Raw genomic sequence first — 115,343 nt, 5'->3', positions numbered from 1 at the left:
CGAACCGCGCAAATAATAAGTGCGCATCACTCCTTTTTCGATCAAATAAAGATTAGGGCTTACCTGCCCGAGATCGACCAAGATCCGCCCTTTGGGGATCATGAAACGTTTCAGGTTTTTAGTGAAACGCTCCTTTACTTCCTGGGACACCATGAATTGCGAGGCCTCGAGTATGCGGTCCAGGGGCTTTATTTCTTCTTTGGCTTTCATCAAAATCTTGTCGTAGAACAACGTATATCTATGTCGCAGGACAAGATATAAATTAATATCATTCAAGTTACTTTGATCAGGACATAACAATGATCCCATTGCCCTTTTCATCCTTAATCAAACCTGACCATGAGAACGCTAGTTTTACAAATCGCATTTTTGAGCTGCACCATTATTCCGTGTATTGCGCAGGATAAAGGAAAAAGTGAGCTCGCTATAAGTTTCGGCATCATGCCAACGGAAGATGTCGCCGCCGAAATTTTTACCGTATTCTTTTTAGCCTTATCTGGCCGGCTGCCTGACAAGGAGGTGAATGATTTTGCATTTTCATTAAGTTACAAATATCATCTTTCTGAAAGGTTTTCACTGGGTGCGAGCGGTGCCTATAATGCAGCTGCGCATGAAACCCGCTTTTTTAAATGGATAGATAACGGTCCTCGTCCCAGGACATTAGCAATTGCTGCCGAAACCAATTTCTTTTACTTAAAAACGCCGAGGGTCAATTTGTATTCTTCCATGGGCGCAGGTTTTTTTGGTTCCTGGACCAATGAGTATGACGGCATTTCCGACACATCCTATATGGCACCCACGCTGCATTATTCACCCATTGGCGTGCGGGTCGGAAAAGATGTCGGGGGTTTTGTGGAGTTGGGTTATGGCTTCAAAGGGTTGCTTAATGGTGGGTTGAGTATCAGGTTTTAACATTCGATAAGCCCGCCGCGGTGCAATGTTCGATTTTTTAATCAGTACCCAACCTTGGGGCCAACCCTTGTAGTTTATTTTATTGACAGGCCCTAAACCACTTGTCACTTATCATTTAAACTATAAAGTCATGAAAGTAGAGAAGCTGATTATTTTCGTCATTTTCCTTGGGCTGATCCAGCTTGCCGCCTGCGAGCGTAGCAAAATCACTGATCCGGGACCTAATTCACTAAGGGAAGCCGCTGATTCGCTCAGCCCCTATCCGGGAGATTCCCTGCCCCTCGATAGCATATATAATCCCGATACGCTGGTAGGTGGGATCGACAGCCTGCCTCATGTTGACTCGGTGAGACGGCAGCCCTTCAAAGCAGGGGATGAATTTTTGATTACTCCGGCAATCCTGACGGATTCGCTGGCTTACCTCCGGCTGGAAGTTGTGACCAAAAAACATTATTCATGTAAGGAGAATTACATTCGATACGGGGCAGTGAACGTCTTTGGCAAAATCGACGTCAGGCTGGAAGAAGTCTCGGCATTAGGGCCTTGTGAAACCGGAACGGCTCCGTCCAAAGCGACTATCTACTTCAATCGAAACAACATTAGCCCGGATTCTACGTATCAACTTCATATAAGTGCCAACGGAAAGCATTATAATGGTTCGCTTAAAAAGTCCGGGGCTGGTTATGCCATCAGCTGGCCGTATGAAAGCGGGGTTATTTTTACTAAAAAATCAATTTAATTCAGGAAAAGCGATTACGAATTTTTTAACCGCCGGGATGTTAAGCCTGGCGGTTGCTAACATGCCGGATTGGATCATTTAGATGAAATATTAGCGGGTTGCAGGCGTCAGGAGCGTCAAGCCCAGGAGAAGCTGTATCGCCAGTTTTATCCTGTGCTTTTTGCGTTATGCCGTAAGTTTTTTGACGACAAACATGAGATCCTGACAGCCGTTAATAATGGGATGTTAAAGGTTTTTAAAAATATAGATCAGTTCGACGATCAAAAAGGGGCTTTTTTCAATTGGCTTTACACAACGGTGAGAAATGCGGCCCTTACCCAGCTCAGGGATCAGAAAACGCAGCAGTTTGATTACGACGAGCTTGACGATAAGATGGGTTTCGAATCCGCAGAGAATCCATTTGACAAGCTGAGCGCGTCGGATGTGATCGTCTATTTATCCGCGTTACCTGTGGCAACCCGGCGCGTTTGCGGATTGTTTTATCTGGATGGTTTTAGCATTAAGGAGATCGGGGAGTCGCTGGATATCTCGGATGGCACGGTGAAATGGCATTTGAGCGAAGGCCGCAAAAAGCTGAAAATAATTTTTGAAAAGATCTTTTGATGTGAAAAACAAAAACAAAAATATCGACAAATTTTTCTCCGGGAAGTTGCCGGATCCGGAAATTCCGGCCGACGACGCGTGGGGAAAGATGAACGATATGCTTAATGCAACTCCAGCTGCTGGAAAATTGCAGCAAATTTTCGAGGGAAGCACATTCAAGCTGCTTTCAGTGCTGATCCTGGTTGGGATTGTAAGCGTTGGAGTGGTTTTGTTTTTGAAAAATGATAAAAAAGAGGTTTCTATTAAAAATGAAAAGCTAGCCAGCAAGGACATTTCTGCGGGTCAGCACAATAGGGGAATAGAAAAAGTTGGCAAAGCTAACATAAGTCTGGAAGGCATTCAAACGGAAACAGGCGTTGCAACTCAAACAGGTGTTGAAACGGAAAGAGCTGTTGAAACGGAAACAGGCGTTGAAACTCAAACAGGTGTTAAAACCGTAAGAGATGTAGATACTGAAACAGGTGCTAAGACTCGAGAAAGCAATGAACGTGGAAAAGTTGAAACAACGGGAACAATTGTAAAAACAAAAAAAGTTGATCAAAGAGCTTATAAAACAGAGAGGAGGGAAACAATAGCCAAGTATCCGGGGGAAAATTCCGGTAACATTAACGCCACGACGGAAGGCGATAGACGTTGGGAAATTGCTGCGTTATTTCAAATCAAATCTTTGCCCTTTAAACCTTCTTCCTATGACCCCGGTTTTTCAGCCAAAGTAAAAGGAGGCGCGCAAGCCAGCAAAGTCATTACAATGAACATTCCGAAAGAGCCTCGCAAAAAGTCCTTCGAAGCAGGACTTGAATGGAATTTGATTTCGCCGTTGAAGCAAACTAATTTCCTTTTCACGGGTATCGACAGCACCAAAAAACCAGCATTATTGCTGATCCCAGGCATTTATATAGGTAAAACTTTTCGCGACCATCATTCACTGACATTGAGCGCCTCGGCCTACCAGCCCTATTTCGGCAATCATGGAAAACTGGATCAATTTCCGGATTACATTTCCGGGCCCGATTCCTCGCTTGTTTCGCTCAGGCTAAGTCTGGTTAAAACGGCCAGCATTAACCTGGCTTTGCAATATCAGTATGAGTTGGTAAATCACTTTACGATCGGGGCGGGTATTGCTTATAGCCGCGTTTTAGGAGCGCTGGTGCAGGAGCAGGTTGTGAATGGAAGAGGGGAACTGTTAAGTCCGAAACTGGTTACATTAAAAGGTTCGGAACAGACCGGGCGCTATTTGAATAAAGATATTTTCTATTTCAAAGCAGGCCTCTCGTATAAGGTGGGGCGTTTCCAAACAGGAATTAATATTTTAGCACCCCTGAGCAATCTTTCTGCCTCCCCGAAATACCCCATTCGAAAAGTGAACGGGCAGCTGTTTTTGAGATTTCGGGTTTGGTAATGCATCTCATATGGCTTAAATTGCCATATGAGAATTGTTCTACTTTTTGAGTGATGTTACTTCCAGGGATTGGATGATCTTGAATCCAATGAAAAGCATCATTATAACTAATCCTGCTTCAATTAAACCTGCAAGTTGTAAGAATAGTTGTTCCATGGCTATGTGATTTTTCACAAAGGAACATAGCGTGGAAAAATGCAACAAATTTTAGTGATTCAACGGCAAAATAATGAGTCTGCGGTTGGAATGATTATTGTTGGAAAGATGTAAGCATAACCCCATATATCTTCCAAAAAAATGAATGAAGATCAGAATACTGACTCGCACATTAAGAATCCAGACAGTTCACTAAGCCGCAGGCGTTTTTTCCTACAATCTGGGGCGGCCATTTTTACAACAACATTGCTATCATCGTGTAGCGGGATTATCGAAGATATTTTCCCTAAAAGCGACAAAGAGGAAGAAGAAAAACAGCCCGACCGGGATAAAACGCTTGCATTTTTTGGTGATAGTCTCACCATTGGAGCAGGTGGCACCGCTCCTTACGGAAACATTGTTGCGGCTGCACTGGCAGGCAGACCGGTCCTCAGCGACGGCATTGTAGGGCAGGTTGCATCGCGCATTGCCGTGCGACAAGGTGGAACGCCGCTTACAATATCCATCGAAGGCAATAAGCTGAATGGCATCAAGCCTGTGCGGATCACAAAACTCAGCAATCAATTTTTATCAACACCCACCAATAACGACGAATACAGCAGAACCGGCTCCGTAGGCGGCGTCAGGTGCACCATCAGGCGCACGGCCAACGCAGAACTGGGCGAAAATTATACAATCACACCTACGGCTGTAAGCGTAATTGATGTTCCCGAAAACTCGGAATTTTTGCTGGACGATGCTTCGAGGCTTAAAACGGCCACGCAGATCTTATGGTATGGTCGGAATAACATTGGGAAACCGAATGCGGAAGAGGAAATCCTTGCCGCCCTCGACAGTTCCATTGCTTATATCACAGCGCCCGCACGTTACATTGTCCTCGGCGTTCTGCTGGCGCAATCGGATCGGAAGGGAACAGAAAACTTTGAGCAGGTCGCCTCCATTAATGAGAAGCTGGCAGCGAAATATGGAAAATCATTTGTTCCAATGACACCGCCAACCGATGCGGAACTGGCCGAAATCAGTTACAGCCCTTCACAGGATGACTTGTCGGACCTTGAAAATCTTAATTTCCCGAGAGGTCTACGGGCTGACGTCAGCACGGACGAAATCCATTTGAATGATAAGGGTTACCAAATCATCGCAAATAGGGTCATAGCAAAAATCAAAGAGCTTAAATACTGATTTGCAGCTTCTTAAATTTTGAACGGTGGCCAGGCAAAAACCTGGTCACCGTTTTTTTTTGATAGCGGAGCAGTTCAGGGATTAATGGTCTTTCCCACCGCATTAAAGGATGCAAAACAGCCCAGGCCACCTTCTATATTGGTATAAACCAAAGTGGGTTCTACAAACGGATTATCATTATTATTTTCCAGCGAGCGTCTAAACTTGAAATAATGCTCGTCAATGCACATTACTTCTATTCTCACGTCCCTGATGAGGGGCTCTGTTTCCAGTGATTTTTCCGCACCTTTTTCGTCCAGATAGGTAATGGTCCTGTTTGAACTAATATGAGCTCCGTTTTTGGGACCGGTAAACTTGATCCCGTCCAGATTTACATCATTGTAAACGCCTCTCTCAAAAGCAATCATTTCCGTGGTGAAGATATATCGAAAAGGTTCGATCTTGCCTGTTTTCGGGTCGGGCCGGGGCATAGTTTGTTCATGCGTATAGGAACCGCGAAGTGCATAATAGTTGCTTTCCCCCTTCACATCTTCCCACGAAAGCCTGAACCATGCGGTCGAATCGGTTTCATAGCCGGCCCATTCTTTATCAATGGACACTTCCATTTCTTTCACCCGGTTAAACGGCACTGTGCATTTCGCTTTTACAAATCTTTTTCCATCGTTAACAGTCAATGTATAGGTCTTGCCCGCCACGACCTTAAACGCACTGCTGTCCGCAACGTAGTTCTGGAGTGAATCATCGAAAACCAGCCGGACCTGATTTACATCGTCGGACAAGATGACTTCGGCGTTGGTAATAATCGTCGGATTGTAGTTTGCCGGTCCGAAGATCGGTTGTGACTCTGTAATAATGGCTTCCAACAGCGGGCTTTGTGGAGAAATGTAGCAGGAAACAGCCAGTTTAGCCTCTACTTTCGGAAGCTTGTCCTGATCCAGATCATTGACAAGATTCTCACATCCGCACAGCAAACCGATGCACATCAGCATGAGAAAAAGCAAGGTCTTATTGATGTATAAAGCCGTTATAACGCGCATTTTTGATCAGAATTTAAAATTATAACTAAAAGACGGCAGCACCGGGAACAACGAATAGCGTGTCAGGACATTGATCCTTCTGTTAGGATCGCCGGGATCTCTTTTATTATCAATGTTATAGAAAAACGGATTCCTGCGGTTGTATGCATTGTAAAGCCCGAATTCCCAGGTGCGTTCGTGCCGCTTTTTCTTCTTATGAAACTGGATCGCAACATCCATACGGTGGTAAGGCTCTGCCCGGAAGCCGTTTTTGTCTCCATATTCGTTGGTGACATTCCCGCCATATGCAGGTGTTCCCCAGGGATTCGGCACGAAGCGGTTTGGATAGGTCGAGAACTTAGAAATCGGGATCGTAAGTGCATTGCCCGTTCCGTAAACCCATGTTGCTGATAATGTAATGCGCTTGCTCAGTTCGTAAATTCCCACCACCGAAATGTCGTTGCGGCGGTCATAGCGGGGATAGAATGTTTTGCCAAAATTGAGCTCCGGAAATTTCCACTGCGTCCACGATAATGTATAACCAACCCAGCCCGAGAGCTTTCCGGTTTTCTTCTGCACCATGAATTCAGCGCCATAAGACCAGCCTTTTCCCGTGGTAATGTTATCTTCCCAATCGAGCTCGTTGGCGTTTTCACCGTCCAGACTGATAAAGGAGGAGCCTTCCTTGTAACTGATAATGTTGTTCATTTTCTTATAGTAACCTTCCAAAGTCAGCGCCAGGCCGGGCTTTTCAAGATCTTTCGCAAAGCCGAATGCAACCTGGCTGGACTGTTGCGGCGCCACCCGGTCGGTGGTAGGAACCCAAAGATCCGTGGGCAAACCTAGTCCGGTGTTGCTCAGCAAATGCACATATTGGTTCATTTTAGCAAATGAGGCTTTGACGGAAAAATCCTTTGCCAATTTCAATGCTGCCGAAATTCTGGGTTCCGGTCGCACATATAACTTTGTTTTTGTTTGAAAAAAGCTTAATCTGAAACCACCGTTCACCTTTAATGCGGTAAAGGGCTGCCAGGTATCCTCCACATAAGCGCCCGCTTCCAGGGTGTTGATGGGTTTGGCTTGCAAGTCAATGTCATCGTCAGAAAAGTCGCCTTCCAGCGCCAGGGCCGAAGGAACAAAGCGATGCGACGTAAGCTGTGCCCCGAATTTTACGCTGTGTTTTGCATTGAGGAAATAATCAAAATCCGTTTTCAGGCTATAATCCCGGATCAGGCTGTTGTATTTCAAACTAAACTCATCCTGCAATACGCCCTTTTCATACTGTTTGTCGTTGGCAAAAATATTGAAATTGAAATGGCTGTAAATCAGCGAAGTATTTACAAACAGCTTTTGGTTGATCAAATGATTCCACCGCAATGTCGCCGTAGCATTCCCCCAGCTCAACCCCGACCTGTTTTCACTATCGGAGCTCTTTTCCCGGATGTTGAATTTATCACGCCCGAAATATCCACTGACATACAGCTTGTTTTTCGCCCCGAAATCGTAATTCACTTTTGCATTGAGGTCGTAAAAGAAATAGCCCGGCTTCACCTTGCTGTCGGAGCCCGCTTGCTGCTGGGCGATCAGCGGCTGAGCGAGCACGTCAATGTATGTACGTCGTGCGGAAATCAGGAAAGAGGATTTCTTTTTTGCCAATGGCCCTTCCAGCGTTAACCGGGATGAGATAAGCCCAATGCCGCCTTCGCCGTGGAGTTTTTCTTTGCTTCCTTCCTTCATATTCATTTCAACAACGGAAGAAAGCCGCCCGCCATACCGCGCCGGAAACCCACCTTTTGTCAGTTCGACACTTTTGAGGGCATCGCTGTTGAAAACGGAGAAAAAGCCGAAAAGATGGCTCGCGTTGTACACCACCGCATCATCCAGGATGATCAGATTCTGGTCCGGCCCGCCGCCGCGGACGTATAGGCCTGTTTGTCCTTCGGTCCCTTTTTGGACGCCCGGCATAAGCTGCAAAACGCGTATCACGTCCTTTTCACCAAAAAACGCTGGGATTTTTTTGATTTGGGAAATCGGAATCTCAATCTGGCTCATCTGCACCGATTCGCTTACTTTTTCATCCTGCCGCCTTCCCGAAATGATCACTTCGTTCAGCTGGGTAGCTGTTGATAATGCAATGTCAATTTGCTGGCTAACCGCCTTCTCCACGCGCACTTCCTGCCTTTCATAACCCACAAAAGAATAGGAAATCTTGACAGAATCTGATTTCAGAATGGTCAGTGAATAGAAGCCGTAGGTATTGGTAACCGTCCCGATCATAGAATTTTCGAGGTAGACATTCACACCTGGCAACAGTTCCAGGCTTCCTTTTTCACGCACAAAACCACTGATGGTAATCTGCTCCTGAGCAAAAGCCTGAAAAGAAACGAAAACAAAGATTAGTAACTGGTAGAGTGGTTTGGGCATACTTAGAGTCGCGTTAAAATTCGTTAACGCTCGGTTACATTTTATGGTATGTCAAAAAAACAATTTAATCATTTCAAGAATTTCCTGAACGATGTTGCTAGGCAATACGAGGGAAACAGCGCTCGTGACGCAAAAGGATTGACTTTATTTTTACCTAATAATTTGCACGTCTCGCTTTTCTATATTTATCTTTGTTGCTAAGATAATTATTCAACAAGATAAAATATGAATGACGAGGGTGTAAAGACGGTCCGGCGACTGGGGCAGCAATACGCATATGTTTCACTTCAAATGCATGAAACCGTGGCCCGAAAGGCTGGCCTAGCCGGGACTGATCATAAGTATCTGGGGTTTTTCCTCGAAAAAGGTGAAATGACGGCGGGTGAACTTTCGAACCTGACGGGTCTCACCACGGGCGCCGTAACGGGCTTGATCGACCGGTTTGAAAAGAGAGATCTGGTGAAGAGGCGCTTTGCGCCGGAAGACAGGCGGAAAGTGATCATTGTGGCCAACACGGAAAACATTATGGCGCTCCTCGCACCCCTTTACAAAGATTTCAGAAGCAAAACCGAGGAAATGCTTGCGTCATTCTCCGATGCAGACAGCAAAGTCATCGAAGCCTATTTCAACAAAGCCATTGAAATAGCAAAAGAAACGACGGAACAGCTTAACAAACAATAATGCATTCCTATTAGCCATGGAAAATAAAAGTCAATTTGTAATAGAATTTAAGAACATTGATAAAACGCACATTCACTTGGTCGGTGGCAAAGGTGCTAATCTGGGCGAGTTGCTGCGGATTCCGGGCGTGCAGGTGCCGGATGGTTTTTGCGTGACTACCAATGCTTTTAAGGAAATAATTACGAACAGCCAGGATATCGATATGCTGCTGGATCAGCTGGCGCTGCTTCATGCAGAGGATCGAAAAGCGATCAGTGCAATCAGTGCGGAAATCCGAAGATTCATTGAAGAAACAGCGATCCGGGAGGAGATCAACAAGGAAATTGGCATTCATCTTAACCATTTTGGTGAAACCAATGCATATGCGGTCCGTTCCAGCGCCACGGCAGAGGATCTGCCGACGGCATCGTTCGCAGGCCAGCAGGATACTTACTTGAATGTCATCGGAAAGGTGGCTATCCTCGCATCTATCAGTAAATGCTGGGCTTCCCTGTTCACGGATCGTGCAGTAATTTATCGGATTCAAAACGGATTTGATCATCGCAAAGTCCAGCTGTCGGTGGTGGTCCAGAAGATGGTTTTTCCCGATGCCGCAGGCATTTTGTTCACTGCCGATCCGGTTAATGGCAACCGGAAAGTCACATCCATCGATGCCAGCTTCGGCCTCGGCGAGGCGCTGGTTTCGGGCATTGTGAATGCGGATCATTATAAAGTCCGTAACGGGGCTATCATCGAGAAGCAGATAGGAGGAAAGAAGCAGGCTATTCGTGCATCAGCAAATGGCGGCACGCAGGAAGAGAAGATTGATCCCGAAAAACAGGAAATGCAAACGCTGACAGATGCGCAAATTTTACAGCTTTCCAACATCGGAAGAAAGATTGAAGCCCATTTCGGCAGTCCTCAGGATATCGAATGGTGCCTGTCTGGTAACACGTTTTATATTGTTCAAAGCCGCCCGGTTACTACTTTGTTCCCCATTCCTCAGGCAAGCGGTCCGGTTCATGCTGAGGGCCTTCCGGCCGTTTATGTGTCTGTGGGCCACCAGCAAATGATGACGGATGCTATGAAGCCGCTGGGGCTTTCCGTTTTCCTGTTGCTAACGCCTGCCAAAATGCGCACCGCTGGCGGGAGATTATTCGTGGACGTCGCGCCCAACCTGGCTTCTCCGGCCATGCGGGATATTATTCTGAATACAACATTAGGAAAGTCTGATCCGCTGATCAAAGATGCGCTGCTGAATATTTTAGGCCGGGAAGATTTTATTGAATTTTTGCCGGACGAACAATCGGTGATAAGCAATCCCGCACCGCCGCCTGCGGCCACGCCGCCGTTCATCGACGATCCACAGGTGATAACGGATTTGATCAGCAAGAGCGAAACATCGCTTGCCGCATTGAAAGCGGATATCCAGTCGAAATCAGGTTCCGATTTGCTCGACTTCATCCGCCAGGACATTCAACAGTGGAAGAAAAGCATGTTTGATTCGCTGAGTACGAAGACGATTATGTCCACTTTTAATGCTTTGGGATGGATTAATGATAAAATGAATGAATGGCTGGGGGAGAAAAATGCAGCAGATATACTTTCTCAATCTGTCCCCAATAATGTAACTTCCGAAATGGGGTTGGCACTACTGGACGTCGCCGACGTAATCCGCCCTTTCCCGCAGGTCGTCGGTTATCTTCAAAATGTGAGAGACGACCGTTTTCTGGACCATCTCGCCCAATTGGAAGGTGGAAAAGCCGCCCAGGCTGCGATGCGCGATTTTCTTCAAAAGTACGGCGTGCGATGTGCCGGCGAAATTGATATTACGCGTCCGCGCTGGATTGAAAAACCTGCCACGCTTATCCCGGTTATTCTTGGTAATATCAAAAATTTTGAACCGGGTGCTAGTCAAAGAAAATTTGAGCAGGGGCGGCGGGAAGCATTGGAAAAAGAAAATGAATTATTGAGCCGGTTAAGGCAATTGCCTGATGGTGAGTCAAAAGCAAAGAAGGCCAAACAAGTGATCGACCTGATCCGCAATTTTACGGGTTATCGCGAATATCCGAAATACGGAATGGTAAGTCGCTTCTTCGTATATAAACAAGCGTTATTAAGGGAGGCAGAACGGCTTGTGCAGGCAAATGTCATAGCTGACAAAGAAGCGATTTATTATCTCACCTTCGACGAACTATGTGAGGTTGTCAGGGCAAAAAAGCTGGAAAACGAACTCATCCACCAGCGGAAGGAAGCATTTAAAAATTATGAAAAATTAACGCCTCCGCGTGTTATGACGTCTGATGGTGAAGTGATTACCGGTTCTTATAAAAAGGAAAATCTGCCCGATGGCGCCATTGCCGGTCTGGCCGTTTCGTCTGGGATCGTTGAGGGACGCGCGCGCGTGATATTGAACATGGAAGACGCCGAACTGGAAGATGGCGACATTCTGATAACCGCTTTCACTGATCCGAGCTGGACGCCCCTGTTCGTTTCCATCAAAGGTCTCGTCACAGAAGTAGGCGGGTTAATGACCCATGGAGCCGTTATTGCACGCGAATATGGCTTACCAGCCGTCGTAGGCGTAGAAAATGCGACAAAGCTGATCAAGGATGGTCAGCGGGTCCGGGTGAATGGGACGGATGGATATGTCGAGCTGATCTAAATTTTGAACTGTATCCGAAATTGTGTTAATTGGTGACCAAATATTAGTTTTCAAATTTTAAATTTTGGTCAGGATGAAAACAAAGTTGTACTTCATGATGGTTATCGCACTTGGGATTTTCTCAATTGCAGCGCAAAAATCGGTCACGGCGGACGATATATTGGGCACCTGGAAATATCAGATCAGCGATGTTCCGCCCGAATACGAATCCGGATTTTTCACTTTTGAGCAAAAAGACAACAAAACCGTTGGCTACGTAGGTGACACGCAGAAGCAGGAAATGAAGGAATTGACGGTTGCCGCGGATAAAGTCACATTTTCGACAGAATCCGAGCATGGCGTTTTTAAATACAATTTGGCACAAAAAGGCGATACACTATCCGGAATGATCTCATCACAATACGGAGATTTCCCGATCAAGGCGGTTAAGGAGGCGAAAAAGTAATGTTTTGATTTTATACTATAAACAAGAAAGCCTGCAAATCAATCGATTCGCAGGCTTTTCTTATATTAAACCAAACCTTAAAAAGTATAAGTAAAGTTTGCCAGCAAGGCCCGCGGAGTTTGTGGGGCAATGGTTGACCATCCTTTATAGTATTCTTTGTTAAATGCGTTGTTCAGTTTGAGGCCTATGCGGTAATTTTCAGCCTGGAAAAAGAGGGAGGCGTTGGCAACGGTGTAAGCAGGCAGCATGAAATCTCCTGTCGAAACATAGTTTATCGCATAACGCTCGCTAGCGCCGTTGAAGCCCAGCCCAAGGCCAAACCCTTTCAGCTTTCCGCCCGGTGCTTCGTAGTTAGCCCAGAAATTGTAAAGTGTCTTTGGCCCGGCTCCCAGTGGACGCTTGTCCAGAATGTCGGTATAATCCGTTTTGGTGGTTTTGCTGTCGTTGTTGCTATATCCGGCCCTCACGTTCAGGCCCCTCACAGGGTTAGCATTCACTTCTATTTCAAACCCTTTGCTGTAAATTTCGCCATCCTGGATTTTGTTGAACGGCGACGTAGGATCTGTCATCACCTGGTCCTTTACACGGATATCGTAATAACTGATCGTTGCGTTCAGCTTATTTCTGATAATGTTGGTTTTGATACCAAACTCAATCTGGTTGGCCTGCTCAGGTCTGAAAGTCTTGATCGTTTGCGGGCCGTCTTCCGGATTGCCCACAAGTGCAGGCGCCGCGTTGGTAAAGCCGTTCTGGAAATTGGCAAAAATAGAGACCTTATCCGTAACCGGCTCAAACAAGAGCCCCAATTTCGGAGACAATGTAGTTTGATTGTAATTGTCTTCTCCTGTTGCTATATCACCTTGATTGTCAAAATGATCCAGGCGCAGACCCACCATTACAGACAAGTTATTCGTAAGATTCAGCACATCAGACGCGTAAGCGCTGTAAATGTTATATTTTGATTTTGCATTGCTTACGCCCTGACGTGCCAGCACGGCATCCACGGCAGCCGTTGAAAGCGGGTAAGCAGTGGTTTCAACCACTTTTGGCGTAAACGGATCATCGCCGCTCGAACCACCTTCCGGCGTTACATTACCGTAAAATGCATAACCCGTGCCGTTGCTTGTGGACGTGGCTGTGAAATAATCCAGCCCAAGCACAACCCGGTTCCGCAATGAGCCGAGCTTGAAATCGCCAATGAAATTTTGCTGGATATCGGATGTTCCGGTGTATTCATTTTGTTTGTTCAGGAAGCGCGAGAAAGTATCATTTCCCAATATGCCGTAGTCAAACAAATAGGAATAATAGCCTTTCGTAGAAGTGGCGCTTTTGGATATCAATGTTTGCGACTGCCATGTGTCCGAAAGTTTGTAATCCATTTCAACCCTGTAATTCTGCGTCGGGTTTTGCAGTGTCAGGTCGTTGCTGGTGAAAGAGAGCTTGTAGTTATAATTCAGCTCCTTCATATTTTTGGACTCCGTAGGCGCGGTGCGGTTCAGAAAAAGGAACATTGGGTTCGTTTGTTCCGCCTGTGTAATCTCGCCATAGAAAGAAAACGACAGGTTGTTGTTCACCTTATAAGACAGGGAAGGGGCGACGAAGAACGATTTCCGAAAACCAGCATCCTGGAAGCTGCGCTCTGTTGCATACGAGGTGTTTAATCTAAAATAAATGCCTTTTTCTTTGCTTAATGCTGTATTAAAATCACCCGTCACCTGGTTCAGTCCAAAAGAACCGGTTGTGAATGAAAGCTCGCCGCCCGTTCCTACGTAAGGCTTTTTGGTGACTACATTAATAAGCCCGCCGTAAGAACTGACCGCATTGCCAAAAAGCGTTGCAGAAGGTCCTTTCAAAACCTCAATGCGCTCAATGTTGGCCGGGTTAATGGTTCCGTTGGTCAGTCCGGGTAAGCCGTTCACCAGTTTAGGCTGGACTGAAAATCCGCGCAGCGAGTAATATCCCGCCCCGTCACCGCCACGGCCCGTGGACGTCCAGAGGTTTTCCACGCCGGCTGCGTTTTTCAATGCATCGTCGAAATTTGTAACAATCTGTGATTTAAGCAGATAGTTGGTAATGGTGCTGTAAACCTGCGTATTTTCAAAATCGCGCAACGGCAATTTTGCAACATAGGCCGTCTGATTTCTTGAAAATTTGTTCTCACTTTCACCTTGCACGAGGACTTCCCGCAATATTTCGTCGCCCTCGTACAATGTGATGGTATTCAGGTCCACTTCTTCTTGCGCGATCGTAACCGACAACTCTTTGGTTTTAAACCCAATAGACGAAATTGATAAAGTATAGTTTCCATCGTTCAGATTGGATAATTCAAAGGCGCCGTCGTTGTTGGACTGCGTTCCGATATTGGTATTTTTGATTAGAATCGTCACGCCGGGAATGCTCTTTTTCGAGTTATCCAGCACAACGCCCTTCAATTTGCCCGACTGTCCGTAAGAGAGGCTGGTTATGAGTAAAAATAATAAAACTGGTAGAAAGGTTCTCATTTGCTTATTTAGACTAGTTAAATTTAAATGGTGCTGCAAATGTATTCTTCCAAAAGTTCACTTCCAAGCGAATTGTACTATTTTGGTAAAGGGGGATTGTTGATATTTTGTTCATTTCAGAAGCTGGAATTTTTAATATGTAAAACTCACTCCGGGCACAAGCTCATACTCATTTACCGTATTCCCCGTCTTCCTGCTCTCATTCGTCCGTTTCAGTATTAGCCTTTCCTGCGCGGGTTTGTCGGTGATGTGAAATTCAATGTTCATTGTACGCGCGAACACTGGTGAGGGGGCCATCTTGTGAAACCACGAGCTGGTGCAGCATGGTAAATGTTCCTACCGAAGGGATCTGGATCCGCGAACTGTCATTCAGCGTCGCCCAGCCACCGCTCGTCGAATAGCCCGAAACCCTAAGTTTATAGTCTTCATACATATTGATCGAATCGGAAAATGCGGCCTGGCTGAGACTGACATTGCCTTTGCTATATACCATGAAAGACTGTTCCAGCCAAAAACCTTCTGTTTTGGGCGCTGATGCCGCAATGCGCATTTGCACAACGGGCGATTCGTAGAGCCGCGCGTCCTTGAAGGTGAATTCCAGATGATTGCCGATAAGCTTTGCAGGCAACTCAGCGATAATTTTGTAAGGATATATATTTATTCAAAATAACAAATGATTTAACATGAAATACACACTATTATTAATGCTCATCCTGAGTGCATGGACGGCCAGGGCGCAGGAAGAGGCGGCTAGGTTTACAGCCGCCGGAGTGGTGCATTACAGTGATTTCGGGGCCAAAGGCGATGGTAAGACAGACGACATTGACGCCATTGCTGCGACGCATGCATTTGCCAATTTGCACGGTTTGCGCGTAAAAGCAGACGATGGCGCGACTTACTATATTGGCGGAAAACACCTCACTGCCATTATCCGGACGGAAACTGATTTTGGCAAAGCGGCTTTCATCATTGATGACACGGAGGCTGAAAAACGCGATGCCTCCGTGTTCATGGTCAGCTCAGCGCTTAAACCCTTTAAACTGGGAATGATCAGGTCACTAAAAAGAAACCAGAAAAAGATTAATGCCACACTGCCCGGCCCCTGTCTTATCACGGTTACGAATGCAAATGTGAAGCAATACATTCGTTACGGGCTCAACCAAAACAATGGCTCTTCGCAGACGGATATTTTTGTTGTCGATAAAAATGGCAACGTGGATATGAACGCACCTATTATCTGGGATTTTGATAAAATAACCGAGATTACCGCGCTCCCGATCGATGAAAAACCACTGAAAATCAGTGGCGGACGCTTTACTACAATTGCCAACAAAGCGGAATCCAAATACACCTATTACAGCCGGAACATTGCCGTTCGGCGCTCTAATGTGATATTGGAAGGATTGGAACATCATATTAAAGGCGAAGGCGAGCAAGGCGCGCCTTATAATGGTTTTATCAGCATTGGCGACTGCTCTTATGTTACCGTAAAAAATACCATCCTGACCGGACACAAAACTTACAGCACCATTGGAACAGCTGATAAACCTGTTTCAATGGGCAGCTATGATCTTTCTGTGAACCGGGCGCTTAATGTCTCTTTTGTCAATTGCAGCCAGACGAATGACATCAATGACAGTAAATACTGGGGCATATTAGGCTCTAATTTCTGCAAAAACCTGCTTTATGACCATTGCACGCTCTCCCGCTTCGATGCACACCAGGGCGTCGCCAATGCCACCATCCGTAATTCCACGCTCGGTCACATGGGCATCAATGCCATTGGAACCGGACTGTTATTAGTGGAAAATTCGTGCATCCGTGGCAAAAACATTGTCAACCTGCGTTCGGATTATGGCAGCACCTGGCAAGGCGAGCTGGTGATCCGGAACTGCGTTTTTGTCCCGGCAAATGGCAAGCCTGTCAGTGCCAGCATGATAGGCGGGTCCAATTCAGGGCAGCATGATTTCGGCTACATCTGTTATATGCCTGAAAAAATTACGATTGAGAATCTGCGCATCGAAGATTCCGCGCATCCCGAAGCTTACGACGGGCCAGCCATTTTTGCTAATTTCAATCCGGAGATGACGGATGCTTCCTACCAGGAGAAATTTCCTTTTATCAAGACCAAACAGGTTGTGCTTAAAAATGTAACGACTGCCAGCGGTAAAAAGCTCAGGATCAGTGATAATGGGTTCATGTTTAAGGATGTAAAATTGAATGCAGGCCGGTGATCAGCATCGATTTTTTTTAGTGTAAGCCAAAAAAGCGATACTTTTGTCCCGCTGCCCGCACTTTCGCGGAGTGGCCATGCAGGAGGACGACCTCCCCCGTAGTGGGAACCGAATCGGGACGGCCCGGCCTAAAAAGGTCAAAGTCATGTCTTGGATTTATTTGATTGCAGCCGGGCTTCTGGAAGTTGTCTGGGCTTACTTCATGAAGCAGTCGGAAGGCTTCACCCGGCTTATTCCTACCTCAATTACCATCGTCGCAATGATCGCGAGCTTCGGCTTGCTGGCCATTGCCATGCGAACATTGCCATTGAGCACGGCCTACACCGTCTGGACGGGGATAGGCGCCGTTGGGGCATTTATTGTCGGCACTTTTCTGCTGGGCGAGCCAGCCAACGCAATGCGGATCACCGCTGCATTGTTCATCATGGCGGGGCTGGTATTAATGAAACTTTCCTGAAAAAAACGAGCAAAAGAAATGGATCAAATTACGATAGTTAAGGCTGGCGCTGACGATTTGACTACGGTTCAGCAAATTGGCAGGGAAACATTTTTCGAAACATTTGCAGCAGCCAACACCGAGGCGGATATGAAGCATTACCTGACCGAAAATTTCAGTAATGCTAAAATGGCAGCCGAACTCAACAATCCCGAATCGCACTTTTTTATAGCCTGGCTCGGTGATAGTCCCGTCGGGTACATGAAATTGAATACGGGAAATGCACAGACAGAACTCCAAGATCCGACCTCTCTCGAAATCGAACGCATTTATGTAAAAAGTGAATTCCACGGCAAAAAGGTAGGCCAGCTATTATACGACAAAGCGCTAGAAATCGCCCAACTCGAACAAAAAGCATATCTCTGGCTGGGCGTATGGGAAGAAAACCCAAAAGCCATCCGATTCTACGAGAAAAATGGCTTCACCGCCTTCGACAAACACATCTTCAAATTCGGAGAAGACGAGCAGACGGATATTATGATGAGGAAGATGCTTTAAGTGTCTATCTTAAACTATGCAAGCGTCAAATGGAAAAGGTATTGCTTCGAGAAGATGCTTGGGTTGATTGTTGAGATTTACGTGATCGGATCACCGGGGCACCGCCAAAACCTCACATAACCCCTCCGCCCATCCGGCTTTTTTCTGCTTCGTTGCCTAAGCTCCTGTTTTTGGCTTGCTTTACAGTCTTTTTCCCGAAATTGTAATTGAACGAAAGCCTTATCCGCTGATTGTCGGCGTAGGAGCGCGTGGATGTGTAGACAGGCCCGTACGAGGTGATGTAGCGGTATGCCTGCGTCCGGAATACATCCTGAAAGGAGATTTTCACATTGCCGTTTTTGAGGACTGCTTTATTGAAACTGAGCCACATAAAATACACCTGCTTGTTTTGCATAATCGCAAACCGGTAAGGCGAATTGTAGATGAAGAGCAATTCTATTTTGTATCCTTTTGGCAAAGTGAATGTGTTATTGGTGTAAGAATTCATGCCAAATCCGCTGAAATTTACGCCGGGAATGTTGGCGATCGGTGTTTTGGTGCGGGAGGCATTTAAGACGACGGAGCAGTTGGTATACCACCATTTGAACAGCTCCTGGTTCCACGAAAGGCCTGCATAGGCGCTGTTTACATGCTTTAAATTCTCGGGAATGCTTACAAATGACCTGGTTTCAGGATCTGTGTAAATGACATCGGAAATGTAATCCTTGGTGCGTGTATAGTTGATGAAAAGGGAAAGTCCGCCTTTGGAAAACCCGGCGTCAATGGTATGCTCGTAAGACGGCCGCAAATTCGGATTTCCTACTGAAACAAGGTAAGGGTCTGAAAGCCAGCGATAAGGGATCAGGTAAGTGAGTGATGGTCTGGAAATTTTGCGGGCGTAGGAAATATTGAACATATCGCCATTTTTCAAGCTTTTGTTCAGGCCTAAACTTGGAAATAATCCTGCATATTGCCGGCTCACGTCGGACCCGGTGAGTTCCTGACTGGTATTTTCGTAACGCAATCCCGATTGCACCGTCCAGCCGCTTTTGAATGCATTGTTGTAACCCGCATAGGCTGCATAGGAATGTTCCTTGTAAATGCCGGAAACGCTAAATTCCGGGTCGATCGCGTATTGGCCGTCTATTTCGTTTTCCTGCGTGAGCGTATTGTTGTTTCCTATTGCAATGTATTTCAATCCCGATTCCCAACGTCCGCGTTTCGTGGGTAATGTTAAATCAGCCTGCGCAATGAGGTTATTTTCGTCTTTTGGATTACGGATCCTGGCCCTGGTTGGGTCGCCGGACGAAACGCCTTCGAGGCTTCTTTCCTGGTAAATGAGGTGTTGCGTGTTCTTTTTGTCAAAATAGCTTTTCGTCACATTAAAAGTTAGCTCTTTACCTGCACTGTCCAGCTTTCCGGCGTAGTTGAAATTGACGTCATAGTTCCGGGTTTTGTCGGTGGTCAACCGACTGACGTCCAGCAGCGAGTCCAGCGTTGCTGGGTAAGATTTAAAGCCGGTGTTCATGTTGGTCGTATAATCGCTGTTCCGGGAGCCGCTATTGAGCCGGATGCCCATTGTGTTGTTTTTGTTTGGCGTATAGTCAATGCCGCTGAATGTGGAAAGTCCGTCTGTTTTGTAATTGGTCAATGCTTTGGTGTCCATAAATCCGCCGGGAAATTTGCGGATCAATTCGTCTTCCGAGCCAATATTTTCCAGCGTGCCATTGACAGAAGTGAAGACATTCCATTTCTCCGATCTGAAATTCACCGAGGCATCGGGATAAAAACGCCCGTATTCGCCTTTGGAATAAATTAAACTTACACGTCCGTTAAAGCCTCTTTCCAGACTCTTTTTTGTAATAATATTAATAACCGCCCCGAAACTTGCATCGTATTTGGCAGATGGATTTGGAATGACTTCGATTTTTAGGATGTCTTCCGCAGAGAAGCTTTGCAGGAAGTTGGTGAGGGAAGTCTGGCTGGTTTGCCGGCCATCTACCAATATCAGAACATTGCTTTTGTTGCCAACCTTAATCCCCATCGGCGAGGATTGGACCAGAGGCGCGTATTTCAAAAGGTCCTCCACTTTATTTCCCTTCGCTATGACGCTGTTAGCCACATTCAGGACCATTCGGTCGCCCTTATTTTCTACCAAACTCCGCTGGCCTTTCACAGTAACTTCTTCCAGGTTAGCAGCTTCGTCAGCCAATGTGATCTGACGGAATTCCTGGATCTTATTTGTGTCGTTTAATGTAAATTGATTGGTAAATGCTTTTGCAAAACCCACGTATTGAACGCTGATCCTATACGCACCTTTCAAAAAGTGATCTATTTGAAAATCACCGTTTTCGTTGGTCAATCCGCCTTTTACAATGCTTGAATCGGCGGCTGCCAGAAGCGCCACCGTTGCGAAAGCTGCACCTGCATTGTTTTTATCAAAAACCTTTCCTTTTACAATGTATTGCGCGCGTATCATGCTTGTAATGAGAAGCATGCAGATCAGCAGGGCGGAGAATTTTTTCATGGAGCTGAGGATTGAATTGTACTGGTTTTTAGATTGTACAAATCAATCCGGAATGCAGCGGATTTAAAATCTTCTTAGATCAAGTCTGTTAAAAACTAGACGAAATAAGGTGCCGACATTTCGTCGATTTCAGAGGCAGTTTCATCGATCCGCTAGGCGGCTGAAAGCGGCATTGAGAGGGTTACTTTGAATGTTTGATCCTTTGAAATCGTCTCAAAATGGTAGCGATCGGGATAGTAGATTTCCAGTCGTTTTTTCAGGTTGGCGAGGCCCAGGCCAGTGGCTTGTTCAGGTGCTGGTTGCGCTTCGGCAGATCTTTCGGGAACACTGTTGATAATGTTGCATTCCAGCGTATCGGGATGGATAAATATTTTTATATCAACAAAAGAAGGATGCCGTGAAGCGTGCACACCGTGCTTGAATGCGTTTTCTACGAGGGTGATCAGCAATAACGTCGGGATTTCGTGCGATTCCAAGATTCTTCCTTCCTGAACCAGGCTTACTTTGCAGCGGTGCGTATTCCGGATCGATTCCAGTTGCACATATTGATTCAGATAGGCCATTTCTTTTTCCAGCTTGATAAATTCTTCATTGGCTTCATACAAAGCGAAACGAATGATTTCCGACGATTTTTGTAAATACTCGGCAGCCTCTTCCGAAATGGGCAGGATCTTGGCATAAGCGGCATTCAGCACATTAAATACAAAATGCGGATTGATCTGTGTCTTCAAAACTTTAAGCTCCATGCTCAATGCTTCGGTTTGCAGTTTTTGCCGCAGAATGGTTTGCCGGGCAGCATATAGCCCAACTTTAACCGACGCTGTGAACAGTAACAATTCTAGTTCTGAAAGATCGTAGGCAAGTACGGTCCAGGTCAGGGGATCTTCGAGCCGAAGCAGTTTTAAATGCAATTCCCCAATGATGCGAAAGCGTTCCGGCATCGTTTCCAGGCGATAAGCCATATCAACAAACATGAAAATCAGCGTGTTGAAAATATGCAGAGATAGAATGGTGCCGAAAAAAACAGCCAATCCCAGCAAAAATCCCTTTAAATACCTGCTAAGAAAGTTGTATAGTGCTACACAGAAATAGTAGTTTGGGATAAACTTTAAAAAATAAATCACACCCACCAGCGTGAAGCGCGGATCGGCGACGACGTTGGAAAGGGTAGGGAGTGAATAGGCAAAATGCAGCACAACGAAGCCTATCCAAAAACAGACGTGATGAGCGATCCGTACGGCGGGCGTTGGTGGGAAAATGAGAGATTCGAAAAACGGATGTTCAGTCCTGATGCTGTTTCCCATGCCCTATTTCGCTGTCAGCTGTCTGAATATCTCATCGCGGGTAGGCGAGACGGCAATGGCGACTTCCTTACTATTTTGCAGCGTGATCGTGTTGCCCTCGATCATGCGGATTGCGTTCCGGTTGACAATGTAGGAGCGGTGCGTGCGCACAAATGGTGGGAACGGCAGCTTTTCCATCATCGCCGACATCGACATTAGTGTGACGAGCACACCGCCGGTATAATGCACTTTAATATAGTCCTTTAAGCCCTCGATCAAGAAAATATCTTTAAACCAAACACAGTACATTTTACGATCAGCCCGGATCCAGACATATTCGTCATTGGCAGGAGTTTCTGGTTTCGTTTCGGGCCAAGTGGCCGTTGGCTCAGGAGTCTGGCCGCCGGTGACCAACTTTCTCACCTTGGTGACGGCTTTTAAAAACCGATCGAATCCGATGGGTTTCAGCAGGAAAGCGGTCACGTCAAATGTAAATCCGTCGACCGCGTATTCGGGATAAGCGGTGGTCATGATCACGTGCAGCTCGGGCGACTGGATGATGTTCAGCAGATCGAGGCCTGAAAGCTCAGGCATATTTACGTCGAGGAATATAATGTCGGGCTTTCGGGCCGGGACAACCTCGATCGCTTCAATGCCATTATAACAACTGCCCTCAAAGGCCAGCCACGGCACTTTTGCGATCAGAAATTTGAGCACCTCATGCGCTGGTTCCTCATCGTCAATAATCAGACATTTTATTTTCCTTGTAGTTATATCGCTCATTGATTTTTAGTTTCCCATTGGAACAAGCACGCCCAGGTGAATTGATGCGCCGCGGTTGTGCATTTTCAGCTCCTCGACCAATGGCCGGAGTCCGAGGTGATAGCGTGCTTCCGCGAAAATCTTGAAGGATCTTGCAGGGTAAGCAATGCCTGCTCCTCCTGCGAGGCCGTAGTCGAATGTTCTTTCCCCAAAACCGCCCTCCATATTGACCTTGCCTGACTCATCCTTGGTCACCTCACCATCGTATGTTATTTTGGAAGTGTACTTCAACTTCATTTTGCCAACGCGGTAACGAAGTTCCGGCCCAAGGGAAACAATGCCTTCCAATATTGCAATCCGCGGTTTCCATTGCAATAAAATTGGAAGTTCAATGAAGTTGGAAAGAAATCTGCCCGTTTCTTTACTGCTCAGGATGGACCCGTTCAAAGGGCCTTCCCCGGAAGTTTCATATTGTGCACCACGCTGCGAAAAACCCGGCTCAACCTGAATGCTTAGGATGGGATTTATGGGTTTGTTAAAAAGCAATGCGACGTTCGCACCAATTCTCGTGTCATACTCGAAAATGGTCCCAGGCTGAAAATCAGCAAAATTGACACCTCCTCGGATGCCAACACTATACTGAGCCTGCGACTTGGCGGCGGAAATGAAGATGAGCGCTGTAATCAGCAAACGAAAAATCGTTGCGTTTTTCATAATTGACACATTGAAAACAGGAGTAGTTACTATATAACGTGCGGTGACATGTTACAATGTTCGGTATAATTTATAAATTTTCACAGCAAAAATTACATTTGGCATGGTGATGACATGCTGAGTTTTCAACACTTTATACATACGAAGCCTTGCTTATCCGGCAAGACCCCTTTCATTTTCCACAATATTAGGCCCTGGTTCTGGCTCAGACTTCTTTTTGCAGGATAGGAAAATCAATATCATCACCAAGCAAAAGCACCATCCCAGCTACTAACAGCCCGAATATTCCGGCCGGAAAATGCCGTTGAGGGCGGCGATTGTCTTTTCTACGATTTTGGTCCCGTCTGTTAGTTCAATGTAAGGGTTTGGATCGTCGGCGTGAATTTCCTGAATGACTCCCTGAGCGCGTTCCAGGCCATTAATGTCCAGGATCATTTCTGCTTTTGCCCCGCGGTTTTTGATATCGGTCAGCATTGTCATAAAGCTTTCATTTACCGATAATGTTGTGCGAACGTCCATAATTTTGAGTTGGTTTTGTGTATTTAAATCAGCTGAATTAGCAATAATGTGTCAACTTAAAAACGTCCGGCCCGAACAATTAATTCAATGTTATTGGTCAATAATGCTATCCTCGTACCTTTGCGGCTTCAAAAAATGAGACGATGATTACAGTTGAGAATTTGGCCGTTGAATTTAGCGGTTCTGTCCTTTTTAGCGAAGTTTCCTTCGTGATTAACCCAACCGACAAAATTGCCCTGATGGGTAAAAACGGGGCCGGAAAGTCCACCATGATGAAGATCATCGCTGGTGAGCAAAAAGCCAATCGCGGCCATGTGCGTGCGCCAAAGGATGCGGTGATCGCTTATTTGCCGCAACATTTGCTCACGGAAGACAACTGCACCGTGTTCGAGGAAGCGGCCAAAGCATTCAAGCAGGTTTTTGAAATGCGCGCCGAAATGGAAAAGCTGAACCACGCCCTCGAAACCCGCACGGATTACGAGAGCGATGAATATATGGCCATCATCGAGCAGGTGACTGAAATTGGTGAAAAATATTACCAGCTCGAAGAAGTCAATTACGACGCCGAAGTAGAAAAAGCATTGAAAGGACTGGGATTCCGACCCGAAGATTTTCATCGGCAGACCAAGGAATTCAGCGGCGGCTGGCGTATGCGCATAGAGCTGGCCAAAATCCTTTTGCAAAAGCCTGACCTTATTTTGCTCGATGAGCCTACCAACCACATTGACATTGAATCGGTGATCTGGCTGGAAGATTTTTTGGTCAATAAGGCCAATGCAGTCATGGTGATTTCCCACGACCGCGCCTTCATCGACAACATTACCAACCGCACCATTGAAGTGACAATGGGACGGATTTTTGATTATAAAGCCAATTATTCACATTATCTGGTGCTGCGCGAAGAGCGCCGCTCGCACCAGATCAAGGCATATCAGGAACAGCAGAAAATGATTGCAGACAACATGCAATTCATCGAGCGCTTCCGAGGGACGTATTCCAAAACCAACCAGGTTTCTTCCCGCGAGCGCATGCTGGAAAAACTGGAAATCATCGAAATTGACGAAATCGACAATTCAGCCCTAAAACTTCGTTTCCCGCCTTCGCCCCGCTCGGGAGATTACCCGGTGACGGTGAAAGACGTTTCCAAATCCTACGGTGACCAGGTGGTGTTCAAAAATGCCAGCATGACCATTTCCAGAGGCGAAAAAGTCTCGTTTGTAGGCCGGAACGGAGAAGGGAAATCGACGATGATCAAAGCCATCATGGGGCAACTCGATGTGGAAGGAACTTGCCAGCTGGGGCATAATGTCAAAGTCGGCTATTTTGCCCAAAACCAGGCCTCGCTACTGGATCCGAGCCTGACTATTTTCCAAACCGTGGACGAAGTTGCAGAAGGTGATGTAAGAACGCAGATCAAGAACATTTTGGGTGCGTTTATGTTTCAGGGTGAGGACATTGATAAAAAAGTAAGCGTATTATCTGGTGGAGAAAAAACGCGGCTTGCGATGGTGAAGCTGCTTTTGGAGCCTGTCAACTTATTGATCCTGGATGAGCCTACGAACCACCTGGATTTGAAATCAAAGGATGTTTTAAAAGAAGCGCTCAGGAACTTTGACGGCACATTGGTGCTCGTTTCCCACGACCGGGACTTTTTACAAGGCTTATCTCAAAAGGTTTTTGAATTCAAAGACAAACGCGTTATCGAACATTTCGAGACGATTGATGCGTTTTTGGAACGGAATCGGATTAAGAGCATTGCGGATCTGCAGCTGGCGAAGTAGTATTACGATCGGGGGTAGGCGGTGCGGCTGATAATAACCCCGCGGCCGATGCCCGTCACGCATCAAATGCCAGCGCTTCGCTGACGCAATCGCAAGCTGAATTTTGGTATCTCGTGGAAGGTCAGGGCTGTAAGGAGCTGGCTCGTTCTTTGAGAATGGTGCATGATCTGGCGCTTTATCATTCAGATGTTCCGTTTGATAGGGCAGAGAAGTCGGCACTTTTTGATGTGAAAGTGCTTTGGGAGGGATTTGAGCGGATGGGGGCGAAGGGTTAGCGATTGGAGGACTGTTGGTGGCAGTCCTTTTCTTCTACTTTTGGGCATTTTGTTTGTCTGAGCTTTGTAACCACGGTTTCAAAACCATTGTAACCTGAGGCATCACAACCCAGGTAAGCAGCCCCACCATACATCCCGCTACAATCAATGTCTTTAATGCGGGATGAAGCTCCTGGATAAACGGACCCAGAGCATAAGTCAGAAACAGGCTCGTAGGGTATACACCGCAAAGCGTTGCCGCTGCCATTTTCCATCTTGGAGGCGGAACCGGTGAGCGGAACCATGCTTCGAGACCGGTAAGCTCCCGATAAACCGGCTCTTCCGTCAGCGAGGATGCATAGGCTTCCCAGTCTTTGAAAAGCTTTGAATTATAAAAAGCGTCACGCTCTGCCTGGTTGGCGAACGTTCTTAATATGCCAATTTCCCGACTCTCGTTGCCTGGCAAAGCCGTCATCATTGCCGCACCATGAACCCCTCCATGCAAAAATGAATCCCCCAAAAAATGCCGCAAAGCTTCTTTAAACTCATCCTCTTTTCCAGGAAGTACTTTACGGGTAATAGCTACATGAATGGGCATGGGAATGTTATCTGCATTTGGATAGGAGAGAATGTAAATATACTAAATGCAGGTTTCTAGAAAGGCTTATGAAATGTCCTGGAAAAGAAGGGCTGCCAACAACTTGGAGGGAGACGGGTCTCGAACTTTGCCTTTAATCGGCTTGTAATCAAGGTTTTGTCTCTCTTATTTGAGGTATACTACACGAAAGACTCACTATTTTTTATACATATAGTACAACAGTATATTTGTTATGTATAATTCTTTTAGCGAAAATTGACTTGTTTTTGGGTGATTTTCGCTGGTTTTTGAGAGCGTTTTCGGGTGGTTTTTGGTGTTCAAAGTTTGGAAAATGCCTGTGGTTTTTGGTAGTGGTAACTGCGATTTATTAATACAAAAATAATGATCAAACTGTAAATTAAAAACTGCGCGGCTACCCAAATGTGGCAAGCAGAACACCAAAACTTGATGCGCGGCCAACCAGATTCTTATCCATATTAATTGTCTTCAAACATCTGCTAAAAGTGGCTGCGGTTGTCCCAAGGTAGGTCGCAATATAGTGGTCCGGAATTCGCCTAAATAAGGATGACGGCTGGCTGATGTAATGTGCTATTCTTTGCTCCACAGAGAGATATTTGAATACTTTAACACGGTCGGTGAAGTTGATCAGATGTTGTTCTAGCAATTGCACGGCCAGACCAGCCATATAAACATCCTCCATAATTAGTTTGCGGTATGCTTCATAGGAAATAGAGATCCCGGTAGTGTCTTCCAGTGTCTCCAATACATCATTCGATTCTTTTTGCATGAGGAAGCTCTCCGCAATGCATACAATATCTCCATCCGAAACAAGAAGTGAAGTAATGTCTTCCGAACCTCTTAAATAGTAGGTCCGCATCGCTCCTTTTTCAATGAAATAAAGGCATTTACTAACCTGTCCTACATCTACCAGGACTCTTCCTTTTGGAATCATGAACCGTTTCATACTTTCCTGAAAACGCTCCTTTACCTGATCGGATAGAATAAAACTGGGAGCATTTAGTATCCGTTGCAATGGCTTGGTGTCATCTGCGAGTTTCATAAATCAAAAGTTAGGCTTACGCTTTTTAGTCGCTGTTTCCAAAATGGTATTAAAATCTTGTCGCACGACAAGACGAATCTATGTTGTAGAACAAGATAGATCCGTGTCGTAAGACAAGTTATGCATAAATATCCTTTAAGTTACTTTGTGTTGTACAAAAAGAATACTCACCTTAAAAAATTCTGTACTGCATGAAAAATGTAAAACTACCCCCCAAAAAGCTACTAGCTGGTTTTTTCAACCTGCCCGGTGTCTTGGCAACAGTTCTGCTCTTGACTACCTCTGCGTGTGACAAAAATCTGACGCAAGAATTGCCTTCCTCAGAAAGATCTGCCGCGGCAAGACTGTCATCCGAGGCCTTGCTTACAACAAGTTACGAAATGGAGGAATATTCTGCGACGCAGATTCTTTCGAAAATTCCAGCAGAAAATAAAGAAAAGGCTTTCATAGAAATTGCCGCTCAGCCGCGCTTGGCGAGGCAGAAAGTGGAATTTAAGCTGTTCGCAGATGGTACATACGAGATGACAACCACTTCTTTAGAACCTACAAAAACGGCATTATTGCCACCTGTATTACAAAAAAAACCGTATGAGTCTGTGCTCGCACATAAGACAGTGGTTCAAAATAATGTAGTTCGGTTTTTCGACAAGGATGGCAAAGAAACGGGATCGGCGAAATTAAAACCGTCTAGATTTGATGCTCTCGCCCGAAAAGTACTCACATCAACAGCGCTAAATAAGGACGAAGTTGTGAATGAAATAATGGGGCACCCGCTAGTGAATGAAGAATACATCTTAACTCTTGCTAGAGAAAAAAATGCATCCATTGAAGTAAACGGGATAGTAACAGAAATAAAATTTGATCTGGAAGCCTTTAGCGCGGAAAGCAATGAGGCTGCTGAAAATCTGAGGAAGTATTCAGTTCAGCACTATGACTTCGCGAATAAACGTATGCTAGGGGAAAAACTATATGACAAAAACGGGGATAAACTCCTTTACCGTTCGACCATTTTTTACCGACCGGTAAAGGAGGGGAATCAGATGGAGAAAATACTTTCTGAAAGCTATCATGAGGATGCAAAAACAGGCATCAAAACGAGGCAAATTAAACAGGCGTACTACACTGACATGAAGGTTAATCTCAACATTTAAACCCTTTAAACGAACACATTATGAAAGCGATATATTATGTTGGCAAGTGCCTTTTAATAATGGCTGTCTTCTTCATCGAGCCTTCACTTAGTCATGCACAAGTTAGTCGGGGCGTCGATTGGGTTCATGGATTAGGGGGCAATGCTTCATCACTTGAAGGTGTCGATAACTTCTTTTTTGGTGAAAGGCGAATTATAGCTCCGAATAGGTGGTCTTATACGACTGGTACGGGAATTCACAATATGGCCATTGATGTAGATAACAGGACAGGCGGAGGGACGCGTACTGGTCGTATTGGAATAGGACATAGCCTTGGCGGGACCGCAATTAGACAAGTATCGCTCTGGGGGTCGTCTTGGCGAGGAGTCGTGACTATGGGGTCACCCCTTCGCGGTGCTCAAATCTCTACTTCAGCCTCTAACGGAACCAATACATCTTTCGTTGAAAATGGCCGCCAACGAATGATGGCCGGCCCTAGTGTAGGTTCTGCTGTGTCTCCGCCCATCTGGCCAAATTTGGGATTAGAATTTTCATTTATCCAGCCACTGGCTACGCTCTACTCAAACACTATTGCCGGCTGGGGAAACAGTCTGCTGATGAATAGCTTTGGACTCACTGGCCAAACCGCTACGGATCTAATGCCCGGTAGCAGTTATCAAAACTCAACAGCAAGTCAAACGTCAGGTGTTCCGAAAATTCTGATTTGGGGTAGCGAGAATTATCCTATTCTTTGGAAGATTATTGGTACCTATGCTATTGGAGACTCGGAGACAAACGGCATTAATCTGGCATCAGATGTTGCAAGTCTTTACAACGCAGCGGCTAACGGCGAAGAATTTCAGAGTTGGGCTAATTTGCCAATGCACGGATTTCATCAATGGAGGAAAGGCAAATGGGAAGAAGGACGAAATTGGATGAACACAGATTCCAATGAGGGATGGCGAAATGTCATTGGTGCAAGTTATACGGAGTACGTATCATGGTATGAAACAGTAGTAACTTGTGATTCTTATCAATGGCAAGCATGCTATGCATCAAGTCCGCCTCCAGGATATTGTGATGATTACTGCACGGATCAGGTATTTCATTCTTACGTCGTATACCACGACCTGCCCAGCGACGGTGTAGTAATAGCAGAATCTGCCAAGAACATCGGCGGAAGCTGGCAGGGTTACCATAAAGAGGCACCTGGAATTAATCACGGAGAATTTAAAAATGCAGGGCGGGTGCAGCCTATCCTTAATTGGGTTTTCGACAACGGTGAGGGTTCTAATATATTTACTATAGATAGACGTTAGTATGATCAGGACAATCTGCCTGGTTGTTTTCTCTGGATTGCTGATCGCATGCAATCCAGAGAAAATCTCCACCGAAACCGACAAGGATGGTGTTATAACACGGCAACCTCATATATGGAAATCTTCTACTTCAAATGGCCCACTTTCAACGGGTCTTTATCGCGGTTACATTATAGAAAATCGCGGTGTACTGGCTGTCGGAGTGCGGGAATCTACTATGCCTAATGTACAGGGCGAGCAGTTCTTGCAGCTGAAGAATTTGGATAATGGGGAAAACCTTTGGACCTGGGACGAATTTCGGGACAAAAAGATTGGCTCTCTGCGCCAGAGCATCGGACTTTATCCAGGAACCATGCTTGTGCATGATGCTAGCAATACCTATTATATCAATACCATAACGGGTAAAACAATCTGGAAAGTCAGAAACGAAGGAATAAACCTGAGGCCGTATCCAGCATTTTTAGGTGATCGTTATTTCGTCCCTGGCAACAGTTTAGATTCTCAAAAAAAACGTCGAATCGAACCGACGATTTTTGCAGGCAATATTAACACTGGAGAGGTCAAAGAGTTAGTAATGCCGAAAATGAAAGATGAATATGCATATGTTGACATAGATTCCAGCTATTACCGCGGTTCAATGCTGAATATTGAAGCTTTTAGCAGGAATGATGTCGATTATCTCGTTGTGCCATTTACCGAACCGGGCCCCAAAGATCAATACAACCACACGCAAGGTTATTTCGGACTGTATAACATTAATGAAAAAAAATGGGTCTATGAAAGGATAGCCATTCGCCCCGATAATGGCGGTGCATCGTCCTGCCTTAAACCAATTGTACATGATGATAAAGTATATGTAACATCATTGACTACCGTTGGATGCTTTGAATTAATGACTGGTAAAGAAATATGGAGGAGAAGTTTGTCGGATATGTTTACAGGTTTTAATGACTTTATTCTAGTGAATGACAAGCTCTTGCTCAACGGTGATAATGCAACTCTATATTGTTTGGACGCCAATACGGGATCACAACGATGGACCCAAAAAGCTAGCGCTTTAACAAGCGACTTATATCACCAGGATGGAGTGGTCTATTACATCTATACCAAATCGCTTCTTGCGGTTGACATTCAAACAGGAAAGCTTTTATGGGATATGCCTTCACCTGATATCCAATTGGAAGGCCGTGAAGACTCTTGGTTTACTGGATTTGTCACAGGTATGCCTGCCAAAGATGGAAAAAAAGGGAGAGTTTTTGCGTCAACTAATTACAACGTATACTGTTTTGAGGCAGTGAATTAACACAAATTCAATTTTCACATCTGACACCTACACTATGCAACGATTGATTTTAATATTCCTGTTTTTGGGCTTTCTATGTTTCACAGGAAATCATTCATCTTATGCTCAGACTACCCCTAAATTCGAAATTCAGGTTGGTTATGGACCATTTGCACGGGAACAGGTATTAGATGATTTCGTCGAACGATCGCTCCGGTCATCTTTTAATCAGATTCCCAAATGGGATTTTTCAAACTCCTATGCCATAACTTATCGATACCAGGGGCGTCGCCGGATTGCCATTGGCCTAACCTCCGGCTTCTCTACCCATACGACGTACAGAACTTATTACTCAGACTCTAAAAGCTTCTATAGACATTCCAGCTTCATCACAGCCTTCGAAACAAAATTCACATACGTTGACCAACCATTAGTTCAGCTTTATGCTATCACAGGCATGGGGATATTAATAGTAAAAACGAAGGATCAAAGAATTCCTAACGCAAGCAAAACTTATGGCTGGCCGACATGTCAGCTAACTCCAATAGGAGTCCGCATCGGTAAAAAATTTGCAGGTTTTGCAGAAATAGGTTACGGATATAAAGGAATAGTCAATTTTGGCGTAAGTGCAAGGTTCTAAATGAGCTAGTGGCCTTTCCTTGCGATCGTCTCGTTTATTTAAAAACTGTCAGTCACTGCTGAGTCAGGATTTGGGTCGACTTATCAGTCTTATTTACTCAACATTATAATTATGGAACCGCTCTTTTTCAAAAATCAAATAAGTCCATATTTTCAAGTCAGTTCCGAACTATTATTAGCAAGAAAATCCAAGGTGACCCGTTATCTAGTTTTCGAGGCTTTATTTTTCCAATGCCTTTATGATTATTCTTAAGTGTCCAATCACCATTGCTGCTGCTACATTGTCTGCACCACGGCGGGGCGCATGGCGAGACAATGTAGCACAGGTTCAGGGCTCCTATGATCCGGCATTAGGCAATTACGACAACCGCAGAAATCATCTTGCTTTCCTGCTAATACCACGATGCGAAGTAGGGAAAAGTTGGATAGATCCGGCGGTGGATTTTAGCTGTTCAAACCCAGGGATTTGGAGTGATTGCGGATCTTATTGCTTGTTACCCTCCAGTAGCCAGCCTGCATATGCAATTTTCCACTGCCCGCTGTGTTTTTCCAGAAAACGGGTTTCCCGGCTGAGCCCAGGCATATCCAATAGCGGCTCTCCTGTATCCGTACCATACTGATCGAAAGTGACCCAGGCGGCATCCTTGAAGATTCTGACATTGATATTTTCCCGCCGTACATTCTGTGGGTTGGGCTTAGGAAAGTCCTTCATGTATCCTTTGGTTCTACTGTCTCTTTCGTCCCATCCTTTAACGACGGTAACCCCGCCATCTTTCCACCAGCCCATTGTACGGATATAGGGTGCATGTACCCAGCAAGCTGCCCATTTGTTGTAGTCCTTGTCCCAGAAGGCTTTGGACTCTGTGTCGATCAGCTGTAAAATCTGTGTCTGCTCTTTGGCGTAGTCAATTGCTGGGAGTGGCGTTTCCTTGCTGATAGCAGCCACGTAAAGACTGGCTATAAAAAGTAGAATGATAATGAACTGGATGCTTGTAATTTTCTTCATAATAATAGATGGATTTAAAAAGTATATTATTTTTTATTGCTCTGATAGCCTGATGCACATACTACCTAACTATATACCTGCCACGTCGGCGACAGCATTAAACTGGATATTTGAATTGTTTTCAAGGCTTATGTGTATTTCAACATTAAACTCTTCCGCAGGGGATTTGTGAATGCTTTGAGGCGGGCTATACTTTATTTCTGTATCCACTACCAACATTGAGCACCACGGCGTGTTTTGTTTCAAAAAACATCTTTAAACATGACCCGTTACAGTGGTAAACCGGGCTGCAACTATATCATCAACTAATAACCTATTATAATATACGCAAGACGAAAACCGTGCCCCTTTCACTTTGCAGTCTTCCTGTCCTCTTACCGGTTATATTATTGCTTGGCCGCTTATTTAAGAACAAATTTAGGCTTGGCATGGCCATGAAAGAGTAAACGTATGTTAACAATTGTAAAAGATTATAAAATTCAAGACAACGTATGCTACGCGGATTAGTGTCCAGATTACCGGCAGGTAAACGAAGTTTGAACCCAGTGGGATGTATTCGGCAGCCGCGAACAATACTGTACTCCTCGATCAGAATGGTGGATCAGCTTCAAATTCTCTTTCTCCATATGAATTGCTCGACAAAGTGAGTGACAGAGCTGTCGAGCTTAATAGATGAAACGGAAGTGGAAGTACTAAGCTTTGAGGATCCTTGTTTTTTTGTTCCAAGTTTCAATATATCTCTTCTTCCAATCTTGAGGCAAAAATGACGACTGTATCACGCCTTCTACTTTCTTTTCCGCATCTGCAAACTTTGCATAGATATTGAATACCGCCTTTTTCGGCAGATTCAGCCCTTCTGCGAAAATGTCAAAATCTTCTTTAATAATTTTCCTCTTTCTGCCATTTAAAGTAAGCGCCAGTTCATCAGCATCATCCGGAAATACCAAATTTACATTGAGTAGATCATACGCTGGCGATAGCGAAATGGTATGGTCGCTATGATGGATTACCGAGAAGTTCTTCAAGTGCATATCATTATTGCCGGTCAGGTAGCAGAACAAAACCAACTCGAAGAAATTGAGGGTATCCAGACCTTTATTCGTGCAGTACTGCGCGACTAACTTGCCAATTTTCTCGTAGGAACCTTTGTATTTCTGCTCCGTCAGGAAGCCGGAGATCTGACAGAAATCTTCAACATGTATCTTCTGGCCCCTCTCACGATCAAAACGCTTGGCGATGTAGGCCAGCTTGCCTTCAGTCGTCGGGATTAGTGCATGTTGGCAGGTTCTGATTTTAAATAAGTCCGCCAAATGCATTGTCAAATCCTCCGTTTCTGGCATGAATTGAAACTCATCATGCTGCGGTTTCAGGATGTATTGCCCCCATAAACCAACAATTGTCAGCCGCTCGCCTCCAACTTCCTTTTCCAGATCCACCGAAAGTTTAGGCTGAACCCCTGTAACTGCAATACGCTTGTTAACTGTCCTAGTAGCCAAGTCACTTAACATCTGCTTGTCGAGATGTAGCTCAGGTAGCGTGCTGGTACCAAAGAACTTCTTACAGCACCGGGCATGGTACTGTTTGTTATCTTCCAATTCCTGGTAACAAAACAGGCATTTAGACATTGTTAACCTCCTCCTGCGGTAAAATGCTTACTGCTCCAATCGCATCCCGGCACAAAGCCAATAGCAGCTCAAAACGATCATTTCCCTTCAACTTCCAATAGTTTTGGGCTACGTTCAATAGCCAGCCTTCCGGAATCAGCCCGTCAAAGAATGGGAATAATACCCGGCTTTCGAATGCACCGCTTTTCAGGGGTAAAGTCAGACTCACAGGCATAGCGTCAGATAATCGCAGATAGGGATCGTTGTACTGGAACGTATATCCTTCATCATTTTCTATCAAAACACCCGCGAATTTGTCTTTATAGTATACATTTGCTTGCTTAGCCATAGCATTAAGATTTAAGGTCTACCACACCGGCTTCCTTGCCAAATAATGCCAGCACCTGGTTGACCTTGTCTAGCCGAAGTGTTTTTTTACCTTGTTCCAGGTCGCGTATGAAGCGTAAGCCAACGCCGGCTTTGGAGGCAAGTTCCTCTTGCGTTAACCCGACAATTTTGCGGCGCTCTTTTAAGAATGTTGAGAAATTAGACATGCTATACCCGTTATGGTATAAAGATAGCAAAAAATATAACATTATGCTATATCGGGTATAAAATGGAGTAGGTCGATAGTTTCATACCATACAAGCTAAATGAATAGAGTTTCTTACCTGTTTGGAGCTGGTGCCAGCTGTAATTCACTTCCAATTGTAGCCAAAATTCCTGAGCGCTATAAAGAATTCCGTGGGACAGTAAGAAATCTCATTTTGATAAACAGAAGCGTGAGCCAATTGACCCAAGGGCGAACCAATATCAGGATGAGATATTTTGGGAGAGTCTTCTTTTTAAAACACTTGGTGATTTCGAAGAGGGCATAATCACTCACTCTAGCGTCGACACTTATGCTAAAAAGCTTTTTTTGACAGCTAGTAAAGACACTCAATATTTGTACAAGCTTTCCCTCTCAAGCTTCTTTGCCTTTGAACAAATAGTAAAAGGGCCAGACAAGAGATATGATACTTTTTTCGCCTCTATCTTAAAGGAAAAAGTAAATGACCTCCCCGATAACATGAGCATTTTATCTTGGAACTATGACAATCAGTTTGAAATTGCCTATTCAAGCTATTCGAAACATGATGAATTACAGAAAGCACGGGATGCGATAAGAATTATTACTAAAAGTGATAATTCTAGTTTTAATCATCCAAGCAACAAATTTCATATTATCAAATTGAATGGGACAACAGCACTACTTGGTCCTGGGGGAAATAGCTCCTTTTTCTTACATGATAAATGCTTTGACCGTGCCAGAGAGTTCTCCTATGACGATTTGATGATGATTACAAACTCGTTCAAGCGCTATGTGACCAATACAGAAATGATGCCTTCTTTATCTTTTGCATGGGAACAGAATGTAGACTATCAATATTCGATATTATTTAAGGCCGTAGAATCCGTTGAGCATATTTCGACACTGGTCATAATTGGTTACTCCTTCCCATTTTTTAATAGGGGGATTGATAGAGGAATATTCGATAGCATGAGGGCCTTGACAAAAATTTATATTCAAGATCCCAGGGCAAACGATATTGTCCAAAGAGTGGAAGAACTTTGTAATCGAAAAGCTAGGCAGAAAAAAGTTGAGATCGTACCGTATGCAGATACTAGCCAATTTTTAATCCCTAATGAGCTTGATTGATTAATTGGCTAAACACTTACAGGCTCAGTCAAAAAGTGTTTAGCCAAAACTTTTACGGATTGTACCCACCCTTCAACCGCTCCCGCAGCCCCTTCATATCCTCACTAATCTTCACGTCCAAGATCTTAGCATAAATCATAGTCTGCTTCAAAGACCGATGCCCTAACATCTTAGAAACCGTCTCAATCGGCACCTTATTACTTAGCGTCACCGTAGTAGCAAACGTATGACGCGCAATATGAAAAGTCAGCGTCTTTGAAATCCCGCACAGATTCGCAATCTCCTTCAAATAAGCATTCATCTTCTGATTGCTCAACACCGGCAGCACGACGCCAGCCGCACAGCATTGTGGATGCTCCTTATATTTCTCAATAATTTCCAGCGCCGTATCCAAAAGTGGAATACGTGTAGGCGCATCCGTTTTCTGGCGGGTGGTATCAATCCACGGCTCGCCATCCATGCCGACAACAATATCTGTCGTCTTCAATTGTTTCACATCAACATAGGCTAGACCCGTATAGCAGCAGAACAGAAAAATGTCCCGCACCTGGCTGATCCTTTCCACTTCGAATATTTTTTCAGTGAGCCGTTTCAGTTCGTCCCTGGATAGCGGATTTTTCACAACCTCCTTCTTCGTCAGCTTGAAACCTTGAAACGGATCTTTTTTCAGCCATTTGTTATTGACGCAGATCAGCACAACCTTTTTCAGATTGCTCATGTACTTGATCGCCGAGTTATGATTACAGCCTCTTGCACTACGAAGCAAAAAATTGAATTCGGTGACAAATTCAAAGTTCAGATCTTTGATTGCCATATCATCCTTCTTATACTTCCACTTAATGAAGGAAGCAGTATGCTCCTTCGCGGTCTTGTAGCCCTTCAAAGTGAGCGGCGCGAACTCTTGTCCGACCAGAGCTTCCATCTGCTCATTGTGGTGCGCAAAGACTTCAAGGATCGTACGGGTTTCATTGCTTTTGCCAAGCAGAATATTTTTTAAGCCCTCAGCAGAAATTTCTTTGTCATCCTCGGTAAGGATCTTCTTGGCCTGGTAAACTTTGGCTGTAAGCAAGTCCAAATATGCATTAAGCGTCTTTGCATCTTCCTTGTTTCCGGCGGGTCTTCCGACAGAAGAATTCCACCTTTCGGTATTCCATAATTTCTTGGTGGATAGTTCGGCGACCTTGCCGTCGACCGTCATTCGCAGATAGATGTAGCGAACTGTTCCTTTTTGATTTCTGGCGGGCTTTAAATAGAAAAGCAGACCAAATGTTTTCTCCAACATAACACAAGCGTTTAAAAGTGGTTAAATATCGAGTTACCACGCTTGCCAATCAAGATGTTTACGGCGTAAACATCTTGTCTATCAATTTGTTACGCCGTTTCCAGTGAGTCTTTTTCTCAAAGTGAGTGAACTACACGAAAGACTCACTGGAAACATGGGAATTTTTGCATTTTTTGACATAGTCTGAAAAACAAAAATGCCCGCAAATCATTGATTTACAGGCATTTTGTTTTACTTTGAACTGTTTTCAAGGGAGGGAGACGGGTCTCGAACCCGCGACCTCTAGAACCACAATCTAGCGCTCTAACCGACTGAGCTACAACCTCCGTTCTGAGGGGAAAACCCCTTTCGAGGACACAAAATTAGGAAAAGGTTTGAAGGTTGCAAGGCGAATGGTGCACTTTTTTTTCAACCTTCAAACCTAAATCTATATTTTTAACCCTTATTACGCGCCAACGTAAAGAGCGTCAGCAGCTTTCCAGTCCACTACGTTCCAATATGCGTCGATGTAATCCGGGCGTTTGTTTTGATATTTCAGGTAATATGCGTGTTCCCACACGTCCAAACCGATGATCGGCGTTCCTTTTGCTTCCGCAATGTCCATCAATGGGTTGTCCTGGTTTGGGGTAGAAGTGATGGCTACGCCGTCGCCGGATTTGATCAACCATGCCCAGCCTGAGCCAAAACGGCCTGTTGCTGCTTTTTTGAATTCGTCTTTGAAAGCCTGGAATGATCCGAATTTCGCTGTGATCGCTTTGCCCAGTTCTCCTGTTGGTTCGCCGCCTCCGTTTGGAGAAAGTGATTTCCAGAAAAATGCATGGTTCCAGTGACCACCGCCATTGTTACGAACCGGTGCCGGTGCTTTGCTGATGTTTGCAACGATTTCTTCTATGCTTTTGCCTTCCAGTTCAGTGCCTGCTACCGCTGCATTCAAATTGGTAACATATGCCTGATGGTGACGGTCGTGATGTATCTCCATGGTCAATGCGTCGAAATGTGGTTCCAATGCATTGTTTGCGTAAGGTAAGGGATCTAGTGTAAACGCCATTTTCAGTGTAGTTTAATGTTTAAAAAATATGCTGTATCACTAGGCTAACAGCAGAAAAAGGCTTTATGTTCTTAATCTCTTAAAAAATTTGAGTAGCAGTTCCTGCGATTCGGTTGCCAAAATTCCGGTTGTAAGAGTCGTTTTGGGATGCAAAATCGCCTTGCCGAGCCTCGAAAATCCACGCTTTTCATCGGCAGCACCAAACACCACGCGGTTCATTTGCGTCCAATAAAGCGCTCCGGCGCACATGACACAAGGTTCGAGTGTTACGTACAGTGTGCAATCCTGAAGATATTTAGATCCCAGATTATCTGACGCGGCGGTGATCGCAATCATCTCTGCGTGGGCGGTTACGTCATGTAATTTTTCGGTTTGGTTATAGCCTTTCCCAATAATCCGCTCGCCAATCACAACGACCGCCCCGACGGGAATTTCACCTTCTTCGTACGCTTTTTCGGCTTGCCGCATGGCTTCGGTCATGAAGTAGTTGTCTAGGATGTCCGCCTGGATATTCAATGTATGGTTTCGTTTATGAATGTAAACGGGACATTCATTGTCAAGCAATAAATGTCCCGTTGAAGCTTCTTGTGTCCTAATTAAGGCTTCATAACGCGCCAAACGGTGCTCTTATTTCCGTTCGTAACCCTCAGCAGGTAAAGTCCGGAAGGGTAGGAGGAGAAGTCTACGTCTGTTACTTTCTGGTTGATGTTTTTCACTGCGCGGGAGCGGCCCGTCAGGTCAATAACCTCCGCGCGGGCTTCTCTTGGTGCAATAGTGCCGTCAATTTCCACGGTGCATTGTGTTGTCACAAGCGTTGGATAAACCTTCACCCAATCAGCAGATGCAGGCGGCTCAACACCCAGGATTGGGTCAACCTGAACTCTTGCGCTGCCAGCTCCTTTACCGGTTCCACAGCCATTGGTAACCTTCGAAATGGTGTAAATGGTCGTGGCTTTTGGCGCTAGTTTGAACGTATAGGGAGTCACGGATGCAGTGATCAGCGAGTCTTTTGTGCCATTGCTCAATGTAATCGTCCACGGCGCTTTTCCTGTGGTTTCGATTTTCATATCGGCTTTATCGCCCATCAGGATCGTTTGGGTGCCGGTAATTGTAGCAACCGGAAGCGGACTTGCCGTGATGGTGATCGCGCTTACGCTGCCTTTTACGGTAAAGTCGGGGTTTTTGCCAGAGCTTACCACGCGAACGTAATAGCTTCCTGCCAGCGTCGTATCCGGGAATGTGGCAGTGATGATATTGGACGAGGCTACGGATGGAATGCTGATAAATTTGGCATCTGTATTTTCCGTGGCGATCTGTACTTTAAATGTGTTTTCGGAAGGGAAATCGCCTGACTGCTGGAATGGAACACTGAACGTTTTTCCGGCACAAGCTTCTGCCACCGACGGATTACCTGAATTAATGGTAGGGACTTTTACCGTTACCAATGCACTGCCGATCGGTAAACCCTTACCGCAAGCGTTGGCAACTTCGGTCAGCAAATAAGTCGTAGTCGTGATCGGCTTAACCATAATCTCGTGGTTAATCTGATCAGTTGTGTCGGTTTTGCCGTCTGAAAGTGCATACATCCATGGGCCATCTCCTGTAAATTTAACCCTGATCGTGGCGGTCTGTCCCAAATCAATGGTAGAGTTGCCGGAGATCGTTGCCGATGGCAATGCTTTGATATGGATCTTGATTTCTTCTTTCGGGCTTTCGCAGCCGTTTGTGCCGGTTTGTGTTACATAGAAAGAATAATCCTGTACTTTTTCTGTAAATGGCGTAAATGGAACGCCTTGAAAATCAGTATCATTTGCATTGCGATACCATTTCAGGATAGAACCTGTCGCATCTAGTCTTGGCGCCACTTCGTTCTGGCAGTAAGCCAGTTGCGTGGTAGTTTGTGGTTTTGGTGTTGTATTGATTTTTACATCAATTTTCGCACGGTCGCTGATGCAGCCTTCCAGGGATTGGCCAACAAAATAGGAGGTTGTGCCGCCTTCTGCCGTAGAAGGGATCGGAGCCGCATCGCTGGCGTCGCCGCCGCTTGCGTTGGTTCCGTACCATTTAAGGATCCCGCCTGTAACCGGTGATGCCGATAATGGCTGCGCGGCAACAAACTGGCAAATTTCAACAAGTGGTTTGTCAACTCCTGGTAAGCCTGGAAGTGGTTTTACGCGGATTTTTTGAGCAATTCTTGGTGATGGACTTTCACAACCTTTTGCAGAAACCTGAGTGGCATAGAATGTTGTTTCACCGGCATTTTTAAGGTTTACAGAAGGAGCCGTTTTAGAAGCAGTTCCACCCGTCAGGGCAGTATACCAATTCACTGTATTTCCGCTGGATGGCTGCGGTTCGAGCGTATAATTTTTGTCTGAACGCTCCTGGCATACCGCTACTGAAACGGTTGGCAAAGCAGCTGGCAGCGCATTGGTAACAACTTTCAGTTCCGCACGGGGACTTTCGCAGGAAAGGCCTGCACTTGCAACGGTCTGGCTTACGAAGTAGGAAACTGTTCCTACTGTGGTGGTCGACGGTTTTGGAGCCGCAGCCAATGGATTTCCGCCTGTTTCAGCAGCATACCATTTTATTACTCCTGTGCCCGTGGCCGTCAATGCTACTGCGTTCGTTACGTCTTTGCAATATTCAACGGTTTCGACAGTTGGTTTGCTTGGTAAAGCCCTAACCTCAAAACTTACAGCTGCCCTTTCACTTTCACAAGTTTTTATGGTTTGTGTAACATAATATGTTTTGATTCCGGCAGTTGAAGTCGTTGGCGTAGGAACGGTCGTTGAACCAACGCCACCCGTTGCACTTTCATACCATTTTAAATTAGTTTTCTGAGCAACAGCGCTTGATAATAGGGATGATGGAACTGTGGTGTTCATACAAACCGGGTCAATTGCGGATACTGTCGGCTTAGCAGGAGAGACACAAGTTGTGATGGTCACCACGATTTCCGAACGGACACTTTCGCAGTCATTGATAGTCTGACTAACATAATAAGTGGTTGTTCCGGCAGTTTTAGTGGATGGAACGGGTGCAGTCGCAGAGGCAGTTCCGCCGGTTGCATTGGTTCCGTACCAGTTCAATGTTGCACCATTCAATGCAGTTGCTTTAAGTGCAACGGCGGCGTCATCAACCGTGTAAGAAACGGGGGAAGTTACCACAGGTTTAGCTGGTGGCGTACAAGCTGTTATGGTTACTACGATTTCAGAACGAACGCTTTCGCAATCATTCAGCGTCTGACTTACATAATAAGTTGTAGTTCCAACAGCATTTGTCGGAGGTGTTGGCGCAGTTGCGGAAGCTGTTCCACCGGTTGCATTGGTTCCATACCAATTTAATTTTGCACCAGTCAACGCCGTTGCGCTCAATGCAACCGCAGCCTGACCTTTTGTATAAGAAACGGGCGTTGTTACCACAGGTTTGGCTGGCGGCGTACAAGCACTTACATTCACAACAATGGCCGAACGCTCACTTTCACAATCATTCAGCGTTTGGCTTACATAATAAGTTATTGTCCCAACCGTGCCGGTGGATGGTGTTGGCGCAGTAGCAGAAGCCGTTCCACCAGTTGCATTGGTTCCATACCAATTTAGTTTAGCACCTGTCAATGCAGTTGCGCTGAGTGCGGATGCAGCCTGGTCTTTTATATATGAAACGGGCGTTGTAACAGTAGGTTTTGCTGGTGGCGTGCAAGCTGTGACATTCACGATAATCTCCGAACGCTCGCTTTCACAGTCATTCAATGTTTGGCTTACATAATACGTTGTGGATCCTACCGTGCCGGTTGGTGGCGTTGGCGCCGTTGCAGAAGCCGTTCCGCCCGTTTCATTAGTGCCATACCAGTTCAATGTTGCGCCCGTTAATGCCGTGGCTTTCAATGTCGTCGCAGCCTGATCTTTTATATACGAAACAGGCGTGGTAACCGCTGGCTTAGCAGGAGGCGTGCAGGCTGTTACATTCACAACAATGGCCGAACGCTCGCTTTCACAGTCGTTCAGTGTTTGGCTTACATAATAGGTTACCGTTCCGACAGTGCCGGTTGCCGGCGTTGGTGCCGTTGCGGAAGCGGTTCCACCCGTTGCATTCGTGCCATACCAATTTAATTTAGCACCGGTTAATGCTGTTGCTTCCAGTGCTGCCGGAGCTTGTCCTTTTGTATAAGAAACGGGCGTTGTCACAACTGGCTTGGGCGGCGGCGTACACGCCGTTTTGGTAACATTAACAACGATTTGAGACCGGTCACTTTCGCAGCCGCCAACGGTTTGGCTTACGAAAAAGTTTTGTGTTCCCTCGGCTTTGGTATCAGGTACGGGGGCGGTTGCTGATCCGGCAGCGCTTGCCTGGGTGTCATACCATTTCAGGCCTGTGCCGGTTGCTTCCAATGCCACAGCTTTGTCTCCGACTTCATAGGCGACAGGTGATGTTACGGCTGGCTTTGCAGGAATTGCATTTACTTTTAATGCCGCGCTTTCGGAGCCGGTGGCGATTGTGACTGCTACCAATACCGAAATAACTCGGACTTTATAGGCTGCGCCAGCAGCTGTGCCGGGAGGAATGGTTGCGTTAATAGGAGATGCTTCAGCAGAGCCAATGGTGGTGGGCGAAGTGAATGCGCCGGTCGCATCGGACAATTGAGCAACAAAGCTGGTCAGTGGGGCAGGAGTGCCTGTAAAGGTAAAAGGAACCGTGACATTTCCACCTGCACAAAGCTCTGTCGGGCTGAGGGCGCCGGTTGTAATCGCTGTCTGGCCAAATGAATTTGCTACGCATAAAACCGCAGCCAGAATTGTAAAAATACTCTTTTTAATAGATGTTCTGTTCATGTATCTGTCTAAATATCTTTCCGCTAACCTGTTTGTCTGGTAAAGTTAGAGATATTTTTCAAATACACTTTCGACTCGATTAAGGAAGCTCGCTTTTCCTTTCAATAAGTGAACTATAGACTACATCCTGGATTTTCCGACGCGTGCGCTGCGTGGTAATAGCCGTGTTTTCAGCGTCCGGATTGACGCGGTTGGAGAGAAAAATAAATACCAGATCTTCTTCCGGATCGATCCAGACCATGGTTCCCGTGAAGCCCGTGTGACCGAAGGAATTTACAGACGCCTGTGAAGATACGTAAGAACTATTTCCATCATTCGGTGCCTTGTCCCAGCCCAGACCGCGGTGGTGGGATTCATCATAAATCCTTGAAAAAAGCGGAACGGTCGCATTCTCGAAATATCTGCGTCCCGCATAATTCCCCTTCCAAAGGTTCATCTGGAACAAAATAGCAAGGTCACGCGCCGTGCCGAAAAGTCCCGCATGTCCCGCAACGCCGCCCACAATGGCCGACATCTGGTCGTGCACCGTTCCCTGCAAAAGCTGGTTACGGAAACGGTAATCCTGCTCGGTAGGCGCAATTTGTTTTTCCGAAAAACGGCGCAGGGGATTGAAACCCAGGTAAGCCAGGCCCAACGGTTCGTAAATGTTGGCCGAAACAAAAATGTCGAGCGGCTGACCGGTCACTTTTTCAACGATCTTCTGCAATGTCAGGAAGCCAAGATCGCTGTACAGATAACCGTAACTTCCCGATCTGTCTTTGCGATTGTTCATCGGCGATTCCACCACCCATTTCCAAACCGAATCGCGCATTGCGCCTTTGGCAAAAAGCTTTGGTGCAACTTGCAGATAATAGGATGTATCCGCTTTGGAACTATAATATTCGGGAAGCAGGCCGCCTGCGCTGGTTTTGGTCCTGTCCCAAAGCGGCGGATAAAACGAAACCAGGCCCGATCTGTGCAAAAGCAAATCCCTGACCGTGAAATTCTGCTTGTTGGTGCCCATTAATTCAGGCAGGTAAGTCGATGCTTTTTGGTCCAGATCAATTTGTTTGCGGTCGTAAAGCAGCATTACAGCCTGCAATGTGGCCGAAACTTTGGTCAGTGAGGCAAGGTCGTAAATGGTCTCCGAAGTGACACGGTCTGGTGTGCGGTAATTGAGGCCGCCGAATTGTTTGTCATAAATGATCTTTCCTTTTCTTGACACTAAAACTTCACAACCCGGAAAAACATGATCATTCACCGCCGCTGTTGCCAGCTCATCGATGCGTTTGAGCGAACTGCCGTCCATACCCACGCTTTCAGGCGTTCCGAAGGCGATCCGGTTGATCGTAGTCGTGGTCACGCCGCTTCCGGCTTTGTATGAAAGTACAGAAACAGGAAGGCGGCCTTGTGATTTTAAGGCGCCGAAAATGATTTGCGGCACAATTTCCTGCTGATCCTTCCCATCCTGGCTTGCGCAGATCAGCGCATCGGTTTCAGGGAAAAACTGGATACTGTAAGGCGTGCCGAACAAGCACAGGATCACTTTTTTGTTTTGTAATTTCAATTGATTCACAAAGTCCACCATGCCCGTCGTAACGCCGTAATTGCTTTTGGGATTGGAAGTTATGCCGTGCACATCTATGATCACGGTGTTGTAATTGGACAAATAACCAATTATTTCAGCGATCTGCGCCTGCGAAGTCGGGCCTTCGTAGAATGTGTAGGAACGCATCGGTTTGTAAGTCGACAGCATTTTCTGGAACGCTACGCTGCTTCCCTCCCCAATGCTCACAGAGGCCATTTTATCATCCATTACCGAGCCGATCGGCAGCAGATCATTGTTGTTTTTCACAACCGTCACCGAAGCCTCGCACAGTTCGCGATAAAGTTCTTTGCTCTTTTCGGTGTTCAGGTCGGCATAAAGATTATTGGTGTCAATAGGCTTGTACTGGCTCAATCCCGACCAGTATTTAGCCTGCAAAATGCGTTTTACCTTATCGTCGATGATTTTTTCGCTGATCCTTTTGGAATCAATGGCGTCTTTAATCTTGGCAACGGTTTCGACAATGCTTTCTGGATAAAGGAGAATGTCGTTTCCGGCGATCAATGCTTTTAGATTCACTTCCGCGGCTTTTCCGGTTTTCAAAACACCGCGCATGTTCATGGCATCCGTAAAAACCAACCCGCGGAAGCCCAGATCCTTGCGCAAAAGCCCGGTAACCACTTTTTCAGACAACGAGCTGGCCAGATTTGGGGTGCTATCCAATGCCGGAATGAACAAATGACCATTCAAAACGCCCATCAGACTGTCCGCGATCATCGCGCGGTAAGGATAAAGATCCGTTTCGGTAAGCTGGTCTATGGAATGCGTGAGAACGGGCAATGTAAAATGCGAATCCGCATCCGTATCGCCGTGGCCGGGGAAATGCTTGGCAGTTGCAATGATCTTGTTGTGCTGCAAACCTTTCATATAAGCGATCGCCTTGCGCGTCACATTATCGCGGTCTTCGCCAAAGGAACGAATGCCGATCACGGGGTTGCCCGGATTGCTGTTAATGTCCGAAACAGGCGCAAAATTGATATGTATACCCAAGCGGCTGCATTGATGGGCAATGTCGCTGCCCATTCTGTAAACGAGTGCGTCGTCCTGGATCGAGCCAAGCACCATTTGTTTTGGAAAAGAAATCGTGCTGTCGAGGCGCATACCCAGGCCCCATTCACCGTCGATGCCGATAAATAACGGAATGTTGGAATGCGATTGATAGCGGTTTGTGAGCTGCGCTTGTCCTACCGGGCCGCCCTGGAAGAAGATCAGTCCACCGATATGGAAATCGCTGATCAGTCGGTCAATATATTTATAATGTGATTCGTCGCGATTGGAGAATGTGGCCACCATGAAAAGCTGGCCGATTTTTTGTTCAACCGTCAGGGAGTTTAAAGTGCTGTCAACCCACTCGTTTTCAGGCAGTACAAGCACAGGATCGAGCCTTTTCTTGGCTTTTTTGGCAGGTTGCTTAACAGTTTCCGGCAATGCGGTAACGGGTTCTGTAAAAACGCGTATGCGCTTCCAGGCAACGGAAACCATTGAGGTTAAAATGACCAGAACGACCACACTTACGACTAAACGAAACCGGCTTAACAACCAATTTTTCATACTCCGAACTACTGATTTTAAAGAGGGAATGTTAGGTTACCTGAATTTTGCACTGCTCAAATGAATTTATCAAAGGTTACAATAATAACAAATTGCGGTCGGAATAAATCCGAAAAAAAGTTGTTTTAATGCAATTCTAATATTTGCTATGCATTGATTCTGGCTTTCAATTTCACTTTAAACCAAACATTACTGCGTCAAGCTCCTGAAAATTTCTTCGAGCGAATCGCCCGTTTTTCGAAGCTCATCTAATGTGCTGTCGCTCACCACTTTTCCCTTATTAATAATGATCACCCGATCACATAATGCTTCTACTTCCTGCATAATGTGGGTTGAAAAAAGCACCGTTTTGTCCTTCCCGGCATTTCGGATCACTTCGCGAATTTCCTGTATCTGATTGGGATCCAGGCCCGTAGTCGGTTCGTCGAGGATCAGCACGGACGGATTATGCAAAAATGACTGCGCAAGTCCCACGCGCTGGCGGTAACCTTTGGAAAGCTGCCCGATCTTCTTGCGCTTCTCTGCTTCGAGGCCGCACAAGGCAGTGACCTCGTCTACCCGCGTCCGCAATTCAGCGGACTTCATGCCATACAATTTTCCTGAAAATAGCAGGAACTCGCTCACATACATATCAAGGTAAAGCGGGTTGTGCTCTGGCAAATATCCTATTGTCCTCCGCGCTGGCATCGGCTCCTCAGATACGTCATAATCAGACACTTTCGCTGATCCTTCCGAAGCTTTCAGGTAGCCCGTCAATATCTTCATCGTCGTCGATTTCCCCGCCCCGTTCGGTCCCAGGAATCCGACGATCTCTCCTTTCTTCAAACTAAAAGAGATCCCATCAATCGCACGCTGCGTCCCGTAGAGTTTGGTTAGGTTATTGACGGTTATCGACATTATTTAATGATTGAATGACTGAATTAAACCTTCAAAAATAGCTTATTCCGGAACAAAAGATACATAAATGCCCACTGAACCATGATATAGGCGATGACTTCTCCTACGGCTTCGATGGTGTGGGGGAAGTAACTGAGTATGCCGCCAAAAAGTGCCTGGGCCGTGTAATTGAAGTTGATAAAGCTTCCTACCATGTAAATCACGATCGAATTCATCCCGATTACGACAAAGAACAATGTCCATTTACGGTAATTCAGCACGTCCACGATCCAGTAGAACAAGGCTAGCAGCAATGTACTGAACCCGCCGGCACAAAGCACGAACGAACTCGTCCATAGATTCTTGTTGATCGGAAAAAAGTAATCCCAAACGACGCATACGAGCAGGCTGATGATCCCAGCAAAAACCAGGTAAACGACTTTCGTATTTTTTGAAATAATTTCTTCACTTGTCCGCAAAAGTTCACCCGCAAAAATCCCCATTAACCCAGTCGCAATGGCCGGAATGGTGGAGACGAGACCTTCGGGATCGTGTATTTTCAAATGCAGCCTGCCAGGAATGACCATTTTGTCGATATAACTCGCTGGATTGCAATCGATGGTGAGTAAGCCTGCGCCGCAGCCCGGGACTGGATAAAATTTCATGAACAGATAGTAACCGATTAAAATGGCCGCGAACCAGATCCAGCGCGTCCTTTTTTCGGTGTATAAATAAATGATCTGCGCAAACATTCCAGCTAGCCCGATCCGCGCCAGGACGCTCGGGTAACGCATGTTTTCCCATTCGGTTTGAAATAAACCATTGTTGTAAATGATGCCCAGCAAAACCAGCGTTAAGCCACGCTGAACCACTTTTTTGATCAGTTCGGAAGGTGGGACGCCTTTTTCCAGTCGGCTGCCCAGCGAAAATGGTGCCGAAACGCCGGCCATGAAAAGAAATGTAGGAAAAATCAGGTCGTAGGCGCGAAAACCGTTCCAGTCGGGGTGGGTGAATTGATGCGCCATAAAAATCGCCCAGGACCAGCCGGTTACTTTTGCGAGCACTGCGAAGATTTCTTCGCCTCCTGAGATCCAAAACATGTCAAAACCACGCAATGTATCCAGGGATAACAACCTCTGCGGCGCAGGACTATCTTTCATTTGATAAAGTAGGGTAAGGAGAAATAAAATTTGGTAAAAAGGGCATAGTTTGGAATAAAATGTACTGGTACTTACTGTAAAGATTGCAAAAAATACTATTTATACTTTCGGGCAAAACTACATTTATTTGAAAATACATATAAGTCTTGTGCAAGATTATATATCAATGCTCCGGCCTTGCGTTATAAGCATCAATATTTTTAACCCATTCATTCACCCCATGAAAAAATTATTAATGCTGGGCCTGGTGGCCGTAACGCTGTTTTTTACAGGCTGCGCCACTTCCAACACCGGAAATAACAATGATAACGACGAAGCTTACCGCAGTGAAGAGCCCGTTACCAACAGCAAACTCAACAACCGCCGCCTCGAAAAAAACCTCGACCGCTTCGCCGAAGAGCTCAATCTCAGCAAACGCCAGCAAAAACAATTAAAGAAAATTGACCGCCGCTACGCCCGCATGGACCGCAAACTGTCCAGAAACGACGAGTCCAAACGCCGCGACCACAAACGACTAGCCGAAGAAAAAAGACAAGAAATTATAGAAGTCCTCACCCCCGAGCAGCAGCAGACATTGCAGGCTTTGGCAAAAAAAGGAAGGTTCAACCTGGATCAGATTTTTGGGAAATAATACTCAAATCCTTAGTTATTATGGTTTTTGGGGATTTGAATCCTTAATTATTATAGTTTTTAGGGATTTGAATCCCAAAATATTATGGTTTTAAGGATTTGGTTATCGCAACCCCTCCAACCAAGCCTCCACAGTAGGCCCGGTGATATCGAACAAGATTCCGGGAAGTAAACCCAACAAAATCGTCAACACAACCAGGGGAAGCAGCATCGCTGTTTCCCTTTTTGTTAGGTCGGAAAGGACGTGGAGGCTGCCGTTTTTGTACCAGAATGCGCCGAAGAACATGCGTTGGTAGGTCCAGAGGAAATATGCTGCTGCTAATACGATGCCTAATGTGGATAATGCGGGGATCCAGACGGGTAATGCATCGGACTGGAAGGCGCCCATTAATGTGAAAAGTTCTCCTACGAAACCTGAGAATCCAGGAAGTCCCAATGATGCGAAGAATGCGATGCCGGTGATGATGGTGTATTGCGGCATGACGGCGATGAGGCCGCGGTAATGGTCGATGCGGCGGTCATGGGTGCGGTCGTAAACCACACCGGTAAGGATAAAGAGCATCGCGGAAAGAACGCCGTGACTGACCATCTGGTAAATGGCGCCATTAATGCCCTCGGCCGTGAATGCGGCAATGCCGAGCAATACAAATCCCATGTGAGAGACCGAGGAATAGGCGATCATTTTCTTCAAATCGGTCTGTCCTAATGCATTGAACCCGCCGTAAATGATGGAAATCATGCCCAATACAGCCAGCGGAACGGCACTATACTGCGCTTCGAACGGGAAAAAGCCATCCACGATCCGGATAAAACCGTAACCACCGATTTTCAAAAGAATCCCTGCCAGCACGACCGAAATAGGCGTAGGTGCTTCTACGTGGGCATCAGGCAGCCAGGTGTGCACGGGAACAACGGGCAATTTCACAGCAAATCCAATGAACAGGAACCAGAATGCGAGCAAACGCAATGGGATGTTGCCGATGAGATATTCGGAAGCGGTGCTAAGCAGCGAGCCGGGAATGTAGTTGTTGGGATCGGCGAGATAAGCGAAACGGAATGTGTGAACGAGCTGCTCAGGTGCGATTTTGCCATCTATAAGCCATTGCTGCACCTGTAAAATAAGGTCGGGATGAATGGGATCTTCCAGGCCTAAAATGCCCACGACTCTGGCCGTTTCCAACGGATCGATCACCGATAAGTACAGCGCGATCATTACAATCAGAATGAGTAAAGATCCGAAGAATGTGTAAATAAAGAATTTCAATGCAGCATATTCACGCCTCGGACCGCCCCAGAGGCCAATAAGAAAATACATTGGCAGCAGCATGAATTCGAAAAACAGGTAAAAAAGGAAGAAGTCCTGCGCCAGAAAACAGCCAATTACACTGCCTGTGAGCAATAAATACAATGCAAAATATGCCCTTGACTTTTGAATAACATTCCACGAACTGATCACCCCTACAAAAAGCACGATTACGGCCAGCAGCACAAGCGGAAAGCTGATGCCGTCCACCGCAAGCGCGTAATCGACCGAAACCACACCCAATGCGCCGATCGGCAAGGTGATCCAGTCGGTGACCTCGCTCAGCTGGTGTCCCGGGTTTTGGTTATCAAAAGAAATATATAAAAGCACCGAAATGATGACTTCCAAAGCCAGCGCAATCAATGCGATGATCCGGAAGTTTTCGGGTTTTTTGGCCGGCCATACAGCCACAGCGGCTGCGCCCAGCAATGGAATGGCAATAAGTAATGTCAGTATATGATCAATCATTCAGCATTAAGTTAAAAATCATGGCCGGTGCGTTGCTTTTACAGGATTACCAGCCACAATATCAATAAAAACACGCCCATGGCAGTCACAATGAAATAAGACTGGATCTTGCCATTTTGTAAATTACGGACTGCCTGCCCGCCGGATTTGATCGAAAAGACCAGCAGATTCACCCCGCCATCCACAAAAAACCGGTCGAACCAGCCGATGAGGTGACCCAGGACAACGCTTACTTTGGCGAGCCGGTCAACGAACGAGTCGATTACCCGCTTTTCGAATATTTTCAAATATTTGGTAATGAATGTAAACGGAATGATGAAATATTGGGTGTTGGAATAGTCCCTTAGCCAAACCAGTTTTTGCAGCGCATTCGGAGCATTAACAGCATTTAACGTATTGATACTGAATGGGTTTTCTGATTTAATTTCTCTGTAAGCCAACAAAATGGAACCGAAAGTTGTCAAACTGGCCACAATGGGAACCCATACTAAATGCGCTTCTGAATGTTGTCCTATGAATGATAAAAACCAGCCAGCCGCGTCAAAAGGATTCCAGGAGAACCAGATGAAAACGGATAAAACCGCCAAAACTGCCATCGGAAGCCACATAATGGCTGGCGATTCGTGCGGGTGAATGCGTGTGGCATCAAATCTGTTTTGACCAAAAAACACCAGCCAGATCTGCCTCGTCATATAATAGGCTGTCAAGCCTGCGGAAAGGATCACGATAATGGGGAAAATATAAAACAATGCGCCCGATTCTCCTGCCCAAAGAAACCCTTCGGTAATGATCGCGTCTTTGGATAAAAAACCTGAAAAAAATGGCAACCCGGCCAATGCTGCGGCACAAACCGAAAAACAAATGAATGTGACCGGCAATGCTTTGCGCAGCCCGCCCATTGTGCGCATATCCTGCAAATCAAAATCAGAACCAAGGTCGGCCGGTGTTACGGCGTGAATGACCGAACCGGCTGAAAGGAATAATCCAGCCTTGAAAAATGCATGCGTGGCCAGGTGGAACAGGGCAGTTTGCCAGCTCCCGAAACCAACTGCAATGACCATTACTCCAAGTTGTGACATCGTGGAATAAGCCAAAACACGCTTGATATCCCAAACCTGAGTGGCCTTAATGGCCCCGATAAGCATGGTAATGGTGCCAATGATCGTTATAACCAGCTTAGCATCGAATGTGAGCAGAAAGGAAATTCTTGCCAATAAAAAAATCCCCGCAGCAACCATTGTGGCGGCGTGGATAAGAGCGGAAACGGGCGTAGGACCTTCCATTGCATCCGGTAGCCAGCCCGAAAGCGGAAATTGCGCCGATTTCCCCATGCAGCCGCCGAAAAGGCAAAGGCCGATGGCTGTCAGGATTCCGGGGCTTAGTGAGTCAATTTTGAGGGAGAGCACCTCAAAGTCGGTAGAACCAATATAGTAAAACAGCATTAAAATGCCTGTCAGGAATGCTGCGTCACCGATCCGGTTGAGCACAAACGCCTTTTGCGCAGCCCAAACAGCCCTGGGTTTGAAATACCAAAAACCGATGAGCAGATAAGAAGAAAGCCCCACCAGTTCCCAAAAAATATACATTACCAGCAAACTGCCCGAAAGCACAATGCCGATCATGGAAAACAGAAAGAGCTGAATGAATGCGAAATAGCGATGTAAGTTATTGTCGCCGTGGAGGTAAGCCGTGGAATAAAGCTGCACAAGCAATGCCACAAAATGCACGATCACGAGCATGATGCAGGTTAACGCATCAAAACGAAGTGGAATGTCAATGGAAGTGCTGCCAATTGTGAGCCAGTGAAAACTGACCACGTGCAATGATTGCGGATCTGCGTATAAAAAACTGATTATCAGTCCGGCAGCAGTTATGAATGCTCCCGCGAAACCTGCTGCTTTATTAAAACCTTTTCCAGCTAGCCAGAGCAAAAGAAAACCCGAAAATGGCAATCCCAACAGCAGACAAGCAGGTAAAAAGTATGCAGGATCGGGCATAGATGCGGGAATTCGTTTGTTTCGGCAAATATCCTGAATTCGCGGCCGAATTCAAACAATGCTAGATGTCTTTCTCAATCTCATCCACCTTGCCCGGTCCGTGGATCACTTCGAGCAGTTCCTTAAGGTCGTAAGTGGAGCGGTTATAGGAGTTTCCAAGCACAATGATCACCGCCTCGTCTTCCGGGCAAACCCACAGCATGGTGTTATAGCCTTTCCACCAGCCGCCATGATAAATGAATCGCGGCGTGTTGTCCTCTTTTGTGTGCATTCGGAACCCGTATCCATAATTCCGGATGCCTGCGCGCTCGAAACTGCGTGGTTTGAATGCTTCGTCCAGGAGTTTTTTATCTAATAACAAGCCTTGGGTCAGACCGTTGTAAAATCTATAAATGTCGCCCGTTGTCGAATAAAGCCCTTTATCCCCGACCACATCATCATAATAATCCTTTTCCAATCTCCGCCCGAACTGGTGCCCGTCGGTCCTGTTCTGCCTGGCAGCACTAGATGTGTCTGTCACCAAGAATGAGTTTGTCATACCGAGGGGCGCAAAAATCTGGTCATACAGATAAGTGCCGAAATTTTCGCCCGATACTTTTTCAACAATGGCGGCCAGCACGCAGTAATTTGTGTTGCAATAATTAAATGATCTTCCCGGGCGATTGTAAGGCGTAGGAGTAGGGACGACTTTGGCATACCAGTCCATAATATCCAGATTATCAGGATACTTTTTGCCATGGCGCACGCTATCATCAAAAGAATAAATGTAATTGGGAAGTCCGCTGCGGTGGCTTAGAAGCATATCCACTTTCACGCCGTGATAAGGGAAATCAGGAAAAAACCGCTGCACTGAATCATCCAGGCTAACACGTCCTTCCTGCACAAGTTTAAGGACGGCAATGGCCGTAAATGGCTTCGAAAGCGAGGCAAGCTGAAACCTTGAATCGCTGGTCAATGTATCCTTCTTTTTTAGATGGGCAAAACCAAAGGAATCCTGGTAAAGCACTTTCCCTTTCTGAACAATGAGCACATTACCATTGAATCCAGCCCTTTTTTTACGCCTGAAAATGTCTTCAATTTTGGCAATTTTTGCCGCCGTGGCTGCATCCGGATTTTTTACAGGAACAGGGTCCAGTTTGGAGACCATCTTGCCATCGACCAAAATTTCTTCTGGTCCCGACTTCTTTTTCCGCACCAATCCCCAAGAAATGACGAGGATAACCAGAACAGCTAATGCCGCCCACCACACTTTCGGCTGCACTTTTTTCAACATAGGCTTCAAGCCATTTATTTTCATCAGAACGTCGCTTTCCTAACGATGAATCGCAGGTAATTTTTATACTTAAGCAACACAAATTAAGCGCACAATATTTTACGGAACTAATACTTTCGCATGTTCTTTAATGCCATTTTTTAGATAACATAATAAATACAAACCCGGCGAAAGTGCCTGAGCCGGAATTAAATCAACAGATCCCTGCGCATTTAATTCGGGTTTTATGGCTATACGTAAACCGGCGAAATTGATGAGCTCTAATGATTCCGGATCTATATTTTGACCAAAAACGGAGATTCTCGAAGCGGAGGCCGGGTTAGGAGCAACATAAAATGAAGGGGTTTTAGATTGTACATTGACATCCGCCTGAGCCGAAAACACAATGCTGCCATCCGTGTCCGTCATGCAAAGCCTGTAATGGTTGGTTCCGGCGGCAGGCATTTCATCCAAAAACTCGTAACGGGTTCTTCCCTGCGTCTCGCCACTTGCAGCCATCCGTGCGATTTCTGTGAATGTGTTAAAGTCGTTGCTGCGCTCGATGCGGAATTCCTTGCTGTTCTTTTCCCAGGTTGTTTCCCACGAAAGTAGCGCTTTGCCTTCCTTCGCAGTTGCTTTAAAAAATGTGACATGGATCGGCAGGACAATTGCCAGCACATCTCCGTTCACAATGATTTCATCGAACCATAATGTGCCGTAAATGCTCGTTGGACTGTAACTGTAAACGCGGAAGGTAAATATGTTTTCAGAAAGGTCGTTGAACCCGACCGGGACCGGAAATGTGTAGAACTGGCTCGGATTGACCAATGTGGACGCCGTAAGATCCGATGCGAAGCCATCCATGCCCGTTCGGATCTTGAATTGTTTTGGCCCGTCGGGCGAGCGCCTTAGCCTCAGGGAAATGCTTGAAATGTTGTATTTAAATGATTTGGCAGTGAATGCAAACTCCATGTAGCGGCCCACCGAAAAGGAATTAGGCCAGGGCCGCACGACATAAGCCGCTACCATTGCTCCGCCGAGCCCGTAACCGCCATTAAGCGCATTGGTGTTCCCGCCACCCGCCAGCACCGCGTCTACAGGCACGAAGTTGGCATGATTGGAAACGCCGCTCTGGGTGTAATCCATCGACCATTTGATTTTAAACGCTTCCTGGGCAAAGCCGGATGAAACAAAAAACAGCACCATTGACCAGGTCAGAGTGATGCTGTTTCGGAAAGAATTGAAGTGAGTTTTCAAGTGCGCGAAGTTTAAGATTTACAGTATTTACATTGTTGATACGGTAAATTTTAAAAAGGTCACGCGGGGATTGTCTAATTGCTTTCGACGCTGAAAGACAAGTAAATATAATAGGAATACCGTTGGTTCACTCAGGCTAACCCTTTATTCATTACATCATCTAAAGTCTAATTCGCCACTCCAAATTACAACCCGTAATCCGGATTGCTCGGACCTAGCTCAAACAATGAACACAAACAATTTTTAAGATGCTTATGAACATTTAAACACTATAATATTATGAAAAAGATTTTTCTATCAGCTATCGCTATTTTTCTTCTTGCATTAGGACATTCCAATGCCCAGCTTCTACAGGATTCTCATGGGGATCCCTGCGCAAACTGCGTTCCTTCCGGATGGACAATAGCAGCATACCAACCTAGCATTTCTAATATCAAGTACTTGGGGGGAAACACTTCGGCAGGCACTACCTGGAATCCCGCTATCTTACCTCCACCAACTTTTGATGCTTGTCTTGACCCTTTGGCGAATGGGTTTCTTACAATTATGGCTAACTACTTGGGCACCGCAGTGGCTCAAACAACAATCAGTAATCTGACACCCGGGCGGAAGTATAAAATACACTACAATGTGATCTCATTAAGAGTCGGCAATCTAGGCTTTGGTACGCAAGCGAAGCTAGGTCTTGTCTCTGGAGGTTCGGGAATAAACGTCACCAAGTTTCAACCAGGCGGTGGGCCAGGATTAAGTAATGTCAGCACTTGGATTCCCCAGGTTCTGGAGTTTACAGCAACAGGAACCACTGCAGTCGTAGCCTTTTCGGGAGAAGGCGGACAACTGACGGGCTACCTGGGCCTGGATATCGGACACAGTGCAATTAACGCATGTGACGCCGGTTTATCCCAAGTAGCGTTAATACAACCCATTAATAAGGGAACGAATAAGTGTCCTGAGGCCACTGTCAATCTAAATGATTTTGTTGTTGCTGGTACTCCGCCATGTCCGTCATGTGTTGTGGTTTGGCAGCAATCCCAGTATCATAGCGAACCTCTAAATTTAACCGATGCGCATATTGCTGCTGCGGGGGATGGGCAGTATTTTGCTTTTTGGTATGATAAGCACAATTCGTGCTTTAATACGGACCTCTCTACCTCATTGGTTACTGTTCAAATAAGCGATTGCCCCGACCTGAGTCCTTCTCTGGATATCAATGCAATAGTTGTTACTGAGGCAAGTAAGGATTTTGTGGTTAACCTTTTTGAAAACAGTGGCGTACCTACTTCAGGAACTGTCACATTTCGTATAAACAAAGTTGGAGGATTTAAAATAACTTATCCAACTGTGAGTGGTGTCTCTGATGTATTTCAAGGAGGTACGCCTAACCAAAATAGCAACTGGACGTTTTCAGAAAATGCCAGTTATATCACCGCGTCTTCCACAACACCCATTCCTGCAAAAGGAAAAGCGGTTGTTGGTTTCACGATAGAGCCAAATGAAGGAGTCACACCCGGTACTGGCCAGAACATAAAAGCAACACTTATTGGTAAGACGGGTGGTGATAAAGATTCGCGCAACAACGCGATAGTGACATCTATTTCCACAAATTAAGGCCTGTCAACAAAAAGTCCCGTGCTATATATAGGCCAATGCAATACTATTCAATTTTTAGGTCGATCCTTTAATTCAAAATGAACAATGAAAATCAAAACACTTTTACTTAGGAGTCTAATTGCCGCTTGCACCTGCATTTTCAATTTTGCACATGCACAGGATATCGGCATAAATATTACGCCTTTACAGTCATCAATTCTCAACTACGAGACAGGCGCAATTGATGTGACGATATGCAATGATGATCCAGATCCGATAACTGCTCCTGCTAATAGAATACGACCACTAATAAGCTTTTCAGAAAATCTAACGATTACCGATGTCGTTAATAGCGATGGAACTCCCCTAAGCGATTTTACAATCCTCTCACTGGAGAATATTCCGGGCAGCCATTCGGTTCGTTTACTGTACAACCCTACCCTTGAAAATGCAACTTGTATTAGTTTTCATATTCTGTTTACTGGAAATAAGGTCGGTAACGGGATTATAGTGGCAAACCTTGGTTTTGCAGATCCCGGCCAAACTCCGGGAAACGACACTGGTAATGACAATAGCACAACAACCACACCTGTCGAGGTAAACCTCCCGGTAATGCTAAAAGAATTCAATGCTTCAAGCGAAGGAAAAACTGCATCATTGACCTGGGCCACAACCGAAGAAACCAACAGCGACCGCTTCGATGTGCAGCGTAGTTTTGATGGAAAAAAATGGAAAACAATTCAGACAGTGGCTGCAACGGGTGAAAGTAAGGCGCAGGTCAACTATGTTGCGGTTGATAATGATCCACTGGAGGGTAACAACCTTTATCGTTTGCATATGATTGACAAAGATGGAACGAGCGCTTATAGCCGGATTCGTACTGTTAAGTTTGAGGGTGTTGCTACCTACACGTACCCTAATCCTGTTTCTGAGGAATTGACAATTCAAGCTGCTGATTGGAGCAAGATTTCGAAAGTGAAGATTGTCGGTTCTGATGGAAAAGAAGTTTATCGTTCAGCTGGTAAGCCCTCGTCAAAAGTGAATGTGAAGGGTATGCCGAAGGGCGTTTATGTAGTACAATTGACAAACACCAATGGATCGGAAACCACCTATAAAATCGTGGTCAATTAATAATTTTAAACAGTAACCTATCCTCGAACATCGGCCAAACTCAATAGCGTTAGCTACAAAATTGAGTTTGGCCGAATAGTTATCTGATCTTACCCCCTCCTTACTTTCATTTTCTTTATAGGATAGATTACCAAAAACCTTCAAAATATTATCAAAACTCTGCGCTCTTCGGGTAACGCGGGAACGGGATCACATCACGAATGTTGCTCATGCCTGTCACAAACAGCACAAGGCGTTCGAATCCAAGTCCGAAACCAGAGTGCGGTGCGGTTCCGAATTTACGTGTTTCCAGATACCACCAGAGGTTTTCAGGATCAATGCCTACCTCTTTCACCCGGCCCAGAAGCTTGTCATAATCTTCTTCACGCTGACTTCCGCCGATGATTTCACCAATGCCCGGGAACAGCACGTCCATCGCACGAACCGTTTTGCCATCCTCGTCCAGTTTCATGTAGAACGACTTGATTTCCTTCGGATAATTGGTCAGGATAACCGGCTTTTTGAAATGTTTCTCCACCAGATAACGCTCGTGCTCGCTGGAAAGGTCGATTCCCCAGCCGACTGGATATTGGAATTTCTTTTCTTTATGTAGTTTTGATTTTAATAGAATTTCAATGGCCTCCGTGTAAGTAAGGCGCTCGAAAGGATTATCCACCACGAAGCTCAGTTTTTCAAGCAGCGGGATCGAGCGCTCATTTTGCGGCTTGTTTTTATCTTCTTCTGCAAGCCTGTTTTGCAAGAAATTCAGATCGTCTTTGCAGTGGATCAATGCATAAGTGATCACTTTTTTGACAAAATCCTCCGCCAGGTTCATATTATCTTCCAGCTCGAAAAACGCCATTTCCGGCTCAATCATCCAGAATTCGGCCAAATGGCGAGTCGTATTAGAATTTTCGGCACGGAATGTTGGTCCGAATGTATAGATTTTAGAAAGCGCCATCGCACCCAGCTCGCCTTCCAGCTGGCCCGAAACCGTCAGGTTAGCCTCTCTTCCAAAGAAATCCTCTTTAAAATTGATTGCTCCTTCTTCCGTTCTTGGCAACTTATTGAGGTCCAATGTCGTAACCCGGAACATTTCACCAGCCCCTTCCGCATCCGAAGCCGTAATGACGGGCGTGTGCAGATAGAAAAATCCACCATCGTTGAAATACTGATGCACCGCAAAAGCCAATGCATGGCGAATGCGCAAGATCGCACTGAATGTGTTCGTACGGGGGCGCAAATGCGCTATTTCGCGTAAAAATTCGAGTGAATGCTTTTTAGGCTGCAAAGGAAAAGACTCCGGATCAGCCGTCCCGTAAACCAGAATGTCGTCGATCTTCACCTCGACAGCCTGACCAGAACCTTGTGATTCAACAAGTTGACCAGTAATTTTAAGGCAAGAACCGGTGGTAACCGTGCTCAGCAATTCAGCAGAAAACTGGCCAGGCTCAGCCACTGCCTGAATATTATGAATGGTGGAACCGTCATTCAACGCAATGAAAATCGCGTTTTTGCTCTCACGTTTTGTCCTGACCCATCCCTTTACTGTAACGGACTGGTTTTCAGGAGAAGTCTGTAAAATGTCTTTAATCTGCAGCGGTCCCATTTTCTTTTTGGTTCAATCTTAATTTACTGAATGCTTGTGAATCCGGCTTTCCGAATGAGGCGCAAAATTACAAATTACCCTACGAAAACCTATTCCGCACGCCTAACTTACTTTTCTGCGGGAACTGACTCTTGTGCAGACTGGTTTTCAGCGTAATTTTGTCAATCACATCCGGATTAAAGACACTCTGCCTTGAATAATCGAATCGCACTCATATTATCTGTAGTATTTCACCCGCTGATCCTCACTACTTACTTGTTCGCCCTCTTGTTTATCATTACCCCTGATCTGGTCGGCGTGAGTGCTTTTGAACTGCCGGCATTGGCCAGTTTGCTGTTGCTTTTATTCCTGAACACCTTCATTGCGCCTACATTGGTCGTTTATTATTTCCAAAAAATGGGCATTATCAGCACCATGCACGTCGATGACCTCGCAGAGCGCAGGCTGCCTTATCTGGCCTGCATCATTATCTATGGCATTGCCACGTATCTTTTTGGCTGGAAATTGCAACCCATCGCAGAACTCGCCCCGCAAATTGCGATCATTCTCGGTGCGGCCACGGTTTCGCTGCTTATTGTTACTGTTGTAAGCCTGTTTTGGAAAATCAGCGCCCACGCAACCGGCATAGGCGGTTCCCTGGGCATGCTCACCGGCCTGCTCATCCGCCACGACGAAGCCCAACTGCTTATTCCACTGATAATTACAGTCCTGGTCGCAGGCTGGCTGCTCAGCGCAAGGCTGCATTTGAATGCGCATACGCCCGCACAGATTCTAGTCGGCGTTATTTGCGGTGTTTTTGTGAGTAGCCTCACCGTCTATTTTTTCTTTTGACAAAAAACACTTCACAGCCATGTACCAGCACATTATTTTCGAAAACGCACATGGCATCGCCAGGATCACGCTGAACCGGCCGCAGGTTTACCATGCATTAAGCCCTGCATTGATCAACGAAATTACCATTGCTATAAAAGCAGCCGATAGCGACGAATCCGTGCGCGTCGTAATCATCACAAGCGAGGGCGACAAAGCATTTTGTTCCGGCGCAGATTTGAAAGAAACCGCAGGCTCAGGGCAGGGTGCCGGCGAAATTTTGCGGGAATATTACAACCCTATGATTCAAGCCATCCGGAACATTCCAAAGCCCGTGATTTGCAGGCTTAATGGTCTGGCAGTAGGAGCGGGGTGCTCACTCGCGCTGGCTTGTGACGTCGTCATTGCGCGTGAAGACACTTATTTAAGCTTATTATTTGTTCAAATCGGCCTCATGCCCGACGCCGGCGCCACATTCTTCCTGCCTCGATTGGTAGGCGCTGCACGCGCATTCGACATCGCATCCACCGGCAGAAAAGTCTACGCCCCGGAGGCCGCCATCATCGGCCTCATCAGCAGATCCGTACCCGCAGACGAGCTGGACGCAGAAATCGATAGAACCGTTGCTTACTACCGCGATGCACCCACGCAAGCCATCGGCGCCATGAAGCTCGTCATGAACGAATCCTTTCATTCCAATCTGGCCCAAATGCAGCAACACGAACTCGAAAACCAGGAAAGATTATTCAAAACCCACGATGCCCAGGAGGGGATTTCTTCATTTCTACAAAAGAAAAAGCCTGATTTTCAGGGCAAATAAAGTTTCGAAAAATTTTTTTCAGCATTTTTTACAACTTGCTATTGCTCCAAGCGCCTCCATTTCCTATCTTTGCACTCCAATTCAGGAATTGGTTGCGTAGCTCAATTGGATAGAGCACCTGACTACGGATCAGGAGGTTTGGGGTTCGAATCCCTACGTGACCACTTGAAAATCAAAGACTTAGCAAAATTTGCTAGGTCTTTTTTGTTTTAGTTGCAATAAAACTTGCAATAGATTTGACCAGTCCTAAACCTATTAAAAAATTAGTTAGAATATCCGCAAAAGGTTTTTTTTTCTCTTTGATCGTCAAACACGGCGGAACATCAAACTTGACAGAGAGATATGCATCAAATTTCAGACGAACAATATCAACGCCTCTTGAGAGCATCCAATTTCAGATATTGGTTTTGCTTAGTCTCTAGATCCCAATCTATCCAATCACCAACAAAGTACAGTTTAACCTGCCAGTTCACAATATCCAGTAATTTGTTTCGCTGTACCACTAATCTGTAATTTTAAAGCGGTATAATTGGGGATTTCAAGAGCTATTACGGAAGGGAAATCCTGGTGCCTGAGAGTACGGAAATACCACCGAATTTTTAGACAGACACAAGCGGTTACATATTCTTGACAAAAAAAGGGATAAAATACCAGTGTCTGGATATGGAGCATACAGAGATAGAAGGAACACCTAGTAAATAGCCTGCCTGAATTAAGAATCCATTGAATGTCTTGGTGGAGCAGCAATCTTCGTATAATGAAGCATTCGGGTATACAACTTTGAAACCGTTAGCTGGTCGACGCACAAGCGCCACGGCCTTCATCTCGCAATGTCATTAGGGAGCGCCTTTCCAAATTCACGGAGTGATACTTGTACATAGCACCACAAGACTTAACCGATCAAATGAAAGTCTTTCCTGGTTCCGCAGCTTTTCTGGAACAACGCCGGCAAAGTGATCTTTTCTTTAATCGTTTTTGGCTGTGACTGTGAGTCGTTTTGTTACAAAATAAACGATAGTTTGTGCTAGGGCTTCTGAAATTGAACGAGATCTGAACAGCAAGTGAACGAAAGAGTCACTTGCAGCAAAGAAACTATCAGGGATAAAGCTTGGCCGACCAACGGGCCGTGTGGTAAAAGCAAGCTTGATCAATTCAGCCGAGAGATCGAAGCATTATTACTTAGTGGTCTTACCGACATCCACTTCGACAGGTAAACTGGTATTTCACCTTTTTGGTGCTCTTGCGGAATTCGAACGTAACCTGATACAGGAGCGAACCATGATAGGTTGTCAGCTCCCGTTCCCGGGGCCGGTTGGGAGGGCGTCCCAAAACACTTAGTGCAGATAAACAGGAGCTCGCCATTCAGCTTTACGAAGCAAAAAAAACATCAGTAAAAAAAATATGTGAAATGCTTGAAATCAGTAAACCTACCCTTTACGCATACATAAGGGCAAGTGTAAAACAGTCCATCAACATTTAATTGAGATGATTACCTATTATTTTACGTTTACGACTGCCAATTTTCAATGCAATCACCAATTCTCTTTATCCTGGCAGACCATATCTTATAATTTATATAAGCCTGAATGCCGACGAGCAAGGCCAAGCCAAAAAGCGTCCAGTTTTTCTCAGTATCGAGCTCTATGGAAGAAACAAAGAAAATTAATAGGCAAATCAAAGAGACCGTCCGTGTCAGCAAAGAAACCATAGCGTATCCTTTAAGCTTTTCATGATAGTTGGTCATCGACTGCAAAATATCTTCTCCTGATACAATGTTTTTTGCGGCCAAGTAGCCCATCAAGCTATGGATGATGACCATAAAAAAAGATCCAACAAGTAAGAAATTGGCGTATACCGGTTTTTTGTCCCCATCAAACATCGTATAGTAAACAGCTAGAAATAAGACGTACGACACCATTTCTATGGCAAGCCGCAGTCTGATAGCATTTAACTGGTTATTGCCTCTTTTTATCATTGGCTGCTCTTTCATGCCGGTATTTTCGGGCTTAAGATTTTTCCAATCGTTTTTCAATTCATCAATATTCATTTTGCTGGATTTAATGTTTTTTTCAACTTAGACCTAATCCTTCCCATCTTTACGGCAATATGGTTTTCGCTCAACCCCGTTATTTCTGCCATCTGGCGATAGTCGAAGTCTTCGAAATACAATGCGAGTAAAGCCCTGTCTGCTTCATTCAGCTTTTTTAGTATGACAAACAGCTGTTCTTCTCTTTCCCGATCTTCATATTCAATGTTGCTGTCTTCCTTGTCAGGTAATCGCTCGGTAAATGATAACATTATACGCTTCTTTCGATAGCAGGCCATTGCGGTGTTAAGGGCAATTCTGTATATCCAAGTACTTTGCTTGGACTTTCCCTCGAACTTTGCGAAAGACTGCCACAACTGTAAAACGATCTCTTGAAAAAGATCCTCGCGGTCCTCAGGGCTGTCCCGGTAAAGTCGTGAAATCCTATGAATGGTGGCCTTATGCATGGTGATCATTTCCAAAAACTGTTTTTCCATGCTATTTGTTTTTGACAAAATGAATTGATTGTCCTTTTATGTTGGCTTTGAGGCCTTTAATGGTGTTGTGTGCATCTTTTTCAAATTCAATCTGCACGGGCACCTTTTTGCCAAAAAAAACACAGAGTTATCCGAGGGATACAATTCGAAGAATGGGTTTTGGCCCATTTTCGCATAGAGCTGCTCTCCTTTTAAAAAAATCGCTAATAGATGGCCATTATCTGCGGTATATGTTCCCTGGAATTTGTCAAGTTGCGATGCCTCCATTACTATATGGGTACGTACAACGGGCATGTCAAACCTGTCTCCGAAAAGGATGCTTTCAATACTGGACTGCATTTCCCCAACTGGCAAAGTGGAAACATTACTTAGGATAACTACTGAAATCTTTGCATTTGGATAGTATCCTGAAATAGCAGAACATCCAAAAGTCCCCCCACCAGTAAAATTAAAATCCTTTTCTGGGTTTGAAGATCTCCTAAGAAACCAGCCATAACCGTAGGATTCGCTACGTCCGTTAACCGGTTGTGAATTTTGAATGGTGAACAGCTGGTCTGTGACCATTTTGTTGAAATGGCCACCATTTAAGGCATTGTTCCACTTTGATAGATCGCTCGCGGTTGAATACATGTTGCCCGACCCCTTCATTAAAGCATAGTCCCGATGTGGTGCCGCGATCAGTCGATTCGCTAGTTGATGATATGGGGAAACCATTCCTTTAATAATATCTATTGCATTGCCTACTCCTGTGTGATCCATATGCAATGGAGCTGTAATTTTCTCCCTTAGGATAGCATCATAACTTTTGTGGTAAACTATTTCCAGAATACTCGCCAGAATAAAGTATCCAGGACTGGAATATTGCGTTTTGGTACCCGGAATAGACAATAGCCTCAGGTTGAAAATCTCGTCTGTGGCCTGCCGGCCCGAGAGTGGTAGAAACGAAGTTTTATCCCAATAATCCGCTATCCCTTCATTGTGTGGAAGGCCGGAGGTGTGGGTAAGCAATTGCCTGATAGTTATGACACTCCAATCTGATTGGCCAAGTTGGGGGTAATATTTCCTGAGTTGATCATCGAGCGTTAACTTATTCTCTCCGGCAGCCAACACTACCAACATAGCAGTAAACTGTTTGGTGATTGATGCTATTCGAAAAACAGGATCGGAAGAAAACCGTACGTCGAGCTCTAAGGACGCTTTTCCTACAGATTGTCGATAGATTATACTATCATTCCTGGCAATCATGACTGTTCCGTTAAAGCCAATTAATTGCTGCTGTACGTTCAAATAACGGTCAAGCAAATCAGTCTGTTCTTTTTGAATCTGGGCTGTGGATCTTGTCGAAAATCCGGGTACACAAATAAAAACGAGTATAAAAAATTTTAATCTGTTCATCTTTCTCCCTGTTAATGCGCACCATTAGTTGCGATTCAGTGAAAAAGATGACAAATGATAACGAAATCTTTAATTACTGACTACAAATACTCCGGAGGTAGGCCAACCATTCCCATAGCCAAGATAGCTCACTACAATTGAATCAGTCGGAACTGCATTAGCGATATAAATAGAAAAATGACCTTTTGAATCGGCTATTCCCCCAATGTTTTTGCCCTTGACTACCACGCTTGCATATGGCAAAGCAGTATCATTCTGACTATCATTTATAATCCCAGTAAATGATTGCCCAAACATTGTTATAGGCAAACCGATTAACAGACAAAGTAATTTAACCTTACTCATTGGCATAGAATAGAAAAGCTACCAGTAGATGCTCAAAACTACATGTACTGTTGTGAAAAGGAGTTGCTTACTAAACGGCTTCCCAATCATTGTGAACCAGCACTCTTAGCCAGCTCCTGCATTGCAGCCTGAACTGCATGGCTGTATGATATGCTTTGTGATTTTTTGTACTTGGCCAATTCGTTTAGGATCTGCGGTAAGTATATAAATTGTCTGTCGGCTTCGTAATGTTTCCTGAGCCGCTGCGTATCAGCTTTATTACCGCGATTATGTGAAATCATGATTTCTCCTGCCCGTACAAAATGTTCATAAAGACACACCTTCCATGATGTATATCCCTGATTGGCCATTCTCTCTTTTATTGGCTCAAAAAGCTTTTCTGTTTTTGTGAACATTTCCCAAGGCAGTTTATCTATCACCGGATTCACAAACGAATGTCCGAATTCGTGTGTGCTCAATTCGAGCAAATGTTTTTGATCGTTAAAACCCATGTCGGTTTCCGACGAGTCTTTGAAAGTGGGCATTCCGAATGCGCCGAATACATGGAAAGCATGTTTTTTCTGATGCTCGGAATAATTGATACCAAAGCCCATTCCCGGCGGGAGGGTCAGACTGGGGACCAGGATATAACTATCAAGATGCGCCTGATAAAAGTTTTCCATCGCTGGAATGAACAAACTGTCCGGCACGCCGCGCTGCACCTGGGCCAGCGCATTTTCATATTTGGACCGGTTCTTTTCCAGATAATTATCAAAATTAACTTCCTGCCAGAGCTGATTCATAGCATCAATGAATATCGTCACGTTTCTTCTGGCTTCCAACGTGTCTTTCTTGGCAGAAAAAGCAAGATAATAGCTTGCACCAATCTCCCTTCGCAATGTTGCATTTGGAAATTCATCTAATTGAACCAGCAGATTGATCAACTTATCAAGCCAGATATCTTGCGCAAAACCAATTATTACAGCCAAGTGCTTGCTTTTTTCGTAGTCTTTGTATTGCCGGTACAAATCCAGGCCGTAGGCGTAACGGGCCTTTGTTTTGGCAGAATACTCATCCATTTCGGCCTGCGCGCCCTCATAGCCAAGAAAGTATACTAACCCCAGCAGTTCAATATTTTTATTGATCCGTATTTCAAACTGGCGGATAGCAGATGCCTTTCCATGGGGCCGAGTAGTCTGGCAAAGAGCGGGCAAAGTAAGGGTAAGAACTAAAAGGAGCAGGATTTTCACTTTCATCAGATTTTGGCTGTTTCTGTCTTAAAAAGCCAAAACAAGTGAAATGAAAAGCATAAAGCGCCTTATTACGTCTTTCCGGACGTCCGAAATCATGATTTTGGACACCAGTTTAGATCACTATCACCGCCTATTCTTGCAAAGGCAAATATTGAGAAGGGGATTTTCCAGTGTGTTGCCGAAATACTTGGTTGAAGGTGGATTTCGAATTAAATCCCGCTTCGAATGCCAATGCCAGCACGGTCTTATGCTGCTCCTTGGGGTCGCCAAGCTTGCGGATCACTTCTTCTACGCGAAAACCATTTACAAAGTTGTTGAAGTTAGAAGAGCAATGCGTATTGACCAGATAAGAAACATACCTTGCAGGCAAATGCAGGTGAGCCGCTACATCTTCCAGCGTCAGCCGCGACTTGGTGTACAATGCATCCTGCTTGAATGCTGCGTGCAGTAATTGTAATTGGGCCAAGTCGTCGTATTGGAAAAATTCAGGTCTGTCAAGCGTTTTTTGTTTGTGCAAGGAAGGCAGCATGAAAAAAGTGGGGTCCAGATAACCAAGATAACCCAAGCCAAACAAACAGGCTGTCAACAGAAGGTTTATCCCCTCAAAGACAGGCCATTCTAAAATCACCCCGGCAAACCACATGAACATTAGAACTGTAAGAAACCCAAACAAACCGTACAGCCTGAAATAACTCAGTTTACTAAGTGCGGACGATTGTTGCTGCCAGGCAAGACGAAACCTGTTTAGCTTCTTCGCATAAATCGACAATACAATGAACATCCCAATGATCGGCAGTACTTCAGTCCAAAAAAACCAAAATGGATTTTGAAGTAACGAAGGTCTTTTCACACCCGGCGAACTTGCATAAGCCTGCCAGAACAAACGGAAAGCGACTTCTACCACAACCGGAAGATAAACTAACAAGTATTTCTTTTTGAACTGAAAATCAGGAGTGGTAGTAAACCGGGCAAAGAACCAGAGCGATATAGGAAGCAACAAATAACTCTGGTAATTCCAAAAACGGAACGGGTCGGGTTGCTGGTGATAGTGAACTTGAATACCCCATGCACTCAGCAGCTCCTGAGCAAGTAGGATAAGCATCAACCCCAAGAAAATTTGTTCCTTGGCACCTCTAACACCGCGGGCGATTAGAGAAAGGCTAAGAACAAATCCCTGTCCCGAAGCCAGCAAAAAAGCGATGGCTTTCCAATTTTCCATTTAATTTTTGTTATACACCGCTTATTGAATTAATGGCTGGCGATTTACATTTTAAAGCATCGTTGTAGTGATATTTAATGCCTTTTTTACATCCGTTACAACGGGAGGTTTAAAAGTAATCTAACCAGAAGGGGAAAATGCGCGTTTAGAGCTAATGGGTACCTCTTAGAGTTTTATTTACTTTAAAGGGTATACCTTAAAATACTGCAAGCCAATGACCCGTCCTGAATATTGGTACCGATATCAAGGCAATTTAATTCTGAAATTTTTCTTGCGAAATAGTCCGGAAATTTACATCGGAGATCTGATTCCAGGCCCATCAGGGATGTAATAAAACGAACCCTTTTAAACCACAAAAACGCTCCTTCGCAAGACTGTGGTTCCCCTACTCATCAGAGTCTATATCCGCCGTACATATTGGACGCTTGTGAGACAATAGAAATATAAGGCAGGAGCAAAGATACCATTCATAGAAGCGGACACTCTCGGTTGAATGTGTCCGAAATCGTACAATAAATTTTGTCTTTTCGTTAGTAGGAATGCACAAAAGCATTTTTAGTGATTAGGCACAATAGTGGACTCTTTCAAAATCGCATACATTCAGACGGAAGATCACCATGTTAAAAAACTATTTAAAAATCGCCTGGCGAAACCTAATCAGGGCCAAAGGTTATGCATTTATTAACATTGCCGGATTAGCCATCGGGATGGCGGCTTCGACTTTGATATTCCTTTGGATTCAGAGTGAGTTGAAATATGATCGATTTTACGGTAAAACGGACCGGCTTTTTCAAGTTTATAACAAAGATAAATTCAGTGGAAATGAACAGGTTTGGGAAACAACGCCGCGTCCTTTAGCAACTGAATTGAAAGTGAACTATGCAGATATCGAAGATGTTTCCCGCTATCGTCCGGGTTCCTTTTTGCTTTCCGCCAATGATAAAAATCTGAACACGAAGGGGGCTTTTGCTGATCCTTCGTTTCTGAACTTGTTTGATTTACCTCTTTTGACTGGGAATGCCAGCACTGTTCTTTCGGAAAATAATGGGATTGTCATTACGGGTGCGCTGGCTGAAAAGCTATTTGGAACTACAGATGCGATTGGTAAAACCGTTCAGGTTGAACACAAGGACAATTTTTCTGTCACGGGCGTTTTGGGCAATATTCCCGATAACTCTCGGTTCAAAGAAATCTCATATATTTTACCATACAGTTATTTTATATCGCTTGGCTGGGGATCGGATGAATGGAGCTCCAATAACGATTATACCTATGTACTTTTGAAAGAGAAGGTTAATTCAGTTCTCGTCAATGATAAGATCAAAAAGGTTACAGCCGCTCACCTCAAAGGCATTGTCGACGATGTTTCAAACAGACAGATTTTTCTGCATCCTGCCAGTAAATGGCATTTGTACTCCAAACAGGAAAATGGACAGCTAGTTGGTGGGCAGATTGCGACCGTTCGTCTGTTCGGTATTATTGCGGCTTTTATTTTGCTTATAGCTGCCTTTAATTTTATTAATCTGAGCACAGCCCGAAGCGAAAAGCGCGCCAGGGAAGTTGGTATCAGAAAGGTTGCCGGTGCTAAAAGAATTTCATTGATTTTGCAATTCATCAGTGAATCAGTAGCACTTACTGTTCTGGCAGGGATAGTGGCATTTTTAGTGATTCTGTTATGTGTTCCCACTTTTAATAATCTTACGGACAAACGACTTTCTCTGGATTTTGGCTCACTTTATTTCTGGTTAACTGCTGTTTGTTTTGTACTATTTACTGGTTTGCTTGCCGGAAGTTTTCCTGCATTCTTTCTCTCTGGATTCCAGCCGATAAGTGTAATGAAAGGGACATACAAAGCTGTTAATGCTGCATTTTCTCCAAGAAAGGTGTTAGTAGTAGCTCAGTTTACTTTCGCTATTGTGCTGATCATTGCGACTTTGGTAATCAAACGGCAAATTAATCACGCCCAAAACAGGGATAGCGGCTACAATAGGAGCAATCTTATTTTTAGTAAGTTATCAGGTGATTTAAGCAAACATTATACAGTAGTCCAACAGGAATTGATTCAGAGGGGGGCGGCTGTTTCTGTCAGTAAATCGCTTGGACCAATAACGGACATCAATACAAGACAATGGGGACTTGCCTGGCCAGGAAGTACACAAGCGGACAAGGATCAGGAATTTGACAGGTTTGGAGCGGACATGGATTTTTTAAAAACCAACGGCACCAAACTTGTTGCCGGCAGGGAGATTGACATTAATAAGTATCCCACGGATTCAACGGCTGTCATGGTCAATGAATCAGCTGTGAAAACCATGCGTTTAGAAAACCCGATAGGAGCATTAGTGAAGTTTCAGGAACTTGAATGGCATATTGTTGGTGTAGTGAAAGATTTCATTTTTGCTTCTCCATATGAAACTGTAAATCCTGTGATCATCGCTGGTCCGGGCGGCCCAATGACGCTAAATTGGGCGAGCATTCGATTAAATCCCGCTAATTCAATTGCGAAAAATCTGCAAGTAGCCGAAGCGATTTTCAAGAAATACAATCCAGGTTACCCATTTGAATATTCGTTTGCCGACGAATCCTATAGGGCCAAGTTTGCCGATGAGCAACGAACCGGTTCATTAACAGGAATTTTTACTGGACTTACGATTTTTATTTCTTGTCTGGGATTGTTTGGACTTGCAGCATTTACAGCCCAGCAAAGAACCAAAGAAATCGGCGTTCGAAAAGTACTTGGCGCAACAGTCGCTAGCATCATCGGTTTATTGACAAAAGATTTTATTCTGATCATAATCACATCCTTCGCAATCGCTGCACCGATTGGTTGGTATGCAATGGATAAATGGCTGCAGGATTACAATTATAGAATCGCTATTGGAGCAGGATTGTTCGCAGTTACCCTAATATTCGCTATTTTAATAGTTGTATTAACCGTTAGTTTTCAGGCAGTGAAAGCGGCGTTGATGAATCCCGTGAAATCGCTTAGGAGCGATTAGGGGGTTACTGTCCTCACTCGTGCTGATGACAATGGGTTGGATTAAAAAGATTGTAACCTAAACAACCACCAGCCTGCTAGAACCTCTATATGGAACTGGTATGAGTATCCATATTAGTTGAAAGCATATCAATATGCTTTCGAAGGGCCAGTTCCGGCTAACAGATTTTTCAGAAAAGGTAAACTTTAAACCCTTCAATATTCAAAGATGGCTGAGATTTGCATGTAGCGCACATTTCACCAGAAAAATGCTCTATCCAACTCGCGGTACTTTTGGTCCTATCTTTTAACCTAACCCCATAACCTGAACGGGCCTAAAGATAGCGACTATCTTTAATCCGCATCAATTCATCCAGTACCGGGTACCGGTCGGCCATCGTGGAATGGGAAATTTCGTACGAATGTTGGCGGCCCCCTGTTTTCGGTTTAAAGGTTGGATTAACATGAAAGGAGAACAAATGGCTAAATCTCATAAAACCCTCGATTTTTGCCACGAAAGTGTTGCATTTGTCATACGGGTCCACATATAGAAGACCGTTGCATGTGGACGCCGGTAGCAAAAAATAATTACAGTTTAAGGTGTGCCACCTCACCATCTATGAACGCATACCTGCCTCCAAGCGACATTAGCCCAGCTTTTTGCTGGATCTCCAAATTTCACTTTAACGACCGAATAACTTTCAGTTAAAGCCGATAGATGAAATCTATATGCTTTGGTTAAACTGCCGTTTGTATCAGATTATTCATCATTCCAGATTCTTCAAGCATTTTTTCGATACTACCCTTTGCTATTGTCCGAAGTAGTGAGCGGTGTATAGCAACCAAGAACACGCAGGTATAGCAAATATTTGCTATTGTACAATGTGTGTTGTTTTCTGTTTTTTGCATCGCAACTTACTGCTTATAGTCCAGAAAAACTTATTGGAGCAAAAGCCAACTAACTGCTACCAACTGACTGCTATCAAAACTCGCCTAACAGGACAATTTTCATAAAATACCTTAACTACGTTCGGATGAAAATCAAAAAACTTTACTCAACATTTCTAATAATCCTTTTGTGTCTTGCCAGTAGCGGCATCATTAATGCACAAACTTATTGCACTTCCACGGGTGGCCCTGTCCAGGATATTGTAAAGGTGCAGATCGGCACATTAAACAATTCTTCAACTTGTAATCAAACAGCTGGCACCGGATCTGTGCCGGGCGGTTATTCGAATTACACCGATCTTGCAGCCCCGGATCTTTTTATATTAAAACCAATATCTTTCTCAGTCGATGTTGCTTATTGCACCGGTTACCAGGCGACAACAACTTCGGTTTGGATCGACTATAACCACAACGGAAGTTTCGATGCGCCTGTGGAACTCGCGTTTCGCTCCGGGCAAGTCTCCGAACCATTTCATACTGTTACAGGGACAATCACTGTTCCGCTGAGTGCTTTGACAGGCCCTACCCGTATGCGGATTATTACGTCAAACGTAAACGTAGAGCCTTGCGGAAGTTATACCGGCGGCGAAACAGAAGATTATACAGTGAACATTACAGCCGTGCATTGCTCGGGACCCCCTGCACCGGGAAATACCATCGCAAGTCAAACCACTGCCTGCCTTAACGGAACGGTTGATCTGTCGTTTTCATCATCTTCTGCATTGAATAGTGCTGATGCTGTCGGGTTCACCTATCAATGGTTCAATAATGAAGGTCCTATTGCGGGCGCTACTAACCCGACATACACGGCAACCATCACGGCTGCGGACAATTTTTATTGTATCGTTACATGCAGCCAAAGCGGCCAAACGGGTCAATCGACTCCGGTTGCAATTAGTTTGACACCATTTTATGCATGCTATTGCGCTTCTGTTGCTACCAATACCACAGGTCCGGACATTTTTAATGTAACAGCAGGGACACTGAACAACGCTTCTGACCTTTCTCAAACCGGAGGGCCAGGATCTATTTTAAATCGATATTCCAATTACACCACGCTTGTGGCGGCTCCGGTCTTTGATCGACTAACCACGATTCCATTTTCAATCCAAGTTGCGGAAAACAGCGGTAATGCGGCCACTTCCATCTGGATCGACTACAACCAGAATGGCATTTTTGAAGATACCGATGAAAGAGTATATCAGACATTGCAGCCAAATTCTGGCAACCATACAGTTAACGGTTCTTTCACGATTCCTTTAAGCGCTGCAACGGGCATCACAGGTATGAGAGTCGTTACAAATGCCGGTCAAAATCCGGTAGGCTCTGCTTGTGAAAATTATGGTGAGGGAGAAACCGAAGATTATGTCGTAAACATTGGAGAAGTTCCTGCATGCAGCGGCGACCCGATCCAAACCAAAACAATTGCCACACAACTTCCCGTGTGCCCGGAAGCAAGGTATACCTTCACGCTCAGTCCTGCGATTATTACTACCGGCAACACGTATCAATGGTATAATGACGCGGGACCGATTGCAGGTGCAACAGAGGAAACATATACTGCTACAATTACAAGCCCGGACAACTTTTATTGTGATGTGACCTGTTCCAATGGCTCAAAAACAACAAGATCAATCCCGGTTTCTGTCTTGACATGCTATTGCACTTCTACCGCTTTGAGCGGACCAACATTAGATGTTACTAATGTAACCGCAGGAACATTAAATCATTCAACCAATTTTTCACAAACCGGTGGACCTGGATCCGTGCTGGGTGCCTATTCTGACTTTACTACGGTGGTGGATGCACCCGTATTTAATCAACTGGCAACGATCCCGTTTTCAGTATCCGCAGGCGGGACTTCCTCTTATTTCCACATTGCTATCTGGATAGACTACAACCGTAACGGAACCTTTGAAAGTCCGGGTGAATTTATACATCAGGAAAGAGGTTTTCAGAATTTGACCACTACTGGCTCATTTATTATTCCTAAAACCGCATCAACAGGCATCACCCGTATGCGGGTCATTACCACTGTTGGTCTTACTCCGCTTAATTCCGCCTGCCAAAATTATGGTCAGGGGGAAACCGAAGATTATCTGATCAACATTCTACCACCTCCTGCCTGCAGCGACAGCCCGCTACAACTGAATGCAATAGCTACGCAAAACCCGGTTTGCCCGGAGGTGAGTTTCACTTTTTCCCTCAGTCCTATTATAATTACCTCGGGCAACACCTACCAATGGTATAATGATGCTGGTCCGATTGCAGGTGCTACGAATGATACATATACTGCGACCATCACAGGTCCTGACAACTTTTACTGCGAAGTAACCTGTCCAACCGGCGCAAACACAACCATATCAACACCGGTGGCTGTGCATGACACATTTCTTTATTGTCCTTGTACATCTGCGTCAGATGACAATTCAGGTTCTGACATATTCAATGTATCAATTGCTGAATTAAATAATTCTTCTAATTGTGGTCAAACCGGAGGCCTGCTCTCCCTACACAACAGATATTCAGATTACACTAACCTGGTATCTGCGCCGAACCTTACAGTATCAAATGCCATTCCAATCTCTATTCGGATGGGTCAGTGTGGATCTTTTGGTTTAAGTGCAACATCTGTTTGGATCGACTACAACCATAATGGCAGTTTTGATGCGCCTGCGGAAAGAGTGTATTTCTCATCAAATAACTTTTCTCCGGACTATACATTGACGGGTTCTATTACGATTCCGGAAACGGCCTTGCCAGGATTATCGCGCATGAGAGTCATATCTGGTAACGGGGGAATAGGTGATTCTGCTTGCGGAGGTTATGCCAGTGGTGAGACGGAAGATTACTTTGTGAACATCATTGTTCCGACTTGTGATGGTAATGTCTCTCTCCCGACAGCAGCAACAACCAATACGCAAAATGTTGCCGCAACGCCTCTTGTAGCCAATAATTGTGAATATATAGCCAAAGTAGTGCCCCTAGAAGGCTTTACTGAGGCTACTATAAAAAGCTGGCTTGAAACAACCCCGCCTTTCAGCTATGTGCCCCGGCATTATGAAATTACGCCAAGCACTAATGCAAGCACAGCAACCGGCACGGTAACCTTGTACTTCTCACAAGCCGACTTTGATGCCTATAATGCAACCATTACTGCAGGCCTTTTGCCAATCGGCCCGAATGATGTCTCAGGTATTGCCCATTTCCAGATTGTTAAATTTTCAGGAACCAGTAACACAGGCTTGAATTATTTCGGGCCGCCATCCTATATCCCTGACGGGTCAAACTCCTGGAATGCAGGAGATTACACTTTTGTCTGGAATGCCATCAATTCCATCTGGGAAGTGACATTCCCTGTATCCGGATTCAGCGGCTTTATAGCGAAATCAATTGAACAACCTTTGCCAGTAACATTGATTTCTTTCACAGGGAAAGCCGTAGAGAAGAGCAATGAGCTTACCTGGAAAACCAGCTCGGAAGTTGATTTCAGTCATTTTGAAATCCAAAGGAGTTTGAATGCAAAAACATTTGAGAAAATAGGCGAGCAAGCACCCGACGAGCGACGAACTTACACTTTTCTTGATCTTAATGCACCTGTTGGAAAAGCATATTACCGCCTGAAAATGATAGATCTGGATACCAAATATGCTTACTCAAAAATAGTTGCATTGGGAAGCGATACAGAAAAATTCCTGGTCGGAAATTTTTACCCAAATCCTGGTACTGGTAAAGTATACATTGAAATTAATGCAATCAAGAAAGGCCCTTGGAACATTACCCATTATAACGTAACAGGGAGAGTATTATCTCATAAGAGCAAGATTTTACAACCTGGGCCGAACATTATTACGATAGACAAGCTGTCCCCGGGTTTAAACATTTTGAAATTTGACAACGGAAGTATTTCCGAAACCAGGAAAATAGTAAAAGAGTAGCATTTTAAGGATTCTTGCCATGGATTACCCTTATGTTGGCGAAATTAAAATGTTCGCCGGGAAATTCGCTCCCGAGGGCTGGCATTTCTGCGATGGGACGCTGCTTCCCATCGCAGAAAACCATTTTCTCTTTCACGTGCTGGGAACCACATACGGCGGCGATGGACTGATAACCTTTGGCCTTCCCGATCTCAGAGGTGAGATGCCGGTACACCAGGACGAGGGCCCCGGCGGCGGGGAAAGGCCTTTTGATAGCAGCGAGCCCTATATATATGTCAACTACATTATTTCACTGTATGGGATATACGCGCCAAAGAGCTGAGCGGAAATTCATCCCTGTTTGCCCTAGCTGATAGTCATGAGAGAACCTTTTCTGGCAGAAATAAAATATATTCCGACTCGCAATGTACCCGAAGGCTGGGCCAGGTGTGACGGCCGGGAAATGCGCATTGCGGAGCATTCTGCATTGTTTGAATTGTTGGGAACCATGTTTGGCGGCGATGGACAATTAACTTTCGCATTGCCTAATTTGGCGGGGCGTAAGCCAGTTCAGATCGAATTGCATGCGCAGATGCTTGTACTAGCTAATCAGTTATCGCGCCCGCTTGGTCTGGAAAGAAGTGCTCAGCCGCAGTCGGTAGCGCCCACTTACGAATCGACAAATTTCTGCATTGCATTAAAGGGCATTTTTCCGTCAAGCAACAAAACCCCGGTCATCAGACCAACCTTTCCCTGATCGCCAGACTCACCGCCTCGGTGGCGCTATTTACGTAAAGCTTGTCATAGATATTGCGGATATGGTTGTTGACCGTATTGTAAGCAATATCACATTCAGCGGCAATTAATTTGTAGCTGTAACCTTTAACCAAAAAGCCTAATATGTGCCTTTCTCGCTCGGTCAGGTGGTAATCTTTTTTAGTTGTCGTCTGAGCAGAGAAGTAACGTAGCACTTTGGTAGCAATGCTGCCGGTCATAGGCGCACCGCCTTCAAGCGCTTCTCGCAAACTTTCAATAAATCGCTCGGGACTTGTTTTCTTTAACAGATATCCATTGGCACCGGCTTGCAGACTACCAAAAATCCGCTCGTCTTCTTCAAAGTTCGTTTGGATCAGCACAGGTAATGCGCCGAAATGCCTTCTGATCAGGACGGTTGCATCTATGCCGTTTGTGCCGGGCATGTCGATATCCATGAGCACAAGGTCAGGCTTCGATTCGGTGATGTTGGCCAAAAGGTTATTGGCATTGGGGAAAGTTCCGGTGCACAAGAAACCCTCAGAAAGATTGAGGAGCATGGAAACGCTGCTTAACCGCTCCTGATTATCATCGAAAATAGTGATCCTTGACGCCATACAGTAAGTTAACAGCACTAATATGATATTGAAATAACATGCTGCAAAATTAATAATCGACTATCTTCTACTATATAGCAAATACTAGTCATCTTCAGCGGACTAAAATAGTAGCGTAATAGTTGTGCCCTCGTCAATGACGGAATGGATCGTAAGCAGACCATTCATCTGTGCCGCGCGCTGATGCATATTGGCTAGCCCATTACCTTTTCTGGCAAATTCGGGATCAAATCCGTTGCCATTGTCACGGATTGTCAGCTTTGTCTGGCTGCCTTCCTTCGTTGTAAATACTTCCACCGTGCTGGCATTTGAATATTTGGCAGCATTGTTCATCGCTTCTTTGAAGATCAAATACAGGTTCTTTCGCGTCTGCATATCCAATTTTTGGTTTTGGATCTGGCTATCTGCTTCAAAACTGAAAGCAAACCCTTTGGATTCTGCCAATGTGCTGCCGAATTGAAACATGCGTGCAAACACGTCCTCGATTTGGTCGCTGCCACCTTTCACACTCCATACGATATCACTCAGCCCTTCCTGAACCTGCTGGGCATTTTCCTTTATTTTCTGAACCACCTGCTGATGTTCGGTTTTCTCCATTTGCATCAGCAATGCCTGGCTGTAAAAAGTAATGCTGCTGAGCGTGCTCCCGATCTCATCATGCATATCTGCGCTGATTCCGTTGCGGATTTTTTGAATGTCCATGATCTGCCGGAGCCGGTTTTGATAAAAGAGATAAATCAGCAAGCCGATGCCCAGCAAACTGAATATGTAAAACCAAATTGATTTATACCAGGGCGCAACCACCTGGATCGATGATTTCCATTCCTGACTACTCCAATCCGCACCTCCCACAGAAACCTGCACTTTAAGCATGTAATTTCCGGGCGGCAGGCTGTTGAAGAGTAACTTATTTCCATTTTCAAACATTTGCCAGCGATCATCACCCCACCCTTCCAGCTTGTAGCGGAAGCGGTTTAATGAAGTATTCTGGTAATCCGGGCTCATGAATGCGAAGGCAAAAAGACGGTCTCCGGGGTTGAAGATGATCTGCTGACCAGCCTGATGCGTAGTAATCGTGTCGGTCTTGTTCCGACTGGCATCGAATTTAGCATAGGAAATAAGCTGCAACGCACGCTCTTTTTTTGAGCTTAAATCAAGCTGTTCCGGGTTGAATGCAACAACGCCGTTCAGGCCACCGAAGTAAAGTGTGCCGTCTCTCGCTTTCAGATAGGACCCATGATTGAATTCAAGGTGAGGCAGGCCGTCGGAAATCCCGTAGTTATGAAATTTCCGTGTTTTTGTATCAAATCGAGACAAACCTTTGTTCGTGCTCAGCCAAAGATTTCCCCGCTCGTCCGGCAAGGCAGCGTAGATATTGTTATCAGGAAGGCCGTCGTGCATGGTAAAAAGCTGTGTTTTTTTGCTATCTACGTCAATGCGAATCAGCCCTTGCCCGGTTGCCGCCCATAACGCATTTTCAAACCACACGGTGTGAAAAATTTGTAAAGCCGGAAGTTTGATCCTGTCTCCGATTGTCTGCCCATAATGTTCAAAAATGCTCGCATCCTGATTCAGAACATATAAGCCATTTGTAGTACTGACTAAAACACGGTTTTGCTTCCACCGCATAAAGTTGTTGACGCGTTCATTTTTGATATAACGCCCGGCTTTATCATTTAAAAGAACAGGTTTCAGATCCCGCGTACTGATTACGCCCATTCCACCCCAGGTGCCTGTCCAGAAAGTAGAATCATTGAGTTTATAAAAAGAAGTAAATCCTCGGCCGCTTACAAAAGGAAACTCGACCGCATGATAAGCCTCAGTCTCCGGATCTATTTTCAGGAACTGTGTGCCGTCCGTAACCGCATAAACGTCGTTTTTGGTAAAAAGAACCTTATAAGGAATCACCATTTCATTTGAAATCTTGGTCTGGCTGTGCAGCTGCATATGCCTGCTCAAATGCGTCGCGGGATCAATCTGATGAAGCAGATATTGCAAACCATCCCGGTTATACCCATAAGAACATGCCCAGATCATTCCGGAATGATCCTCAGTAATGCCTCTGACGCTGGTCCCGATATCGCTTGTTTTTTCCAAAGGCACACTCATGTATCGTCTGAAAATTTCTTCGGTGAGCGTAACCTTGATAAGCCCGTTGACGCCTGAAACCCAAAAACTGCCGTCCGTGCTCAGATAGGCCCCAAAGAAGAAAATATCTGCACCCGATTTTTGCAAAAGGAGTGTTGTCAGATTCGTGAACTGACCGGTCTTTTGATTTAAAAAACCAATCTCTTTTGAAGATTTATACCACTTGTAACTGTTTTGATAAGCATAGATAAAATCAGGTGCTATCGGGGAGGCCAAGTCCGTGAGCGGGCCGAATGTTCCCGCTCCGAAAGCGTATTTACGCATCCGGCATTTCTTGCTCGCTTTATGTCTGTAATATATTTGCAACGTGTCAGCGCCAGACTGCATAACATTGAAGACACCATATTGCCGGGAATCAATGCCCTGGCTCAACAAATTAGTTCTCTTTAACAAATGTGCGTTTCCATCCATTTCATCCAGAAACGTACTGTCACTAAAAGCGTATTGCCTATTATTTTTAATAACAAAAAGTTTAGTCACCTGACTTTCAATAGCCGCGGAACGCCCGGCTTCTGTTGGCGGGGTGTACAGGGCTTCGGGGATGTAATCTGCATTGATTTTTATAAGCTTCCCACGGGGTATCGACACCCAGCCATTCTGATCTCTGTCAAAGAAAACATCCAGATGCTGTTTTGAATCAACACTTTTAAAAGAAGCAGAAGGATTAATGGTCTTGCAGGTCAGGTTAAGGGGATTAATAATGCTGACACCGATATTGTGCGCCACCCAGATCTCGCCTTTTGGCCCCGTCTTGATTTGGTTAATCAGGGTCCCGCCACCGATGGAGCGGGTTAGCATTGCCGTAAAATTCTGAAAGCTATACCCATCATATCGCCAGAGCTCCTGGCCGGTGGCCACCCACATGAATCCCCGACCATCCTGGGTCAATGAACGCGTATTTCGACTGGGCAAACCTTGCTCCGGACCAAGCAACTGAATATTTACACGCGTTTGCGGTGCCTGTGCAAGGCAAATATTCGTAAAAATCAGGAATAGGAAAGGCAGCAGACCATACGAGTGGATTTTTATGCAAGACAAATTCAACTGGAACTGTAAAAGTCTTCGCAGCATGAAGAGACGGAAGTGAGGTAAGATGTATGTAACTAAAAGTAGATGCTTCGATTAAAAGACAAACAACCTTTTTTCTAACCCCCTGCAACAAAAGTGATTTGGAAATTAAATTGGCCGATATAGCAATAATTTGCTATTGTGCATTGGCGCGCTCCTATCGTCTTTTGCGCTAAGATTTTACTCAACGTTATTTTTCTAATCAGCATGTCGAATTCCGAGGTCTGTGAAAATGCTTCGCCAGCCTTTCTGTCAGGTTTTCCTTAGCCCGCGCAACCCAAAGCCCCAAAACCATCATCCATAAACAGCCTTAATTTCAAAAAAAATGAAAAAGTTAATTTACTCACTTTCAACATTACTGGTTTTCGCTTTCGTCCTGGCTTGTACAGATCACGACATTTTCGAGCCTGAACCGGAAACCTTGTTCTCAGAAATATTTGTAAGCGGGTTGAAATATCCGATCGGGCTGGCAGCCGATGATAAGGCAAATCTGTGGGTGACCGAAGCAGGATCTGGCAAGGGCAATGATGGCAGCGTTTCCATGATTACACCATCCGGTGTGAAAACAACGTTTGTTACCGGTCTGCAATCCCTGATGCGGGAAGGGTCAATAGAAGGAATTGCCCATTTGGCCTACCGCGCGGGAAAAATATATTTTTTGCACGGCTCCAATGGAATCCTCTACACAGCGGATGTGTCATCTTTCAAATCCGGCGATAGCCCCGTCGCGCTGGCCGACATCGACTCAGTAGATATTGGAAGCTATGTCGAAAGCCTGGCTTTGACCAACCCGATTAACTCAAACACATACCATTTTACATTTGGCCCTGACGATCATATGTACATTGTTGACGCCGGAAGCAATGCCATCATCAAAAGAGATAAGGTGACTGGCGCATTAAGTTTGTTTGCTAAAATACCCAATGTTGCGGCAGGCGTAGAGGCTGTGCCAACCGGCATTGTTTACGATGGAAGCAAATTTCTTGTAAGCACACTGACCGGTTTCCCTTTTTCACCAGGTAACGCAAAAATATTTGAGGTGAAAACCTCTGGAGCAGTAGATGTGTACAAGTCTAACTTCACGACGCTGACCGGCATAACACTTTCAGCCAACAAAAAACCCATCGTCATTCAGCATGGTGTTTTCGGAGCAATGGGATTTGGTGCTAAGTCTGGCAAAGTGCTCAATGAAGACGGTAAGGTATTGCTCGACGGTCTTTCACGGCCAACCGACATCATTCGTGGAAGCGGCCAGACCTACTATCTGCTTAGCTATCAGGACGGTTCAGTCAGCAAGCTGTCGTATTAAAATCTTTCACTTAATCTACAAAGACCATTCAAGTGAAAGCAATTAAAACCGTTGGTAAAATACTCGGCGCCCTGGCTGTGATCGTTCTGGCAGGCATCGTTTATGTGAAAACTGCGCTTCCCGATACGGGCCCCGCACCTGACATTAAAATTGAACGGACTGCGGCCCGTGTGGCGCGGGGAGAGTATCTCGCTAATCACGTGACAGTTTGTATGGACTGCCACAGCACCCGCGACTGGTCGCGCTATGCCGGACCGCCTTCGGGCGGATTTGGCGCGGGCGGCGAGGCCTTTACGCCGGATATGGGCTTTCCAGGCAAATTTTACGCACCCAATATCACACCCTATACACTAGCCGGATGGACGGACGGAGAAATTTTCCGTGCCGTCACAACCGGTGTTAATAAAGAGGGTAAAGCATTATTCCCGGTAATGGCCTACCACCGGTTCGGCCAGCTCGACCAGGAGGATATTTACTCGGTAATCGCCTACATTCGCGAACTGCCGGCCATAAAAAAGGATATTCCAGAGTCAGAACCCGACTTCCCTGTTAGTATCCTGATCAACACAATGCCTGAAAAGGCCTCGCTCACCAAGCGTCCCCCAGAAGCGGATCAGGTGGCTTATGGAAAGTATCTGATCACCGCGACCGGTTGCGTGGATTGTCATAGCAAAACGGAGAAAGGAAGTGTAATTGCGGGAACCGAATTTGGAGGAGGAATGGAATTTGCTGGCCCAAATGGCATTATGCGCTCGCCAAACATCACCATGCACAAGCAAACAGGAATAGGTAACTGGACAAAAGAAGCTTTTGTGGCCCGTTTTAAAGCATTCGTTGACAGCAATTACGTTTCTCCAAAAATGGCACCGGATGCCATTAACACACCAATGCCCTGGACCATGTACGGAGGGATGAAAGTAGAAGATCTTAATGCGATCTACGCTTATCTCAACACAGTAGAACGAATTGATAATCAGGTTGTGAGAATGGAAAAGAAGGCAGCCAAATAATCAATAAAATGCGCAATGCGGTTGAATCTCCATTCAACCACATTGCGCATTTTACCTGTCTGGCTTTTAAGTTCCTATCTGGCTATGAGCACCTTTTGCGTCCTGACCGTACCATCCGACTGAGTGATTGACATCACGTACATACCTTGACTAAGTTTCGAAACATCGATTCCATTGTGGAAATGTCCTTTGCTTTCAAATACTTTTGCTCCTGATACTGCATGTAATGTTACTTGCTTCACCAGTTCATCACTGCTGATCACGATCCGATTGCTCGCCGGGTTAGGATAAGCGGTGAGCGTCGATATTTTGTCAAAAGTAACACTGATAATTTTGCTTAAAGAGAAGGTTTTATCATGATCAATCATCCTGAGGCGATAAAAATTCCGATCTTTCACGGGAGCGTTGTGTTCGAATGTGTAGTTTGCCACAACGCTGCTTTCACCTTTTGCAACCACCGTTCCAACCAAATTCCATTTTTTACCATTGATACTATGCTCAATGTCGAAGCGGTCCGCGTTTGTTTCTTCGGCTGTCGCCCATTTCAGGGCTACATCATGTTCCAGGGCAGAAGCCTCAAATGTTATCAGCGTAACCGGCATTGCATCTGAAAATGGTAGAAAGTAATCTTCTACCTCTCCGTTGGTGGCCAAGCCCGTCATTCCGCCAGTCGTTAAAACGTCCGTTGTGAGCCGGAACCTCGCAAAAGTCCCTAGCCTGCTCTCAAATCCGCTCATTGTTACAGCCGGCCACACCAGTGTTGCCTCTGTACCAGCTGGGGCCAATGTTGTACAAACCCCTTCTCCCGGTTCAAAGGTGCCGTTATTGTTCCAGTCAATCCAGCCGCATAGATTCGCGGTCAGTGCTGTTTCGTTACGGGCCGAAACTTTGACCGTATAATTCGTAAATGAGCCGCTACCAGCCGCCGAAATGACTGGGAATGATGCAATTCCGTCCTCATCATCCGCGCCGGTGTTATCATCCCCTGTTGCAGGCGAATTTGTGTCGCCATCGGCATCGATATCAATCGTAGTTCCCAGTGTAAGAGCAGGGTTTACCTGATGAACTGCACCATTGTCTGCTGCTTTTGTGCCATAGGAAGCAGCTGCATCGCCATAATCATATCCTGCATTGACAAACTCGACATGCACGGTTTGACCGGCACCCACCGTGATGGTTGCATTGCGACTATCAAGGTTTGTGACTACCGAACCGCCCGCTGTGTTGATGCCGACCAGTTTCCAAGCAGGTTGTGTAGGGTTCTCCTCCACCCTGTAAGTTCCCGGGGCAACATTTAAAACGATACTGTTGGCAGTGCCCGACTGACGGACCTTATGGCTGTTCATCCAGGTGCCGTTTTCCCGGCGCTGAATGATTTGTCCGCGATCACTTGTGGGCACATCGTCTTCTGCATTCAGCGTCAAAATGGGTGTATCGCCGTCGGCCCCTGCTGATAAACCCGATGGGTTGCTTCCGAATCCGATACCACTGCTGCTCGGGTCAGCAACCCATACTCCGTTTTCCAGATAATAGCTCGTTGTCGAATTAACAGCCCAAACTTTACCGTCAGCTGCGACTGTAATATCCCTAAATGCCAAGGAAGGAAACGTTTGAGCAATCGTCGCGGCGTCCCCGGAAAATGTTACGCGGTATACTTCCCCGGCAAGTTCGCTAAGCACATATACGGAGCCGTCCGGAGCTACGTCAAGGCGAGTGCCGCAAATATTTGGATACTCGGTGAAAAATCCCGATCCTATACTACGAGCGAGGGTATGGCATCCAAAATTTCTCACCAATATAAATGCGTTTTGAATAGTACCTGCGGAAACGCCGACGTCCACAGCATTTATTGAAGCCGATAATAGTTGAAAAGTGTTTAAAGTGCTATTCCAGTTGAAAACAGCACCTTGGTCATTAATCAGCACTGACCTCCCATTCAGGTTCACATCGATTCTCGTGCCCATGCCTCCCGCCTGCACCCACGCTGAGGTACCAGCGTTTCTGTAATAAATGTTTCCGTTTCCTGTTCCCGATTCCGGAGCAGCGATTGCCCAGATGGTGTTATTTTCGCCCATGCCTACATCCCGCATGGAAATGAATGACGGATCATCATTCAATACAAAGGATGGGATGGACGGAATGTCCGTGAAAAAAGTAAAGTTGACACCGGGAGCAATTTCTGGTTGTGTTTTTTTTGAAACAACGATTATTCCAAAATCAGCATTTACCCTTGCAGTCTCATTCACTGAGCTGCCAGGAATTTTTTGCTGAGCACGAGAAACGGAAATCATGTTGACCAAAACCAATAACAAAATCAGTTTTTTGCCCATTAATAAAATTTGGTACTTAAAGTATAGAGCTTTCATATTGAGTAAAAAAAGGGTTGGGAATTTGAACGGCATTTGCCTTGAAGAAACAGCGTGATCTCAGCCTGCTGTGTAATTTTTTACAATGCTGACTCATCGCTGCAGCACAAATTTACCGCGTCAAAAGTTAGCGTGGTATAGCAAATAATTGCTATACAGCACTTTAAAAGGATTGCGGAAAATATAGGTCGTTATCAGACCCTGATCAGTGGGGATCATATGCATGTTCGATGGGACGAAAAATCTGATCAACATTAATTTCTTAATCCTGATGATAACAGCGCTGCGCAATCTTTTACATATGCAGCATATGCGCATCATGTTGTTAGACAATGGATGGCCTCACCCAGTCATAGAAACAATATTTAAGTGATACTTATGTTGAATAGGATGCGCGGCAAGACTATGCCAACAGCCATACAATATTCGACGGGCCCCCTATGCTAGCCTTGTTCAGAACTTTGGTAACGCGAATTGAGTGGAATTTAAGGTCTTGCAAGATTCGGACGTCAAGACATCATTGGTTTTGTCAATTTGGCATAATAAGTTTATCACGTCGGTTCACAGGTCAACGGATTTGCTCGTGTGTCAAAATACCCGAAGTTTTCTGAGAAGCACTGTTTGTTCTCTTTTCAAAAGGAGTTGGCATTAAATAAAAATCATCTCTTAGCTTGAAACCATGCAGTATTGCCCTTCTTGCCTACTTCCTGCACTTATCTCAAATCTTTTTTCGTTGATGTGATATCCCCCAACTGTTCCAGGATAGGTATGGAAGAGAATAATACCTTCGTTATTAAAATCCCTCGATAACTCACATTCATAATCCCCTTCAAAAACATTTGACCCATTTTGCCTTTTTACGGACATCATTATCTGAACCCTTAGTGCATTAATTTTTCGCACTTGGATCTGCCCAACCTGGGCCGAATCACGGGGGTTATAATGGTAAGTTGAATCCCTGACATCACTTGAAATATAAGTACAGTTTAAGGTGCTGCATTTGAAGTATATTGAACTTTGAGTGGTGTTCATCAGCTGTAAATCGACATTTGTCGCTACACTCCCAATTACGCATTAACGACGGTTTTCCTAAAATATTAAAGTCGTATTGTTCCAGCCCCGCAGATAAGATTCCGCGTGTCGGGTTATCAATTTCTATTGTACTTCACCTACCGTTTGCACCACAAAACCATTGCCGGGTTTCCGTGCTATGGGAACAGTGCTGCGCACCTCTTTTCTTCCCCTGAAATTAATATAGGAAGTAAAGGCTCTTAAAGTGTCAGTACCGTCCCGGTAAAAGTCCTGTCAGAACCATTTGAGAACTTCACGAGCATTCGGTAGGTAAAAACGCCGCGTGCAAAATTTCCTTTATACCGACCGTCCCACATAGCGTAACCACTACTAACATTGCCAGGCTCACTATGGTAAACGATTTCTCCCCATCGACTAAAAATGGCTATTTCCTGAATGTGAATAACCGCGGTTGAGAAGAATACAGCCCAGGCATCGTTTATTCCGTCACCATTCGGACTGAATGCAGACGGAATAAATATTTGTTGGCTACACGAACTGCTCAGATCAACGTTTTGCCGGGCGATGCAGCCATTCTCATCCTTGACTGTGACGACATAAGTACTGGCAGCAAGTTTTTCAAACAACGAGTCCTGCTGAAATTCAATACCATCGAGGCTGTAAACATAATTTTTCACTCCGCCCGCAGAAATTGCGATTGCCCCGCTGGCTAGCTCACATTCTGGTTGCTGGGTGTCAATATGGATAATAGTAGGCCCTTGGCTGTCGGCAACTACGACTTCCTTGCCGGCAGTACAACCGTCTTCGTCTCTGACAGATACCTTGTACCTACCGGATTGCAGGCTATCGAAGTAATTTAAGCTCTGCTCGGCTAAACCTGTGATGGAGTAAAGTAAAGCCCCGTTTCCGGTAACAGACGGCAATATCACTTTGCCATTTGGCTGGCCGCAATCCGTAGGTATTACTTCGATCTCGTTTAGCTGGAGTGTTCGGCTTTGCTTCAACGAAACAGTTTGCGAAACCATGCATTGCGCATCATCTCTCACAGCTACTGTATATTCACCCCCCGCAAGATTTTCAAACAGGTTATTTGTATCGAAATTTAATCCGTCTATGGAATATTTTAATGTACCATTCCCTCTATACGCGGCAATGCGCAGCGAACCGTCTGCATTCCCGCACCTGGGGGACACAGAATCGATGGCCGAAATCACTGGCGAGGGTTGTTGCTGTATTGTTACTTCTTTGGTTCCGAAGCATTCGCCGGCCTGCGTAGTCAGCAAGTAAGTTCCGGCTGCAAGATTGGTAAATGTCCCGGATGTCTGTAATTCACCATCGTCTAATTTGAACTGTACGGGATACCGTTCTGAGCCGCCTTCTCCGACAAGTGTCAAGGTGCCATCCTTTTTTCCGCAACTGGCTGGTGTGGTCTTTATATCAACTAGAATAGCCGTAACGATTTCTATGACGATGGGCGTCACCGAAGACTCGACTCCATTAACGCTTTGGGTCAGGTAAAACGTTGTGGTCTCGTGCAATGGCGCAGAATGGTAGGTGTTACCCTGGGCAAGACGCACACTCTTTGCTGCATCAGCGTACCAGGTGATATCTGTTCCGGTTACCGTAATGACAGGATCCGTTCCTAAACAGGCAACATCCGAGGATTGCAACCGGATCGAATCGGAAATTGCGTGATGGCTGATATAGGGGCAGGCGTTGCCGAGATCTGATCTTAACGCATCAGAATGAGCAAGAACCGGCAAAGTTAGTGCCAGAAGCATTAGGTAGAGGTTAATTTTCCCAATACGGATCATATCGATCATTTCTATTGCCAATCATCGAATACTGAACAAATGAATAAGCTAATAAATTTAAAACAACTGTTTCTGTCCGGATACATATCAGTTCTGCTTTATGCTTGTCAAGCGAAAATAAAACATCTGCATTCGGAGATAGAGGCTCTATTTCCGCTCAAAAATCAAAGACCACCCGGGTGAACCAGGCGGCCTTTTACTCAATCTTTGCAAACAAATCCGGCGACCTACTTACGTTTTATTCATTCAAACAATGATTTATATATCAACGCAATACACATTGCCGGACACTTGCTTTCAGAATTTATGATTCAATCCCAGATTGATCAAATAAGACTGATCGTTCTACTTTAAAATAATCCTGGTTTTTTGAGCATCTAGCTTGGAACCCTGAGCAGGGATAGCATGAAGGTAATATACGCCTCGCGGCAGATCTGCCACCGACAGGCTGACCTTGTTGCCGTCAACAAATGCTTTGCGTTCGTAGAGCTCACGGACAGAAATCGATTTCACAGGATTGGTCGAATTTTCCCGATACATATTCAGGGCGGCGGGCAAAAAATCGATCTTTTCAGCATTATTTAATTCAACTAGCACGACATCCTGTGCGGGATTGGGTGATACGGATTTCAACATACCTCCACTGGCAGGGATATAAAAGCAGTACGGAGTACCGGTACCGCAACTGTTGGTCCCAGACACACAGATGCTGGCCCCGGATGTAGTCGTGATATATGCATCTCCACTATTCTGAATAATGGAAGCGGATCCGGATGCAACGCTAAACGAATATGTTACCGCCGGAGCTTCCGAAATTTGGCTGAACTGCCACATATTCGAACCTGGATCAAATAACCAATAGATTGGGTTCTTTATCGTAGGTGCTCCAAGACTTCCGGTGCTGGCCAAAGTTTGCAGGTTGCTGCATGAGGCGACCACTGCGCGTGCTGAGTATGTTCCGCTAGAGCTGTTTGCGATAGTCACGCTCGATGATGTTCCCGGCGGCGATGTAAATGAACTAGACCCATTCACAGTAACTCCACCAGTCGTCTGCCATAGTATACTCATAGGTTTTGTGCTTTGTAAACCGTAGGTGCTGGTAGCTGTAAACGTGGCGGAGTTACCGGCGCAAATGTTAGTTCCTGTGATTGCTGGGACAGATGGCTTTTGCTTGATATTGATCGACATCACGGCGCTGGTGTACGGGTACGGGGGCAGCACGTAGACAACAGAGATAAAGCCGTCGCCTTTATTGGGGTCGAGCTGCACCGTCTGAATGTAATCTATTCCTCCAACCGCAGATCTTGTAAAGGTTGAGCTGCTGCCCCAGATGACACCATACGGCGTTGGAAAAATTGGGACTGACACTGTAATGGCGCTCGTGTGTTATTCCCTCTTTTGTGATCAATTTCTGAACAGAGCTTATCCCGTTTGTTTAAACTCATCTGGTGTTAAAAAGCCAAGTGCTTGATGTGGTCTTTGCGTATTGTAATCGTTGATCCAGTGGTCAACCACTTCCCGAACTTGCGGCAAACTTCGAAATAAATAGGCATTGAGAACCTCCCGGCGAAAAGTGCCATTAAATCGTTCGATGTACGCATTCTGTGTCGGTTTACCAGGCTGTATCCAACGCAGTTCTATTTCATTTGATTCGCACCATTCCGTCAACGCTATGCTAATAAACTCGGGTCCGTTGTCGCATCGTAAGCAACTTGGTTTGCCATGTGTTTCAATTGCTTGTTCTAGAAGCCGGACAACCCGCCTCGCAGGTAGAGAAAAGTCAATATCTATCCCCAGTGCTTGCCGATTGTAATCATCCAATACATTCAATGTACGAAAACGACGTCCATCTTTCAATACGTCAGACATAAAGTCGAGTGACCAAACTTGATTAATCCCAGTGGGTTTTGCCAAGGGGTGTCGGACTCGGTCCGGTAGCCGCTTTTTCTTTCGTCTAGGTAAATTCAAGCCTAATTGGCGGTAAATGCGCCAAATACGCTTATGATTGTAAGAATATCCTTGTCTGCGTAGTCGATAACGAATCTTCCAAAAACCCCAACCAGGATGACGTTGTGCAATAGCTTGAACGGCCTGTTCAACTTCATTATCAGGTTGACGCTTGGATTCATAAGCAAACATTCGTCGGCTTAATCCTGCTAATCGACAAGCTCGTTGCTTGCTGAAAGCTTTTGTTTTGACAATCCAATGCGCAAACTGACGACGTTGAGCAGGCCCTACCACTTTTTTTTCAGCGCCTCTTTTACTACCTCATGTTCCAAACTCAACTCTGCATACATTTTTTTCAACCGCCGATTTTCCTCCTCGAGGTCTTTCATGCGTTTCAATTCCGAAACCTCCATGCCACCATATCGTTGTCGCCAGTTGTAAAAAGTGGCTTCGCCGATTCCGTGCTCACGGGTAATCTGAACAACTGTTTGTCCGTTTTGCTGCTGCTTTAGAATGGCCACAATCTGGGCCTCGCTAAATCGATTCTTCTTCATGTTTCTTTCCTTTTATGAAAATATAATCGGAAAGCTCCATTTATTCAACGATCACTTTTAGGGGAAGCTTACACTCGTACCACAATCTACCCAGACGGTTTGGTTATGTGTGTAGGTAGTGCCACCCTCCACTTGATTGGTACTCGTGTTGAAGAAACCGCCAATTCTAATGTAAGGTGGCGTAATAGGTTGCGCAAGCAATGCGCTGGCTGTAAAAAAAATGCAGCAGACAAAAAGGAAAAGCTGTTTCATTGATGAACGATTTATGGTTGAGAATAGATTAAATGAAGCCTTGATTTTACTGTATATGTTTTGAATTGATTGTAGCTATTTTATTTCCTAATCAAAGCAGTCCCAAAAACATATCAATTGGATATGCATTATGAAATAACATTTCATAATGGAATAAAAAAAAGGATATAAATAGGAGTGTATTATCTGAGACTTTACTTCCAGGCAAATATTAATTGCGTATTTGCTATTTTATCAGCGCACCAGCAATTACCATTTGGAATTGGTTTACAACACGATCGATTTGATTGCAAAAACAGTTTCTTTCACTAAACCGAATCAATAAAACCGTAAAACTATTTGGTAGATTTTCACAAAACATTTACTCCCTGTTTTGAATGGGATAATAAATATCAAATAGCTTTCTAGAATTTTGGGGTACCGTAATATTAATCGTTATAATTTAAGAAAGCAAATTTTATTTACATTTTTTGTAAAAAAAATTCTAGTATTATTTGAGCGTAGCACCGCCCAACTGCACTCGACTATAAGAAAGGTTGTGATGCCAAACGGTTAATTGAAAGAAACCAAATTGTCGGCTATCTTACAAAGGCAACATGACGCCGAGTCGTACAGAAGGGCCTCTGTTGAACATATCAACGCCGTCTTTATAGATCGTCCTCAGCCCTAAATGGTAGCGGGCTTCTACGAATATTTTTATGCTTTGCAGCGGATATGCGATTCCCATGCCACCAACCATTCCATAATCAAATGGCTTCAAATTAGGACTTAATTCTGTCTGCCCAGATTCATCTTTAGTGAGCACTCCGTCATAATAAATTTTAGAGTTATAATTAAACTTGCTCGCACCCGCTCTTAAACGCAATTCCGGCCCCAGGGAAAAAATACCTTCGAACCTGCCGAATCGGGGTTTGTATTAAAATAAAATTGGTAGGTTCATATAATTGATGGAAATCTTTCCAAAATCTTCACTTTTCAGCACCAGGCCGTCTAGAAGCCCTTCACCTGAGGCATCATATTTGGCCTCCGACTGACTGAAACCCGGTTCAGCTTGAATACTGAACAAAGGACTTAGAGATTTGTTAAAAAGAAGTGCGAAATCTGCCCCGACCCTTGTTTGATATGAGATAACGTTTGCAGGTTTGAGATTGGCAAAGTGGACGGCACCTCTTACACCTACATGAGGTTTTTCTTACAAATGGGCGAAAAACGGCGTCAATGAACTAACTATTTAGTTTTGGTTTTCTCAATGGCCTTAAACCATTATTACCAAGATCCGGATTTGTATTAAAAGAGTATTAAGGAATTCTTAAATCAGCTCATAAGCTGGATGTCATTATCAAGGATGTATCGCAAATGTCCAAGACTGTGGTGCAGAACAATTAGGATTGTAGCTTATCCTACCATTATAAGACTCTGGCAGACAATTTACCGACTATATCATAATATATGTGTAATTAATTTTCATAAACCACTCTTGTAATCTGAACGTCCGAATTGGTAAAATAACCTAGAAGGGAATAAAAGTCAATTAGTAGAAATAACCGCCGAATTAATTTCAGATGATGCCTTATAGATGTCGATGGTTAATTGCCACTTCATATTAATGTGGAAAACTTTGGTAGACACGAATTTTATTGATTTACGTGGTTTCTTAACACCCACCGCAAATGTAACATCAGTCCAACTTAATGGCGTAATCACCCGACGTAGAGTTCATGCCGGTGCTAACTAGGTAAAGCGGACATTGAATGAGCACTCAGAAAACAGCTCCCCACAAGATCGATGTATACGTCCATAAGGTCATTGTTTGGCACAAAGACTTGATAACAGCAACTTGCTTAGCCTCCTAAGCATGTCTTGTCTGTACGTCAGGCAAAAAGTAAAGCTACCTTCGGTATCATTATGCGCAGAGTGACCAGCCGAATTGACGATAATCAGTCCTCGAATGCTTCGAAGGATGCAATGTTATTGGTACTGCCTAAGTAAAACACAAACGTAAATACACTCATTATGTAATCAAAGTCGTATGCTATTATCACTATTATATGCAGAATTGCCACAAGGATTAGAATTATTACAAATAATGTAGTATAAATACTATAAGTATCGAGTTATTTCTCACTTCTTTTTGTAGATGTCGACAAATTGATTCAAAGTAGTGTGTTTATGTTTGCCTCCAGACTAGTTAGGGTAGGGAAGATATTTAGCCACCTCATGACCATCGTGTGGATAAAGTAATTCCGAACCTGTCACTAGATCCGATTACAAAATGCAAACAATTATTCATACAAAACGCAAGCTTCATGAAAACACGTCGACTATTTAATGCATTGCTTCTTAGCGCGCTTTTAGGGGGGGCATCCATTACTTCTGCTCAGGTTAAGATCGGTTCCAATCCTACGACAATCGACCCCAATAGCAACCTTGAAGTAGAAAGTACGGACCCAAGCAAGAAGATCAGCATCCATAAAACCACAGGAAAATTAACGATTGCCGACGGTTCTCAGGGCGATAAAAAGGTATTGACATCCGATGCGAACGGGGTCGCCACATGGCAAAGCCAGTCTGAACTGTCCATCCCTGTCACGGCATTCAGTGGCGCCATTACGGGCCAGGCTACCATTCCAACTTTTACAACTCACGACGAACCAAGTCAGCGGCTCCCCCTGGTTCCTACATTGGGCGGGGCACTTTGGGACGCAGGTTCCAAGAGGGTTACGGTTCCCGCCAATGGCACTTACTCTGTACAAGTGGGTCTATCCTGTGTTAGCACTACGGGAGCCGGTGTCACGCTATGGACAAGGATATGGGTAACCTCCGAAAATGGCGGTCCGATCTTCAAGGGGGTTAGTCCGATGGGCGCTGCGGCCGGGGACTGGCAATCTGTTGTTTACACTGGCAAATTAAATGCGGGTGATGGCATCTCGCTGGAAGGTTACACCATGCAAACCGATGGAAATCCGCCTGTTAATCCTATCTGGACCGGTACCTGCGGAAGGGCTTATATGACCGTTACGAAGATAGACTAGCTGATCTACGAATTTTAAGGTGTATCAGTTGGGTGTCTGCATTCACTCCAGACAATTCTCATTAATTTAATTAAACTCAAAGGTATCTCATGAAAACACAAAATCTACTATTCAATATTTCCTGGACGAAGATAACCTCTGTATTGTTTGTAGCTGCGTTGCTTCTTGGCTCTTCCGCTGTATTCGCGCAAGTGAAAATCGGAACAAACCCAGCCACCATCGAGCCTAACTCGAACCTGGAAGTAGAAGCGTCCACACCCGGGCGTAAAACGAAAATAGACAAAACAACAGGCCAGGTAACCATTACCGACGGTACTGAGGGGGCAGGGAAAGTTTTGACTTCGGATGCAGCCGGTGGTGCTAGTTGGCAGAATCCTCTTGCCGGTACCATGATCAATGGGACTACCGGTGAAATTGTTAACTTTTCAACTGGCGCTATAGAACAGAAATATTCGGGTGGATCCATAACATTACCCAAAGCAGGCACCTATATGGTTTATGCCAGGTGGGCAACGTATACCGCTGCGACAACGCATCCTATCCCGAATCATGCTTTTATCAACACCGCTCTGTCAAGCAGCGCCTCGACTTATGTTCAAGAGGGTATTGCAGCAGAATGGTTATTTGTTGTACCCACTGCACACCATACAACGCCGGGATTTCGGGTTACTGTGGCTGGCCCACAAACACTCTATTTTTGGTTTTATACTGGTTATTATACTGGAGATATTCAGTTTCAGGAGACTTATGCTATCGGACCATTCTAATGTCCTTGTATAGCTGCTCGGAATAGAAAGCAAGCTTCAAACACCATTATAATTCTTAAAGCACTAAACAGACTTTACAATGAAACTAACTTATACCAGTTCATCCGCAAAGGGATGGATCAGCATGGCCATCTCAGCGATGTTGCTTTTGCTTGGACACCTGGTGCTTGCGCAGCAAGGTAGCCAGGGCAATACCACGATCTTTGGTGGTGCCCAGATGACATTTTTTGGCGATCACGACTTTATTAACGGCGGCGGGGGTGCCCAACCGGGTGTAATCCTGACGGAACGCGCGTCGGGCAACTTCGGCGTGCTCAACTTCGCCGGTGATAACCTGACTTCTACAGGTGCTTCTGATGCGGGCTATGTGGATGGCTACGTTCGCAAATACGGGGCCGGCACGTTTGTCTTTCCTGTTGGGGACAATGGCTTCGTTGGCCAATTTGCGGCTTCGGCCGATGGCACAATGGGGTCTTATTTTCACGCTAACCCTAATACGGCTGTTACCAGCAATCTCTTTACAGGATCTGACTACGCTGCGCTTCCCAACGGAGGCCCATTTAACACCAGCAGCATGGGCGCTGGCGTTGATGTTGTCAGTACAATTGAATACTGGGATATCGATGGGGCAAATGCAACGCCCTTAACACTGACGTGGGATGCCGGTAGTTCAATTGCATCACTGACTGGCAGCGATTTGACAAAGTTGACAATCGTTGGGTGGAATGGAACCCAATGGGAAGCAATTCCGTCCAACGTGGATGTAACATCTGTTTTAGGCGGCAACAGCGACCTAACCGCTGGTTCAATTACTACGACAAGCCCTTTGGCTCCTGATTCTTATACAGCTTACACGTTTGCCTCTGGCGAACTGGCACTGGCACCGCTCTCAACAATTGTCATTGCCAAGAAAGCACAATCAGAGGTGAGCCCGGGTGTTGATTTTGGTTTTACTTCCAACATTCCTTCCGGCGCGGCCTTCACGCTCAATGATGACCCAGCTTTTGTCTCCTTGCAAGATGTGGGAACAGGTAATAACAATACCGTCTGGGCTATTGCCGCGCCAGCGTCGGGAACGGGCAATGGCGGGGTCTACTACCGGCCGGCCGGGACTTCTAGCTGGATCACTGCTCCCGGCCTGGGCACAAGGGTGGATGTAGACCTGAATGGTACGCCTATCCTGGTGAACGCACAAGGTTTTATGTATACCTGGGATGGAACTAGTTTTATCCCTACCACTGCTGGTACGATCAACGTGTTCGATGTGGGTGTTTCGGCGGGTAGTATTCAGCCTGCTTATGTGCTGGCGGTTAATAACGCCGGTTGTTACACGCTTTTCCGCTGGAATGGCGGCAGCAGCTATACAGGCTTCCCTAATATTTGCGGCTCACGGCTGGATGTAGCGCCCGATGGTTCGATTTATGTACTTAGTGAAACGGCAGGGCAGGTTTACCATGTAACGGTGTCCGGAGACGTGGCGACGATTGCAGAAACCTACCCGTCACAAGGGTTTAGCGACATTACCGTTGCAGCCGACGGCAGCGTTTGGGCTGTGAACAGCGCCCAGGCCTATCGACTTTCAGGCTTGGCCTGGGCCCCTGATGCCAACAGTGGCGGGGTGTTTATCGGCAGCAACAACGGCGGTATTTCTGTAGGCTCGGACGGGGACACGCCAGTCCTAACTTACAATGCAAAAGCGGAAGGACCCACCACCATGCGCGGACGGCTCATTCAGCGCAGGGAAGACGGCGGGTGGTTTAATGACCACACAGTCAGACTATCAGGTGCCGGTAACAGTATTGTTTACAACGTTGCACCGGGCACTTACACAATCTCCGAAAACGCAGCACCAGGTTCTTGGGAACTGATTAAGATTAATACAGCCGGCGGCGCGGTGTCTACCAACATTCCTGCCCGCACCGCGACTGTCACCGTAACAGCAGGCCAGACGGCGCACGTTGAGTTTGTGAATTACAATATCCAGACTTCAACGATCTCCAATTCGTGCGGCACCCCGTTTGTCGAAACATTTGGCGCTTCGGGATCGGAGGCAGTTTCGTCCATTCCTTCAATTTATACACCCTACCACTACAATGAATATGGCGCAGAAACTCACACAGTCGTGAATAATTTTCAGGCGTTGTACTATGGAACAGTAGCACCTGACCATACGGCGGGTGATGTAGGCGGCTATTTTCTGAATGTAAATGGTGGCTTCGGCCAGGATGAAGTGTTCCGTCGCCGGTTCAGCGGACTCTTGCCAGGCGCTTCGTATTCGCTTTCACTTTGGGCAACCAACCTGACCAATGCACCAGGATATGTTGTGCCCAACCTGGTACTGGAAGCACGGAACCTGCAAGGCGGTTTGATTTCGGCCCAATCAACGGGTGATATAGCCTTTACGACCGAGACCGACTGGCGGCAGTATTCGATGACGTTCGTGGCTGACGCCTCGGGCACCGTGGATTTCATCATCCGCAACAACCAGCAGGTGCCTGGCATTAACGGCAATGATTTCGCTATTGACGACATTACCATCGGCATCGGCTGCGACTATGGCGATGCACCGGATTCATACAGCACCCTCACGGCTAGCAACGGTCCTTCGCACAAGGTCACCAGCTTCCTGACTATGGGCAGCGCAATTGATGCTGAGCTTGAAGGTACACCGGCTGTGCAGGCTACCGGTGACAACGTCACCGGCCTGAACGACGAAGATGGCATATCGGCATTCCCGGTCATTTCAGGAGGTACGACCACCTCAGTTACTAACTACACCGTGAATGTGGCCACTGTTAACCTAACATCGTCAACAGCCAACTTGTGCGGCTGGATCGACTGGAACAGCAACGGTGTTTTCGAAGCGGGAGAAGGCGTATGCACAACCGTAGCACCTGCAACTACCAGCGCGACGCTGATCTGGCCAAGTGCGACGCTGGGCGGAGCCACCGGCACGACCGGCGTATATGCACGCTTTAGACTGACAACGGATCCGCTGACAACGGGAAGCATCAACGGTGCAGCAGTAGATGGCGAGGTAGAGGATTATTTTATCATGTTTGAAACCGCGATGCCTGTAACGTTGGCTCGCTTCACGGCAGCAGCCGAGGGCGGCACAGTCCTGCTCACCTGGTCGACCACCGTCGAAATCGGCAGCGACCGCTTCGAGATCGAACGAAGTGCCGATGGAAAAAAATGGACGGCTATTGGCTTGGTGGCGTCGCATGGCGACAGCAAGGTGATTGTTGACTATGCATTCACAGACAGTAAACCACTCAGCGGTGTCAACCTATACCGGTTGAAAATGGTAGATGCGGATGAAACGTATTCATTGAGCAGCATCCGAGAGGTGAAGATTAAAGGGGTGATAACGGTAGCCTATCCCAATCCGGTTTCCAACCGACTACTTATTAATGGTCGCGATCAGGTAAAACTAGCGACAATGACTAACGTGTCGGGCATACCCGTACTTAGCCATAACGGAATTCCGGCAGAAGGCCTGGATGTCCGAAGCTTACCTACCGGCATCTACACCCTTTCATTGACCCTGTTTGACGGCACTATTAGCACACACAAAATAGCCGTTACCAGGTAATAGCGGAACTTGCGATTCCGGGCGGCAACTTGCTGCCCGGAATTTTCATTTATAACCGAAAGCGATCATCAGACACCTTTATATAAATAACACTTTTCGATCATGACGATACTAATCGTTACAGATAACCATTTGTTTTCCCTGGCGATTCGCACAATTATCAACAATCAGTACCCAGATGCAGTCATAATTGAGACGCCCATTGTGCAGGACGCGATTGGAGTGTCTTACGGGACAACATTTCAGGTTATGATTCTGGATGTAAGTGCGGCCGATGCAAAGGACACCGCTTTACTACTTAACTATAAGAAAGCCAATCCGCATACCGCGGTCCTAGTCCACCTTGGTGATCAAACCCAGCTCATGTACAAGTTCATCCGCGCAGGAGTGACGGCCTTGTTTTCAAACAAATCTTCACCAGCAGAAATTAATGAAGGCCTGAGGCGCGCTGAAAGTAATACCAGGTTCATCAGCGCCGATATCCAGGAGCATCTATTATTTTATATTACTGAAAAGCCTATTAATCACACACTCACAAAAAGAGAGGAAATTATGGCCGACTTATTGGTTGCAAAGAATTCATATGAGCAGATCGCTGTCATCGCTGGAACGACCTCTAAAAGCGTTGGGTATTATAAGCGGAAAATCTTCGAAAAACTGGAAGTAGATAATATTGTTGATCTTGCTATCAAACTCAATAAGGTTGTTATCAACAAAGAAAAGAAATAGCTTGCGGCGCTACTGTCGAAATACGGCTTGTCCGGCGCCGGAATTCTAAGCATTACAACATTGCACCCGTTATTACTAACCCACGAATTTGAAAGGTGAAAGTTCTACTGATTGAAGATCATTTTTTAGTGCGTATGAGTCAAAAGATCGTGCTTGGCGAGCTTTATCGTCAGGCAGCGGTCATGGAAGCAGATGATTTTGAAGCCGCCGTTTCCTATATCGAAGTTGTTACATTTGATTTGATTTTACTCGACATCGATATTCCCGGAGGAAAAGGTAAGTCGATGATTGATCGGATTAGGCAACGACAGCCTAGGGTTATAATCCTTGTGTGTTCCGCAGCGGATGAACAGATTCACGCGCTTGAATACATCGCCGCTGGTGCAAATGGGTATGTCTCTAAATCTGTTGACAGAGATGAGCTAGTCGTTGCAATCACGACGGTAATGAAAAACAAACGGTATGTAAGCTCGGCAATTCAGGACCGTCTGCTTTCTGCTGTGTCAACTGGAAGCTCAGTCTCACAGCGACAGAAGATTTCCAAAAATTTGTCCGGCCGGGAGAAAGAGGTTATGGATCTTCTGATTGAGGGAAAATGGGTTAAAGAGATTGCATTTAATTTGAATTTACGCGCCAATACCATTAGTACCTATAAAGCCCGCATATTTGAGAAAATGGGTGTTACAAGTGTAATTGATCTGGCAAAGAAAGTACAGGGACTGTGAAGTACGTGCACCGTTGTGGTCAAACTTAGTTATGGAAAGTGATGATTATTTTCGTTCCCTGATTTAGCCGCTCTATCCGGATGCTTTCAGCAACGGCGGCGGCCAGTTCCCTGACCATTGCCAAACCGATACCACCGTTGGATGACGGCGCTGAAAGCGGTTTGCCTGATGTGAACCATTCAACAAGATCCTGTGAAATACCCTGACCATTATCTTCAATTACCAGACTCAACCGGTTGGTGTCCTGCAAAGTATAGGCTCTGATTTCACCGTTATCGGTATATTTATTAGCATTGTCCATCAGATTGTGGACAATAATTTTGAGCAGCTGTGCATTCGTTACCACGACAACGTCGGCCGGGATCAAGTTTAAGAAGGTATTTGAATTGATCTTTGTATTTTTTCCATATAACTGCATATTTTCCTCGATCAGATTATAAAGCAAAATCCTTTCATTCTTCGGCTCGTGCTTATAAACCTGAATTTTGACATAAGCCAGCATATCCTCAAGGGAGTCCTTTACCCGTCTGATGGTATCTGCAATATTTTTGACAAATAGAGATACCTCATTGTATTGCTGCTGGTCGACCATCTTTTGCATTTCATCGGAAACAATGATTACTGCGCCTAATGGCGAGCGTACATCGTGGGCGATAGAGGCCATGAACCTGGATTGAAGATGCATTTGGTTTAGCAGCTCTTCCTGTGATTTTTCCAGATCCCGAAGTGTTAGTTGTAATTGACTGGTCCGCTCACTTACCTGCATTTCAAGCAGCAAATTCCGTCGTTTGATCGCTCGGATCCTGTATTTTGAATAAAATAAAAAAGAAAGGATTAGAGCCAGAAAGACAGACGAATAAAACCACCATGTCTGATACCAAAAGGGAGGAACGGTGATACGGATTGTTTCATAACTATAATTGGCTTCTCCAAAACCATTAGCTTTTCTGACGTTTAAGACATAATGGCCTTGGCTTAAAGTTGAAATCGTGATAGTGGCCACATTGCCTGCTGTTGTCTCAATGCGTAACCAATCTGATGCCTTCGGGGTTTTGCCTTCTTTCTGTAATGTATAAGAGAATGCCAGGTTATCAGGGTTGCCTAAAAAAGGCGTGTTAACCTGCAACGCCAGCTGTTTTTGATCTTGTGAGAAGACGACTTGTTTTTGCTTCGCCGGCGTTGGCTTCCCGTCAATGTCAATCCGGTCGACCATAATACTGTTCGCGGGAACCTCGGCAGTGGTCATCTCCGGCTTAAACCAAATCAATCCGTTTATGGACGGGAGAGACACGTATCCGGAAGGCAGCCGAACCGCGCACGGCTGGCATCCTCCATTGAATTCATTTGTATTAAATCCGTCCGTCTTTGCGTAACGGTGATAATACAGTTCCCGGGGCTTTTCCGAATACGCCAGAAGGTCCGACAAAAGGACCTGGAAAATCCCTTGGTTGGTCGTAATCCATAAAAAACCCTTACCATCTTCAATAATGCAATGCGCACTGGCCAGATATCCTTTCGTGTCAAGCGGAAAGCGGGTAAGTTTCCCTTTTTTAAGGAGAAAGAATCCGTCTTTATAAGTAGTAATCCAAGTTTCCGACTTATCGCGGGAAATGAGCATACTCCGGATATAAGCGTTTTCCAGGCCTTTGATTGAAGATACTGCTTTGGTATGGCGCGAGACCCGAAATAATCCCTTGCGGGTACCAACCCAAATGGAATCGGGGCCTTGTTCAGTAATCCACGATATGTCATTTAACGGCTCTTTAGAAAATAAAGTGGGGGCAGTGCGATTTGTGAAAGGTGCTTTTACATAGAGTAACCCTCCATCCAGCGTTCCAATCCAAATGGTTTTGTCTCTTCCCTGGTACAGCTGGGAGGTTCTCCCGGGTAGCTCCCAGGAAAACCTTATCCCGGACCCGTCAGGCTTTATCACTGTCAACCTTGGCCCCTGCTTGCACCAAATGTATCCCTGGTGGTCAACGAGGATACTGTACTTGTCCCAGAAGACACTTTTTGTCACCAGCGGCAGTTGTCTGGCCAGTATTTTACCCTCGGGCCCCTCCTGGGAGTAGGCAATGCCCTGCGCGGACAGCACGCCTGTACCAGTTAAAGCCTGCCCGTAGTAAACTTGGTCGGTACCTGGAAAATCCGTAGCCAGGGGAAGGAACTTCTTCCGTGTCAATACCCAAACTCCGCTAAGCTGACTGCCGAGAAAAATTCGTCCTGCCTTCTGATCGTAATAAACGGCTTTGATCTGTTCCTTTTGGAAATCAAAGCCCCTCATGATCAGCTCGGAGGTTAAATTGCCATTGGCTGTCGGAGTGATGTGGTAAAGCGACTGCCCCACCACTACAAAAGTTTGATTGGTTGCGTTGTTCCAGAATATCTCCAGGGGGCTTTCGCGCTTGTATGACCTGTCATGAATCAGGTCACCTTTAAAGTGAACCTGTTCGCCCTTGAATTGGCCTGCGCCCGCGGCAAAGCGGGTCAACGTCCCATCTTCGAGATGATAAAGACCATCATTCACCCGGAAAAAATCCCATATGCTTTTGCCAGGCAAGCTGATCCGGCCTACTTTATTTTTTCGCTCGTAGTAATCCAGATTCCTTGTGTCGTAAACGAAGAAGCGGTCGTTGCCGGCAGGAATGGCAAAATAGTCGGGGAAGGTATTTGCGTGAAAAAGGGTTGGAGATCTTTCGTATACATACCCGGTACCCCTGCTGGGATAGGGGAACGGCTGGGCCGCCAGCTGGCGGTATAGTGTCGTGTCAAGAGCAGCCCTTCCATGATGAATATGGATGAAGTTCTGCTCGCTGTTCAGGGCGAAAAAACCGTCTGCCTTTGCCCGTGGATCAATATGGAACGAACCTATACTTGCTGCCTGATATGTTTTGCCGAAATTATCGAAGACCTTAAACGCGATTCCGTCAAAACGTGCCAATCCCCGTTCGGTAGAAAGCCAGATGTACCCAAACTCGTCCTTTGCAATGGAATAGACACTGTTTTGTGGCAGGCCATCCTCGTTGGTGTAGTGTTTGATTTGGAAGGCTGACAAACCCTTTTCCCGTATTGTCTGAGATAAAACAGGCCTTCCAAGTGCGAGCAAAAGAATGAAAAAAAAAGCGAGCTTATTTTTAAACATTAAGAAAGTAAAAAGCCCAACCTAGGGTGAATAAAAAATTATTCTACAACTATTTGTGTAGACCCTACAAGATTCTACAAATCTGTTCAATAATCCAAATTTAACTACCAACTGGCAGTTGGAGAAATGAGAAGACTTGTCCGTTTTTAGGATTCAGTGTTGGGTTTGGGTTTGAATATTCGGTGATTTTCTGAGAAAAGCGTATGTATTGTTAATAGACTTACCGTAATCATTTTTCAATCTAGACTTCAGACCAGTGCTGATTTGGTCATCAACATTGAAAGCGTATGCAACTGAATGAAATACTCACGAAAGAACAGATTTTTTGTAGAACTAATATGACAGTGATCGACAAATCTCTATGTGAAATTACTTTTATTAACATTCGACGTATAAAACGTTTTTATAGCTTTGTTATGTCGAATTTCCAATGACCCGTCGGGTTTCCGAAATATGACTGTGCCCTCTTTTAACATTGATTGCACTGGTGGCGCTCGTATGTATTCGCAAAAATGGATAGGCTCGCCTGCTATGCAACCAACACCGTTCTTTTGAAATATGAAAAAATACACGGCAGAATTTATAGGTACATTTTGGCTAGTCCTTGGCGGCTGCGGTAGTGCAGCCCTCTCAGCAAGTTTTCCCAACGTTGGCATCGGCCTTTTAGGTGTTTCACTGGCATTTGGTTTAACAGTCCTGACAATTGCATACTCGCTGGGGCACATTTCCGGAGCCCACCTTAATCCGGCCGTATCGCTAGGCCTGTGGGCAGGCGGGCGCTTTGATGGCAAGGAGCTGTTAGGTTATATGTTGTCACAGGTGCTAGGCGGCATTGCAGGCGCTGCGGTACTATATTTCATCATTATCGGAAACGGCGATGCAATTGAGGACTTTGCAGCAAATGGGTATGGGGAACATTCTCCCGGTGGCTACAGCATGTCGGCCGCACTTATTACCGAGTTTGTGATGACGTTTATGTTCCTGATAATCATTCTTGGATCTACTTATCCTTCGGCACCGTTTGGCTTTGCAGGCATTGCCATTGGACTAGGATTAACCTTAATACACCTGATCAGCATTCCGGTCACTAACACATCGGTGAACCCGGCCCGTAGTATAAGCCAAGCGATATTTGTCGGCGGATGGGCGATGGAGCAATTATGGCTTTTCGTGATCACGCCGTTGGCCGGAGCTCTTCTGGCTGGCGTCGTTTATAAAACCCTGTCAGATAAGCCTAAGGCATTTAGTGAGTAAATCACCAATAATCAGCAGCAGCAAGGGGAAGGTCATTATTTTTTGGTAGTTAATAAAACGTTGAGTAGGCAGATAGCCCCCCGACTTTGTTAGGGGGCTATTTTAAAAAGCCACTTATCCGGCGTTCATATCCACTAATGTTACCAGCAAAATGCATGAAACAAATAACAATTATAGGGGCATCAACCGACCTGGGGATAACTACTGTCCAACATGCGTTAAAGAAAGGCCATCAAGTAGTTGCCCTTTCTTCGAACATGGATAAGATCGCGGATCATAAAAAGCTCCTAAAACTCAAAGGCTCCGTTACTTCGGTCGATGATGTCAAGAAAGCAATTACCGGCTCGAATGCGGTCATCGTGACAGTGGGAGCCAAATTCCAGCTGATGTTGGGACAAATGGACGGATACGCGAATATTTACAGCAACACGGCAATAGCAATTTTGAGCGCATTAAAGGATTTGAAAATGGAAGTACCGTTACTGGTGGTTTCAGCGTTTGGGGCTGGAGAGAGCAGGAAATACCTTCCATTTACCTGGCAGTTTGCCTTGCCCAGAATATTGACTAAATCGTATAACGATAAGACACAAATGGAAAAGATACTGTCAAAGGGTTACCGGTTCTCCGAGATTATACGGCCAGCAATAATGACGAACCGGCGGCCGAAAGGCAATTTCAAAGCGCATCTAAGATTAGAGCAAGGAATGAAATTAGAAAAAATTTCAAGAGAAGATGTTGCACATTTTTTAATTGCACAAGCCCAAAACCCTACCCATATGCATCATTATGTAAGTTTGACATCTGCTTCTTAATAGAGATGTTGGACCACATAAACATTGTTACTCTTTAGTATGCTTTCAAAACAATTCCTTCTGGCCAGTGTGTGTTTTTTGCTTATGATATGGGCCGTGGGACTTTCACGTCAAGTACAAAATACCCTGGAATTTGTGCAGGACGGCGCCAACAACAGCTTCTCCCCGCCCGTTCCCAAAGGACCTACTTCCATACCACAAACGCTCAATTTTTTTCTAAATAATAACGGGGGCAGCAATGAAGGGATCTATTTTCAAAAGGCGCAATCACCACTTTCAGTAACTTTCAGCCTTGACGATCAAAAATACATTACTGTTCCGCAGCACGTTACCGGAATGACGTTTGGAGCTGCTTCCGGTGCTAGTGCTTGCCAAGTTAAACCTGCGACGGTGGTAAACAATAATTACCATTTTGCCGATTCGACCCGTTCCATATTTACATCCCATCCCCAAGGCACTGCGGGCCATGGCATCAATCTATTTACCAACGTAGGTGTCCAGGTATTTCTGTCGGCAAAACCTTTAATGAGTATAAAAGCACCTACGACCGATACCAGTCGTTATTACTATGGCAAATTGAGGTTGCGGTTTAGCCGACCGGTAAAAAATCCGGTTATTTCACTCATAGGATTGGGCGCAACGACAAATTTTGCCAACAAACACCTGGGGTTCGCCACAGAACTGGAGCTCCAATCACCTGCAAATACATTGGTGAGGCTCTCTGGTAACAAGGAAATGTTGCTGGATGCAACCAATAAGAAGATTCTACATGCACAATCCACGATTACAGGCAATTGCGCTAATGGAGCAGCATGTGGAAGTGTAATGATAACAGGATCTGATATTACAGATGTTGTATTTGGCGTGTATCTCCGTACGGACGGCGGAAATGGGGTGTGGGGAACAGAAAAAGTTAGGAATTCCGGAGATATGTGGCATATCACAGTTTCGCTTGCAGACCAATAGTCGGTTAGGTTTGAGGCCCCAGAAGCGTTGGTCTATCCAAACCCCGCCAGTGACAGTCTGCTTATCAGCAAGTACAACCAGGTTAAAGAAGCCACAGTATATGATAGTGCAGGACGGAAAGTACTTGATGTTCAGCCAGTGTCTGCACAAGGGATCGATTTAGCAAGATTTAACGCAGGCATTTACACTGTAAAGATTACGCTATTGACGGTACTTTGAACACAAGAACACAAGCAAAATTGCTGTCATAAAATAGATGTCAACAGAATTGTCCGGACCGTAAATTACAGTTCGGGCAATTCCAACAAACTGGAAGGTTCCTCAAACTCGCCTTCTTTCCGGGGCAGGTAATCCGAATTCTTATTAAGCCGTAGCGTTTCAAAACTAAACCATCCTCAATTTAATATAACGCATATGCTCCTCTTTATCATAACCCTTAGGCTCACTTTTGGCGCAATCCTACTAGTAGCAACATTGCTGACACTGGTAATAATTTTTCCATTCTACATATATGAATATGTCTTGACGGGTATTGGCCTCGGGCCAATTGTAAACAACCCGCGCGGCCTTCGCACCACCCCATTGTTACCGATTGAACGGTTTTTCTTTAATTAGATCTGCCTTCATAACTTTTTTAAGCAAAGGTAAACAGTGGAGTATAGTCCACTGTCAAGAAGTAGGCCGCAAATTAATAATAGAGATTTTGTTTAGCAGCCCGAGACCAAGAATTGACGGAATTAGCGGCGGCCTTACTTGTGCAGCCGGGCCCCGGCTATGGGCTTCTCTGCACTTTCGACGACATGTTTGCAAGCAGCAAGCAGGAAACTTGTTGTGTGCTTTGTTGCCAAACATACAAGTAAGAATAAAACTGCCCAAGTCCGTTTTAACGTACCTCAGAAAGATTAAACTGAACTATATTGGCCTTCTTGAAATCAAAACATATAAAATGGTAAGATGGTCAAATTTCATTTATGCCACGGTTTTTTCGTACTCTGGGGTTTGAATTTGATGTGCCAAATAAATGGAAGCTTTGGCGCAGTCTCCCGCAATACTTTGAATTTTATAGTGATGAATATTGACATTCATTCGGTTCTAAGCCGTTTTAGCAGATCCTGAGCCTCCTTAGCTTCAATTCGCCGCTGCTTAAAATTGCTTCTGCCTCTTTTACGTTTAGCTCATGCGCCTCACGCTTCTGTGTTTCAAGTTCCGCCCGGTCAGGATCTTCATAGTAAATACTATCAGCTTTTGTTGTAAGAGCTGGACTGAGCTGCCTTGCAATCCGGAATCTGAGATCGCTTTCCTGCAAACGGCTGCTTTTAGAGTAAGTGCCGATGGCAACCGCAAGGCTCATGCCCGTTGTGATCAGCAACACCGCTGCTGAGATAATAAAGCCTTTCGAGCGAAGGTCGAAGTGAGCTCATGATTTGCTGTCATTTGGTACAGGTTGCAATAGAACTTGCAATACAAATTTAAAAAACAACCGAAAACAAAACCAAATGCTCGTCAAAATAAAATTTATAACTATCTGATTATTAGAATGTTAAAAAAGTATCAAAAAGAATTAAATAAGTAAAAAATGGCTATTTTACACGACTACGGATCAGGAGGTTTGGGGTTCGAATCCCTACGTGACCACAACCCAAGGCGCCTTTCGCAAGATTGGCGCTTTTTTGTTTCCCGCGCACCAGATAAAGGGTAATAAGTAGTCTGCCGACTCTGCCATTTTCGTCCAGAAAAGGGTGGATGGTTTCAAACTGATAGTGTATCAGACCTATCTTTAATAGATCAGGTAACGGATCAAGTTCGTCGTTCGCGAATTTTTCGATATCCGACATTAGGTCAGTTGCCTCCCTCAATCAACCGCTCCAACCGCCCCATCATCTCATCCTTCTCCTTTAACATCCGCTCATAAAGCGCAATCTTTTCTTCATGCAACTGGATAATTTTTTCGACGGGATGGAAGTTAATGGTGCCATTGTTGAAGGAATTTTCAAAAGCCTTTTCATGAAACGTGTTTGAAATAATATTCACCGCTTGCTCCTCATCAAAATTCCGAATCGCCTCAGCCGGAATCTTCAAAATAGCTGAAACCTGTTCCAAAATATCAGCATCAATCCTTTCCTTCTGTTCGAGCAGCGACACTTTTTGCTGGTTCCAGTCTTCGCCGAGCTCGAATGCGAGGAAATCTTGTTTGATGCCGAGCATTTCGCGGAAGCGTTTTACATTGCGGCCTTCGTGGATTTTGTGGTTGGATGTAGTGGGTGTCATACGGGGCGTTATCTCGTTAAAAAAGCAATTTATATAAATCCGGTGGGAAGTTTTCGGATAACCCCCACAACAAAGAAAAATTGAACTTCACAACAAAGCAGCCTGATCTGGGATTGCTGAAATTTGTATTGGAAAAACAAAGACAACAGGAGGACCTGAAAATCCGAAAATGAATGGAGCGGCCACGCCGAAGCAACAACCCAAATCAAATTTCACATTTAAAAGCAATCAAAATGAAACGTATCATATTAGTTACAGGCGGAACCGGATTCGTAGCCATCCATACGATCTTGCAACTGTTACAACAAGGCTATCAGGTGAAAACCACGCTCCGTTCTTTGTCTAAAAAAGACAAAATAATTGATGCATTGAAAGATGGCGGGATTGAAGACTTTACTGATCTTTCTTTCTATCAGGCTGAGCTAACAACAGATGAAGGCTGGGAGGAAGCGGTAAGGGACTGCGAATATGTGCTGCACATTGCATCGCCATTTCCAGCCCAGACACCCAAAGATGAGAACGAGCTCATCATTCCTGCTCGTGACGGTGCGCTGCGTGTTTTGAAAGCAGCCAGCAATGCAGGTGTTAAGCGCGTTGTGCTTACCTCGTCGTTTGCTGCCATTGGTTATAGTAAAAATGCAAAGGATCACGTATTCACCGAAACAGACTGGACGGATGAGCAGGCGCCGATCATGGCATACATTAAATCTAAAACCATCGCAGAGAAAGCGGCGTGGCATTTTATAGAAACAGAAGGTGGTAGCATGGAGCTTACTGTTATCAATCCGGTTGGGATTTTCGGGCCGGTTTTGGGAGAGATTTCGTCGGCTTCGCTGGACACGATCGTGAAGGGGATCATCAGCGGCACCACGACCGAAAGCCCGGCATTTACATTCGGCGTTGTTGATGTGCGTGATGTTGCTGACATCCATATAAAAGCAATGCTACATCCGAAAGCAAACGGACAGCGCTTTCTGGCCACATCCGAGGGCGTAATGAGCGTCTACGATGTAGCGCAACTAATCAAAACCGAGCGGCCTGAATTGGCCGCGGATATTGCTGATATGCAGCAGACGGATGAAGCATTTTATATTCAAATGTCGAACAGGAAAGCAGTGGGAATATTAGGTTGGGATCCGAAAAGCAGACAATCCGCTATTCTGGAAAGTGTCGACAGTTTGTATAAATGAGTAAATTTGGATTCATAAAATCAAATGTGACAAGTGAAAGTTAATAACCTGCAATCCTGTCATTTGGGACCGGAAATTTCGCCGGAGCAATTTATATCAGAACATTTCTTCCTGTATTTACTGAAAGGTTCAATAAAGGCTTTTGACGGTCACAAGCATTTATCATATGGTTCCTGGCGATTACTGCATCGCCAGGAAAAACCATTTGGTGCGCTATACAAAATATAAGGATAAGGATGAATTTGAAAAGATCATTATCACATTGGATGAGCCGTTCCTAAGGAAGTTTTTGGAGCGGCATCCGGTTCAAGCCCAGGCTGACGACAACAATGATTCTTTTCTCTTTATACAAGATAACAAACTGATTAAAAACTATATCCAGTCGCTGGAACCTTACTACTACGGAGATTTGGAGATTGACGAAACTTTTGCGGATATAAAACGCGAAGAGCTGCTGATGATCATATTAAAGTCTGATCCTGCCATGGCAAATGTGTTTTTCAACTTCGCAATTCCTGCTAAGATTGATCTCGAAGCATATATGAACCGCAACTTCCGCTTTAATATTAGCCTGGAACGTTTCGCCTTCCTGACTGGCAGAAGCTTATCCTCATTTAAACGGGATTTTCAAAAGGTTTTCGGCACAAACCCCGGAAATTGGCTTAAAAAGAAACGGCTCGACGAAGCCTATTTTCAAATCAGCCAGCAAAAACTCAGACCCAGTGAAGTCTATCTGGAAGTTGGCTTTGAAGACCTGTCTCATTTTTCATTTGTATTTAAAAAAGAATTCGGCCGGACTCCGTCAGAAGTGATGCAATAGCGGCTGGTTAGGCGCAAAGCAGGCGGCTAGGATAGATTGATTGAAAATTTAGCAACATTCATTTCTGCATTTGCCAAGGAACAATATTTTTATATTCATTCCAATCGCACCTAGTTTCCTAAATAGCCAGCCCATATTGTGTCGTCCGAACCGCAGGATTTAATGTATGAATTCGATAATGTCATTATCGGCTCGGGTATGGGTGCGCTTTCGGCGGCAATTTGCCTGCTGCGTGAGGGGCAAACGGTACTCATTTTGGAACAGCATAATGTGCTCGGCGGCTGGTGCCACAGCTTCCGGATCGGCGGCCAGCGTTTTTCTCCCGGGGTGCATTATATAGGGCAGCTGGGTGAAGGGCAATCCACCCGAATGTTGTACGAAGGTTTGGGAATTGCCAATGAGCTTACCTTTTTTGAAATGAACCCGGCTGCTTATGAACATTGCTGGATTGGCGAAAAGCGCATTGATATTCCTGCCCATTTCGACGCACTCTGCGAAGCGCTTTCCATACAATTTCCCGCAGAAAAAAAGGGGATTGAAAAGTATCTGACTGCGGTTAAAAATGTCAGCAGCCAGCTGGATCTGATCAAAGAAATGAACGGTTTTCGTGATCACCTTACCATTCCCTGGCGTACGCGGCATTTGGGAAAATATGGCTTATTCAGCGTGAAAAGGGTCATTGACTGGCATATTGAGGACCCGCTTTTGAAAAAAATATTGAATATCCAGTGGGGTAACCATGGACTTCCGCCAGCGCAAGCCAGCTTTCCTTACCACGCTGCGGTGATGGCACATTATGCAAAAGGCGGCTTTTATCCGATGGGCGGCGGTGCGGCGATTGTCAAAGCGATGGCCAATGTGATTAAAAAACACGGCGGTCAGTGCAGGACGGGACAGAAGGTGAAACGTATTTTGATCCAGGGCGAAAAAGTGAAGCGTGCGGTGGGTGTCGAGCTTGAAAATGGTGCGCTTATTTATGCAAAAAGGGTAATTTCCAACGCGGATCCGGGAACGACTTATAAAAAACTGATAGGGGAGCAAAACCTCAGCCAGCAGCTTTTGAATCAATTAAAAAATACCAAATATTCCTGCACCTCGCTGATCCTGTTTTTGACGGTTGATATGGATATCCGCAAAGCTGGTTTGGACTCGGGAAATGTCTGGCTGCTGCCTGATGAAGCGGCGGAAGAATCGTATGGTCAGCATGCAGATGTGGATATTGCCTCGGAAAATGCCTTTCCAGCCCTTTTTATCAGTGCGAGCACATTAAAAGATCCGACGAGTTTTGACGGCATTCATCATACGCTGGAAGTGATTACGCTCATTAACAATCACGCTTTCAGTCAGTTTGATGGCGAAACCGGCATACATTCCCAGGCCTACCTGGATTTTAAAGAACGGCTGAGCGTGAAAATGATCAAAAGCCTCGAAAAGGTGCTGCCGGGGATCAGCCAAAGCATTCTCCAGAAAGAAATGGGCACCCCGCTGACCAACAAGCATTACATTGGTTCCACGGATGGCTGTGTGTATGGCACCGAAAAAAGCTTCTGGCAGATAGGGGCATTTGCATTTAAAGCGCAAAGTGAAATCGAAAATTTGTATTTGTGCGGCGCGAGCATTCTGGCCAACGGGGTTGCCGGAGCAAGTTATTCGGGTGTGCAAACAGCCGCAAGGATACTCGGCACATCCCAGGGAGCGCTGCTAAAACCAGATCCGTCCCAGCAACTTCACGTATACGCAGCCGAGGATGCAACGCATTATCCTGAGTGGATCAAAACGAAGATGAATACGAGAAGGAAGGTGAAAGCAGTTTAATGAACCAAATTAACACAACATTCACGCGCGTTGCTTGAAAAGTGATCCGAATGTTACGTTATTGTCGCTTCAATTTTCACTCTCAAAAACAAAATCATGAGCACTTTGCAGCTAAGAGATGGCGCTACAATGTTTTACAAAGACTGGGGCACCGGACAACCTATCGTATTTCACCACGGATGGCCACTTTCCAGCGATGACTGGGACAATCAAATGATGTTTTTCCTACAAAAAGGCTTCCGCGTTATTGCGCACGATCGTCGCGGACACGGACGTTCTTCCCAAACTTTTGAAGGCCATGAAATGAATACTTACGCTGCCGATGTGGCCGAGCTGGTTGCGTATCTGGACCTTCAAAATGCCATACATGTCGGTCACTCAACGGGTGGGGGTGAAGTGATACGCTATGTAAACAAACATGGCGCTGGCAGGGTTGCCAAAGCCGTGCTGGTGAGTGCCGTAACCCCGCTTATGGTGCAATCAGAAACAAATCCGGATGGTGTGCCGATGGAAGTTTTTGATGAAATCCGCGAGATGACTGCTACACAAAGACCGCAGTATTTCAAGGATTTCTCGGAAGCATTTTACGGATATAATCGTGCAGGGGCTGTTGAAAAGCAGGGCATTCGCGACAACTGGTGGCGTCAGGGAATGATGGGAAGCATTCTTGCCCATTATGAATGTATTAAGGCGTTTTCTGCAACTGATTTTACCGAAGATCTGCAAAGCGTTGATGTGCCCGTATTGGTGCTGCATGGTGAAGACGATCAGATCGTGCCTTATGAGATCACTGCATTGAAAGCCGCTAAACTGTTGAAAAACGGTAGACTGATTACATATCCAGGTTTTCCACATGGAATGCCGACTACTGAGGCCGAAACCATTAATAAGGATATCCTGGCGTTCATTCAGGGATAATATCAACTGGCGCCGTATAGGTACCAGGAGCATTAAAATAGCCGGGTGGGAAATTTTCCGTCCGGCCATTTTGCAATACTAAACGTTAGTTCCAGCTATTAAGGAATCAAATTCTCCGCTCTAAGCCTCTTGAACAAATCAAAAAACGAATCTCGCGTATCCTGATAGCCGGTAAAGCCCAGTTTCCGGCTCTTGGACATGTCGGTCATAACCTCCAAAGGGCGGCCCAAATCGAGATCCGTATGCCAGGCGGAGGCCAGACGATTAATATCGGGTTCTTTCAAATTGTATTTGGAAGCAATCTGCTGCCAGGCCGAAGCGTCGTTTGCCATTTCCTGTTCCAACGGACGAATTTGCCCATCAAATCCTGCTGGCTCAATGGCAAACCAGCCTGCTATTTGTTTCCATAGCCATTTCCATCGGAAAAGGTCGCCATTTGCAACATTGAAGGCTTCATTGTGCGCGGCTTCGGTGGTGGCAGCCCAGACCATGTGTTCAGCCAGCAGCTTTGCATCTGTGACATCGGATAACCCGTTCCATTGCTCGGCTGAGCCAGGAAATTGAAATGGCCGGCCGGTCTCTTTACAAATGCTTGCGTAAATGGCCAGCGTGGTGCCCATGTTCATGAGATTACCAACTGCTTTGCCCACCACAGAATGCGGTCTGTGAACGCTCCAGGTAAAGCCATCACGCTCAGCGCCAGCATAAACTTCGTCTTCCTGGGCATAGTAAAAGTTTTCCAGGTCGAGCCTGGGATGTTCTTCGCGAACGGGCGTTTCAGGCAATGTGCCTGCCTTTGCATATGCCTCGAATGGCCCTAAATAATGCTTAAGCCCCGTAACCAGCGCAACATGCTGGATGGACTTCCGCGCAGAAAGGCTGTCCAGTAAATTCCGGACCATTGCGCTGTTGACGCGGATATTTTCAGATTCCGTATCATTGCGCATCCAGCTTGTAAAGAAAACGTGGGTAGGCGCCACATCCGCCAGTTTCAGTGCCAGATCAGCCGGATTGAGCAGGTCCGCCGCAATAGGTCTTAAGCCTGCAATTTCTGTGTTCGGATTACGGGAAAGGCCATAAGTGATCCAGCCTTTTTCAATTAGTTTTTCTGCGAGGTTGCTTCCGGTGATGCCGGTTGCGCCCACTACTAATGCAATATTTGTCATATGCCTGGGAATTTTTCAATACTTGATTTAATGTTGCAAAGTTACAGCTCTGGAAAGCGGCAGACGTTGACCTGCGTCAAGTAATGCAGTTGATCTAGATCAAGCATCCCTATCTTTGCCCATGTAAATGTGATTGGCTATGATTGAAGTACTTTTTCAGCACATTCAGGAAAAGGTTTCGCTTTCGGACCTTGATAAGGAGGCAATCGAAACCTTTTTTATTCCAAAAAAACTGAGAAAACGCCAGTATTTACTGCAGGAAGGGGATGTTTGCAAACACCTGACTTTTATAGCAAAAGGACTGCTGCGAACTTACAATGTGGATGACAAGGGCGACGAACACATGAGCGTTTTCGGCTGGGAAGGGTGGTGGTTATCTGATTTCAACAGCTTTTTGTCAGGCGAGCCGGCCGTTTTCAACATTGATGCCATTGAAGATTCAGAGTTGCTGCTGATCTCTCGGGAAAATTATGAAGCGTTAACGCTAGCCGTGCCGGTCATGGACCGTTATTTCCGCATTCTATACCAAAACAGCATCGTCACCAAGGAGCGGCGGTTGATGAGCTCCATCACGCATTCAGCCGAAGAAAAATACGTAAAACTGGCAGAATCAAACCCCAAAATGATCGAACGTGTCCCCCAAAACCTGATCGCCTCCTACCTGGGCATTGCCCCGGAAACGCTAAGCCGGATTAAGAAAAGCCTGGCGTTAAGGAAATAACCTATCAAAGGAAACCTTACGCCAACATCCTTGAACCTCAAAACAGGCATAGAAGGAGAAACGCTTCAAAAATTCCTAAACGACCGCATTGCGCCTGGCCGTCATCGGCACTTATTCTCCGATACTGATTTTGAGGTTTGGTAACTCAACTTGCAGCTTTACCTTGGCTTTCAGAGCAGTAAATACCTGCAATAATGTGTCCATTGTCACATTGAAGTTCAAATTCAAATCTGTCACGATCCGGTGTCCCGATTTTCCCAAGAAGTCTATCCTGGACCTCATCCAATGTATGTGTTTTCATTTTTTCTTTTGTTCTGATGCTTCTAGCGTTAGGGCTCGTCAAGGGCATTCCTGCCAACTTCCGGAACGATGTCATGAGTATAATACTCCCGAATATCTGGACAGCTACTTAAATTTTTAACTTAGTAGTTGACTATGAAAAAGGAACGCAGAAAATTCAGCGCAAGCTTCAAAGCAAAAGTGGCTATTGAGGCCATCAAGGAGGTCAGCACCGTACAGGACTTGGCATCCAAGTATGAGATTCATCCGACTCAGATCACAGCTTGGAAACGCGAGTTTCTTGAGAATGCCGAGTTGGTATTCAGCAAAGAGCAGCCTGCTGCTAGCGAAGCAGAAAACTCCAAGGAAAAGGATCTATACTCAAAGATCGGGGAACTTCAAGTACAAGTCGATTTCCTAAAAAAAGTCTTGGGGAAATGACGACCATGGAGAAA

The 115,343-nt window shown here is 45.4% G+C and carries 96 protein-coding genes, 2 tRNA genes and 1 pseudogene (1 of these 99 running past the window's edge); 47 read left to right on the top strand and 52 right to left on the bottom strand.

Going from position 1 to position 115,343, the window contains the following annotated elements; all coding sequences use genetic code 11:
* A protein-coding gene (locus G395_RS0106315) for a Crp/Fnr family transcriptional regulator (RefSeq protein WP_026629277.1) crosses the window boundary here: on the bottom strand, positions 1-210 show its 5' portion. It extends 393 nt beyond the left edge of the window; 210 of the gene's 603 nt are visible here — the first part of the coding sequence; its start codon is at positions 208-210; the stop codon falls past the left edge of the window.
* A gap of 129 nt (positions 211-339) precedes the next feature.
* Here G395_RS0106315 and G395_RS0106310 point away from each other — a divergent pair, with 129 nt between their 5' ends.
* The 5 genes from G395_RS0106310 (at position 340) to G395_RS0106280 (ending at position 4,991) form a co-directional block, all read left to right on the top strand.
* Positions 340-912 (top strand): hypothetical protein, encoded by a 573-nt coding sequence (locus G395_RS0106310; RefSeq protein WP_026629276.1) that lies wholly within the window; start codon positions 340-342, stop codon positions 910-912.
* A gap of 130 nt (positions 913-1,042) precedes the next feature.
* Positions 1,043-1,651: a hypothetical protein gene (locus tag G395_RS0106305; protein ID WP_026629275.1), complete on the top strand. Its 609-nt coding sequence runs from the start codon at positions 1,043-1,045 to the stop codon at positions 1,649-1,651.
* Between the two features lie 69 nt (positions 1,652-1,720).
* Entirely contained in the window at positions 1,721-2,254 is a 534-nt protein-coding gene (locus tag G395_RS0106295) for an RNA polymerase sigma factor (RefSeq protein ID WP_026629274.1), read from the top strand.
* Positions 2,238-3,653 carry a hypothetical protein gene (locus tag G395_RS0106290; RefSeq protein ID WP_026629273.1) on the top strand — a complete coding sequence of 472 codons (1,416 nt, stop codon included), beginning with the start codon at positions 2,238-2,240 and terminating at the stop codon, positions 3,651-3,653. Before G395_RS0106295 ends, G395_RS0106290 begins: the two co-directional genes overlap by 17 nt.
* 297 nt (positions 3,654-3,950) lie before the next feature.
* The gene (locus tag G395_RS0106280; protein WP_229204041.1) at positions 3,951-4,991 is read left to right on the top strand and encodes an SGNH/GDSL hydrolase family protein; all 1,041 of its coding nucleotides are present in this window, start codon (positions 3,951-3,953) and stop codon (positions 4,989-4,991) included.
* A 74-nt stretch (positions 4,992-5,065) separates the two neighbouring features.
* Here G395_RS0106280 and G395_RS0106275 read toward each other — a convergent pair whose 3' ends face one another.
* Together G395_RS0106275 and G395_RS0106270 are read right to left on the bottom strand one after the other, a co-directional pair.
* A complete protein-coding gene (locus G395_RS0106275; protein ID WP_026629271.1) occupies positions 5,066-6,028 on the bottom strand; it encodes a DUF4249 domain-containing protein in 963 nt (320 codons plus the stop codon).
* 6 nt (positions 6,029-6,034) lie between these two features.
* The gene (locus G395_RS0106270) at positions 6,035-8,431 is read right to left on the bottom strand and encodes a TonB-dependent receptor (RefSeq protein WP_026629270.1); all 2,397 of its coding nucleotides are present in this window, start codon (positions 8,429-8,431) and stop codon (positions 6,035-6,037) included.
* A gap of 225 nt (positions 8,432-8,656) precedes the next feature.
* On the opposite strand from G395_RS0106270, the gene G395_RS0106265 reads away from it, so the two are divergent.
* The 3 genes from G395_RS0106265 to G395_RS0106255 all read left to right on the top strand — a co-directional run bounded on the left by G395_RS0106265 (position 8,657) and on the right by G395_RS0106255 (position 12,201).
* On the top strand, positions 8,657-9,112 hold the full coding sequence (locus G395_RS0106265; protein ID WP_026629269.1) for a MarR family winged helix-turn-helix transcriptional regulator: 456 nt from the start codon (positions 8,657-8,659) through the stop codon (positions 9,110-9,112).
* A gap of 16 nt (positions 9,113-9,128) precedes the next feature.
* A complete protein-coding gene (gene ppsA, locus G395_RS0106260; protein WP_026629268.1) occupies positions 9,129-11,756 on the top strand; it encodes a phosphoenolpyruvate synthase in 2,628 nt (875 codons plus the stop codon).
* A gap of 73 nt (positions 11,757-11,829) precedes the next feature.
* Positions 11,830-12,201 carry a hypothetical protein gene (locus tag G395_RS0106255; RefSeq protein WP_026629267.1) on the top strand — a complete coding sequence of 124 codons (372 nt, stop codon included), beginning with the start codon at positions 11,830-11,832 and terminating at the stop codon, positions 12,199-12,201.
* A gap of 77 nt (positions 12,202-12,278) precedes the next feature.
* Here the strand turns inward: G395_RS0106255 and G395_RS0106250 are convergent, their stop codons facing one another.
* The 3 genes from G395_RS0106250 to G395_RS0106240 form a co-directional block, all read right to left on the bottom strand.
* A complete protein-coding gene (locus tag G395_RS0106250) occupies positions 12,279-14,702 on the bottom strand; it encodes a TonB-dependent receptor (RefSeq protein WP_026629266.1) in 2,424 nt (807 codons plus the stop codon).
* A 132-nt stretch (positions 14,703-14,834) separates the two neighbouring features.
* The gene (locus G395_RS32890) at positions 14,835-14,969 is read right to left on the bottom strand and encodes a hypothetical protein (protein WP_262485392.1); all 135 of its coding nucleotides are present in this window, start codon (positions 14,967-14,969) and stop codon (positions 14,835-14,837) included.
* Positions 14,959-15,330 carry a hypothetical protein gene (locus G395_RS0106240; RefSeq protein ID WP_026629265.1) on the bottom strand — a complete coding sequence of 124 codons (372 nt, stop codon included), beginning with the start codon at positions 15,328-15,330 and terminating at the stop codon, positions 14,959-14,961. Before G395_RS0106240 ends, G395_RS32890 begins: the two co-directional genes overlap by 11 nt.
* Positions 15,331-15,385: 55 nt before the next feature.
* On the opposite strand from G395_RS0106240, the gene G395_RS0106235 reads away from it, so the two are divergent.
* The 3 genes from G395_RS0106235 (at position 15,386) to G395_RS0106225 (ending at position 17,930) form a co-directional block, all read left to right on the top strand.
* Positions 15,386-16,936 carry a hypothetical protein gene (locus tag G395_RS0106235; protein WP_026629264.1) on the top strand — a complete coding sequence of 517 codons (1,551 nt, stop codon included), beginning with the start codon at positions 15,386-15,388 and terminating at the stop codon, positions 16,934-16,936.
* A gap of 145 nt (positions 16,937-17,081) precedes the next feature.
* Positions 17,082-17,393, top strand: a complete 312-nt coding sequence (locus G395_RS0106230; protein ID WP_026629263.1) for a DMT family transporter — start codon at positions 17,082-17,084, stop codon at positions 17,391-17,393.
* 18 nt (positions 17,394-17,411) lie between these two features.
* The gene (locus tag G395_RS0106225; protein ID WP_026629262.1) at positions 17,412-17,930 is read left to right on the top strand and encodes a GNAT family N-acetyltransferase; all 519 of its coding nucleotides are present in this window, start codon (positions 17,412-17,414) and stop codon (positions 17,928-17,930) included.
* A 112-nt stretch (positions 17,931-18,042) separates the two neighbouring features.
* Here the strand turns inward: G395_RS0106225 and G395_RS0106220 are convergent, their stop codons facing one another.
* The 5 genes from G395_RS0106220 to G395_RS0106200 all read right to left on the bottom strand — a co-directional run bounded on the left by G395_RS0106220 (position 18,043) and on the right by G395_RS0106200 (position 23,714).
* Positions 18,043-20,436 (bottom strand): TonB-dependent receptor, encoded by a 2,394-nt coding sequence (locus G395_RS0106220; protein WP_026629261.1) that lies wholly within the window; start codon positions 20,434-20,436, stop codon positions 18,043-18,045.
* A gap of 152 nt (positions 20,437-20,588) precedes the next feature.
* The gene (locus tag G395_RS0106215; protein ID WP_026629260.1) at positions 20,589-21,740 is read right to left on the bottom strand and encodes a sensor histidine kinase; all 1,152 of its coding nucleotides are present in this window, start codon (positions 21,738-21,740) and stop codon (positions 20,589-20,591) included.
* Positions 21,741-21,743: 3 nt separating this feature from the next.
* Positions 21,744-22,502, bottom strand: a complete 759-nt coding sequence (locus G395_RS0106210; RefSeq protein ID WP_026629259.1) for a LytR/AlgR family response regulator transcription factor — start codon at positions 22,500-22,502, stop codon at positions 21,744-21,746.
* Positions 22,503-22,508: 6 nt separating this feature from the next.
* Positions 22,509-23,195, bottom strand: coding sequence for a porin family protein (locus G395_RS0106205; RefSeq protein ID WP_026629258.1), 687 nt, complete (start codon positions 23,193-23,195; stop codon positions 22,509-22,511).
* Between the two features lie 270 nt (positions 23,196-23,465).
* On the bottom strand, positions 23,466-23,714 hold the full coding sequence (locus tag G395_RS0106200; protein ID WP_026629257.1) for a hypothetical protein: 249 nt from the start codon (positions 23,712-23,714) through the stop codon (positions 23,466-23,468).
* Between the two features lie 143 nt (positions 23,715-23,857).
* On the opposite strand from G395_RS0106200, the gene G395_RS0106195 reads away from it, so the two are divergent.
* Positions 23,858-25,495 carry an ABC-F family ATP-binding cassette domain-containing protein gene (locus G395_RS0106195; RefSeq protein ID WP_026629256.1) on the top strand — a complete coding sequence of 546 codons (1,638 nt, stop codon included), beginning with the start codon at positions 23,858-23,860 and terminating at the stop codon, positions 25,493-25,495.
* 113 nt (positions 25,496-25,608) lie between these two features.
* Positions 25,609-25,770 carry a hypothetical protein gene (locus G395_RS32010; RefSeq protein ID WP_157486591.1) on the top strand — a complete coding sequence of 54 codons (162 nt, stop codon included), beginning with the start codon at positions 25,609-25,611 and terminating at the stop codon, positions 25,768-25,770.
* 34 nt (positions 25,771-25,804) lie between these two features.
* Here G395_RS32010 and G395_RS0106185 read toward each other — a convergent pair whose 3' ends face one another.
* Together G395_RS0106185 and G395_RS28775 are read right to left on the bottom strand one after the other, a co-directional pair.
* Positions 25,805-26,347, bottom strand: coding sequence for a putative antibiotic biosynthesis monooxygenase (locus G395_RS0106185; RefSeq protein WP_026629255.1), 543 nt, complete (start codon positions 26,345-26,347; stop codon positions 25,805-25,807).
* Positions 26,348-26,759: 412 nt separating this feature from the next.
* A complete protein-coding gene (locus G395_RS28775; RefSeq protein ID WP_051350040.1) occupies positions 26,760-27,407 on the bottom strand; it encodes a Crp/Fnr family transcriptional regulator in 648 nt (215 codons plus the stop codon).
* A 191-nt stretch (positions 27,408-27,598) separates the two neighbouring features.
* Between G395_RS28775 and G395_RS0106175 the strand changes: the two genes are divergently transcribed.
* The 4 genes from G395_RS0106175 to G395_RS0106160 are packed head-to-tail and all read left to right on the top strand — an operon-like array spanning position 27,599 to position 31,778.
* The gene (locus tag G395_RS0106175) at positions 27,599-28,558 is read left to right on the top strand and encodes a hypothetical protein (protein WP_026629254.1); all 960 of its coding nucleotides are present in this window, start codon (positions 27,599-27,601) and stop codon (positions 28,556-28,558) included.
* 20 nt (positions 28,559-28,578) lie between these two features.
* Entirely contained in the window at positions 28,579-29,856 is a 1,278-nt protein-coding gene (locus tag G395_RS0106170) for a hypothetical protein (RefSeq protein ID WP_026629253.1), read from the top strand.
* A gap of 1 nt (position 29,857) precedes the next feature.
* Positions 29,858-31,159 carry an outer membrane protein assembly factor BamB family protein gene (locus tag G395_RS0106165; RefSeq protein ID WP_026629252.1) on the top strand — a complete coding sequence of 434 codons (1,302 nt, stop codon included), beginning with the start codon at positions 29,858-29,860 and terminating at the stop codon, positions 31,157-31,159.
* A 34-nt stretch (positions 31,160-31,193) separates the two neighbouring features.
* Positions 31,194-31,778, top strand: a complete 585-nt coding sequence (locus tag G395_RS0106160; protein ID WP_026629251.1) for a hypothetical protein — start codon at positions 31,194-31,196, stop codon at positions 31,776-31,778.
* Between the two features lie 483 nt (positions 31,779-32,261).
* Here the strand turns inward: G395_RS0106160 and G395_RS0106155 are convergent, their stop codons facing one another.
* From G395_RS0106155 to G395_RS0106135, 4 genes are all read right to left on the bottom strand, one after another.
* Positions 32,262-32,783, bottom strand: coding sequence for a nuclear transport factor 2 family protein (locus G395_RS0106155; protein ID WP_026629250.1), 522 nt, complete (start codon positions 32,781-32,783; stop codon positions 32,262-32,264).
* Between the two features lie 692 nt (positions 32,784-33,475).
* Positions 33,476-34,378 (bottom strand): HipA domain-containing protein, encoded by a 903-nt coding sequence (locus G395_RS0106145; RefSeq protein ID WP_229204040.1) that lies wholly within the window; start codon positions 34,376-34,378, stop codon positions 33,476-33,478.
* A 22-nt stretch (positions 34,379-34,400) separates the two neighbouring features.
* On the bottom strand, positions 34,401-34,736 hold the full coding sequence (locus G395_RS0106140; protein ID WP_026629248.1) for a HipA N-terminal domain-containing protein: 336 nt from the start codon (positions 34,734-34,736) through the stop codon (positions 34,401-34,403).
* A gap of 4 nt (positions 34,737-34,740) precedes the next feature.
* Positions 34,741-34,941 carry a helix-turn-helix transcriptional regulator gene (locus tag G395_RS0106135; protein ID WP_026629247.1) on the bottom strand — a complete coding sequence of 67 codons (201 nt, stop codon included), beginning with the start codon at positions 34,939-34,941 and terminating at the stop codon, positions 34,741-34,743.
* A gap of 365 nt (positions 34,942-35,306) precedes the next feature.
* Between G395_RS0106135 and G395_RS0106130 the strand changes: the two genes are divergently transcribed.
* A complete protein-coding gene (locus G395_RS0106130; protein ID WP_035360571.1) occupies positions 35,307-36,086 on the top strand; it encodes a hypothetical protein in 780 nt (259 codons plus the stop codon).
* 52 nt (positions 36,087-36,138) lie between these two features.
* Here the strand turns inward: G395_RS0106130 and G395_RS0106125 are convergent, their stop codons facing one another.
* The 8 genes from G395_RS0106125 to G395_RS0106090 form a co-directional block, all read right to left on the bottom strand.
* Positions 36,139-37,368 carry a site-specific integrase gene (locus G395_RS0106125; protein ID WP_026629245.1) on the bottom strand — a complete coding sequence of 410 codons (1,230 nt, stop codon included), beginning with the start codon at positions 37,366-37,368 and terminating at the stop codon, positions 36,139-36,141.
* 251 nt (positions 37,369-37,619) lie between these two features.
* A tRNA-His gene (locus G395_RS0106120) sits at positions 37,620-37,695 on the bottom strand.
* A gap of 118 nt (positions 37,696-37,813) precedes the next feature.
* A complete protein-coding gene (locus G395_RS0106115; RefSeq protein ID WP_026629244.1) occupies positions 37,814-38,416 on the bottom strand; it encodes a superoxide dismutase in 603 nt (200 codons plus the stop codon).
* Positions 38,417-38,479: 63 nt separating this feature from the next.
* Positions 38,480-38,896 (bottom strand): nucleoside deaminase, encoded by a 417-nt coding sequence (locus G395_RS0106110; RefSeq protein ID WP_211237755.1) that lies wholly within the window; start codon positions 38,894-38,896, stop codon positions 38,480-38,482.
* Between the two features lie 116 nt (positions 38,897-39,012).
* On the bottom strand, positions 39,013-43,245 hold the full coding sequence (locus G395_RS0106105) for an Ig-like domain-containing protein (protein WP_026629242.1): 4,233 nt from the start codon (positions 43,243-43,245) through the stop codon (positions 39,013-39,015).
* Between the two features lie 79 nt (positions 43,246-43,324).
* Positions 43,325-46,381 (bottom strand): serine hydrolase domain-containing protein, encoded by a 3,057-nt coding sequence (locus G395_RS0106100; protein WP_026629241.1) that lies wholly within the window; start codon positions 46,379-46,381, stop codon positions 43,325-43,327.
* Between the two features lie 189 nt (positions 46,382-46,570).
* The gene (locus G395_RS0106095) at positions 46,571-47,278 is read right to left on the bottom strand and encodes an ATP-binding cassette domain-containing protein (RefSeq protein WP_026629240.1); all 708 of its coding nucleotides are present in this window, start codon (positions 47,276-47,278) and stop codon (positions 46,571-46,573) included.
* A 23-nt stretch (positions 47,279-47,301) separates the two neighbouring features.
* The gene (locus G395_RS0106090; RefSeq protein WP_026629239.1) at positions 47,302-48,417 is read right to left on the bottom strand and encodes an acyltransferase family protein; all 1,116 of its coding nucleotides are present in this window, start codon (positions 48,415-48,417) and stop codon (positions 47,302-47,304) included.
* A 220-nt stretch (positions 48,418-48,637) separates the two neighbouring features.
* Between G395_RS0106090 and G395_RS0106085 the strand changes: the two genes are divergently transcribed.
* The gene (locus G395_RS0106085) at positions 48,638-49,048 is read left to right on the top strand and encodes a hypothetical protein (RefSeq protein WP_026629238.1); all 411 of its coding nucleotides are present in this window, start codon (positions 48,638-48,640) and stop codon (positions 49,046-49,048) included.
* A gap of 102 nt (positions 49,049-49,150) precedes the next feature.
* Here the strand turns inward: G395_RS0106085 and G395_RS0106080 are convergent, their stop codons facing one another.
* From G395_RS0106080 to G395_RS0106065, 4 genes are all read right to left on the bottom strand, one after another.
* Positions 49,151-50,818, bottom strand: coding sequence for a complex I subunit 4 family protein (locus tag G395_RS0106080; RefSeq protein WP_026629237.1), 1,668 nt, complete (start codon positions 50,816-50,818; stop codon positions 49,151-49,153).
* Positions 50,819-50,856: 38 nt separating this feature from the next.
* Entirely contained in the window at positions 50,857-52,815 is a 1,959-nt protein-coding gene (nuoL, locus tag G395_RS0106075; protein WP_026629236.1) for an NADH-quinone oxidoreductase subunit L, read from the bottom strand.
* 61 nt (positions 52,816-52,876) lie between these two features.
* Entirely contained in the window at positions 52,877-54,112 is a 1,236-nt protein-coding gene (locus G395_RS0106070; RefSeq protein WP_229204038.1) for a serine hydrolase domain-containing protein, read from the bottom strand.
* A 75-nt stretch (positions 54,113-54,187) separates the two neighbouring features.
* The gene (locus tag G395_RS0106065) at positions 54,188-55,324 is read right to left on the bottom strand and encodes a T9SS type A sorting domain-containing protein (RefSeq protein WP_026629234.1); all 1,137 of its coding nucleotides are present in this window, start codon (positions 55,322-55,324) and stop codon (positions 54,188-54,190) included.
* A gap of 279 nt (positions 55,325-55,603) precedes the next feature.
* On the opposite strand from G395_RS0106065, the gene G395_RS0106060 reads away from it, so the two are divergent.
* The gene (locus G395_RS0106060) at positions 55,604-56,932 is read left to right on the top strand and encodes a hypothetical protein (RefSeq protein WP_026629233.1); all 1,329 of its coding nucleotides are present in this window, start codon (positions 55,604-55,606) and stop codon (positions 56,930-56,932) included.
* Between the two features lie 87 nt (positions 56,933-57,019).
* Positions 57,020-58,045, top strand: coding sequence for a T9SS type A sorting domain-containing protein (locus G395_RS31000; protein WP_051350039.1), 1,026 nt, complete (start codon positions 57,020-57,022; stop codon positions 58,043-58,045).
* A 151-nt stretch (positions 58,046-58,196) separates the two neighbouring features.
* On the opposite strand, the gene asnS is transcribed toward G395_RS31000, so the two are convergent.
* Positions 58,197-59,633 (bottom strand): asparagine--tRNA ligase, encoded by a 1,437-nt coding sequence (gene asnS, locus G395_RS0106050; protein WP_026629232.1) that lies wholly within the window; start codon positions 59,631-59,633, stop codon positions 58,197-58,199.
* A 192-nt stretch (positions 59,634-59,825) separates the two neighbouring features.
* Here asnS and G395_RS0106045 point away from each other — a divergent pair, with 192 nt between their 5' ends.
* The 5 genes from G395_RS0106045 (at position 59,826) to G395_RS33055 (ending at position 62,743) form a co-directional block, all read left to right on the top strand.
* Positions 59,826-60,464, top strand: coding sequence for a hypothetical protein (locus tag G395_RS0106045; protein ID WP_026629231.1), 639 nt, complete (start codon positions 59,826-59,828; stop codon positions 60,462-60,464).
* A gap of 19 nt (positions 60,465-60,483) precedes the next feature.
* Positions 60,484-61,263 (top strand): enoyl-CoA hydratase/isomerase family protein, encoded by a 780-nt coding sequence (locus G395_RS0106040; RefSeq protein WP_026629230.1) that lies wholly within the window; start codon positions 60,484-60,486, stop codon positions 61,261-61,263.
* 90 nt (positions 61,264-61,353) lie between these two features.
* Positions 61,354-61,427, top strand: a tRNA-Arg gene (locus tag G395_RS0106035).
* Between the two features lie 964 nt (positions 61,428-62,391).
* Positions 62,392-62,601, top strand: a complete 210-nt coding sequence (locus G395_RS33060) for a recombinase family protein (protein ID WP_374754375.1) — start codon at positions 62,392-62,394, stop codon at positions 62,599-62,601.
* On the top strand, positions 62,576-62,743 hold the full coding sequence (locus G395_RS33055) for a helix-turn-helix domain-containing protein (RefSeq protein ID WP_374754374.1): 168 nt from the start codon (positions 62,576-62,578) through the stop codon (positions 62,741-62,743). The genes G395_RS33060 and G395_RS33055 overlap by 26 nt, the downstream gene beginning before the upstream one ends.
* A gap of 27 nt (positions 62,744-62,770) precedes the next feature.
* Here the strand turns inward: G395_RS33055 and G395_RS0106020 are convergent, their stop codons facing one another.
* From G395_RS0106020 to G395_RS0105995, 6 genes are all read right to left on the bottom strand, one after another.
* Positions 62,771-63,310 carry a hypothetical protein gene (locus G395_RS0106020; protein WP_026629228.1) on the bottom strand — a complete coding sequence of 180 codons (540 nt, stop codon included), beginning with the start codon at positions 63,308-63,310 and terminating at the stop codon, positions 62,771-62,773.
* The gene (locus G395_RS0106015) at positions 63,307-63,786 is read right to left on the bottom strand and encodes an RNA polymerase sigma factor (protein WP_026629227.1); all 480 of its coding nucleotides are present in this window, start codon (positions 63,784-63,786) and stop codon (positions 63,307-63,309) included. Before G395_RS0106015 ends, G395_RS0106020 begins: the two co-directional genes overlap by 4 nt.
* Positions 63,787-63,822: 36 nt before the next feature.
* Positions 63,823-65,181 (bottom strand): serine hydrolase domain-containing protein, encoded by a 1,359-nt coding sequence (locus G395_RS0106010; protein WP_026629226.1) that lies wholly within the window; start codon positions 65,179-65,181, stop codon positions 63,823-63,825.
* 69 nt (positions 65,182-65,250) lie between these two features.
* Positions 65,251-65,526 (bottom strand): carboxypeptidase-like regulatory domain-containing protein, encoded by a 276-nt coding sequence (locus G395_RS0106005; protein ID WP_169720013.1) that lies wholly within the window; start codon positions 65,524-65,526, stop codon positions 65,251-65,253.
* A gap of 86 nt (positions 65,527-65,612) precedes the next feature.
* Positions 65,613-66,755: a DUF4932 domain-containing protein gene (locus tag G395_RS0106000; RefSeq protein ID WP_169720012.1), complete on the bottom strand. Its 1,143-nt coding sequence runs from the start codon at positions 66,753-66,755 to the stop codon at positions 65,613-65,615.
* Positions 66,756-66,888: 133 nt separating this feature from the next.
* Positions 66,889-67,977 carry a helix-turn-helix domain-containing protein gene (locus tag G395_RS0105995; protein WP_026629223.1) on the bottom strand — a complete coding sequence of 363 codons (1,089 nt, stop codon included), beginning with the start codon at positions 67,975-67,977 and terminating at the stop codon, positions 66,889-66,891.
* A 617-nt stretch (positions 67,978-68,594) separates the two neighbouring features.
* On the opposite strand from G395_RS0105995, the gene G395_RS0105990 reads away from it, so the two are divergent.
* The 4 genes from G395_RS0105990 (at position 68,595) to G395_RS31585 (ending at position 76,576) form a co-directional block, all read left to right on the top strand.
* Positions 68,595-70,976: an ABC transporter permease gene (locus G395_RS0105990; RefSeq protein WP_026629222.1), complete on the top strand. Its 2,382-nt coding sequence runs from the start codon at positions 68,595-68,597 to the stop codon at positions 70,974-70,976.
* A gap of 1,012 nt (positions 70,977-71,988) precedes the next feature.
* Positions 71,989-75,840 (top strand): GEVED domain-containing protein, encoded by a 3,852-nt coding sequence (locus tag G395_RS0105985; protein ID WP_026629221.1) that lies wholly within the window; start codon positions 71,989-71,991, stop codon positions 75,838-75,840.
* 19 nt (positions 75,841-75,859) lie between these two features.
* Positions 75,860-76,162, top strand: coding sequence for a phage tail protein (locus tag G395_RS31590; RefSeq protein ID WP_084439462.1), 303 nt, complete (start codon positions 75,860-75,862; stop codon positions 76,160-76,162).
* Between the two features lie 36 nt (positions 76,163-76,198).
* Positions 76,199-76,576 (top strand): phage tail protein, encoded by a 378-nt coding sequence (locus G395_RS31585; RefSeq protein ID WP_084439460.1) that lies wholly within the window; start codon positions 76,199-76,201, stop codon positions 76,574-76,576.
* Here G395_RS31585 and G395_RS0105970 read toward each other — a convergent pair.
* Both G395_RS0105970 and G395_RS0105965 read right to left on the bottom strand, forming a co-directional pair.
* Entirely contained in the window at positions 76,557-77,189 is a 633-nt protein-coding gene (locus G395_RS0105970; protein ID WP_026629220.1) for a response regulator, read from the bottom strand. The genes G395_RS31585 and G395_RS0105970 overlap by 20 nt on opposite strands.
* A gap of 102 nt (positions 77,190-77,291) precedes the next feature.
* Positions 77,292-80,408 carry a sensor histidine kinase gene (locus tag G395_RS0105965; protein ID WP_026629219.1) on the bottom strand — a complete coding sequence of 1,039 codons (3,117 nt, stop codon included), beginning with the start codon at positions 80,406-80,408 and terminating at the stop codon, positions 77,292-77,294.
* 322 nt (positions 80,409-80,730) lie between these two features.
* On the opposite strand from G395_RS0105965, the gene G395_RS0105960 reads away from it, so the two are divergent.
* Together G395_RS0105960 and G395_RS0105955 are read left to right on the top strand one after the other, a co-directional pair.
* A complete protein-coding gene (locus G395_RS0105960) occupies positions 80,731-81,714 on the top strand; it encodes a ScyD/ScyE family protein (protein WP_026629218.1) in 984 nt (327 codons plus the stop codon).
* 32 nt (positions 81,715-81,746) lie between these two features.
* On the top strand, positions 81,747-82,724 hold the full coding sequence (locus tag G395_RS0105955) for a c-type cytochrome (protein ID WP_026629217.1): 978 nt from the start codon (positions 81,747-81,749) through the stop codon (positions 82,722-82,724).
* A 74-nt stretch (positions 82,725-82,798) separates the two neighbouring features.
* Here the strand turns inward: G395_RS0105955 and G395_RS28755 are convergent, their stop codons facing one another.
* From G395_RS28755 to G395_RS33245, 8 genes are all read right to left on the bottom strand, one after another.
* On the bottom strand, positions 82,799-85,015 hold the full coding sequence (locus G395_RS28755) for a T9SS type A sorting domain-containing protein (RefSeq protein WP_169720011.1): 2,217 nt from the start codon (positions 85,013-85,015) through the stop codon (positions 82,799-82,801).
* Between the two features lie 741 nt (positions 85,016-85,756).
* Positions 85,757-86,122 (bottom strand): hypothetical protein, encoded by a 366-nt coding sequence (locus tag G395_RS0105945; RefSeq protein ID WP_026629216.1) that lies wholly within the window; start codon positions 86,120-86,122, stop codon positions 85,757-85,759.
* 239 nt (positions 86,123-86,361) lie between these two features.
* Complete coding sequence (locus G395_RS0105940; RefSeq protein WP_169720010.1) at positions 86,362-87,903, bottom strand: T9SS type B sorting domain-containing protein; 1,542 nt, start codon at positions 87,901-87,903, stop codon at positions 86,362-86,364.
* Between the two features lie 378 nt (positions 87,904-88,281).
* The gene (locus G395_RS28750; protein ID WP_035360567.1) at positions 88,282-89,304 is read right to left on the bottom strand and encodes a hypothetical protein; all 1,023 of its coding nucleotides are present in this window, start codon (positions 89,302-89,304) and stop codon (positions 88,282-88,284) included.
* A gap of 54 nt (positions 89,305-89,358) precedes the next feature.
* Positions 89,359-90,437, bottom strand: a protein-coding gene (locus G395_RS0105930; protein WP_374754373.1) for an IS3 family transposase whose coding sequence is annotated in 2 segments (ribosomal slippage) — positions 89,359-90,191 and positions 90,191-90,437 — 1,080 coding nt in all. Because the reading frame shifts where the segments join, the coding sequence is not laid out codon by codon here.
* 57 nt (positions 90,438-90,494) lie between these two features.
* Positions 90,495-90,689 carry a hypothetical protein gene (locus G395_RS32005; protein WP_157486588.1) on the bottom strand — a complete coding sequence of 65 codons (195 nt, stop codon included), beginning with the start codon at positions 90,687-90,689 and terminating at the stop codon, positions 90,495-90,497.
* 583 nt (positions 90,690-91,272) lie between these two features.
* A complete protein-coding gene (locus tag G395_RS33250; protein WP_510185846.1) occupies positions 91,273-91,566 on the bottom strand; it encodes an outer membrane beta-barrel protein in 294 nt (97 codons plus the stop codon).
* 39 nt (positions 91,567-91,605) lie between these two features.
* Positions 91,606-91,755 (bottom strand): hypothetical protein, encoded by a 150-nt coding sequence (locus G395_RS33245; protein WP_157486587.1) that lies wholly within the window; start codon positions 91,753-91,755, stop codon positions 91,606-91,608.
* A gap of 1,240 nt (positions 91,756-92,995) precedes the next feature.
* Here G395_RS33245 and G395_RS0105910 point away from each other — a divergent pair.
* The 5 genes from G395_RS0105910 (at position 92,996) to G395_RS0105890 (ending at position 99,537) form a co-directional block, all read left to right on the top strand.
* Positions 92,996-93,721, top strand: a complete 726-nt coding sequence (locus G395_RS0105910) for a hypothetical protein (RefSeq protein WP_026629210.1) — start codon at positions 92,996-92,998, stop codon at positions 93,719-93,721.
* Between the two features lie 89 nt (positions 93,722-93,810).
* Positions 93,811-94,488, top strand: a complete 678-nt coding sequence (locus tag G395_RS0105905; RefSeq protein WP_051350036.1) for a hypothetical protein — start codon at positions 93,811-93,813, stop codon at positions 94,486-94,488.
* A gap of 79 nt (positions 94,489-94,567) precedes the next feature.
* Complete coding sequence (locus G395_RS0105900; protein WP_229204034.1) at positions 94,568-98,083, top strand: GEVED domain-containing protein; 3,516 nt, start codon at positions 94,568-94,570, stop codon at positions 98,081-98,083.
* Positions 98,084-98,185: 102 nt separating this feature from the next.
* Positions 98,186-98,812 carry a LuxR C-terminal-related transcriptional regulator gene (locus G395_RS0105895; protein WP_026629207.1) on the top strand — a complete coding sequence of 209 codons (627 nt, stop codon included), beginning with the start codon at positions 98,186-98,188 and terminating at the stop codon, positions 98,810-98,812.
* Positions 98,813-98,907: 95 nt separating this feature from the next.
* Positions 98,908-99,537, top strand: coding sequence for a response regulator transcription factor (locus tag G395_RS0105890; protein WP_026629206.1), 630 nt, complete (start codon positions 98,908-98,910; stop codon positions 99,535-99,537).
* A 25-nt stretch (positions 99,538-99,562) separates the two neighbouring features.
* Here G395_RS0105890 and G395_RS28745 read toward each other — a convergent pair whose 3' ends face one another.
* Positions 99,563-102,592 carry a sensor histidine kinase gene (locus tag G395_RS28745; protein ID WP_169720008.1) on the bottom strand — a complete coding sequence of 1,010 codons (3,030 nt, stop codon included), beginning with the start codon at positions 102,590-102,592 and terminating at the stop codon, positions 99,563-99,565.
* Between the two features lie 645 nt (positions 102,593-103,237).
* On the opposite strand from G395_RS28745, the gene aqpZ reads away from it, so the two are divergent.
* The 4 genes from aqpZ (at position 103,238) to G395_RS33050 (ending at position 105,930) form a co-directional block, all read left to right on the top strand.
* Complete coding sequence (aqpZ, locus tag G395_RS0105880; protein ID WP_026629205.1) at positions 103,238-103,933, top strand: aquaporin Z; 696 nt, start codon at positions 103,238-103,240, stop codon at positions 103,931-103,933.
* A 155-nt stretch (positions 103,934-104,088) separates the two neighbouring features.
* The gene (locus G395_RS0105875) at positions 104,089-104,745 is read left to right on the top strand and encodes an NAD(P)-dependent oxidoreductase (RefSeq protein ID WP_169720007.1); all 657 of its coding nucleotides are present in this window, start codon (positions 104,089-104,091) and stop codon (positions 104,743-104,745) included.
* 96 nt (positions 104,746-104,841) lie between these two features.
* Positions 104,842-105,711 (top strand): hypothetical protein, encoded by an 870-nt coding sequence (locus G395_RS0105870; RefSeq protein ID WP_229204032.1) that lies wholly within the window; start codon positions 104,842-104,844, stop codon positions 105,709-105,711.
* A 27-nt stretch (positions 105,712-105,738) separates the two neighbouring features.
* Positions 105,739-105,930: a T9SS type A sorting domain-containing protein gene (locus tag G395_RS33050; protein ID WP_084439454.1), complete on the top strand. Its 192-nt coding sequence runs from the start codon at positions 105,739-105,741 to the stop codon at positions 105,928-105,930.
* Positions 105,931-106,813: 883 nt separating this feature from the next.
* Here G395_RS33050 and G395_RS0105865 read toward each other — a convergent pair.
* The 3 genes and pseudogenes from G395_RS0105865 to G395_RS0105855 all read right to left on the bottom strand — a co-directional run bounded on the left by G395_RS0105865 (position 106,814) and on the right by G395_RS0105855 (position 107,979).
* A complete protein-coding gene (locus G395_RS0105865; protein WP_035360564.1) occupies positions 106,814-107,083 on the bottom strand; it encodes a hypothetical protein in 270 nt (89 codons plus the stop codon).
* Positions 107,084-107,393: 310 nt separating this feature from the next.
* Positions 107,394-107,552, bottom strand: a pseudogene (locus G395_RS33225) (Fic family protein); the annotation flags it as partial.
* Positions 107,551-107,979: a helix-turn-helix domain-containing protein gene (locus G395_RS0105855; RefSeq protein WP_026629200.1), complete on the bottom strand. Its 429-nt coding sequence runs from the start codon at positions 107,977-107,979 to the stop codon at positions 107,551-107,553. The gene G395_RS0105855 and the pseudogene G395_RS33225, both read right to left, overlap by 2 nt.
* A 233-nt stretch (positions 107,980-108,212) precedes the next feature.
* On the opposite strand from G395_RS0105855, the gene G395_RS0105845 reads away from it, so the two are divergent.
* The 4 genes from G395_RS0105845 (at position 108,213) to G395_RS0105830 (ending at position 112,722) form a co-directional block, all read left to right on the top strand.
* Complete coding sequence (locus tag G395_RS0105845; RefSeq protein ID WP_026629199.1) at positions 108,213-109,169, top strand: SDR family oxidoreductase; 957 nt, start codon at positions 108,213-108,215, stop codon at positions 109,167-109,169.
* A gap of 142 nt (positions 109,170-109,311) precedes the next feature.
* On the top strand, positions 109,312-109,989 hold the full coding sequence (locus tag G395_RS28740; RefSeq protein WP_229204030.1) for a helix-turn-helix domain-containing protein: 678 nt from the start codon (positions 109,312-109,314) through the stop codon (positions 109,987-109,989).
* A 138-nt stretch (positions 109,990-110,127) separates the two neighbouring features.
* Positions 110,128-111,804, top strand: coding sequence for a phytoene desaturase family protein (locus tag G395_RS0105835; RefSeq protein ID WP_211237752.1), 1,677 nt, complete (start codon positions 110,128-110,130; stop codon positions 111,802-111,804).
* Positions 111,805-111,900: 96 nt separating this feature from the next.
* Positions 111,901-112,722: an alpha/beta fold hydrolase gene (locus G395_RS0105830; protein ID WP_026629197.1), complete on the top strand. Its 822-nt coding sequence runs from the start codon at positions 111,901-111,903 to the stop codon at positions 112,720-112,722.
* A 98-nt stretch (positions 112,723-112,820) separates the two neighbouring features.
* Here G395_RS0105830 and G395_RS0105825 read toward each other — a convergent pair whose 3' ends face one another.
* Complete coding sequence (locus tag G395_RS0105825) at positions 112,821-113,888, bottom strand: SDR family oxidoreductase (RefSeq protein WP_026629196.1); 1,068 nt, start codon at positions 113,886-113,888, stop codon at positions 112,821-112,823.
* A 139-nt stretch (positions 113,889-114,027) separates the two neighbouring features.
* On the opposite strand from G395_RS0105825, the gene G395_RS0105820 reads away from it, so the two are divergent.
* Positions 114,028-114,609 carry a Crp/Fnr family transcriptional regulator gene (locus G395_RS0105820; RefSeq protein WP_026629195.1) on the top strand — a complete coding sequence of 194 codons (582 nt, stop codon included), beginning with the start codon at positions 114,028-114,030 and terminating at the stop codon, positions 114,607-114,609.
* Positions 114,610-114,720: 111 nt separating this feature from the next.
* Here the strand turns inward: G395_RS0105820 and G395_RS0105815 are convergent, their stop codons facing one another.
* Positions 114,721-114,891, bottom strand: a complete 171-nt coding sequence (locus G395_RS0105815; RefSeq protein ID WP_229204028.1) for a hypothetical protein — start codon at positions 114,889-114,891, stop codon at positions 114,721-114,723.
* A 153-nt stretch (positions 114,892-115,044) separates the two neighbouring features.
* Between G395_RS0105815 and G395_RS0105810 the strand changes: the two genes are divergently transcribed.
* Positions 115,045-115,329, top strand: coding sequence for a transposase (locus G395_RS0105810; RefSeq protein ID WP_026629193.1), 285 nt, complete (start codon positions 115,045-115,047; stop codon positions 115,327-115,329).
* The last annotated feature ends 14 nt before the right edge of the window (positions 115,330-115,343 follow it).

Source organism: Dyadobacter alkalitolerans DSM 23607 (genome assembly GCF_000428845.1).
Taxonomy (GTDB): Bacteria; Bacteroidota; Bacteroidia; order Cytophagales; family Spirosomataceae; genus Dyadobacter; species Dyadobacter alkalitolerans.
Note: the sequence above shows the minus strand (reverse complement) of the source record. Positions and strands in the feature narration are given on the sequence as shown.

Coding starts and splice junctions, on each gene's coding strand:
- G395_RS0106310 (WP_026629276.1), top strand. CDS start 340: ATGAGAACGCTAGTTTTACAAATCGCATTTTTGAGCTGCACCATTATT.
- G395_RS0106225 (WP_026629262.1), top strand. CDS start 17,412: ATGGATCAAATTACGATAGTTAAGGCTGGCGCTGACGATTTGACTACG.
- G395_RS0106160 (WP_026629251.1), top strand. CDS start 31,194: ATGCAACGATTGATTTTAATATTCCTGTTTTTGGGCTTTCTATGTTTC.
- G395_RS0106215 (WP_026629260.1), bottom strand. CDS start 21,740: ATGGGAAACAGCATCAGGACTGAACATCCGTTTTTCGAATCTCTCATT.
- G395_RS0106235 (WP_026629264.1), top strand. CDS start 15,386: ATGAAATACACACTATTATTAATGCTCATCCTGAGTGCATGGACGGCC.
- G395_RS0105995 (WP_026629223.1), bottom strand. CDS start 67,977: ATGGAAAATTGGAAAGCCATCGCTTTTTTGCTGGCTTCGGGACAGGGA.
- G395_RS0106305 (WP_026629275.1), top strand. CDS start 1,043: ATGAAAGTAGAGAAGCTGATTATTTTCGTCATTTTCCTTGGGCTGATC.
- G395_RS0106165 (WP_026629252.1), top strand. CDS start 29,858: ATGATCAGGACAATCTGCCTGGTTGTTTTCTCTGGATTGCTGATCGCA.
- G395_RS0105970 (WP_026629220.1), bottom strand. CDS start 77,189: ATGGCGTCAAGGATCACTATTTTCGATGATAATCAGGAGCGGTTAAGC.
- G395_RS0106280 (WP_229204041.1), top strand. CDS start 3,951: ATGAATGAAGATCAGAATACTGACTCGCACATTAAGAATCCAGACAGT.
- G395_RS0106090 (WP_026629239.1), bottom strand. CDS start 48,417: ATGAAAGATAGTCCTGCGCCGCAGAGGTTGTTATCCCTGGATACATTG.
- G395_RS0106010 (WP_026629226.1), bottom strand. CDS start 65,181: ATGAACAGATTAAAATTTTTTATACTCGTTTTTATTTGTGTACCCGGA.
- G395_RS0106220 (WP_026629261.1), bottom strand. CDS start 20,436: ATGAAAAAATTCTCCGCCCTGCTGATCTGCATGCTTCTCATTACAAGC.
- G395_RS0105910 (WP_026629210.1), top strand. CDS start 92,996: ATGAAAACACGTCGACTATTTAATGCATTGCTTCTTAGCGCGCTTTTA.
- G395_RS0105960 (WP_026629218.1), top strand. CDS start 80,731: ATGAAAAAGTTAATTTACTCACTTTCAACATTACTGGTTTTCGCTTTC.
- G395_RS28755 (WP_169720011.1), bottom strand. CDS start 85,015: ATGATTTCCGTTTCTCGTGCTCAGCAAAAAATTCCTGGCAGCTCAGTG.
- G395_RS0105820 (WP_026629195.1), top strand. CDS start 114,028: ATGATTGAAGTACTTTTTCAGCACATTCAGGAAAAGGTTTCGCTTTCG.
- G395_RS0106135 (WP_026629247.1), bottom strand. CDS start 34,941: ATGTCTAATTTCTCAACATTCTTAAAAGAGCGCCGCAAAATTGTCGGG.
- G395_RS0106275 (WP_026629271.1), bottom strand. CDS start 6,028: ATGCGCGTTATAACGGCTTTATACATCAATAAGACCTTGCTTTTTCTC.
- G395_RS28775 (WP_051350040.1), bottom strand. CDS start 27,407: ATGAAACTCGCAGATGACACCAAGCCATTGCAACGGATACTAAATGCT.
- G395_RS0106060 (WP_026629233.1), top strand. CDS start 55,604: ATGAAAAAGATTTTTCTATCAGCTATCGCTATTTTTCTTCTTGCATTA.
- G395_RS0106155 (WP_026629250.1), bottom strand. CDS start 32,783: ATGAAGAAAATTACAAGCATCCAGTTCATTATCATTCTACTTTTTATA.
- G395_RS0105985 (WP_026629221.1), top strand. CDS start 71,989: ATGAAAATCAAAAAACTTTACTCAACATTTCTAATAATCCTTTTGTGT.
- G395_RS0106115 (WP_026629244.1), bottom strand. CDS start 38,416: ATGGCGTTTACACTAGATCCCTTACCTTACGCAAACAATGCATTGGAA.
- G395_RS0106105 (WP_026629242.1), bottom strand. CDS start 43,245: ATGAACAGAACATCTATTAAAAAGAGTATTTTTACAATTCTGGCTGCG.
- G395_RS31000 (WP_051350039.1), top strand. CDS start 57,020: ATGAAAATCAAAACACTTTTACTTAGGAGTCTAATTGCCGCTTGCACC.
- G395_RS0105810 (WP_026629193.1), top strand. CDS start 115,045: ATGAAAAAGGAACGCAGAAAATTCAGCGCAAGCTTCAAAGCAAAAGTG.
- ppsA (WP_026629268.1), top strand. CDS start 9,129: ATGGAAAATAAAAGTCAATTTGTAATAGAATTTAAGAACATTGATAAA.
- G395_RS0106020 (WP_026629228.1), bottom strand. CDS start 63,310: ATGAATATTGATGAATTGAAAAACGATTGGAAAAATCTTAAGCCCGAA.
- G395_RS0106040 (WP_026629230.1), top strand. CDS start 60,484: ATGTACCAGCACATTATTTTCGAAAACGCACATGGCATCGCCAGGATC.
- G395_RS0105895 (WP_026629207.1), top strand. CDS start 98,186: ATGACGATACTAATCGTTACAGATAACCATTTGTTTTCCCTGGCGATT.
- G395_RS0106085 (WP_026629238.1), top strand. CDS start 48,638: ATGAAAAAATTATTAATGCTGGGCCTGGTGGCCGTAACGCTGTTTTTT.
- G395_RS0106140 (WP_026629248.1), bottom strand. CDS start 34,736: ATGGCTAAGCAAGCAAATGTATACTATAAAGACAAATTCGCGGGTGTT.
- asnS (WP_026629232.1), bottom strand. CDS start 59,633: ATGGGACCGCTGCAGATTAAAGACATTTTACAGACTTCTCCTGAAAAC.
- G395_RS0105945 (WP_026629216.1), bottom strand. CDS start 86,122: ATGAACACCACTCAAAGTTCAATATACTTCAAATGCAGCACCTTAAAC.
- G395_RS0105965 (WP_026629219.1), bottom strand. CDS start 80,408: ATGCTGCGAAGACTTTTACAGTTCCAGTTGAATTTGTCTTGCATAAAA.
- G395_RS0106265 (WP_026629269.1), top strand. CDS start 8,657: ATGAATGACGAGGGTGTAAAGACGGTCCGGCGACTGGGGCAGCAATAC.
- G395_RS0106110 (WP_211237755.1), bottom strand. CDS start 38,896: ATGACCGAAGCCATGCGGCAAGCCGAAAAAGCGTACGAAGAAGGTGAA.
- G395_RS31590 (WP_084439462.1), top strand. CDS start 75,860: ATGGATTACCCTTATGTTGGCGAAATTAAAATGTTCGCCGGGAAATTC.
- G395_RS0105855 (WP_026629200.1), bottom strand. CDS start 107,979: ATGACACCCACTACATCCAACCACAAAATCCACGAAGGCCGCAATGTA.
- G395_RS0105845 (WP_026629199.1), top strand. CDS start 108,213: ATGAAACGTATCATATTAGTTACAGGCGGAACCGGATTCGTAGCCATC.
- G395_RS32890 (WP_262485392.1), bottom strand. CDS start 14,969: ATGAACATTGAATTTCACATCACCGACAAACCCGCGCAGGAAAGGCTA.
- G395_RS0106080 (WP_026629237.1), bottom strand. CDS start 50,818: ATGATTGATCATATACTGACATTACTTATTGCCATTCCATTGCTGGGC.
- G395_RS0106005 (WP_169720013.1), bottom strand. CDS start 65,526: ATGAGTAAGGTTAAATTACTTTGTCTGTTAATCGGTTTGCCTATAACA.
- G395_RS0105940 (WP_169720010.1), bottom strand. CDS start 87,903: ATGCTTCTGGCACTAACTTTGCCGGTTCTTGCTCATTCTGATGCGTTA.
- G395_RS0106185 (WP_026629255.1), bottom strand. CDS start 26,347: ATGCCCATTCATGTAGCTATTACCCGTAAAGTACTTCCTGGAAAAGAG.
- G395_RS0106125 (WP_026629245.1), bottom strand. CDS start 37,368: ATGTTGGAGAAAACATTTGGTCTGCTTTTCTATTTAAAGCCCGCCAGA.
- G395_RS0105825 (WP_026629196.1), bottom strand. CDS start 113,888: ATGACAAATATTGCATTAGTAGTGGGCGCAACCGGCATCACCGGAAGC.
- G395_RS0105830 (WP_026629197.1), top strand. CDS start 111,901: ATGAGCACTTTGCAGCTAAGAGATGGCGCTACAATGTTTTACAAAGAC.
- G395_RS0106100 (WP_026629241.1), bottom strand. CDS start 46,381: ATGAAAAATTGGTTGTTAAGCCGGTTTCGTTTAGTCGTAAGTGTGGTC.
- G395_RS0105875 (WP_169720007.1), top strand. CDS start 104,089: ATGAAACAAATAACAATTATAGGGGCATCAACCGACCTGGGGATAACT.
- G395_RS0106250 (WP_026629266.1), bottom strand. CDS start 14,702: ATGAGAACCTTTCTACCAGTTTTATTATTTTTACTCATAACCAGCCTC.
- G395_RS0106210 (WP_026629259.1), bottom strand. CDS start 22,502: ATGAGCGATATAACTACAAGGAAAATAAAATGTCTGATTATTGACGAT.
- G395_RS31585 (WP_084439460.1), top strand. CDS start 76,199: ATGAGAGAACCTTTTCTGGCAGAAATAAAATATATTCCGACTCGCAAT.
- G395_RS0106070 (WP_229204038.1), bottom strand. CDS start 54,112: ATGAAAATAAATGGCTTGAAGCCTATGTTGAAAAAAGTGCAGCCGAAA.
- G395_RS0105815 (WP_229204028.1), bottom strand. CDS start 114,891: ATGAGGTCCAGGATAGACTTCTTGGGAAAATCGGGACACCGGATCGTG.
- G395_RS32005 (WP_157486588.1), bottom strand. CDS start 90,689: ATGAAACAGCTTTTCCTTTTTGTCTGCTGCATTTTTTTTACAGCCAGC.
- G395_RS0105990 (WP_026629222.1), top strand. CDS start 68,595: ATGTTAAAAAACTATTTAAAAATCGCCTGGCGAAACCTAATCAGGGCC.
- G395_RS0106270 (WP_026629270.1), bottom strand. CDS start 8,431: ATGCCCAAACCACTCTACCAGTTACTAATCTTTGTTTTCGTTTCTTTT.
- G395_RS0106015 (WP_026629227.1), bottom strand. CDS start 63,786: ATGGAAAAACAGTTTTTGGAAATGATCACCATGCATAAGGCCACCATT.
- G395_RS0105900 (WP_229204034.1), top strand. CDS start 94,568: ATGAAACTAACTTATACCAGTTCATCCGCAAAGGGATGGATCAGCATG.
- G395_RS0105905 (WP_051350036.1), top strand. CDS start 93,811: ATGAAAACACAAAATCTACTATTCAATATTTCCTGGACGAAGATAACC.
- nuoL (WP_026629236.1), bottom strand. CDS start 52,815: ATGCCCGATCCTGCATACTTTTTACCTGCTTGTCTGCTGTTGGGATTG.
- aqpZ (WP_026629205.1), top strand. CDS start 103,238: ATGAAAAAATACACGGCAGAATTTATAGGTACATTTTGGCTAGTCCTT.
- G395_RS0106255 (WP_026629267.1), top strand. CDS start 11,830: ATGAAAACAAAGTTGTACTTCATGATGGTTATCGCACTTGGGATTTTC.
- G395_RS0106170 (WP_026629253.1), top strand. CDS start 28,579: ATGAAAGCGATATATTATGTTGGCAAGTGCCTTTTAATAATGGCTGTC.
- G395_RS0106230 (WP_026629263.1), top strand. CDS start 17,082: ATGTCTTGGATTTATTTGATTGCAGCCGGGCTTCTGGAAGTTGTCTGG.
- G395_RS0106175 (WP_026629254.1), top strand. CDS start 27,599: ATGAAAAATGTAAAACTACCCCCCAAAAAGCTACTAGCTGGTTTTTTC.
- G395_RS0106195 (WP_026629256.1), top strand. CDS start 23,858: ATGATTACAGTTGAGAATTTGGCCGTTGAATTTAGCGGTTCTGTCCTT.
- G395_RS0106095 (WP_026629240.1), bottom strand. CDS start 47,278: ATGTCGATAACCGTCAATAACCTAACCAAACTCTACGGGACGCAGCGT.
- G395_RS0106200 (WP_026629257.1), bottom strand. CDS start 23,714: ATGGACGTTCGCACAACATTATCGGTAAATGAAAGCTTTATGACAATG.
- G395_RS0106205 (WP_026629258.1), bottom strand. CDS start 23,195: ATGAAAAACGCAACGATTTTTCGTTTGCTGATTACAGCGCTCATCTTC.